The 115,343-nt window shown below is 66.9% G+C and carries 98 protein-coding genes (1 of these 98 cut by a window edge); 47 read left to right on the top strand and 51 right to left on the bottom strand.

Annotated elements, in window-relative coordinates:
• From ACFU4Z_RS16590 to ACFU4Z_RS16560, 7 genes are all read right to left on the bottom strand, one after another.
• Positions 1-53 carry the 5' portion of a phosphoribosyl-ATP diphosphatase gene (locus tag ACFU4Z_RS16590; protein ID WP_379063701.1) on the bottom strand. It extends 211 nt beyond the left edge of the window, so the window shows 53 of its 264 coding nt (coding positions 1-53); its start codon is at positions 51-53; its stop codon lies off the left edge, out of view.
• A gap of 215 nt (positions 54-268) precedes the next feature.
• Positions 269-2,083: a choline/carnitine O-acyltransferase gene (locus tag ACFU4Z_RS16585; protein WP_379063699.1), complete on the bottom strand. Its 1,815-nt coding sequence runs from the start codon at positions 2,081-2,083 to the stop codon at positions 269-271.
• On the bottom strand, positions 2,080-2,913 hold the full coding sequence (locus ACFU4Z_RS16580) for a class I SAM-dependent methyltransferase (protein ID WP_379063697.1): 834 nt from the start codon (positions 2,911-2,913) through the stop codon (positions 2,080-2,082). Before ACFU4Z_RS16580 ends, ACFU4Z_RS16585 begins: the two co-directional genes overlap by 4 nt.
• 53 nt (positions 2,914-2,966) lie before the next feature.
• Positions 2,967-3,830, bottom strand: coding sequence for an arpA protein (locus ACFU4Z_RS16575; RefSeq protein ID WP_379063695.1), 864 nt, complete (start codon positions 3,828-3,830; stop codon positions 2,967-2,969).
• 192 nt (positions 3,831-4,022) lie between these two features.
• A complete protein-coding gene (locus ACFU4Z_RS16570) occupies positions 4,023-4,730 on the bottom strand; it encodes an HAD family hydrolase (protein WP_379063692.1) in 708 nt (235 codons plus the stop codon).
• Between the two features lie 40 nt (positions 4,731-4,770).
• Positions 4,771-6,516 carry a protein kinase gene (locus ACFU4Z_RS16565; RefSeq protein WP_379063690.1) on the bottom strand — a complete coding sequence of 582 codons (1,746 nt, stop codon included), beginning with the start codon at positions 6,514-6,516 and terminating at the stop codon, positions 4,771-4,773.
• A 30-nt stretch (positions 6,517-6,546) separates the two neighbouring features.
• Complete coding sequence (locus ACFU4Z_RS16560) at positions 6,547-6,795, bottom strand: hypothetical protein (RefSeq protein ID WP_379063688.1); 249 nt, start codon at positions 6,793-6,795, stop codon at positions 6,547-6,549.
• Between the two features lie 404 nt (positions 6,796-7,199).
• Here ACFU4Z_RS16560 and ACFU4Z_RS16555 point away from each other — a divergent pair, with 404 nt between their 5' ends.
• Complete coding sequence (locus ACFU4Z_RS16555; protein ID WP_379063686.1) at positions 7,200-8,138, top strand: formylglycine-generating enzyme family protein; 939 nt, start codon at positions 7,200-7,202, stop codon at positions 8,136-8,138.
• Positions 8,139-8,411: 273 nt separating this feature from the next.
• Here the strand turns inward: ACFU4Z_RS16555 and ACFU4Z_RS16550 are convergent, their stop codons facing one another.
• Positions 8,412-10,769: an arylsulfatase gene (locus ACFU4Z_RS16550; protein ID WP_379063684.1), complete on the bottom strand. Its 2,358-nt coding sequence runs from the start codon at positions 10,767-10,769 to the stop codon at positions 8,412-8,414.
• 276 nt (positions 10,770-11,045) lie between these two features.
• Complete coding sequence (gene metH / locus ACFU4Z_RS16545; RefSeq protein ID WP_379063682.1) at positions 11,046-14,642, bottom strand: methionine synthase; 3,597 nt, start codon at positions 14,640-14,642, stop codon at positions 11,046-11,048.
• Between the two features lie 148 nt (positions 14,643-14,790).
• On the opposite strand from metH, the gene ACFU4Z_RS16540 reads away from it, so the two are divergent.
• The gene (locus ACFU4Z_RS16540; RefSeq protein WP_379064290.1) at positions 14,791-15,693 is read left to right on the top strand and encodes a PAC2 family protein; all 903 of its coding nucleotides are present in this window, start codon (positions 14,791-14,793) and stop codon (positions 15,691-15,693) included.
• An 85-nt stretch (positions 15,694-15,778) separates the two neighbouring features.
• Positions 15,779-18,379, top strand: a complete 2,601-nt coding sequence (locus ACFU4Z_RS16535) for an AMP-binding protein (protein ID WP_379063680.1) — start codon at positions 15,779-15,781, stop codon at positions 18,377-18,379.
• Here ACFU4Z_RS16535 and ACFU4Z_RS16530 read toward each other — a convergent pair.
• A complete protein-coding gene (locus ACFU4Z_RS16530; protein WP_379063678.1) occupies positions 18,281-18,730 on the bottom strand; it encodes a recombinase family protein in 450 nt (149 codons plus the stop codon). The genes ACFU4Z_RS16535 and ACFU4Z_RS16530 overlap by 99 nt on opposite strands.
• A 175-nt stretch (positions 18,731-18,905) precedes the next feature.
• Between ACFU4Z_RS16530 and ACFU4Z_RS16525 the strand changes: the two genes are divergently transcribed.
• The 5 genes from ACFU4Z_RS16525 (at position 18,906) to ACFU4Z_RS16505 (ending at position 28,132) form a co-directional block, all read left to right on the top strand.
• Complete coding sequence (locus ACFU4Z_RS16525; protein ID WP_379063676.1) at positions 18,906-20,045, top strand: XRE family transcriptional regulator; 1,140 nt, start codon at positions 18,906-18,908, stop codon at positions 20,043-20,045.
• A 147-nt stretch (positions 20,046-20,192) separates the two neighbouring features.
• Positions 20,193-20,735 (top strand): hypothetical protein, encoded by a 543-nt coding sequence (locus ACFU4Z_RS16520; RefSeq protein WP_379063674.1) that lies wholly within the window; start codon positions 20,193-20,195, stop codon positions 20,733-20,735.
• Between the two features lie 183 nt (positions 20,736-20,918).
• Complete coding sequence (locus tag ACFU4Z_RS16515) at positions 20,919-22,475, top strand: TIGR02677 family protein (RefSeq protein WP_379064288.1); 1,557 nt, start codon at positions 20,919-20,921, stop codon at positions 22,473-22,475.
• A complete protein-coding gene (locus tag ACFU4Z_RS16510) occupies positions 22,475-23,884 on the top strand; it encodes a TIGR02678 family protein (RefSeq protein WP_379064286.1) in 1,410 nt (469 codons plus the stop codon). Before ACFU4Z_RS16515 ends, ACFU4Z_RS16510 begins: the two co-directional genes overlap by 1 nt.
• Positions 23,885-23,887: 3 nt before the next feature.
• The gene (locus tag ACFU4Z_RS16505; RefSeq protein ID WP_379063672.1) at positions 23,888-28,132 is read left to right on the top strand and encodes a TIGR02680 family protein; all 4,245 of its coding nucleotides are present in this window, start codon (positions 23,888-23,890) and stop codon (positions 28,130-28,132) included.
• Positions 28,133-28,136: 4 nt separating this feature from the next.
• On the opposite strand, the gene ACFU4Z_RS16500 is transcribed toward ACFU4Z_RS16505, so the two are convergent.
• Positions 28,137-29,330, bottom strand: a complete 1,194-nt coding sequence (locus ACFU4Z_RS16500; protein WP_379063670.1) for a serine hydrolase domain-containing protein — start codon at positions 29,328-29,330, stop codon at positions 28,137-28,139.
• A 401-nt stretch (positions 29,331-29,731) separates the two neighbouring features.
• Here ACFU4Z_RS16500 and ACFU4Z_RS16495 point away from each other — a divergent pair, with 401 nt between their 5' ends.
• Both ACFU4Z_RS16495 and ACFU4Z_RS16490 read left to right on the top strand, forming a co-directional pair.
• Entirely contained in the window at positions 29,732-30,196 is a 465-nt protein-coding gene (locus tag ACFU4Z_RS16495; protein WP_379063667.1) for an NUDIX domain-containing protein, read from the top strand.
• A 255-nt stretch (positions 30,197-30,451) separates the two neighbouring features.
• Positions 30,452-30,985, top strand: a complete 534-nt coding sequence (locus ACFU4Z_RS16490; RefSeq protein ID WP_379063665.1) for a DUF4288 domain-containing protein — start codon at positions 30,452-30,454, stop codon at positions 30,983-30,985.
• A gap of 9 nt (positions 30,986-30,994) precedes the next feature.
• On the opposite strand, the gene ACFU4Z_RS16485 is transcribed toward ACFU4Z_RS16490, so the two are convergent.
• From ACFU4Z_RS16485 to ACFU4Z_RS16470, 4 genes are all read right to left on the bottom strand, one after another.
• On the bottom strand, positions 30,995-31,519 hold the full coding sequence (locus ACFU4Z_RS16485) for a M15 family metallopeptidase (protein ID WP_379063663.1): 525 nt from the start codon (positions 31,517-31,519) through the stop codon (positions 30,995-30,997).
• Between the two features lie 351 nt (positions 31,520-31,870).
• Complete coding sequence (locus ACFU4Z_RS16480) at positions 31,871-32,050, bottom strand: hypothetical protein (protein ID WP_379063661.1); 180 nt, start codon at positions 32,048-32,050, stop codon at positions 31,871-31,873.
• A 122-nt stretch (positions 32,051-32,172) separates the two neighbouring features.
• Complete coding sequence (locus ACFU4Z_RS16475) at positions 32,173-32,604, bottom strand: hypothetical protein (protein WP_379063659.1); 432 nt, start codon at positions 32,602-32,604, stop codon at positions 32,173-32,175.
• Between the two features lie 142 nt (positions 32,605-32,746).
• On the bottom strand, positions 32,747-34,423 hold the full coding sequence (locus ACFU4Z_RS16470) for a fumarate hydratase (protein WP_379063657.1): 1,677 nt from the start codon (positions 34,421-34,423) through the stop codon (positions 32,747-32,749).
• Between the two features lie 304 nt (positions 34,424-34,727).
• Here ACFU4Z_RS16470 and ACFU4Z_RS16465 point away from each other — a divergent pair, with 304 nt between their 5' ends.
• A complete protein-coding gene (locus tag ACFU4Z_RS16465) occupies positions 34,728-35,198 on the top strand; it encodes a MarR family winged helix-turn-helix transcriptional regulator (RefSeq protein ID WP_379063655.1) in 471 nt (156 codons plus the stop codon).
• Positions 35,199-35,383: 185 nt separating this feature from the next.
• Here ACFU4Z_RS16465 and mftD read toward each other — a convergent pair whose 3' ends face one another.
• Positions 35,384-36,610, bottom strand: a complete 1,227-nt coding sequence (mftD, locus tag ACFU4Z_RS16460; protein ID WP_379063653.1) for a pre-mycofactocin synthase MftD — start codon at positions 36,608-36,610, stop codon at positions 35,384-35,386.
• Positions 36,607-37,323 (bottom strand): mycofactocin biosynthesis peptidyl-dipeptidase MftE, encoded by a 717-nt coding sequence (gene mftE / locus ACFU4Z_RS16455; RefSeq protein ID WP_379063651.1) that lies wholly within the window; start codon positions 37,321-37,323, stop codon positions 36,607-36,609. Before mftE ends, mftD begins: the two co-directional genes overlap by 4 nt.
• A gap of 40 nt (positions 37,324-37,363) precedes the next feature.
• On the opposite strand from mftE, the gene mftR reads away from it, so the two are divergent.
• The 6 genes from mftR to ACFU4Z_RS16425 all read left to right on the top strand — a co-directional run bounded on the left by mftR (position 37,364) and on the right by ACFU4Z_RS16425 (position 42,804).
• A complete protein-coding gene (gene mftR, locus ACFU4Z_RS16450; RefSeq protein WP_379063649.1) occupies positions 37,364-37,954 on the top strand; it encodes a mycofactocin system transcriptional regulator in 591 nt (196 codons plus the stop codon).
• A gap of 121 nt (positions 37,955-38,075) precedes the next feature.
• The gene (locus ACFU4Z_RS16445; RefSeq protein WP_328400289.1) at positions 38,076-38,981 is read left to right on the top strand and encodes an STAS domain-containing protein; all 906 of its coding nucleotides are present in this window, start codon (positions 38,076-38,078) and stop codon (positions 38,979-38,981) included.
• Positions 38,982-38,993: 12 nt separating this feature from the next.
• Positions 38,994-39,383, top strand: a complete 390-nt coding sequence (locus ACFU4Z_RS16440; RefSeq protein WP_328400287.1) for an STAS domain-containing protein — start codon at positions 38,994-38,996, stop codon at positions 39,381-39,383.
• Positions 39,361-39,786: an ATP-binding protein gene (locus ACFU4Z_RS16435; RefSeq protein ID WP_379063646.1), complete on the top strand. Its 426-nt coding sequence runs from the start codon at positions 39,361-39,363 to the stop codon at positions 39,784-39,786. Before ACFU4Z_RS16440 ends, ACFU4Z_RS16435 begins: the two co-directional genes overlap by 23 nt.
• On the top strand, positions 39,779-40,414 hold the full coding sequence (locus tag ACFU4Z_RS16430; protein WP_379063644.1) for a SpoIIE family protein phosphatase: 636 nt from the start codon (positions 39,779-39,781) through the stop codon (positions 40,412-40,414). The genes ACFU4Z_RS16435 and ACFU4Z_RS16430 overlap by 8 nt, the downstream gene beginning before the upstream one ends.
• Positions 40,411-42,804 (top strand): SpoIIE family protein phosphatase, encoded by a 2,394-nt coding sequence (locus ACFU4Z_RS16425; RefSeq protein ID WP_379063642.1) that lies wholly within the window; start codon positions 40,411-40,413, stop codon positions 42,802-42,804. The genes ACFU4Z_RS16430 and ACFU4Z_RS16425 overlap by 4 nt, the downstream gene beginning before the upstream one ends.
• A 997-nt stretch (positions 42,805-43,801) precedes the next feature.
• Here ACFU4Z_RS16425 and ilvD read toward each other — a convergent pair.
• Together ilvD and car are read right to left on the bottom strand one after the other, a co-directional pair.
• Positions 43,802-45,517, bottom strand: coding sequence for a dihydroxy-acid dehydratase (gene ilvD / locus ACFU4Z_RS16420; protein WP_379064284.1), 1,716 nt, complete (start codon positions 45,515-45,517; stop codon positions 43,802-43,804).
• A gap of 126 nt (positions 45,518-45,643) precedes the next feature.
• Positions 45,644-49,138 carry a carboxylic acid reductase gene (car, locus tag ACFU4Z_RS16415; protein ID WP_379063640.1) on the bottom strand — a complete coding sequence of 1,165 codons (3,495 nt, stop codon included), beginning with the start codon at positions 49,136-49,138 and terminating at the stop codon, positions 45,644-45,646.
• A gap of 461 nt (positions 49,139-49,599) precedes the next feature.
• Here car and ACFU4Z_RS16410 point away from each other — a divergent pair, with 461 nt between their 5' ends.
• Positions 49,600-49,932 (top strand): STAS domain-containing protein, encoded by a 333-nt coding sequence (locus ACFU4Z_RS16410; protein WP_379064282.1) that lies wholly within the window; start codon positions 49,600-49,602, stop codon positions 49,930-49,932.
• A gap of 48 nt (positions 49,933-49,980) precedes the next feature.
• On the top strand, positions 49,981-50,643 hold the full coding sequence (locus tag ACFU4Z_RS16405) for a class I SAM-dependent DNA methyltransferase (protein WP_379063638.1): 663 nt from the start codon (positions 49,981-49,983) through the stop codon (positions 50,641-50,643).
• A gap of 4 nt (positions 50,644-50,647) precedes the next feature.
• On the opposite strand, the gene ACFU4Z_RS16400 is transcribed toward ACFU4Z_RS16405, so the two are convergent.
• On the bottom strand, positions 50,648-51,685 hold the full coding sequence (locus ACFU4Z_RS16400; protein WP_379063636.1) for an LLM class F420-dependent oxidoreductase: 1,038 nt from the start codon (positions 51,683-51,685) through the stop codon (positions 50,648-50,650).
• A 117-nt stretch (positions 51,686-51,802) separates the two neighbouring features.
• Here ACFU4Z_RS16400 and ACFU4Z_RS16395 point away from each other — a divergent pair, with 117 nt between their 5' ends.
• From ACFU4Z_RS16395 to ACFU4Z_RS16370, 6 genes are all read left to right on the top strand, one after another.
• The gene (locus ACFU4Z_RS16395; RefSeq protein WP_379063634.1) at positions 51,803-52,462 is read left to right on the top strand and encodes a cyclodeaminase/cyclohydrolase family protein; all 660 of its coding nucleotides are present in this window, start codon (positions 51,803-51,805) and stop codon (positions 52,460-52,462) included.
• Positions 52,463-52,648: 186 nt separating this feature from the next.
• Entirely contained in the window at positions 52,649-52,834 is a 186-nt protein-coding gene (locus ACFU4Z_RS16390) for a hypothetical protein (RefSeq protein ID WP_379063632.1), read from the top strand.
• A 41-nt stretch (positions 52,835-52,875) separates the two neighbouring features.
• The gene (locus ACFU4Z_RS16385) at positions 52,876-53,628 is read left to right on the top strand and encodes a L,D-transpeptidase family protein (RefSeq protein ID WP_379063630.1); all 753 of its coding nucleotides are present in this window, start codon (positions 52,876-52,878) and stop codon (positions 53,626-53,628) included.
• Positions 53,629-53,886: 258 nt separating this feature from the next.
• Positions 53,887-54,600 carry a hypothetical protein gene (locus ACFU4Z_RS16380; RefSeq protein ID WP_379063628.1) on the top strand — a complete coding sequence of 238 codons (714 nt, stop codon included), beginning with the start codon at positions 53,887-53,889 and terminating at the stop codon, positions 54,598-54,600.
• 141 nt (positions 54,601-54,741) lie between these two features.
• On the top strand, positions 54,742-55,977 hold the full coding sequence (locus tag ACFU4Z_RS16375) for a sensor histidine kinase (RefSeq protein WP_379063626.1): 1,236 nt from the start codon (positions 54,742-54,744) through the stop codon (positions 55,975-55,977).
• A gap of 8 nt (positions 55,978-55,985) precedes the next feature.
• On the top strand, positions 55,986-56,210 hold the full coding sequence (locus ACFU4Z_RS16370; protein ID WP_379063624.1) for a response regulator: 225 nt from the start codon (positions 55,986-55,988) through the stop codon (positions 56,208-56,210).
• A gap of 108 nt (positions 56,211-56,318) precedes the next feature.
• On the opposite strand, the gene ACFU4Z_RS16365 is transcribed toward ACFU4Z_RS16370, so the two are convergent.
• The 4 genes from ACFU4Z_RS16365 to ACFU4Z_RS16350 form a co-directional block, all read right to left on the bottom strand.
• On the bottom strand, positions 56,319-57,185 hold the full coding sequence (locus ACFU4Z_RS16365) for a hypothetical protein (RefSeq protein WP_379063622.1): 867 nt from the start codon (positions 57,183-57,185) through the stop codon (positions 56,319-56,321).
• Positions 57,186-57,271: 86 nt separating this feature from the next.
• On the bottom strand, positions 57,272-58,033 hold the full coding sequence (locus tag ACFU4Z_RS16360) for a hypothetical protein (RefSeq protein ID WP_379063620.1): 762 nt from the start codon (positions 58,031-58,033) through the stop codon (positions 57,272-57,274).
• A 216-nt stretch (positions 58,034-58,249) separates the two neighbouring features.
• On the bottom strand, positions 58,250-59,302 hold the full coding sequence (locus ACFU4Z_RS16355) for a 3-oxoacyl-ACP synthase III family protein (RefSeq protein ID WP_379063618.1): 1,053 nt from the start codon (positions 59,300-59,302) through the stop codon (positions 58,250-58,252).
• A 417-nt stretch (positions 59,303-59,719) separates the two neighbouring features.
• Entirely contained in the window at positions 59,720-60,574 is an 855-nt protein-coding gene (locus ACFU4Z_RS16350) for a bifunctional 5,10-methylenetetrahydrofolate dehydrogenase/5,10-methenyltetrahydrofolate cyclohydrolase (protein WP_379063616.1), read from the bottom strand.
• Between the two features lie 227 nt (positions 60,575-60,801).
• Here ACFU4Z_RS16350 and ACFU4Z_RS16345 point away from each other — a divergent pair, with 227 nt between their 5' ends.
• The gene (locus ACFU4Z_RS16345; RefSeq protein WP_379063614.1) at positions 60,802-61,674 is read left to right on the top strand and encodes a YdcF family protein; all 873 of its coding nucleotides are present in this window, start codon (positions 60,802-60,804) and stop codon (positions 61,672-61,674) included.
• 58 nt (positions 61,675-61,732) lie between these two features.
• Positions 61,733-62,527, top strand: a complete 795-nt coding sequence (locus tag ACFU4Z_RS16340; RefSeq protein ID WP_379063612.1) for a putative protein N(5)-glutamine methyltransferase — start codon at positions 61,733-61,735, stop codon at positions 62,525-62,527.
• A 94-nt stretch (positions 62,528-62,621) separates the two neighbouring features.
• Here the strand turns inward: ACFU4Z_RS16340 and ACFU4Z_RS16335 are convergent, their stop codons facing one another.
• Both ACFU4Z_RS16335 and ACFU4Z_RS16330 read right to left on the bottom strand, forming a co-directional pair.
• Complete coding sequence (locus tag ACFU4Z_RS16335) at positions 62,622-63,452, bottom strand: SDR family NAD(P)-dependent oxidoreductase (RefSeq protein ID WP_379063610.1); 831 nt, start codon at positions 63,450-63,452, stop codon at positions 62,622-62,624.
• Between the two features lie 47 nt (positions 63,453-63,499).
• The gene (locus ACFU4Z_RS16330; RefSeq protein ID WP_379063608.1) at positions 63,500-65,071 is read right to left on the bottom strand and encodes a succinic semialdehyde dehydrogenase; all 1,572 of its coding nucleotides are present in this window, start codon (positions 65,069-65,071) and stop codon (positions 63,500-63,502) included.
• Positions 65,072-65,223: 152 nt separating this feature from the next.
• On the opposite strand from ACFU4Z_RS16330, the gene ACFU4Z_RS16325 reads away from it, so the two are divergent.
• Complete coding sequence (locus ACFU4Z_RS16325) at positions 65,224-65,904, top strand: TetR/AcrR family transcriptional regulator (protein WP_379063606.1); 681 nt, start codon at positions 65,224-65,226, stop codon at positions 65,902-65,904.
• A gap of 190 nt (positions 65,905-66,094) precedes the next feature.
• Here the strand turns inward: ACFU4Z_RS16325 and ACFU4Z_RS16320 are convergent, their stop codons facing one another.
• From ACFU4Z_RS16320 to ACFU4Z_RS16310, 3 genes are all read right to left on the bottom strand, one after another.
• Positions 66,095-67,021, bottom strand: a complete 927-nt coding sequence (locus ACFU4Z_RS16320; RefSeq protein WP_379063604.1) for a short-chain dehydrogenase/reductase — start codon at positions 67,019-67,021, stop codon at positions 66,095-66,097.
• Between the two features lie 119 nt (positions 67,022-67,140).
• On the bottom strand, positions 67,141-68,214 hold the full coding sequence (locus ACFU4Z_RS16315) for a PDR/VanB family oxidoreductase (protein WP_379063602.1): 1,074 nt from the start codon (positions 68,212-68,214) through the stop codon (positions 67,141-67,143).
• On the bottom strand, positions 68,211-69,083 hold the full coding sequence (locus ACFU4Z_RS16310) for a metal-dependent hydrolase (RefSeq protein WP_379063600.1): 873 nt from the start codon (positions 69,081-69,083) through the stop codon (positions 68,211-68,213). Before ACFU4Z_RS16310 ends, ACFU4Z_RS16315 begins: the two co-directional genes overlap by 4 nt.
• 113 nt (positions 69,084-69,196) lie before the next feature.
• Here ACFU4Z_RS16310 and ACFU4Z_RS16305 point away from each other — a divergent pair, with 113 nt between their 5' ends.
• On the top strand, positions 69,197-69,874 hold the full coding sequence (locus ACFU4Z_RS16305) for a TetR/AcrR family transcriptional regulator (RefSeq protein ID WP_379063598.1): 678 nt from the start codon (positions 69,197-69,199) through the stop codon (positions 69,872-69,874).
• Positions 69,875-69,879: 5 nt separating this feature from the next.
• Here the strand turns inward: ACFU4Z_RS16305 and ACFU4Z_RS16300 are convergent, their stop codons facing one another.
• On the bottom strand, positions 69,880-71,373 hold the full coding sequence (locus ACFU4Z_RS16300; protein WP_379063596.1) for a flavin-containing monooxygenase: 1,494 nt from the start codon (positions 71,371-71,373) through the stop codon (positions 69,880-69,882).
• Positions 71,374-72,048: 675 nt separating this feature from the next.
• Between ACFU4Z_RS16300 and ACFU4Z_RS16295 the strand changes: the two genes are divergently transcribed.
• The 11 genes from ACFU4Z_RS16295 to ACFU4Z_RS16245 all read left to right on the top strand — a co-directional run bounded on the left by ACFU4Z_RS16295 (position 72,049) and on the right by ACFU4Z_RS16245 (position 82,963).
• Entirely contained in the window at positions 72,049-73,098 is a 1,050-nt protein-coding gene (locus ACFU4Z_RS16295; protein ID WP_379063594.1) for a 3-oxoacyl-ACP synthase III family protein, read from the top strand.
• A gap of 8 nt (positions 73,099-73,106) precedes the next feature.
• Entirely contained in the window at positions 73,107-74,021 is a 915-nt protein-coding gene (locus ACFU4Z_RS16290) for a hypothetical protein (protein ID WP_379063592.1), read from the top strand.
• 2 nt (positions 74,022-74,023) lie between these two features.
• On the top strand, positions 74,024-75,688 hold the full coding sequence (locus ACFU4Z_RS16285; protein ID WP_379064280.1) for a fatty acid CoA ligase family protein: 1,665 nt from the start codon (positions 74,024-74,026) through the stop codon (positions 75,686-75,688).
• Positions 75,685-75,957 carry a hypothetical protein gene (locus tag ACFU4Z_RS16280; protein WP_379063590.1) on the top strand — a complete coding sequence of 91 codons (273 nt, stop codon included), beginning with the start codon at positions 75,685-75,687 and terminating at the stop codon, positions 75,955-75,957. Before ACFU4Z_RS16285 ends, ACFU4Z_RS16280 begins: the two co-directional genes overlap by 4 nt.
• Positions 75,954-76,997, top strand: a complete 1,044-nt coding sequence (locus ACFU4Z_RS16275) for an NAD-dependent epimerase/dehydratase family protein (protein WP_379063588.1) — start codon at positions 75,954-75,956, stop codon at positions 76,995-76,997. Before ACFU4Z_RS16280 ends, ACFU4Z_RS16275 begins: the two co-directional genes overlap by 4 nt.
• Positions 76,998-77,030: 33 nt before the next feature.
• On the top strand, positions 77,031-78,227 hold the full coding sequence (locus ACFU4Z_RS16270; protein ID WP_379063586.1) for a peptide synthetase: 1,197 nt from the start codon (positions 77,031-77,033) through the stop codon (positions 78,225-78,227).
• A complete protein-coding gene (locus tag ACFU4Z_RS16265) occupies positions 78,224-80,350 on the top strand; it encodes an MMPL family transporter (protein WP_379063584.1) in 2,127 nt (708 codons plus the stop codon). The genes ACFU4Z_RS16270 and ACFU4Z_RS16265 overlap by 4 nt, the downstream gene beginning before the upstream one ends.
• Positions 80,351-80,694: 344 nt before the next feature.
• On the top strand, positions 80,695-81,084 hold the full coding sequence (locus ACFU4Z_RS16260) for a hypothetical protein (protein ID WP_379063582.1): 390 nt from the start codon (positions 80,695-80,697) through the stop codon (positions 81,082-81,084).
• Positions 81,081-81,662, top strand: coding sequence for a DUF3558 domain-containing protein (locus tag ACFU4Z_RS16255; RefSeq protein ID WP_379063580.1), 582 nt, complete (start codon positions 81,081-81,083; stop codon positions 81,660-81,662). The genes ACFU4Z_RS16260 and ACFU4Z_RS16255 overlap by 4 nt, the downstream gene beginning before the upstream one ends.
• Positions 81,663-81,726: 64 nt before the next feature.
• Positions 81,727-82,236 (top strand): GNAT family N-acetyltransferase, encoded by a 510-nt coding sequence (locus tag ACFU4Z_RS16250; protein ID WP_379063578.1) that lies wholly within the window; start codon positions 81,727-81,729, stop codon positions 82,234-82,236.
• Between the two features lie 232 nt (positions 82,237-82,468).
• Complete coding sequence (locus ACFU4Z_RS16245; protein ID WP_379063576.1) at positions 82,469-82,963, top strand: GNAT family N-acetyltransferase; 495 nt, start codon at positions 82,469-82,471, stop codon at positions 82,961-82,963.
• 26 nt (positions 82,964-82,989) lie between these two features.
• Here ACFU4Z_RS16245 and ACFU4Z_RS16240 read toward each other — a convergent pair whose 3' ends face one another.
• Entirely contained in the window at positions 82,990-83,745 is a 756-nt protein-coding gene (locus ACFU4Z_RS16240; protein WP_379063574.1) for an AraC family transcriptional regulator, read from the bottom strand.
• Positions 83,746-83,825: 80 nt separating this feature from the next.
• Here ACFU4Z_RS16240 and ACFU4Z_RS16235 point away from each other — a divergent pair, with 80 nt between their 5' ends.
• Positions 83,826-85,019, top strand: a complete 1,194-nt coding sequence (locus ACFU4Z_RS16235; RefSeq protein ID WP_379063572.1) for an MFS transporter — start codon at positions 83,826-83,828, stop codon at positions 85,017-85,019.
• On the opposite strand, the gene ACFU4Z_RS16230 is transcribed toward ACFU4Z_RS16235, so the two are convergent.
• The 8 genes from ACFU4Z_RS16230 to recC form a co-directional block, all read right to left on the bottom strand.
• Positions 85,005-85,292: an Ada metal-binding domain-containing protein gene (locus ACFU4Z_RS16230; RefSeq protein WP_379063570.1), complete on the bottom strand. Its 288-nt coding sequence runs from the start codon at positions 85,290-85,292 to the stop codon at positions 85,005-85,007. The genes ACFU4Z_RS16235 and ACFU4Z_RS16230 overlap by 15 nt on opposite strands.
• Positions 85,293-85,306: 14 nt before the next feature.
• The gene (locus ACFU4Z_RS16225; RefSeq protein WP_379063568.1) at positions 85,307-86,035 is read right to left on the bottom strand and encodes a 2OG-Fe(II) oxygenase; all 729 of its coding nucleotides are present in this window, start codon (positions 86,033-86,035) and stop codon (positions 85,307-85,309) included.
• 105 nt (positions 86,036-86,140) lie between these two features.
• Positions 86,141-86,752, bottom strand: a complete 612-nt coding sequence (locus ACFU4Z_RS16220) for a methylated-DNA--[protein]-cysteine S-methyltransferase (RefSeq protein WP_379064278.1) — start codon at positions 86,750-86,752, stop codon at positions 86,141-86,143.
• Positions 86,752-87,231 (bottom strand): RNA polymerase sigma factor, encoded by a 480-nt coding sequence (locus ACFU4Z_RS16215; protein ID WP_379063566.1) that lies wholly within the window; start codon positions 87,229-87,231, stop codon positions 86,752-86,754. Before ACFU4Z_RS16215 ends, ACFU4Z_RS16220 begins: the two co-directional genes overlap by 1 nt.
• Positions 87,232-87,304: 73 nt before the next feature.
• Positions 87,305-89,218 (bottom strand): exodeoxyribonuclease V subunit alpha, encoded by a 1,914-nt coding sequence (recD, locus tag ACFU4Z_RS16210; RefSeq protein WP_379063564.1) that lies wholly within the window; start codon positions 89,216-89,218, stop codon positions 87,305-87,307.
• Positions 89,215-89,508, bottom strand: coding sequence for a hypothetical protein (locus ACFU4Z_RS16205; protein ID WP_379063562.1), 294 nt, complete (start codon positions 89,506-89,508; stop codon positions 89,215-89,217). Before ACFU4Z_RS16205 ends, recD begins: the two co-directional genes overlap by 4 nt.
• Before the next feature lie 172 nt (positions 89,509-89,680).
• Entirely contained in the window at positions 89,681-93,097 is a 3,417-nt protein-coding gene (locus ACFU4Z_RS16200; RefSeq protein WP_379064276.1) for a UvrD-helicase domain-containing protein, read from the bottom strand.
• Positions 93,098-93,317: 220 nt separating this feature from the next.
• Positions 93,318-96,662, bottom strand: a complete 3,345-nt coding sequence (gene recC, locus ACFU4Z_RS16195; RefSeq protein WP_379063560.1) for an exodeoxyribonuclease V subunit gamma — start codon at positions 96,660-96,662, stop codon at positions 93,318-93,320.
• A gap of 550 nt (positions 96,663-97,212) precedes the next feature.
• Here recC and ACFU4Z_RS16190 point away from each other — a divergent pair.
• Positions 97,213-98,097 carry a tat pathway signal sequence gene (locus ACFU4Z_RS16190; protein WP_379063558.1) on the top strand — a complete coding sequence of 295 codons (885 nt, stop codon included), beginning with the start codon at positions 97,213-97,215 and terminating at the stop codon, positions 98,095-98,097.
• Positions 98,098-98,150: 53 nt separating this feature from the next.
• On the opposite strand, the gene ACFU4Z_RS16185 is transcribed toward ACFU4Z_RS16190, so the two are convergent.
• A complete protein-coding gene (locus tag ACFU4Z_RS16185) occupies positions 98,151-99,635 on the bottom strand; it encodes a cytochrome P450 (RefSeq protein ID WP_379063556.1) in 1,485 nt (494 codons plus the stop codon).
• Between the two features lie 226 nt (positions 99,636-99,861).
• Between ACFU4Z_RS16185 and ACFU4Z_RS16180 the strand changes: the two genes are divergently transcribed.
• Positions 99,862-101,322, top strand: a complete 1,461-nt coding sequence (locus ACFU4Z_RS16180; RefSeq protein WP_379063554.1) for an NAD(P)/FAD-dependent oxidoreductase — start codon at positions 99,862-99,864, stop codon at positions 101,320-101,322.
• A gap of 249 nt (positions 101,323-101,571) precedes the next feature.
• On the top strand, positions 101,572-102,345 hold the full coding sequence (locus tag ACFU4Z_RS16175; RefSeq protein WP_379063552.1) for a hypothetical protein: 774 nt from the start codon (positions 101,572-101,574) through the stop codon (positions 102,343-102,345).
• Between the two features lie 262 nt (positions 102,346-102,607).
• Here the strand turns inward: ACFU4Z_RS16175 and ACFU4Z_RS16170 are convergent, their stop codons facing one another.
• The 5 genes from ACFU4Z_RS16170 to ACFU4Z_RS16150 form a co-directional block, all read right to left on the bottom strand.
• Entirely contained in the window at positions 102,608-103,258 is a 651-nt protein-coding gene (locus ACFU4Z_RS16170) for an urease accessory protein UreD (protein WP_379063550.1), read from the bottom strand.
• A complete protein-coding gene (gene ureG, locus ACFU4Z_RS16165; protein WP_379063549.1) occupies positions 103,248-103,970 on the bottom strand; it encodes an urease accessory protein UreG in 723 nt (240 codons plus the stop codon). Before ureG ends, ACFU4Z_RS16170 begins: the two co-directional genes overlap by 11 nt.
• Positions 103,971-104,004: 34 nt before the next feature.
• On the bottom strand, positions 104,005-104,661 hold the full coding sequence (locus ACFU4Z_RS16160; protein WP_379063548.1) for an urease accessory protein UreF: 657 nt from the start codon (positions 104,659-104,661) through the stop codon (positions 104,005-104,007).
• A 62-nt stretch (positions 104,662-104,723) separates the two neighbouring features.
• Positions 104,724-105,593 (bottom strand): SDR family NAD(P)-dependent oxidoreductase, encoded by an 870-nt coding sequence (locus ACFU4Z_RS16155; RefSeq protein WP_379063546.1) that lies wholly within the window; start codon positions 105,591-105,593, stop codon positions 104,724-104,726.
• A gap of 150 nt (positions 105,594-105,743) precedes the next feature.
• Complete coding sequence (locus ACFU4Z_RS16150) at positions 105,744-107,222, bottom strand: MFS transporter (protein ID WP_379063544.1); 1,479 nt, start codon at positions 107,220-107,222, stop codon at positions 105,744-105,746.
• Positions 107,223-107,324: 102 nt separating this feature from the next.
• Between ACFU4Z_RS16150 and ACFU4Z_RS16145 the strand changes: the two genes are divergently transcribed.
• Together ACFU4Z_RS16145 and ACFU4Z_RS16140 are read left to right on the top strand one after the other, a co-directional pair.
• On the top strand, positions 107,325-107,990 hold the full coding sequence (locus ACFU4Z_RS16145; protein ID WP_379063542.1) for a TetR/AcrR family transcriptional regulator: 666 nt from the start codon (positions 107,325-107,327) through the stop codon (positions 107,988-107,990).
• A 392-nt stretch (positions 107,991-108,382) separates the two neighbouring features.
• A complete protein-coding gene (locus tag ACFU4Z_RS16140) occupies positions 108,383-109,375 on the top strand; it encodes a zinc-binding dehydrogenase (protein WP_379063540.1) in 993 nt (330 codons plus the stop codon).
• Positions 109,376-109,468: 93 nt separating this feature from the next.
• Here the strand turns inward: ACFU4Z_RS16140 and ACFU4Z_RS16135 are convergent, their stop codons facing one another.
• Positions 109,469-110,146, bottom strand: a complete 678-nt coding sequence (locus ACFU4Z_RS16135) for an O-methyltransferase (RefSeq protein WP_379063538.1) — start codon at positions 110,144-110,146, stop codon at positions 109,469-109,471.
• A gap of 187 nt (positions 110,147-110,333) precedes the next feature.
• Between ACFU4Z_RS16135 and ACFU4Z_RS16130 the strand changes: the two genes are divergently transcribed.
• On the top strand, positions 110,334-111,182 hold the full coding sequence (locus tag ACFU4Z_RS16130; protein WP_379063536.1) for an SGNH/GDSL hydrolase family protein: 849 nt from the start codon (positions 110,334-110,336) through the stop codon (positions 111,180-111,182).
• A gap of 178 nt (positions 111,183-111,360) precedes the next feature.
• On the opposite strand, the gene ACFU4Z_RS16125 is transcribed toward ACFU4Z_RS16130, so the two are convergent.
• The 5 genes from ACFU4Z_RS16125 to ACFU4Z_RS16105 all read right to left on the bottom strand — a co-directional run bounded on the left by ACFU4Z_RS16125 (position 111,361) and on the right by ACFU4Z_RS16105 (position 114,948).
• The gene (locus tag ACFU4Z_RS16125; protein ID WP_379063534.1) at positions 111,361-111,942 is read right to left on the bottom strand and encodes a YbaB/EbfC family nucleoid-associated protein; all 582 of its coding nucleotides are present in this window, start codon (positions 111,940-111,942) and stop codon (positions 111,361-111,363) included.
• A 127-nt stretch (positions 111,943-112,069) separates the two neighbouring features.
• Entirely contained in the window at positions 112,070-113,791 is a 1,722-nt protein-coding gene (locus tag ACFU4Z_RS16120) for an urease subunit alpha (protein WP_379063532.1), read from the bottom strand.
• Positions 113,792-113,847: 56 nt separating this feature from the next.
• Positions 113,848-114,159 (bottom strand): urease subunit beta, encoded by a 312-nt coding sequence (locus ACFU4Z_RS16115; protein WP_379063530.1) that lies wholly within the window; start codon positions 114,157-114,159, stop codon positions 113,848-113,850.
• Between the two features lie 7 nt (positions 114,160-114,166).
• On the bottom strand, positions 114,167-114,469 hold the full coding sequence (locus tag ACFU4Z_RS16110) for an urease subunit gamma (protein WP_379063528.1): 303 nt from the start codon (positions 114,467-114,469) through the stop codon (positions 114,167-114,169).
• 80 nt (positions 114,470-114,549) lie between these two features.
• On the bottom strand, positions 114,550-114,948 hold the full coding sequence (locus tag ACFU4Z_RS16105; protein WP_379064274.1) for a PaaI family thioesterase: 399 nt from the start codon (positions 114,946-114,948) through the stop codon (positions 114,550-114,552).
• Positions 114,949-115,343: the final 395 nt, after the last annotated feature.

Raw genomic sequence — 115,343 nt, 5'->3', positions numbered from 1 at the left:
CGGGTGACTGCACGATCCTGGAGCTCGGTGAACAGGGTTTCGAAGTTCTTCACGAGGGGACATTCTCTCAGACCCCCAAGCGGGCCTGTTGCTGCGGGCCGCGCCGACCGCTACGCCGCCCGTCATCCCCGCCGATCGCCACTCGCCCGGCAGGACACCGCCGGCAACGACCACCGGACCCCTCGTCCGTGGGCACGCGTCGCCGCACAGGCCACCGATGAGGTCCGGCCGCCGCCACCACGACGGCCGGAGCATCGGAACCGCCTGATCACGCGCCCGACAGCAGCGCCTCCAGGTCAGCGACAGCCGTGCGCAGATGATCGGCGAACGCATGCATCTCGTTGGCGACCGCGCGCGGCGTCGCGAGGTACAGATTCCACCGGTCCGGGAGCAGCACGTACGCGATGCCGATGCACGTGGGGCTGGTGGACCCGAACCCGAAGTAACGGATGTTGACCGACGGCGCCGAGCTGGTGCTCAGATAGTCGTCGCGCATGATCGTCCAGCCGGGGCTGTCGTAGAGCGGGATCGGCGCTTCCACGCCGAGTTCGGCGCCGCGGCGGCGTTGAATCCACTGCAGTTCCCACAGGTGCTGTTCGGGCGCGTCCCCCGCCTGGCACTGCTTGGCCCGCGCGACGTGTGCGGCGGCCGCGGCCTGTGCCGCAGTCACCCGGTCGGCGGCGTCGGTCGCGGGATCCTGCATGGCGTCGACGAAAGCCACCAGCTGCGGGGTCACCACCCGCATCGCCTCGGTGCGACCGTTGCGGTATTGGCGCGTCGCGATGGATTCGTAGGTGGCGCCGGTGAGACCTTTGCTGCGGCGGTGGGCCAGCTGATAGCTCAACTGCGCGAAGGCGTCCGGCGAGATGCCGAGCTGCTTGGCCCGCGCGGTGCCGAAGTTCTCGAAAGTGACTGTGGTGGTGGCATTCTCGGCGGCATATCGAGCGAAAGCCGCACCCGCCGACGCGATATCGCTGCGCTGGGTGGCGTCGAGCACGAACTCGATCGGTTCGACCGGGGGCAGCCCCTGCGGCTGTGCGCCGGACCGGTCGGCATGCTCTTGCGCGGGCTTTTCCAGCAACGTATCCACGAACGACAGGATGGTGGTGCCGTCCAACCCGCAGTGCTCGATATTGATGCCGGCCTGTCCGTCGCCGAAGACGATGAACGACACGGCCTTGTCGAACCACCTGTTGGCGCTGTCGCCGTGCAGCAGCTGATCGCAGGCCTGCAATTCGTCGCGCGGGGTGAAGTCCTCCAGACACAGGCAGAACAATGCGGTCTCGATGGTGTCCAGCGCCGCGACGTTGGCCGGGTCGGCGCGCAACCCTTGCCTGCTCGCCGCCCATTCGGCGCGCGCCTTGGTGGTGAGATGCCCGACCGAGGTGTCGGTGCGGGCCGAGCGCGCGCCGGCCTTCAGTACCGCGCGCAGACCGTCGGCGAGGTCATCGAGCGAGTACGGCGCGCCATCGGGCCCGATCACATCCATCCGGAACATGCTCCCGCGGAAGAACACGACGATGTGCCCGGCCTCCGACGGCCCCGGCCATTCCGCGCTGTAGGGCACCCGTACGGAATCCTGTTCCGCGCCGGGAATCCGCGTCTCGGAGAACAGGTACTTGTGCTGCCACATCGTCAGCAACTGCCCGCGCTGGGTGGCAGGCGCGACCTCCTCGGCGTCCAGGGCCAGTTTGTAGTCGACGGCGGCCGCGACAATCCCCGCCGCGCGCTCCACCTGGCCGGGAGCTGTCGAGGTGGCCAACGGCGTGTCGTCGCGGAAGAGGAAGAAGAAGTTGGCGTTCAATGCGATTCGATCGCGCCTGCCGAGGTAGCGCGACGGCCAGAACAGATCCAGCCAGCTCCCGACGCCCGGGGTCGCGTCGTATTCCGCCAGTGCGGCGTGCAGTGTCCGGCCGGGGCCGTCCGCGCGCAGCAGGTCGGCGACCGCCGCCTCGGTGGTGGCGATTTCATCGGCGGTCAGCAGCGGTGCGCACCATTCCAGGAATCGGGCACAGCTGTCCTCCAGCGTCGGCAGCGGCACCCGGGGCAGGTGTTCGTCGGCGGCGAAGGTGCGTTGACTCAATGCAGTTCCTCGGGGTCGGCGTGTTCGGTCAGCGGGCGGGAGAGGTACAGGTTGGCGTAGAGCCAGCCTTCGGTTTCGTGATCGGTGGTGTCGATGCCATTGTCGGACAGAGTGTTCAGCACCTGCGCGCGTTCGGTGCCGGAGGCGAACCTGCGTTGCTCGAAGATGCCGGGCGCCTGCTCGGTGCGGTAGCCGAGCGCGGCAAGCTCCGCGGCCATCGGCTCGAAGCTGAACATGCGCAAGACGAAGTGTGCCATCCACGGCCGCCGATGTGGGTGTGCGAGCACAACCCGGGACAACGTCTTTTCGGTCACGTAACCGATACAGCCGGTGGACACGACGATATCCGCGGTTGCCAGGATGGCACGTTGCGCCTCGGTCGGGTCTGCGGCCTCCAGGTCGGCATGCACGGTGTCGTGCAGAAATCCGGCGGCGTCGGCGTAGGACAGGGCGGGGCGAGCGGCGTCCATGCCGATGAAGCGAACGTCGGGCAGCCGGTCCTGCGCGGCCAGCCGGGCCCGATCGCGGGCGATGAGGGCGGCCTGGTCGCCTTCGGCCTGCCGGTAGTGCTCGGCGAGTTCGCCGATGGTGGTGTCCAGGCGCAGCAATGCCGCATTGACGCCGTAGGAGCACCCGATGTCGAGCACCGTCGGGGTGCTCACCCGCGCCGCAGCGCGATACTCCCGAATCTGTTGCTGGAAGAATGGTTTCGCCAGTTCCGGAATCCGATAGTCGAGCTGGGCCATCCGAGCGTAGTAGTCGCGGGGATCGGGACGGGTGTAGATATCGTCGAAGGAAGCTTTCCCGGTCGTGTGTAACGGCACTGGCACTAGTTCGTTCCTTTCGGGTCGAGCTCTGCACTGCGCAGGCAGCGTCGTTGTACTCAGTCGAGCAATCGGTCGCCTCGGACGGCGTCGGCCGCGGCGGCCAGGTGATCGGGCAGCACCCGCCCGAACAGCTGGCGCGTGCGCTCCACGGTGCCGATGACACCGGGACGATTCGTGTAGGCGAAGATCGCCGAATGTCGTTGCGTGCCGCCCTCGACCGGCGACACCCGGTGCAGCGAGAAGCGACCCTTGAACAGCTGCAGGTCACCGGGCCGCAGGTCCAGGCGCCGGATCAGCCGTGCTCCCGCGCCGGTGAGCACGTCGCGCACGTCGTCGAGGTTCTCGGCCTCGGTCGAGCGAATATTGGGGCAGTACTCGAAGACACCACCCGTCTCGGCGGGCTGGGTCAGCATGCTGACGGTGAATTCGTTGGTGTCGAAATGCCACGGATGCGACATTCCGGGCGCGACGACATTCAGACAGAGTCCGGCCAGCGGATCGGCGAATTCGTGCAGTTCGGACAGCCCGAAACACTCCGCGACGAACCGCTGGAACACCGCGCTGGTGTAGAGGCGGTGGATCAGCGCGTCGACAGGGATCCGATCGCGCGGCACGAACGCATTTCCGCGGGTAAGCACGATCCGTCCCGGATGATCTTCCGGCAGTTCGGTATCCAGCGGAATGTTGTACGCATTCACCCGCTCGACCTCGTAATACGCCTCGGGCGCTATGGTCTCCCCCTGCGCGCGCAGCGTCTGGATCAGCTCCGGCCGGATGAATTCCCGCAGCACTGTGCAGCCGACCTCGGCCAATTCCGCCCGCGCCCGCGCCACCGCATCCCGCCAGGACGATCCCCCGGGGTCCGCGAGCGAATATCGTGCCGTATCGACGATTTCATCCAGCACTCCCGTCGCTGCCATGGCGTAATCTTGGTGCAGCATTCGCAGACACGCCCGAGATTCGGAAAGATTGCCCGTGACTACCGTCACACCTACGAGCAGCACTCATTTGTGTTGCGGCACAGTAACTCTCACCGAGACTCGCCCGACAGCGGCGACGCATGCCCATCGGCCACAATGGCATCAGCCGAGTTGTTGTGGCGCAGAACAATATCAATGCTGATGGCCGGATTCTGCCGAACCCACTGTCGCGTCCCGTACGCGCAATGCCTCGTGCAGATCGCCGAGAGTCAACCCGATCAGCGAATCACGGAAGACGCGTCCCGGCAGCGGCGGCACCGGAATCTCGCACGGGATCACGATCACCGCGCAGCCCGCGGCCTGGGCCGCACGCGCGCCGGTCGGCGAATCCTCGATGGCGACGCAGTTGCGCGGGTCGACGCCGAGCAGTTCCGCGGCACGCAGATAAATGTCGGGTTCGGGCTTGCCGTTGGCCACCTCGTCGCCGCAGACCGACTCGTCGAAGAAGTCGCGGCCGAGGGTGTCGAGTCCGAATTCGGTGAGCGACCGCTTGGTGTTGGTGACCAGTGCCGTGGCAAGTCCCGCCGTCCGCACCAGAGCCAGTGCGTCTTTCGCACCGGGACGCCACGGAATCGGGCCGGCCATCAGCTCGGTCACCCGCCGCTCCAGAAACTCGCCCGCCGCGCGAACGGCGGCGGCCGTGTGCTCGATACCGAGACCGTCGAACATGATGCGCAGTGCGTCGGGCCCCGAAGCACCGATCAACGCGTGCCGCAGGTCCTGGGTCATCTCGTGGCCGTGCTCGCGCGCCAACTCACGGACACCGATGTCCCACAGCTTCTCCGAATCCAGCAGAGTGCCGTCCATGTCCCACAGCACACCCACCAGGCGGGTGGTCATCAAACAATCCCCTTCCTGACACTGACCATGAGCCCAGAACCTAGGTCCCGGACGCGGAGACCAGCATTCGCTGCCCGTCCGGGACAACCTGGATCCATCGATTCTCGGACCTCGTCTCACCGGTCGTCATAACGTAGGTCAGCGAGGCGACTGCTCGGTTCTCACCATTCGGCGTGACCGCACCCACGCTCACCGAGCGCACCGAGCCCCAGAACCTGGCGTAGGCGTCATAGCCGCCGGTCTGGGCCTGATAGGCGGGCGACAACTGGGACCAGGCGGCGCCCACATTGCCGGGCAGCGTGCCGTAGTAACCCTGGATGAATTGCGCGATCCGCTCGGCCGTGGGCGGGCCGAACGGTGTGGTGATGGTGGTGGCCGGCGGGCGGGTGGTGGTGGGTTTGACCGATGAGCTCGGCGTGACCGACGCCGAGGGACCAGGAGTCGTCGTCGGCTGCGATGCGGCGGATGTCGCTGCGGACGGCTCCTGCGGTGCGGGCCCGATGGCGTTCGTCGACGGGTCCGCCGGGTTTTCCGGGGTGCCCGACAGGACGGCACCGGTCGGCGGCGCGGCGGTCGGGCCATCCGCACCGTCGCCGCTGGTCGAGGCAATAATCAGTCCGAGGACGATGAGCACCGCGACGACCGCGATCGCCGCGACGGCAAGCAACCGCCCGCGCGATTGCCCGTCACCGGAACCGCCGGGCAGCGTGCCACCCGACCGGGTGGGCGGCGCGGGCGGTGCGGCGACCGCAGCGGCGGCAGGAGCGCCCGGCACCGCGGCGGCGGAGATCATCTCGGTGGTCCCGGTGGCATTGCCCGTCCCGGCGACGCCGTCGGAGCCGGGGGCGGCCAGCACCGTCGTCGCTTCCGCCCCTGGAGCGGGCAGCGTCTTCGTCGATGCCGGTGCCGACGCCAAGGCCGGGATACGGCCCGCGGCAACGGCTTGCATGGCCTCCTGCGCCTCGCGCATGGTGGGGCGCGCATCGATCGTCGGCGCGAGCAGCCGCAACAGCACCGGTCCGAGCGCACCGGCCTGCTTCGGCGGCGGTATCTCCCCGCGCGCCACCGCGTGCAACACCGCCAACGGGTTGTCGCCCTCACCGAACGGCGGTGAACCCTCGACCGCCGCGTACAGGGTGGAACCGAGCGCGAACACGTCGGAGGCCGACTCGGGATTCTCGCCGCGCGCCACCTCCGGCGCCAGGTAGGCCGGTGTGCCCGCCAGGAAACCGGTCGCGGTGACGGTCACATCGCCGACCGCGCGGGAAATGCCGAAGTCGGTGATCTTCACCGTCCCGTCATCGCCGACAAGCAGATTCGCCGGTTTCACGTCCCGGTGCATGATGCCCGCATCGTGCGCGGCGGCCAGCGCACCGGCGGCCTGGGCGCCGATCTTGGCCACCTCCATCGGCGTGAGCGTGCGCTTGCCGGACAGTTTCGCCGCCAGACTCGGGGCGTTCATGTACTCCATCACCAGCCACGGCTGGCCGTCCTCTTCGGCGACATCGAAGACGGTGATCGCATTGGGATGATGCAGACGGGCCGCGATCCGGCCCTCCCGCATCGCACGCAGCCTGGCCTCGATGGCGGCCGACCGGGACAGGCCCGGTGCGAGCAGCAGCTGCTTCACCGCGACGGTACGGCGCAATCGGACGTCGGTCCCCCGCCACACGACCCCCATCGCACCGGTGCCTATCGGATCCGTGATCCGATACCGTCCCGCGATCAACCGATCCGAGGTCATGGTGTTGTGCCCCTCCTGCTTGCCCGCCGAGTCGTCCAGCACTCCGCGCGTAAGCGGAAATCGTCCAAAATCTTACGCGCTGAAGTACATTGCACCCGAATGCAGCAGGGCGACGGCATCCGCCGACTGCTCCGGATGCAGTTGCAATGCTTCCGACAATGTCATACCCACCTGACATACATCCACCATCGCGCGCGATCTTCCGCGATTCCGCAGGTCACCGCAGGCCCTGTCAGCAAAACAGCCCGGCGCGCCCTGGCTACGGAATTTCCCGCGATCGGCCAGGACCTGCACCGCGGTCGCATATTTCGAGGCAATCACGGCAATAGCCGGTCCAACAGCGCTGCGACCACGCGGGATCCGATGCGTTGAGAATCACACCGTCCCATGCGGTCCGATCACCGACGACGGTCGAACCTCGCTCGGCACGGCGTGACTGTCGACGGCAGCGTCCAGCAGTGACATCAGGCATCCGACGGTGGTTGCACGGCTGTTCCCCTGGGCTTCCCGCCTCGGACAGACGCGCGGAGTCTACGCATTCTTCGGCGTATCGCCGACGTCTGGCACGCATTGCCACGCGGACCGCCACCGATGGCTCCGACACGAAGATTTGCTCGCGCGTCCCGGCGTGACTCCACCGAATACGCACTGGTGACAATAGGGTTGAAGCCGACCAACGGCGTCGATCCCTCCTGTACTGGAGCCAACTATGAAACGCTGAATCCATGACACGTGCGGGTCCGAAGAACATGGAGTGGATCCCCGGCGGGACTTTCTGGATGGGGTCCGAAAACTTCTATCCGGAAGAAAGTCCCGTTCATCAGGCCACCGTGGATGGCTTCTGGATGGATACCCATCCGGTAACAGTGGCCGAGTTCCGGCGGTTCATCAAGGACACCGGATACGTCAGCACCGCCGAAACGCCGCCAGAACCGGCGCAGCACCCGGAAGCAGACCCGTCGTTGCTGGTGCCAGGTTCCTTGGTGTTCATCCCCACCCCAGGACCTGTGCCGCTCGATGACTACCGGCGCTGGTGGTCTTTTACGCCTGGCGCGGATTGGCGCCATCCACAGGGACCCGGCAGCAATCTCGATGGACGGCAACGCCATCCGGTCACCCAAGTGTCCTGGTTCGACGCCTCGGCCTACACCCAGTGGGCCGGCAAGGAACTGCCGACCGAAGCAGAGTGGGAATTCGCCGCCCGGGGTGGCTTGGACCGGCAACCGTTCGTGTGGGGCGCAACGCATGAACCTGGCGGCAGGCGCGCCGCCAACGTCTGGCAGGGCCGGTTTCCCTGGGAGAACCTCAATGGGGACGGCGTCGCGGGCACGTCGCCGGTGGGCCGGTTCCCGCCGAACGGCTATCGACTCAGCGATATGGCGGGCAATGTGTGGGAGTGGACGGTGAACTACTACACCGCCGACCACTCGGAGGCGGAGCAGACCCTGACACCGGCAGCCGCCTGCTGCATTCCCGCCAGCCCACGCGAGGCCGTTGCGCCCACTCCCGAGCCCGGCGAGTCTTACGCACGCCGTGTGATCAAAGGCGGCTCGTACCTGTGTGCGCCGAACTACTGCCTGCGATATCGACCTGCGGCGCGTCAGGGCCAGACCGAGGAGACCTCCACATGTCACATCGGTTTCCGCTGCATCGTCAGACCCTGATGACCGAAACCTTTCTCCACAGAGTCAGTCGCGCCGGAAGCCGACTCCGGTTTCCGGAAGTGTGCTGATAATCCGCGATATCGGATCTGCCGAATCGCACTCCGCCACCCACATCACCGGCGTCAGCCGAGGACGCACCCGCAGCCCGGGATCGGGGCTAATCGGCACAAGGCCGACGGTGGCAAGTCTCCATGGGGACACGCAGACCGGTCACTGCGACGGGCGACGATCGGTCTGCGTGTCCTATTCGTGTCTGTCATGGTCGGGCAGCAGTCATTCGCGGGAGAGCATGGCGACGGCTTCGCGTTCGAGGTCGACGTAGGGTTCGCCACTGACATCCACCGCCACCCGGTGCAAGGTGCCACCGGTGAACGCCCACGGAGCGGATCCGGGGTAGTCGTCGGTGACCGATTCCCCGCTGTCGCGGCCGGCGTGCAGACCCTCGCCAGCGATACTGAACTTGCCTGCCTGGGTTTTGATCCGTCCCGCACCGACCTTGCGGTCACCGTAGTACAGGTTCACGACGCCGTGCGCGGTGCCGGGCGGATCCTCACCGTCCTTCTCGAACGATGCCGCCAGGATCAGGTTCTCCCCGGTCGGCAGGTCCTCGGACGCGCTGATCCTCTGTTCCTCGCTGCCGAGGAAGTTGTAGACGTAGTGCAGCCGATTGTCCTTGACATAGAGGGCGTGCCCGCCGAACCGGCCGCCATGGGAGAACAGCACCCCGGCCGCGCCCGGTTCCGGGATATCGACAAGCGCGCCGATCGAGTACGAGCGGTTGCGGATGTTGACGGCGACGGACTCGGGCACTTCGGCTCCACCCGGACGGTAGACGTACCGGTTGCGGGGCGGGGCGAGCTGCGGACGCGGGGTGGTGACGATCTCGACGGCGGCGCGATCGTCGAGCGGCAACGCCTGGTTCGCACCTGCCTCGTGGAACCACAACCCAACCAGCTCGGCGAGCCGCACGGGCTCCTCGGCGGCGAGGTCGCGAAGCTCCGATCGATCCTCGTGGCAGTGGTAGAGCTCCCAGGTGTCCTCTGGGAAGTGACCCCAGCCGCTGATCGCGGGATGGGTGGTGACGGCCTTCCAACCGTCGTGCCAGATACCCCGGGTGCCCAGCATCGAATAGAACTGCGTGCGCTTGGCGGTCGGGATGTTGGCGGCGTCGAAGCTGTAGCGCATGCTGACACCCTGCAAGGGGTGCTGGGTGTACCCCTTCACCGTGTCCGGGAGTTCGATGCCGATGCAGTCCAACAACGTCGGGACCACATCGATCGCGTGGTGGTACTGGTCGCGGGTCTCGCCCCGTGCTTCGATCCCTGCGGGCCACGAGAAGATGCACGGGTCGGCGGTGCCGCCGTTGAACGAGTAGCGTTTCCACATCTTGAACGGGGTGTTGAAGGCCATCGCCCACCCGTTCGGGTAATGGTTGTAGGTCTTGGTGCCACCCAACTCGTCCAGTTTGGCGAGATTTTCGGTCAGATCGTCGGGTACACCGTTGGCGAACTTGTTCTCGTTGACCGACCCGGTGGGACCGCCTTCGCCGCTGGCGCCGTTGTCGGAGACCACCACGATGATGGTGTTGTCGAGCTGCTCGATGTCCTCGAGATAGTCCAGCAGCCGACCGATCTGGTCGTCGCAATGCGAGACGAATCCCGCGTACACCTCAGCCATCCGGGCGAACAGACGTTTCTCGTCGCCGGAGAGGGAGTCCCACGGTTTGGTGTAGTCCAAGGCCGGGAAAGGTTTCCCGTCAGGACCGGTACGGGTCTCGGGGGTGCCGATCGGGTTCAGCGGCGGCAACTCGGTGTCGGCGGGGACCAGACCCATCTCCTTCTGCCGGTCCAGGATCTGCTCCCGCATCGCCTCGTAGCCCGCGTCGAACCGGCCGCGGTAGCGGTCTGCCCATTCACGGGGTACCTGGTGCGGGGCGTGGGCACAGCCCGGCGCGTAGTACAGGAACACCGGCCGCTCCGGGGCGATCGCCTTGACGTCTCCGATGTAGTCGAGGGCCTTGTCGGTGATGTCCACACTGAAGTGGTAACCCTGCTCCGGGGTGGCGGGCTGCTCGACAGGATGGTTGTCGTGGACCAGGTCGGGGTACCACTGGTTCGTCTCGGCGCCGAGAAAGCCGTAGAAGCGCTCGAATCCGCGGCCGATCGGCCAATTCCTTTTGGTGGACGCCAAATTCATCTCGTCCTCGGCACACAGATGCCATTTGCCGACCATCGCGGTGGAAAAGCCTTGCTCGACCAGGACCTCGGCGAGGGTGGCGCACCCCGGCGGGATGTGCCCGTTCGCGCCGGGGAAGCCGACCGCCGCCTCACTGATGCACGCCATGCCGTTGGTGGTGTGGTTGCGGCCGGTCAGCAGGCAGGATCGGGTCGGGGAACACAGCGCCGTGGTGTGCCACTGGCCGTAGCGCAGACCGTTGGCCGCGATCCGGTCGATATTCGGGGTGTCGATGGGGCCGCCGTAGCAGCCGAGCGCCCCGAATCCTACGTCGTCGAGCACGATGTACAGCACGTTCGGCGACCCCGGTGGCGCCTTCGATTGCTCGTACGGACCCCAGTCGGGTATCGAGTCGCGAATGTCGAGATTGACGAGTCCTCTGAATGGCTTGGCCATTGCGTGCTCCTCGTGCGGGGGGTCCCCCTCTTCCTCCACTACACCATCACCAAACCCACTTGAACAGGGCCGTTAGCGCAGGTAACCGTGCGTAGCAGGACTCACCTCGAAGCCTGCTGGAGGCGACTGCCGACGGTGTGGCACACGCCGAAACCGCTGCACTGAAGGATCACTCGGATCGAGCACCTGTTCAAGATCAAGAACGATCGGTTCGAACACCGACGTGGCCGAGTCAGCAGTCGATCGATCTGTTGTTCCGGGCAGCGGTAGGCCGGATCAGGCGTTGAAGTACTTGGCTTCCGGATGCAGCAGCACGAACGCGTCGGTCGACTGCTCAGGATGCAACTGCAACTCCTCGGAGAGGACCACCCCGATCCGACCAGCTTCCAGCAGGTCCACCAGCTTCGCGCGGTCTTCCAGCTCGGGGCAGGCGCCGTAGCCGAACGAGTAGCGGGCGCCCCGGTAGCCGAGTTTGAAGTAGTCCTGTACATCCGCCGGGTCGGATTCAGCGACCGAGTGCCCGTCCAGAACCAACTCTTCGCGCACGCGGCGGTGCCAATACTCGGCCAGCGCCTCGGTGAGCTGTACGCCGATGCCGTGCACCTCGAGGTAGTCGCGGTAGTTGTCGGCGGCGAACAGTTCGTTGGCGAAGTCGGCGATCGGCTGGCCCATGGTGACCAGCTGGAACGGCAGCACATCCACCTGGCCGGTCCGCTTCGCCTGCTCTCGGGAGCGAATGAAGTCGGCGATGCAAAGGAAGCGGTCGCGCTGCTGACGCGGGAAGGTGAACCGATACCGTTCCGGCGCATCCGGACTCGGCTCGGTCAGCACGATGACGTCATCGCCCTCGGACACAGCGGGGAAATATCCGTACACCACCGCGGCATGCTGCAGCACGCTCTCGGTGCTGAGCCGGTCGAGCCAGTACCGCAGCCGTGGCCTGCCCTCGGTCTCCACCAGTTCCTCGTAGCTCGGCCCCTCGCCGCCGCGCTGGCCGCGCAGACCCCACTGGCCGAGGAACAGGGCGCGCTCGTCGAGCAGCCCCGAATATTCCTGCAGCGAGAGACCTTTCACCACGCGGGTGCCCCAGAACGGCGGCACCGGCACCGGCAGATCCGCGGCTACATCCGAGCGTGCGGGCACCTCGACCGGCACCTCGACCGCCTTGCGCTGTTCGGCGATGCGCTTGGAACGCTCGTGGCGCGCCTTGCGCTCGGCGGCCTTCTCGCGCTCGGCGATCGCCTCCGGGCTGTCCGGGTCGATGCCGCCGCCACGCTTGCGGGTCATGATGTCGTCCATCAGCCGCAGGCCTTCGAACGCGTCGCGGGCGTAGTGCACATCGCCCTCGTAAACCTCGGTCAGGTCGTTCTCGACATAGCCGCGGGTCAGCGCCGCACCGCCGAGCAGCACCGGGAACTGCTCGGCAACGCCCTTGGAGTTGAGCTCCTGCAGGTTCTCCTTCATCACCACCGTCGACTTCACCAGCAGCCCGGACATGCCGATCACATCGGCCTTCTTGTCGACGGCCGCGTCCAGGATGGTCGCGATGGGCTGTTTGATGCCGAGGTTCACCACCTCGTAGCCGTTGTTCGACAGGATGATGTCGACCAGGTTCTTGCCGATGTCGTGCACATCGCCCTTGACGGTGGCCAGCACGATGCGGCCCTTGCCACTGTCGTCGGTCGCTTCCATATGCGGCTCCAGGTGCGCGACGGCCGCCTTCATCACTTCGGCCGACTGCAGCACGAACGGCAGTTGCATCTGTCCGGAACCGAAGAGCTCACCGACCGTCTTCATGCCCGACAGCAGTGTCTCGTTGATGATCTGCAGCGGCGGCACCTGTTGCATCGCCGCGTTCAGATCGTCTTCCATGCCGTTGCGCTCGCCGTCCACGATGCGCCGGGCGAGGCGCTCGAACAGCGGCAGCGCGGCGAGTTCCTCGGCGCGCGAGGCGCGCGAGGACGACGTCGACACCCCCTCGAACAGTCCCATCAGCTTCTGCAGCGGGTCGTAATCCTCGGTGCGGCGGTCGTACACCAGGTCCAGTGCTGTCTCGCGCTGCTCGTCGGGGATGCGCGCCATCGGCAGGATCTTCGAGGCGTGCACGATCGCGGAATCCAGTCCGGCCTGGACGCATTCGTGCATGAACACCGAGTTCAGCACCTGACGGGCCGCGGGATTCAAGCCGAAGGAGATGTTCGACAGGCCCAGAGTCGTCTGCACCTCGGGGTGCTTGCTCTTGAGCAACCGAATCGCCTCGATGGTTTCGATGCCGTCGCGACGCGACTCCTCCTGACCGGTGCCGAGGGTGAAGGTCAGCGTGTCGATGATGATGTCGCTCTCGAGCACGCCCCAGTTGCCGGTGATGTCGGCGATGAGCCGCTCGGCGATCGCCACCTTCGTCTCGGCGGTGCGGGCCTGGCCTTCCTCGTCGATGGTCAGCGCGACCACGGCGGCGCCGTGCTCGGCGACCAGCTTCATCGTCTGCTGGAAGCGTGAATCCGGGCCGTCGCCGTCCTCGTAGTTCACCGAGTTGACCGCGCAGCGGCCACCGAGATGCTCCAAACCGGCCTGCAGCACCGGTGTTTCGGTGGAATCGAGCATGATCGGCAGTGTCGAGGCCGTCGCCAGTCTGCTGGCGAGGGCCTCCATGTCCTTGGTGCCGTCGCGGCCGACGTAGTCGACGCAGAGGTCGAGCATGTGGGCGCCGTCGCGGGTCTGGTCCTTGGCGATGTCCAGGCACTTCTGCCAGTCCTCTGCGAGCATCGCGTCGCGGAAAGCCTTGGAGCCGTTGGCGTTCGTGCGCTCACCGATCATCAGGATGCTGGCATCCTGCTCGAACGGCACCGCCGTGTACATGCTCGACACACTCGGCTCGTGCACCGGCGTACGGCGGGCATCGATGGGCGGCAGCGTCCGTTCGACCTCGCGCACCGCCGCGGTGACCTGACGGATGTGTTCGGGCGTGGTGCCGCAGCAACCGCCGACCAGCGCGAGCCCGAACTCGGAAACGAAGCCGCGCAACGCGATGGCCAATTCTTCGGGCGTCAGCGGGTACTCCGCGCCGTTCGCGCCGAGGATCGGCAGGCCCGCGTTCGGCATCACCGACACCGGAACCTCCGCGTGCCGGGAAAGATGGCGCAGATGCTCGCTCATCTCATCGGGTCCGGTCGCGCAGTTCAGCCCGATCATGTCGATGCCGAGTGGTTCCAGCGCGGTCAGCGCCGCGCCGATCTCGCTGCCGACCAGCATCGTTCCGGTGGTCTCCACGGTGACGTGGGTGATGATCGGAATCCGTCTGCCCAGCTTTGCCATCGCGCGCTGGCTGCCGGTCACCGCCGCCTTCACCTGCAGCAGGTCCTGACAGGTCTCGATCAGAATGGCATCGGCGCCGCCGTCGAGCATGCCGAGCGCGGCCTCGCCGTAGGCATCGCGCAGCGCGATGTACGGAGCATGACCCAGCGTGGGCAGCTTGGTGCCGGGCCCCATCGACCCGAGCACATAGCGCGGCGTGCCGTCGGCGCTCGGCCCCATCTCGTCGGCGACCTCGCGCGCCAGCCGGGTCCCACGCTCGGACAGATCGCGAATTCGGTCCGCGATGTCGTAGTCGGCCAGGTTCGGCAGATTGCAGCCGAAGGTATTCGTCTCGACCGCGTCGGCGCCCGCCTCGAAGTAGGCGCGATGAATATCGCGCAGCACATCCGGGCGAGTGTCGTTGAGGATCTCGTTGCATCCCTCGAGCCCGCGGAAGTCGTCGAGCGTCAGATCCGCCGCCTGCAACATGGTGCCCATCGCGCCATCGCCGATCACCACACGCCGACTGAGCGTGTCGAGAAGCGTGGTATCGAACTCGGCGGGAGTGGACGCAGACATGGGTTCAAGCGTAGTGGGCAGGTTCGACAACCCGTACCACCGTACCGGTGTCCGCCGCCACACCGACCCAGACGGCACCCGCCGCAGCGGCGAACACGCAGCGCCGCAGGCGTGGCAAAGTCAACAGAGCTTCCTCACACACCGTAGGCTGAGCGGGGTGAACTCCAGTGAATCCCCGGTGTCACCCGAGCCGGAACTGCCCACTTTGCGGGATCCGGTGCTCGTCGCCGCCTTCGAGGGCTGGAACGATGCGGGTGACGCGGCCAGTGGCGCCGTCGAACATCTGGAACTGATCTGGGATGCCGAGCCGCTTGCCGAACTCGATTCCGAGGACTACTACGACTACCAGGTCAATCGGCCTACCGTGCGTCAGGTCGACGGTGTGACCAGGGAAATCCAGTGGCCCTCGACCATGCTGTCGGTGTGTTCGCCGCCCGGCAGCGATCGCGACGTGGTGCTGTTGCGCGGCATCGAGCCGAACATGCGCTGGCGCAGCTTCTGCTCGGACCTGCTCGAGTTCATCGAACAGCTCGGCGTGCAGACCGTGGTTATTCTCGGTGCGCTGCTCGCCGACACCCCGCACACCCGACCGGTCCCCGTCACCGGCTCGGCCTATAGCAAGGAAGCGGCCGAGCGGTTCAATCTGGAACAGACCCGCTACGAGGGTCCGACCGGGATCACCGGCGTACTGCAGGATCAGTGCGTGAAGGCGGGAGTGCCCGCGGTGTCGTTCTGGGCCGCTGTGCCGCACTATGTCTCACAGCCTCCGAATCCGAAGGCGACCATCGCCCTGCTGCATCGCGTCGAGGACGTCCTCGATATCGAGGTGCCGCTCGGCGAACTGCCCAAGCAGGCCGAGGATTGGGAGGGTGCGGTCAACGAGATGACCGTCGGCGACGACGAGATCAGCGAGTATGTGCGCTCACTCGAGGAACGCGGCGACGCGGCAGTCGATCTGAACGACGCGATGGCCAAGATCGATGGCGATGCTATCGCCGCCGAGTTCGAAAAGTACCTGCGCAGGCGTGGTCCTGGCAGTTTCGGGCTGTAATCGCCGCGGCGATAGCACAGTTCACCGGATGTTCGCCGTGGGGCCACCTGTCGGTGCGGAAGGGCTTCCCACATAGACTTTTATGGTGACTATTTCCCCGATCGTCGCGCACCTTCGCAATTATGACGACCGGATCGCCGTCCTCTGCTCTCGATCTTCTTCGGCGGGTGTCACAGCAGCGGGATCGGTGGCGGATGATGTGCGGCGGGTCACCTATGCGCAGCTGGCGACACTCGTCGAGGAATACGCGACGCGACTGGGACCGCACCGGCGGCTCGTCGCGCTCGCGGCGCGCAATGACATCGATTCGCTGGTCGCGTATCTCGGCGCGCTGAGCACCGGCTCTGTTGTTCTGCTCGCCGCCGAGATCACCGAAGAATTGCTGGACACCTACGATCCGGATGTCGTCGTCGATTCTGGTGCGCCCGTTGCGCGCCGGGCGAAGTCGAGACACGACCTGCACCCGGATCTCGCGCTGCTGCTGAGCACTTCGGGGTCGACCGGTTCCCCGAAGCTGGTGCGATTGTCCACCGCGAATCTCATGTCGAACGCGTCCGCCATCGCCGAGTACCTGTCTATCGGTCCGGACGACCGCGCCGCCACCACATTGCCGATGTTCTACTGCTACGGGCTCTCGGTCGTGCACAGTTATCTCCTGCGCGGCGCGAGCCTGCTGCTCACCGAGCGGTCGGTCCTCGACGACGAATTCTGGGATCAGGTGCGCAGTCACCGCGTGACGTCCTTCGCCGCCGTCCCGTACACGATCGATCTGCTCGACCGGGTCGGCTTCGACCGGATGCGGTTGCCCGATCTGCGCTATATCACGCAGGCGGGCGGGCGTCTTGCTCCCGAGCGGGTGCGCGCCTACGCGCAGCTCGGGGCACGTTCGGGCTGGGATTTCTTCGTCATGTACGGGCAGACCGAGGCAACCGCCCGGATGGCCTACCTCCCGCCCGAGCTCGCCGCCGAACATCCCGAGTGCATCGGCGTTCCGATCCCCGGCGGGCGTTTCACCCTGGAACAGGTGGACGACGATTCCGCGGCCGAGCTCGTCTATCACGGGCCCAACGTGATGATGGGGTACGCGCAGTCCCCCGGCGATCTCGCGCTCGGACCCAGTGTCGAGGCGCTGCGGACCGGCGACCTGGCGCGCCGCACCGCCGACGGCCTGTATCAGGTGGTCGGCAGGCGCAGCAGGTTCGCGAAGATCTTCGGCCTGCGCATCGATCTGCAGCGGCTCGAATCACGCTTGGCCGCAGCGGGATTCACGACCAGCTGTACCGAGAGCGGGGAACGCCTGGTGATCGCGGCGCGGCGCGGCGCCGATGTCCGCTCGAGCGCCGAGGTCACCGCCGCCGCGGCCCGGCTGTCCGGACTGCCCGCCGCCGCCATCCGCACCTGCCCGGTCGACGAACTGCCCCGCCTGGCCAATGGAAAGCCGGATTATCCGGCGATCCGCAGCCTGCCCGGTGCCGCACCGTCGGCCACCCGGGACATCCGTGCCCTCTATGCCGACGCGCTCGGCCTCGACCCCGCTGTGATCCGACCCGACAGCAGCTTCGTCGACCTCGGCGGCAACTCACTCACCTACGTGACGACCTCCGCCCGACTCGAACGCGCGCTCGGCAGGCTCCCGGCCGACTGGCCTTCGCTCAGCGTCGCTGAGCTCGAACGGATCCCGAGCGGCAACACCACGTTCGGCCGCTCGCTCGACCCCTCGACATTGCTGCGGGCAGTAGGCATCGTGCTGATCGCGGGATCGCACATCGGCGTCTTCACGGTGTGGGGCGGTGCACATGTGCTGCTCGGCGTGGCGGGGTTCAACTTCGCCCGCTTCGCGGTGACCGCGGCGCCGCGCGCGCAGCGGCTGCACCACGCGCTGCGCACGGCCGCCCTGATCGCGATTCCGACCGCGGCGTGGGTGGCGATCACGCTGCTGTTCTCCGACTACTACGGCTGGCAGAACGTGTTGCTGCTCAACAAGATTCTCGGGCCGCACGACAGCGACACCGCCGGGCACCTGTGGTTCATCGAGGTGCTGGTGCTGTTCATGGTCGCGGCCGCGCTACTGGTTCGCATCCCGTTCCTCGACAGGCTCGAGCGGCGCGATCCGTTCTGGTTCGCCATGGCGCTCGTCGCGGTCACCCTGCTGTTCCGGGTCCAGCCATTCGGCCTGTACTCCGCGCACGATGTGCCCTTCTCGCCGCTGGCCTGCTGGTTCTTCGCGCTGGGCTGGGCAGCCGCGAAGGCGCGAGCGATCTGGCAACGGCTGCTGGTGAGCGCAGTCATGCTGATATCGGTGACGGGCTACTTCGACGTTCCCGAACTCGATGTCGCCGATCGCGAGCGCCTCGTCATGGCGGGGCTGCTGGTGTTGTTCTGGCTGCCCGCAGTCCGGGTTCCCGCGCTCATCGCCGGTATGGCGGCAGTGCTGGCCGACAGCTCATTGTTCGTCTACCTGCTGCACTGGCAGGTGTATCCGCTCTTCGGGCAACACCATCTCGCGGCGCTGCTCGCAGCACTCGTGGCGGGCGTTGCCGCTACGAGGGTGGTAGCGGGCCTGCGGCGATGGTCGTTGTCGAGAGGCTCAGCTCTCGAGAGTCAGGACTTCGGCCGCCGCTTCCTGAGCCAATTTCGCGAGCAGAATGTCGCGCGGAATCGTCTGGCCGGCAAAGTGATCGAGTGACGGCACCACCACGTGGTGCGCATCCGCACGCTTGAGCTCCTGTGTCAGCTCAGCCAAGGCCGTGCCGTCACCTGAGGTCGATTCATGGAACGTTGCGGCGAAGCAGAGCCCTTCCGCTCGGGCATGGGTGCGTAGCGCATCCTCGAGCTCATCGCTGTGGCCGTCGGCCAGATCGTCACGCAAGTATCCATAGATCAACGCTTCCACCCGAACCTCCGTTGGATTGGGGATCGCTGTTCTCTTATGTGGATCTCCCCCATTGGTGGGGTACTGCGTTCCTGCAAGAGCAGATGTTCTTGCATTCGGGGCCGGCAAACTCTCCGCGCCCATACCCAGCATGTAGGACGACATACTGCGAATGCAGCTGTCAACCCAGTGACATCTAAATGCCCTATCCGGGCCACCGAACGTTAACTGGTGCGATACTACAGACGTGGCCGCTGGAGACGATCGACCCGTCTGGGCTGTCCGGATGCGCTCCGAGCGCGACGCGCGGGGGTGGTCACAAGCAGATGCCGTCCGCGTAATGCGCCTCAAGTCGTCCCACAACCTGCCGACAGACAGTACACTCCTGCGTAACTGGCGTCGCTGGGAATCGGGCGAGTCGCGCCCCGATGATTTCTATGCCCCAATCATCGCCGCCGCCTTCGATACCGTGACCGCGGCGTTCTTCCCCAAAGCCAGGCCGAACCGGGACGACGAACTGCTCTCGGCGACCGGCATGGACACCCTCGAGTTCATCGGCAGGCTCCGCATGTCCGATGTCTCCACGGCCACCCTCGATGCCATTCGAATCACCGCCGAGCGGCTGTGCTGCGAGTACCCCTACACCGACCCGCACGATCTGCACATCGAGGGAACCGCATGGTTGCGGCGCATCACCTCGCTGCTCGACGGTCGCCTGACGTTGTTGCAACACCGGGAAATACTGGTGCTCGCAGGTTGGGTCGCGCTGCTGGTCGGCTGCGTGGACTACGACCTCGGCCGACGGACGACCGCGGAGGCGACCCGTCGCGCCGCCTACTCGCTCGGCCAGGAGGCCGAGAACGCCGAAATCATCGGGTGGAGTGCGGAAATGGCGGCCTGGTTCGCCCTCACCCAGGGCAATTATCGGGGCGCCATCGAGGCTGTCGACCTGGCCTTGCGCAACAGCAGGAACCTCCGTGTCGGCGTCCAGCTGTCCGCACAACGTGCGAAGGCGTGGGCTCGCCTCGGCGAGCGCCGCGAGGTCGAGGCGTCGCTCGACGAGGGCCGGGCAATCTTGGAGCGACTCGACCATCCCTCGAATCTGGACAACCATTTCGTCGTCGACCCGAACAAGTTCGATTTCTACGCCATGGATTGCTGCCGCGTGGCAGGCGAGGACTCGCGCGCCGAATCCCTTGCCCGAGAAGTCATCCGCAACTCGACCCGCGCGGACGGCACTGTCCGCAACCCGATGCGAGTGTCGGAGGCCCGTCTCACCCTCGCCGTAGTGGCCGTGCGCGACCGTGACCTGGAGTTGGCGCTGCACGAGGGCATGCGGGCGTTCGCGGGAAAACGCCGGTCGCTGCCCTCCCTGATGTGGATCGCCGGCGAAACGGCCCGGGAAATCATCGAGCGCTTCCCCGGTGATCCGCGCACGCTGGTGTACCTCGACCAGCTGCGGTCACTGGCGGCCGAGTGATCATTTGCCGGTCGGCACAGGCTGATTCACCGTAGCGTTCGATTCGCTGCGGCCGATCATGACCGATGCACCGAAGGCCGAGCCGCTTTCGCCACCATGACATCGCCCGCGTGGCGATACGCTGGCTGCTGGAAAGGAGGGCAGTCGATGGCAACCGATCCCGGTCCGCGTATTTCCCGTCTGCGCACTCTGATCGATCACCCGCGCACCGGCGACGACGAGCGAGCGGTCGCCCAGCGGATGCTCCGACGGATCCTGAGCAAGTCGGCCCGACCCGACCCCTATAGCGGCCGTGTCTACGGCAAGCGGTACGACCTGGCAGGCAGGCATGCGAGCCTCGCGCGCGTCGCAGAGATGATCCGCGCGGACATCGCACTCGCCACGGTGCGCTATTCGACGCCCGACCGGCCAGGAACCCTCGGCCCGACCGATCCCCTCGGCAATGCCCCCGCCGAGATCACGTACACCGTCGAATCACCGCACGATGGCAGCATCGTCGTCACGATCGACGGCATCCCCGAGGAGTGGGGATGGGTGCAGGAGAACGGCTTCGAGACCGTCAGCCCGGCGCTGCGAGCGGTCGCCGACGACTTGGCGGACATCATGGACAGCTATAACCGCGACGGCGCCGACATCGACAAGCGATTCTTCGGACGCGTCTGTGCCCGGGGCGAAACGCTCGTCTGGTAACTCGCCGCCTTCGACAGCCCGCGACCTCGCACAACTGCGTGGCGAACGCTCGCAAACCGGACGCAGCCACGCCGAATGGGGGTCGTTCTTGTAGGCGGCGACCACCCCGCTACTACCCTGTTCCCGGTGACCGACTCCGTCGACGGCTTGCCGAGTGCCGCGCCCGCGCTGTGGGATGAACGGCTGCGGCTGTTTTCCTTCGCTACCGCTGAGAAGCGGGCCGAGTACCTGTGGGTGCTGCGGGCATTCGACAGTGCTCGGGCGGCGTATGTCGTGTTGTTGCATGCCGACGATGTGGCCGAGTGGATCGACCGCAACGGCGGACGTACGCAGGCCGAGCTGGTCGAGGGTGACGGGCAGTGGGAGGCGCCGCGGCTGACAGGGGCCGAGATCGGCCCGCTGCTGGACCAGTTGCATCAGTGGGGGGTGCTCGAGCGCAGTTATGACGGCACCCGGGCCGCTACGCTGGCCGAGTATCGCAATCGGCATTACGTCTATCAGCTCACCCAGGCCGGTTTCCAGGCCTATCGCGCGGTCGCGGGTGTGCTGGAGTCCCGATTGGACGAGGCGTCGTTGTCGCGGCTGGTGCTGCCGGAACTATTGGCCGATCTCCATACGCTCGCCGAGGCCAACCGGGCCGGTGACGCGGAGCGTGTCTACCGGACGCTGCGGCGGCTCGACGCCACCCTGTCGGATATGGCCGCTCGGGCCGCACACTTCTATCTTTCGCTCGGTGACATGGTGCGCACCACCGAGATCACCCCGGAGTCGTTTCTCGCGCACAAGGATGCCCTGCTCGCGCACATGCGGGACTTCAGCATGGACCTCGCTCGCTTCGCGCCACGGCTGGCCGCTGCGATCGGGGAGATCGAGGAGACCGGCGCGGTGGACCTCGTCGAGCGGGCAGCCAGCTGCGATGAGCGGGTTCTGCTGAGTCTTGCCGAACGGCAAGCCGATTGGCGGGCACGATGGCACGGGTTGCGGACCTGGTTCGTGGCGGCGGCAGCCGACACCGGCGAGTCGTCGTCGACCGAGGCCGATCGGCTGCGCGAGGCGACCATGAGTGCGATCGCCGCGGTCTTGTCGCTGTTGCGACGAGTGACCGACACCCGCCGAGGTGGTGTGAGCCGGGAGTCCGCGTTGCAGCACCTGGCAGGCTGGTTCACCGCCGCGCCGACGACCGACAGTGCGCATGCGCTGTTCGATGCGGTGTTCGGCTTGGGCAGGCCGCGACATTTGGCGCTGGAGCATCCGGACGCGGAACTGATTCCAGCCGCTCGATCATGGTGGGACGCGCCGCCGCTCGAGATTTCGCGGACCTTGGCCGAGACCGGCCGCCCGCCGACGGCGGGTGCTCCCGCGCGAATCCAGCGCAATGACGCGGGAATTCGGCGATTGCGCGAAGCGCAGTTGGATGCGCAGCGGGCACGCGCCGAGGCCGCGAAGTCTCTCGCCGCCGCGGACGTGCACGAACGGGTGCTCGACGAGCGGGAGACCGAGGTGCTGTTGCGGTTGCTCGACGCGGCCTCGACGGCATGGGTGCCGGTCAGCGGGCGAGTGGACGGGACAACGGGCTCCGAAAGCGGAGTCACGCTCACGGTGTCGGAGCATGCCGGCTCGACGGTGGTGCGCACCGCGCGCGGGCTGCTGCATCTGAACAATCGCAAGCTCGATGTCCGCCAGACGATCCGGACGCGCACCGCCGCCGGAAAGTCCGAATCACGCGGGGGCCGCGCATGATCCACGCACGCCGTATCGACTCACTCGCCCTGGACAACTACCAGCGCGCAGCCAGGGTGGTCCTGGCGAATCACCTGGTGACCCGGACCTACCCGGATCGGATCGCACTCCCGCTGATCCGCCGCTGGGCCACCGAATTGCGCGAAGACCTCGCGGAGCTGTTCGGCTACCGGCTGGAGGTCACAGAGACCACGGCCCGGGTCTTTCCGGTGATCGACCGGCTCGATGCGGGCAAGCCCGCGCGTACCGTCGCCGACCGTGTCTTCGATCGCCGCCGCTACGCCTACCTCGCGCTGGCGCTGGCCGCGCTCGGCCGCGCGGGCGACCAGATCACCTTGTCGGAGTTGGCCGATCAGGTCGCCGCCTACACCGGCAGGGTGGACGGACTCGAACTCGCCCCGGACCGCGCGGCGGACCGCGACGCCTTCGTCGATGCGGTCGGCTGGCTGGCGGCGCGTGGCGCACTCACTCTCGCCGACGGCGATGCGGGCGGTTGGGCGGCGGACCCGGAAGCGGGCGAGGCTCTCTACGACATCGACCGCCCCGTGGTGTTCGCATTGTTCCGTCCGCCACGGGCGCTGCAGCACTTGCACAGTGTGGAAGGATTGCTCACCGAGGATGCGATGGCCCATCCGGCCGGCCCCGCGCATGCTTCCAACAGTGCCCGCCGGGTGCGCAGGACCCTCGTCGAGCGCCCTGTCGTCTATGCCGAGGACCTCGCCGTCGACGAGCGCCCGCTGCTCGCGCAGGACCGGGTCGTCGCGGATGTGGAACTGTTCACCGGTCTGCGCGCCGAACGCCGAGCCGAGGGCGTCGCGCTCATCGATATCTCCGGGCGACTCTCGGACGTCAGGTTTCCCGGCACCGGGACCCTGGCTCAGGTGGCGCTGCTGCTGGTCGGTGAGATCGCCGATCGGGTGCTCGATATCGACAATCCGGTGCCGCGACGCCCGGCCGCGCCGGACCAGGCGACCGCGCTGGCAGCGCAACTCGACGACGCCATCCCGGAATCTACGGTCTTCGTCCCGCTCGCTGATCTGCCGTCGACGGATTTCGATGCGGGCGAGCCTGATTCGGTGCGGCAAGAATCCGAAGCGCCGGAGGAAGTGACCTACCCGTTCATCGAGTCGGCCTGGGTGCGAGAAACGGTCCAGGCGCTGACCGACCGCTATGGCCTCACCTTCGCCGCGCAATGGCAGGCCGACGTCCCTGGCCTCACCACCGAGGTCGTCGCCCTGCTGGAGCGCCTGCGCCTGCTCCGCGCGGTCTCGGACGGGCTGGTCATTCTGCCCGCGCTGGCCCGCTATCGCGGCGCGGTCGTCACGGTGCGAACCAAGCGAACCGCGGAACTCTTCGTCACCGCCTCCGACACCATCGGGGCCGACAGCGTTGGTACGGAAGGGATATAGATCATGTCGCTCATTCATGGCGGAGTGCGGTTCGTCCCGACCCGCGCCGGAATCGTCAACCTGTGGGACTACCGCGATCAGGAATTCTGTTTCGCCGACGGCAGGCTGGTATTGCGCGGCCCCAATGGTTCCGGCAAGACCAAGGCGCTCGAGGTGCTGTTCCCGTTCGTGCTGGACGGCAGGATCGAGCCGCGCAGGCTCAATCCGTTCGCCGGTGAAGAGCGCACGATGAAGTCGAACCTGTTGTACCGCAAGCAGGAATCGGCCTACTCCTATGTGTGGATGGAGTTCGCGCGCGGCAGCTGGGAGGACCCGGAGGTGGTGACTGTCGGCATCGGAATGCGGGCGACGCGCTCCTCAGACAAGGTCACCCGCTGGTATTTCGTCGCAGATGGCCGTGCGGGCGTCGACTTTTCACTCATCGGACCCGACGACAGGCCACTGACGCGCAAGCAGCTCGCCGAGCAGATCGGCACCGACGCCATCGTCGATCGGCCGGTCGAATATCGCACCGCCATCGACGCGCGCATGTTCGGTCTCGGCACCCAGCGCTACGACCAGCTGATCAACCTGATCCTCACACTGCGCCGCCCGCAGCTGGCCAAGAACCTGGACCCGCGCGGCCTTTCGCAGGCGCTGACCGACGGTCTGCGCCCGCTCGACGAGCAGCTGATCCTCGACGCCGCACGGTCCTTCAGCGATATGGAAGAGGTCGGCCGCACCCTGGAGGGCCTGGTCCATGCCGACACGGCGACCAGGGCCTTCGTCGGCGTATACCGGAAATACCTTGCGGTGCAGGCGAAGACGGATGTCGATCAAGTGCGCACCCGCCTCGACGCGGTGACTCACGCCGGCACCGCCCTTTTCGCCGCGACCGCGCTGCGCGAGCGGCGTGAGAGCGAACGCACCGCCGCCGAGGCGCGCGCCGACGATGCCGACCATTCCTACGAGCAGGCTCTGTCCGATCGGGAAACGCTGCAGCGCTCCAGCGCCTACGAGGGCAAGCAGCAGCTCGACGATCTCGCCGACGCGGTGCGCAGGCTGGAGACCTCGGCCGGCGTGCACGGCGACAAGGCACTCAAGGCGCGCCAGACCCTCGATCAACGCGGCCAGGAGGCCGAACGCGCCAAGACTGCGGTGCGCAATGCGGCGGCCGCACTGGCCCGCGGCGAGGACGAGCTGCGCGCCGCGGCTGAGGAAGCGGGCATCCATTGGACCGCGCTGCCCGAACAGACCCGCGCCGACCAGTTGACGGCGGCGGTCCGCGGTCACGCCGAGGAACGCGACGCCGATGTGCGCGCGGTCCGTAAGGCGCTCGGTGTGATGGATTCCGCGGCCGCTGAACGGACCAGGGCCGAGCGGCTGGCCGAGCGGGCACGGGAATTGCGCGAGTCCGCCGCGGCAGAGGTCGCACACGCAGAGGCGGCCGTGGTGCTGGCACGCACCGAGGCGTCGGGCGCACTGCGGTCCTGGTGGGACGCGCACCGAGAGGTCTACTCCCCCATCGCGAAAGGGCTGTTCGAGGCACTCGACGCGGCGTTGGCGCACGCGGGAACCGATGAGGCCGCAGGTATGCCCGAGGTGCTCACCGAACACGCCGAACCGCTGCTGGACGAGATCCGCAGCCGCAGGCAGGAGGCACGAGCCACCGCGGCGGCGGCAGTCGAACGGATCACCGAACTCACCTCCGAGCGCGATCGGGTAGCCGCCCAACGCGATGAGGCGCCACCGGTTTTCGCCGCCCGCACCGGTGCCAGGGAGGGCAGGCCGGGCGCACCGCTGTGGCGGCTGGTCCGCTTCGCCGACGATGTCGCCCCGACGACAGCAGCGGGCGTCGAGGCGGCGCTGCATGCCGCGGACCTACTCGACAGCTGGGTCTGCGGGGAATCCGAGCTGCCGTCCGACTACGACTCCGATCAGTTCCTGGTTCCCCTGCCCGCGACGGCGCGGCCGACGGGGCGCACACTCGCCGATGTCCTCGTCGTCGAGGACGATTCCGACGAACTCACCGTGCCGAGAACGATTGTCGCCGAAGTGCTCGCCTCGATCGCGTTGCACGACGGCGACGCCGATCTCGGTGCGGCCGTGGCGGTCAGCACGACCGGCGGTTTCCGCCAGGGCGTTCAGCTCGGCCGCCACCACAAGCCCGACGCCGAGTTCATCGGCGCGACCGCACGCGCCAAGCGCCGCGAAATCCGCATGACCGAACTCGCGGCGGCGATCGAGGCCGCCGAAGGTGTGCGGCAGCAGGCGCAGGACCAGGAGGCCGCGGCCACCACCGAGCTCGCCCGTATCGCCGCGACCGCGAAGGCACTCCCGCGCCCCACCGCAGTGGCGGCGGCGCTGCGCGCGGTCTCCGAGAGCGCGGGCATGATGCGTTCCCGCTCCGAGGCGGTTCACCAGGCCGAGCGCGATCTCGACCAAGCTGTTGCGGACGTGTCGGCTGTCGAGAAGAAGCTGCGTGCCGTCGCGGTCCAGCACCGCACGCCGCGCGATGCCCGCGATATCGACGCACTCGCCGCCGCCATCCGGCATTTCGAGAACACCGGAACGGGCCTGCTGCGCTTGCGCACCGACCACGAGCGTGAACGCGAACGCGAACGCGAAGGCGTCGATCGATTCGACGAGGCCCGTGATCTCGCCGAGGCCTTCGCCGAGGAGGCCGAAGCCGCGCAGGCCGGCTACCAGGAACAGTTGCGGAAGCTGGAGACGCTGCGTGAGGCGCTCGGTGCCGGCGCCGCCGACATCGATCGAGAACTCGAGCAGGCGCGGGAAAGGATCGAGGCGACAAGGGCCGAACAGAAGGCCGCCCGCAAGGCCGCCAACGAGGCGATCGAAGCGGTCGGCGATGCCGAGGCCGCCTACCGCACGGCACACGAATCGCTCGGCACCGCACTCACCGAGGTGCTCGCCGACGTGAAGAACCTTGCCCCGTACGCACAACCGGACCTGCTCACACTGCTGGGCGCGCCCGCCGACGGTCGCTGGCCGAGCAGTGAGGCCGCGTGGTCGACTCCCGAACAGTTGCTGTACCGGATCGCCGCGGCGGGGCCCGAGGCCGAACCGCAGGTGCTGCCGGAAGACGTCGCCGAGCTGTTCGACAACCTGGCCACGGCAACGGCTTCGGTGCGCGCGGGTGAGGCCGCCCGTAAGTCCACCCGCAGCGCGGTCACCGCGGCGCTGCAGGAGTTCGATGCCGCACTCGCCGGGTGCGGCCGGGACTATCGGCTGCAATGGGACGCCGCCGACGGACTCACCGTCGTCCAGGTCCAGGACGATCACGGACTGTCCGCACTCGCGGATTTCGCGACCCGCATCGACCAGGCCCGCCACGATCAAGAGCTGCTGCTCACCGACGCCGAACGCCGCATCCTGGAGGACGCGCTGCTGGCCGGGCTCGCCCAGCAGATCTACGAACGCACCAGCGACGCCCGCGATCTCATCGCCCGCATGGGCGCGGAAATGAAGCAGCGCCGGATGTCCTCGGGCAACACCATCGGCGTGCACTGGGTGCTGGCCGACACCCTGTCGGATTCGGCGCGCGCGATGTGCAAGCTGCTCGACCGCGACTCCTCGTCACTGGTCGCCGAGGATCTCGCCGCCATCCGCGCTCACTTCGCCTCCGAAATCCGGACCGCGCGCGCCGCCCACCCCGAACGCTCCTACCCCGAAATCCTTGCCGCAACACTGGATTACCGGACCTGGCGAGTGTTCTCCTTCACTCTCATCTCCGCCGACGGCAGCGAAGACAAACTCACCGTCGCCCGCCACAGCGCGTTGTCCGGCGGCGAGCAGTCGGTGTCGCTACACCTGCCTTTGTTCGCCGCCGCCCATGTCATGCTCGACTCCGCCGACCCCCAGGCCCCCCGCCTCCTTGCGCTCGACGAAGCCTTCGCGGGCGTCGACGACAACGGCCGCAGCGAACTACTCGGCCTCAGCGTCCAATTCGACCTAGACCTGTTCATGACCGGCTACGACCTCTGGATCACCTACACCCATGTCCCCGGCTGCGCGCACTACGACCTCGCCCACTCTGCCGCCGAAAACACCGTCAGCGCAACCCTTTTGGTCTGGGACAGCGGCGACCTGCTCGCCGAACACGACGGCACCGACCTCACCACGGCCCTCGGGTCCCCCAACCGCCGCCGGGTGCCGAACACGATCGAAGGGGGACTCGCATTGCCGGACATGCCAGGAAACGAAGCCGATACACCGACCAGGGCCGAAACCGTTCCGATCATGAGGTGAAAGATCATGAAACATGCGGCGGGCGGTCCGGCACGAGAACGGCGCCGATCGCGGTACCGATGGGAACGGCGTTGTTGAGATTGGCATCGGCCCTCGGCCCGAGTGTGCCGTAGACGACGATGGTGATCTTGGTTTCCTGGTCGTACAGGGCAACGCCGTTGTAGCCGCCGAATGCCGGGTTCATGAAGAGCCAATCGTCGAAATGGACGACACCGAACGCGAAGTACTTCTGCGCGGTCAGTGGGCCGAGCCCGACCGTCGACGCCGCCATCATCTCCTTGAACTGCCTTTCGGAGAGCAGCTTGCCCACACCGAGCGCACGCACCCACACGGCCACATCGGCGACGGTGGAATTCATATTGCCGCTGTGCAGAAACGCGGTGGGATTCCAGAACGTGGAGTCCTCGAACACACGGCGCTCGTTCGTGTAGCCGTGCAGGATCGGCTCGGCCATCTGCGGAGTGAGCACCACCTCGCTCCGGTGCATGTCCAGCGGGTCCAAGACGTGCTGCTCGAGCAGGTCGCCGAGGGCCTGACCGGTCGCCTTCTCCAGCACCACGCCGAGCAGGGTGAGGTCACTATGGGCATACGCCCAACTGGTGCCGGGCTCGAATAGCGGCGGACGTGAGTTGGCCAGCTCGAAGATCTCCTGCGCGGTCCACCCCGCGATCGGGTTCTCGTAGAAGCGCCGCTGGAACTCTGGATCGGCGACATAGTCCGCGATACCCGTGGTGCCGTTGGCGAGCATCCGCGGGGTGATCTTGTCAGCGCGGGGGAAGTCGGGAACCCACTTGGCAATGGGCTCGTCCAGCCGCACCACCCCCTTCTCGTCGAGCTGCAACAGCACCGTCGAAAGCATCGGCTCCATCGGCTGCCCCACCCGCAGCTGCATATCGGATGTCGCCGAAATGCCGAGCGGGGATCCCCCGAGCGCACTGCGGACGATCTCGTCGTCGCCACGCCACACACCGAACACGGCAGCGCTGAGATTGAGCTCGGCTACTTTGCCGCGGACGACCTCGACGATCCTCGCGGCTTCGCGGTTGTCGACGCGCGAGGTCTTCGTTCCCGGCGCAGTCGTGTGTTCCCCGGCGTCGCTGTGACGGTCCGATCCGCAAGCTCCGGTAGCGAATGCGATGACAACCGCCAGCGCAGCGCATGCGGTGCGGCGCATCCACCGGCGATTCACGACGCTCATGACGGCGATCCCTTCGCCTAGGAAACAGCCCGAGCAGAATTCCCTGAATGTACGCCGGTCCATGATGGCGTGAAAGACAACGCAGGCGGTTTCGCAGTTTCGGCACCGATCACCGGCCACCCGCCGACTCGATCGCGCCTGTTCGGGGCGGTTCCAGCAGCACGTATCGGCCGAACCCCGACACCCGCTTACCGGAACAACTCATCCGTTCAAGGCTTTAGCCGTCAGATTGCTGATGACAGTCCGCGCATCGCGGCGACAGGCCCGCCGGCGTGCCGTCCGGTGTCGCGCCGCTGCCTATAGCCCACCCCCTCGCCAACCGATTAGGCTCGGTTCGTTTCACCCGCTGTTCATAGAAGTTCCTGGTCAACGGCATAATCAATGGTGAAAGGAACGTATGCATGAGCGTGAAGACTGAATCCAGTCCGGAGACGAAACCCCAGCGGCACACAGTGACAGGTGACGTCCACCTGCTACTGCGCCGCGGCAACCAAATGCTGTTCGGTCAGCGCCACAACACCGGTTTCGGGGATGGCGCATGGCATCTTCCCGCGGGTCATCTCGAGGCCGGCGAATCCGTCGTCGACGCCCTGATCCGCGAGGCCGCGGAGGAAATCGGCGTGACCATCAAGCCGGAGGATGTGCGATTCAGCCACATCATGCACAATTCGTCATCGGGTGGCCGGATGGCATTCTTCTTCACGGTCCGCGCCTGGCAGGGCGAACCCACCAACCTGGAGCCGGACAAATGCGGCGCCCTGGCGTGGTTTGCGTCGGACACCTTGCCCGACTACATGATCGACTACTGCCGCGTGGCCATCAGTCACATTGCCGGTAGCACGCCGTTCTCGATCTACGGCTGGTAGTCCGGTGGCGGTACGCGATGACAGTCCGCCTGTCTGCGTCAGTTATCTCGGCCCGGCCGAGTCGAGCAGGCGGCGAAGAGGCCGTGCGGCAGCGATTTTCCGTCGCACCATCGTCGAGGTCCAACTGTCGATTCGGCCGAGCTCGTCGCTCCGAGCGGAACCGAAATTCTGAGACCAGTTGGTATCAGATCACAGAGGCTACCGTGGAGTGCTCTGCGACACAATGGCGAAACGACACCGACGAAGGAATCTGACATGCGGATGACCTACGACCCGGCCGCCGATGCCGCGTACTGCTACATCGCCGACGGCATCGACGCAGGTGAGGCTGCGCAACGGGTCGTCACGGCGATCCCGAGAGGGACCGTGGTGCTCGACATGAGCGCGTCGGGCACGCTGCTCGGCCTCGAAGTTCTCGGCGCACAGCAGGTGCTGCCGCCCGAATCACTGGAGCGCGCACGGACCAGTCCGTACGTGGCGGTGGCGCTCTACAAATCGACCTCCGACGCGCCCGACTACCGGCCGCTCTACGAAGAGTGCTTCATCCTCGTGTTCGCCGATTCGGTGGAATCCGCGCGGGCGGCCGCACAGACCAAGGCAGCGGACCAGCAAGCGCGGTACCGCAACGAGCGCGGCGACACCGTCACCTGGTCACTCGAGCACCTTGTCGACGTGGCCCCCGCCGTCGACGACAATGTCGAGTCCGGCGGAACTTTCTACTCCCGCCACTTCCGCGACTACGACGCCTACCGCCGCATGGAACCGCTGCTGGACGGCGAATCGCTGTAGCGGGCAGAGCTACCGGCCGCTGGCGTCCGCGCGCAGCGGCGGGCATCCCAGGCCGGGCAGGGTGGCGAGCTCGAAGTGCCACCACTCGTTCTCGTAGATCCGGCACAACCCCCACCGGTTACCGTTCACTTCCAACCACTGCGCACCACCGCGCGGCCCCACATCAATCGCCTGACCCGACACATGTGTCGACTCCGCAGGCGGCAGCACCCAGCGCCGCGCCTCGTCCGGGCTGCCGTAGGTCCGCAGCCCGTCGAGCCACAACTCTTCCTGCTGCTCCGGCGTGCGATAGCCCGAGGTGATCGACAGCTCCACCCCCTCGGCCTCGGCCTGGTCATGAGCCAGCGAATAGGCCAGCGCAAGCCTCGGCTCGAGCCCTTCGGTGCCGTTCGCCGACCCGGTCACCACCCGCTCGTCAACCGGCGCAGCGGCCGCGGATGGCAGCGCCAGCGCGGTGGCGACCAGCGCGGGGAACACCGCGACAGGCAGGCCGAGCAGGATCCGATTCCTTCGCACTCCGCGCTTCAGCACCATGGGGGCGATACTAACGGCTTCCTGCGGCAGGTTGCCCCAGGCCCGATCCGGCGACGCAACGCCGCGCGCTGCCCGACGGGTTCACATACGCCCGGAACCGCAGGCCACGTGGCGCGACGAATTCAGCAACCCACCGGCGAATGGGCTGACAGCCCCCTGTCCTCGGGACGCCGTTGTCCGTAATCCACATCTGGCGTAAGGAGTTACCGTCGAGCAAGGCCGAATCGGCGTGTCTCACAGCGTGTTATCCACAGGAATGACCCTTGTCCACAATCTATTCCAGTGTTGTGGATCACTGGGATGCGAGTGTCGCTATCACTGAATCCGGAATCTACGACGCCTTCACCAGTTTCATGACAGCATCCGTGTCCGGACCATCGGCGAACTCGACCCCACCCGATCCCCCGTCCGCAATGGACCGTCGGCCTCGATCAGCGCGTCGCGCACCGTGAGCTGGTCGCACGACTCGGTGGTCACGACACCGAACCCGCCGTCACGGTCGGGTATCCACCGGCCGACGATCGCCCACACCCGCGCGAACTTTATTGCACGACAACCGTTCCCGGACGATCAAACATGGGAAATGCGCACTGGCGGGAAGGTCACCGATGCACACCGCATCGGTGACCTCGAGTTCCCCTCCACCACCTTGTTCACACCGGTCGACTACGCACACCGTGCGACGGTGAGCTCGCCCAGATCCCCCGCCGGATCTCCTCTGCGGCTTCACGATTCCGGACAATTCGCTCAACGATCTCGCTGCCGTGTTCACGCGCATAGGCGACGGCCAGCTCGATCTTGCGGGAATGCAGATCCGATTGCTGGCTCAATACCGCGATCCGGCGTTCGACCGGTCCGTCGAGTTCCTCCAGTCGCGCAACGACTTCCCACACGTCGGGCCCGGCCGCGAGGGCCGCTCGGCGGTCGGTGATGGGGCCACGGAAAACGATGCCGGGGTGGTCGAGCTGGTCGCACCCCTCGCGGATCAGGCGGCTGAGCAATGCGATCGAGCTGGTTCCCTCGCGTGCGGCGCGTTCGGCTAACCGGCGGCTGGCTGATTCCGAGATACGAAACGACGTACTCATTGCCCTCCTCGACCTCCATGGCACAACTGTGCGGCGACATCCTCGATTAAGAGTGCCCGCTGCGGCGGCAAACGCCACCCCGGCGATCGGGGTGACATTCGGATGTCCGCATAGTTGCCCGCGATGCGGTCGAACGCCTGGATCAGACGCGTTCTTTGGAACGCGTACGCACCCGGAGCGCAATAGGCTTCTGCGTTTCGGCAAAGAAATCGTTGCCCTTGTCGTCGACCACGATGAAGGCGGGAAAATCTTCGACCTCGATCTTCCACACCGCTTCCATACCAAGCTCTTCGTACTCGAGCACCTCGACGGATTTGATGCAGTCCAGCGCGAGTCGCGCAGCCGGTCCGCCGATGGAACCGAGGTAGAAGCCGCCGTGTTCGTGGCACGCCTTGGTCACCTGGGCCGAGCGATTGCCCTTGGCGAGCATGACGAACGAGCCCCCCGCGGCCTGGAACTGGTCGACATAGGAGTCCATCCGGCCTGCCGTCGTCGGGCCGAAGGAACCCGATGCGTAGCCCTCGGGGGTCTTCGCCGGGCCCGCGTAGTAGACGGCCATATCGCGCAGGTACTGCGGCATCGGCTCGCCCGCGTCGAGGCGTTCCTTGATCTTGGCGTGCGCGATATCGCGCGCGACAACCAGCGGGCCGGTCAGCGAAAGCCGAGTCTTCACCGGATATTTCGACAGTTCCGCGCGGATCTCCGACATCGGCCGGTTCAGATCGATCTTCACCACGTCGCCGCCGAGGATGGAGTCGGTCTGCTCGGGCAGGTAGTGCGCGGGCTCGCGCTCGAGCTGTTCCAGGAACACGCCCTCCGGGGTGATCTTAGCGAGGGCCTGCCGGTCGGCCGAACAGGAGACCGCGATCGCCACCGGGCAGCTGGCGCCATGACGCGGCAGCCGCACCACACGCACGTCGTGGCAGAAGTACTTGCCGCCGAATTGCGCACCGATGCCGAAGGATTGGGTGAGCTTGAAGACCTCTTCCTCGAGCTCGAGATCACGGAAGGCGTGCGCCGCCAGCGAACCCTCGGTCGGCAGGTTGTCCAAGTAGTGCGCCGAGGCGTATTTCGCCGTCTTCAAAGCGAATTCGGCACTGGTGCCGCCGATGACCACCGCGAGGTGATATGGCGGGCAGGCCGCGGTGCCGAGAGAGCGGATCTTCTCGTCAAGGAATTCGAGCATGCGCTCGGGGTTCAGGACCGCCTTGGTCTCCTGATAGAGGAACGACTTGTTCGCCGAGCCGCCGCCCTTGGCCATGAACAGGAACTTGTAGGACGGATGCGCGGGATCGCCCTGGGTGGAGTACAACTCGATCTGCGCGGGCAGGTTGGTCCCGGTGTTCTTCTCGTCCCACATGGTGATCGGTGCGAGCTGGGAGTAACGCAGGTTCAGCTTGGTGTAGGCATCGAACACGCCCCTGCTGATCCATTCGGCGTCGTCGACACCGGTCAGCACACCCTCGGACTTCTTGCCCATGACGATCGCGGTACCGGTGTCCTGGCACATCGGCAGGATGCCGCCTGCCGAGATATTCACGTTCTTGAGCAGGTCGAGCGCGACGAAGCGGTCGTTGCCGCTGGACTCCGGGTCATCGATGATCTTGCGCAGCTGGGACAGGTGCGCGGGTCGCAGATAGTGGCTGATGTCGTGCATCGCCTCGGCGGTGAGCAGTCGCAGCGCCTCGGGCTCGACCTGCAGGAACGTCCGGCCGTTGACTTCGAAGGTGCTGACACCCTCGGTGGTGATCAACCGGTAGGGGGTGTCGTCGGCCCCGATCGGCAGCAGATCTGAATAGCGGAAATCCGGCGCGGTCACGGGACGCACTCCTTCGGGCGGGCCTGCGGCTGAGTGCAGCCGCGGCTGGTCATGAGCACAGGAAGCGTATCCACCACCCGGGAGCCGACCGATGCTTAGGCAAGCCTAATAGGCGTAGTCGGACAAGGTCCGTCCGCAGCCCGCGCTGGGCCGAGCGAAAGGGGAGTCGGCCATCTTCCTGTGGACATTGCCAATAAGGTTGCAGGTTCAACCCCGTGGTGCTACCTCTCTGTTCTGACAAGTTGTCAGCGGGTCGACCGGCACGCGACAATTTATATGACATGTCAGAGTTTGGAGCGCTATCGTGACCGATCCCCATTGGCTCGATGACGTCGAAATGCGTGCGTGGCTCGGCTTCGTACGCACCCGCGATCTCATCGCCGCGGCGGTCGGGCGCGACTCGTCCCGCGAGTCGAACCTCACCTACGTCGAATACTCGGTCCTTGCCTATCTCGCCGACTCCCCCGACCATCGGCTCACCTTCGCCGACCTGGCGGCGAAGCTCGAGTGGTCGCAGAGCAGGCTCTCCCACCAGATCACCCGGATGGAGAAACGCGGCTTGGTCCTACGGGAACCGATCCCCGACGATGCCCGCCGCACGGCGGCACGGCTGACACCGCGCGGCGCCGACGTCCTCGCGACCGCGGCGCCCGCCCATGTCGACAGCGTGCGCCGACACATGGTCGACATCCTCGACCGTCAGCAACTAGCCACGCTCGCAGATATCTACGACACCCTGCTCGCCCACCATCGCAAGGCGGTAGCTCCGGACTGAGCGAATACGGCCGGCTCGCGACGCAGGCCCACAGCCCCGCGCCGCGGGGGTACATCCGCGCGGTGGCAGAGCCAACGCCTCGCGGCGCAATCCATAGCTCCGCGGAGGCTGAGCCACAGCTGCGGCGCAGATCCACGCTCGGCCGACGCTGCCCCGGACGCGGGTCCGGGGCAGCCATCCACCGACTATCCGGCGACGACCGGCTCCGAAGCCGGGCGCGCAGGAACATCGACGGGGCGCGCGGGGATCCCGAGTGCGCGCTCGAAGCCCTCCGGCACGATCAGGTCCGACCGATCCAGGTCCTGCACCGACGTCTTGCGCAGCCCGAGCAGCGCCGAGTCGATGCCGCCGCGCAGGATGTCGAGAACATTCTCGACGCCGGCCTGGCCGTTGGCGGCCAGGCCCCACAGGTAGGCGCGACCGATCATCACCGCGCGCGCACCGAGCGCGACCGCCTTCACCACATCGCTGCCGCGACGGATGCCGCCGTCGAGAACCACGTCGATCTGTGAGCCGACGGCAGCGGCGACGACGGGCAGCGCCCGAATCGCGGCCGGGGTGCCGTCGAGATTGTTGCCGCCATGATTCGAGACGGAGATGGCGGCCACGCCCGAATCGACCGCACGCAATGCGTCGTCCACGCGCATCACGCCCTTGAGCATGACCGGGCCTGCCCACTGTTCGCAGATCCACTGCACGTCGGCCCAGTCGGGTGCGGGGGTGCCCATCCATTCGCCGTAGGCGCCGAAGAACCCTGGGGCGGGTCCGTCGCCGATGGCCATATTCGGCGCGGTGAGGTCGGGAATGTGACCGGACTTCAAGTAGGTGCTCAGCCATCGCGGCTTGATCAGGGTCTGCGGCGCGAAACGCAGCATGGCACGCAGATCGAGCTTCTCCGGAATCACCGGACTGCCCCAGTCGCGGCCGTGTGAGAACGACCAGTCGAGGGTCAGGATCAGCCCTACAGCGCCCGCCGCCTTCGCGCGCTCCATCCGCTGCAGGATCTCTTCTTTGCTGCCGCACCAGTAGAGCTGGAAGAAGGTCGACGGGTTGGCCGCGATCACCTCTTCGATGGGCTTGCTGGCGAAGGAGCTGAGCCCCATCGCGATCCCGCGCGCAGCCGCCGCGCGAGCGACGGCCACTTCACCATCGGGGTGCACAGCCTGCACACCGGTCGGCGAGATCAGCACCGGCATCGAAAGCTGCTGCCCCAGTACGGTTGTCGACTGATCTCGGTCACCGATCGGACCAGCGACGTGGGGCGCGAAGCCGAGCTCGGTGAAGGCGAGCTGGTTCTCCTCGATGGTCTGGCCACGCTCGGATCCGGCGATCAGCGCGCCGTACACGGATTTCGGTAGACGTTTCTTCGCGCGCCGCTGCGCCTCGGCGACTGTTTCGAACCACGGGTTCATGTTCCGGTCCTTTCCCGGGAAGCTGCCGGCCACCACAGCCGGATCTGGTCGTTCAGATCGGTGGTCAGATGCGCGAGCAGTGCCGTGCCTTCGTCCGCGGTCGCACCCGCCGGGTCGCCGAGCACGCCGTTGGCGCTCACCGCACGAACTCCCCCCGCCCGCATCAGCGGCAGGATCTCGGTCAACGGCCGGGTATCGCCGGCAACCGCGCGCTCGGCGCGGACCCGGCCCGGCGCCAGCGCCAGCTGAATCGAGGTCTCCGAGCGCCCCGCGTGCGGATCGCCCCGATATCGGGGCATATATATGTGCACGTCACGGGATTCGCCGCGCAACAGTGCGCACGCCTTGCGCAGCGGCTCCAGATTGCCGCCATGCCCGCTGACCAGCAGGATGCGGTCGAATGTATCGGTGGCCGAACGGCACAGCTCGACGATCAGCAGCTCCAACGCGGCCTGCCCGATCGACAGGGTGCCGGAGAAGCCCGCGTGCTCACCGCTGGAGCCGTACGGGACGGCAGGCGCGACAAGCACATCCGGCCGCACCGCGGCCAACCGCGTGCACAGTGCCACCGCGATGTCGGTGTCCGTGGACAGCGGCAGATGCGGACCGTGCTGTTCGGTGGCGCCCACCGGCACGGCCAGGATCACGCCCGCGGCGGCACGCTCGCCCGCCTCGGGCCACGTGAGATCCGCCACCTGGACATTTTCGAACACGTCGCGAGATTATCGTCAGTCACTGACATAATCAATAGCCGTGACACCTCCGACGCGCGGCCGCCCCAGGGGCACCACCAAGCGCGAACTCGAGCTGATCGCCATGCGCCTGTTCACCGAGCAAGGCTTCGACGAGACGACCGTCGAGCAGATCGCCGCAGCCGCGGGCATCAGCGGACGCACCTTTTTCCGATACTTCCCCACCAAGGCGGAAGTGCTCTGGTATCAGTTCGACGACGAGGTCGCCGCGCTGCGCGAAGCCTTCGCCACGGTGCCCGACGAGGTGCCGATGATGACCGCCGTACGCCGAGTTGTGGTGAACGCCAACCGATATCGCGCCGAAGACGTCGCCGAGCTGCGCACCCGCATGCAGCTCGTCGGCGCTGTCCCCGCACTCGCCGCCACCGCGGGCGCGCACTACGACGCCTGGGAACGCGCGGTCAGCGCCTTCGCCGCGCAACGGCTCGGCCAGCCGCAGGACGCACTGCTCCCCCTCGCGGTCGGGCGCACCACCCTCGCCGCCGCGCGCGCCGCCTTCGACGCCTGGCTCGCCAGGGCCGACGCGGACCTGACGGTCTACCTCGACGCGGCGCTGGCCGGTCTGGCTCGCGGATTCGCGGCGTCACCGTGAAACCCGGCGGAGGACCGGCAGGTTTCGCCAGCAACTCCGGTGGGGTATGACTAGGCTCGGTAGCGGCTCGCAGCCGAACGTACGAATCCCGACCCACCCGTCGAAAGGGGCTGGAGTTTCCATGTCCGAGGTGTCCATGAGCCTTTCGGCGGATTCCCTGACCGCAGGACCGGTCGACAACCTGCTTCCACAGTTGGTCGAACACCTGCGGCAGAACCGCACCGCGCTGCGTGAGGAATGGGCCCGGCGTATCACCGACGCCCAGCTGCTGACCGCAATGACTCCCGAGGAGATCTTCTCCGAGGCGACCTCCGTCTACGACAACTACGTCGAGGTGCTCGAGACCGGTAGCGTCGAAGCGTTGCAGGCCTACGCACGCGATCTCTCCGAACGCATCATTCCGAGAGGAGTCGAGACCGACGAGGTCCTCGGCATCGTGCTGTTGCTGCGTGACGTGCTCGCCCGCTCGCTGTTCGAGAAGTACCAAGCCGACTTCGAGCTACTGAATGCCGTGCTCGACGCCTACGAACCGGCCGCCAACCGCATCGCGAGCACCGTGGCCATCTCCTTTGTCCAGGAGCGCGAGCGAGTTATCCGGCAGCAGCAGGAAGCCATTCGAGAGCTGTCGACCCCGGTGCTGCAGGTCCGTGAGCAGCTGCTCATCCTGCCGATCATCGGTGTGCTCGACAGTCAGCGTGCGCGCCAGCTCACCGAGCAGCTGCTGCGCGCGATCCGCGCCAACCGCGCCAAGGTCGTCGTCATCGACATCACCGGTGTGCCCGCGATCGACTCCACGGTGGCCAACCACCTGGTGCAGACCGTCGACGCGTCGGGCCTGATGGGCGCGAACGTCATCATCACCGGTCTGTCCTCGGAGATCGCGCTGACACTGGTGACCATCGGACTCGATCTGTCCAAGATGAATGCCGTCGGCGACCTGCAGGGCGGTATCGAGGAAGCCGAACGTTTGCTGGGCTACGAGGTGACCCGCGTGACGGATCGGCCCATCGAACGCGACGGACGCTGATCAGGCGAACTGATGCCGGTCCCGATACTCAAGCAAGGCACATTCCTCATCGCGTCGGTACAGTCCGCACTGACCGACGCCGACACCGAGCGCCTGCAAGACGACCTGATGAAGCAGGTCAGCAAATATCGGGCGCACGGCATCATCGTCGACGTCACGGCGATCGATGTGATGGATTCTTTCGCAGCGAGATCGCTGCGTACCATCGCGCACATGACGCAGCTCCGCGGCGCCGAAACGGTCATCGTCGGATTGCAGCCCGAAGTCGCGTTCGCCATGGTGCAGCTCGGGCTCACGTTCGAAGACATGCACACCGCCCTCGACCTCGAAGAGGGCCTCGCCTGGCTGAACCGCAAAACCCCAGCCCGTCGCCAGCGAGATGGTCGTGACAGTGGCCGCTGAGAACTTGGTGATCGCGGTCAGGGTGTCCGGGGACATCGTGATCGCACGACAGGCCGGACGTGAACTGGCAGCCAAGCTCGGATTCTCTCTGACCGATCGAACAATGATCTCGACAGCCATCTCCGAGATTGCTCGCAATATCACCAGCTACGCAGGCAGCGGCGAGATCCGGCTGCTGCTCGACGACCGGGAGGGGCGTCAAGCGCTGGTGGTTCAGGCCGAGGACCAAGGTCCCGGCATCATCGACATCGCCCGCGCGCTGGACGATGGCTACTCCACCGGACGCGGCCTCGGTCTCGGCCTGCCCGGCGCCCGACGATTGATGGACCGCCTGATCATCGATTCGGCGCCCGGACGCGGCACGTTGATCGAGATGTGGAAGTGGGTACCCAACGGTGCATGAGGACGGGTTCATCGGCCGAATCGAGTGGGCGGTGGCCGGTCGCGCGCTGCCGGGCCAACAGGTTTCCGGTGATCGCTGCGTGGTCCTCGACGCGGGCAACGGCACCGTGCTCTTCGCCGTGCTCGACGGTCTCGGCCATGGCGCCGCCGCCGCCGACGCCTCCGATCGCGCCGCACAGATACTCGCGGAAAACCGCGCTGAACCCTTGGATGTCCTGATGGTGCTGTGCCATCGAGCCATGGCCGAAACCCGCGGCGCGGCAGTGTCTTTAGTGCTTTTCGACGATGCGGACACGGTGCGCTGGCTCGGCGTCGGGAACGTCGACTCCCAGGTGCTCACCCGTGGCCCCGTCGGTCTGACGATCCGCGCGACAGTGCTGCTGAGCGGCGGCATCGTCGGCTACCGGCTACCGCAGAACCTACAGCCGCAGACCGTGGCGGTGCGCCAGGGAGACCTACTATTGATGTCGACCGACGGGATCGTCATCGACTCCACCGACAGCATCGATCTGTCGAAGTCCACCGCCGACATCACCGCCGACATCCTCGCCAAACACGCCAAGGACACCGATGACGCTCTGGTACTCGCCGCACGTCATCGGGGCGGCCCACCGGATGTGACGACATGACCGCTGCGCTCGCCGCATTTCAGGACGCCTACGCGGATGCGCTTCGGCGGCATTTGGATGCGCCGACGCAGGCCGGCCTCGCCGAAGGCTACGACCTCGGCCGCCGCGCCCTCGTCGAGGGCATCAGCCTGCTCGACCTCACCGAAAACCACTTCCGTGTCGTGCAAGCCGCCCAGCAGCCCGCCGACCATCAGGACGGCAAGCTCGCCGAGACGGCGCTGGAATTCCTCTTGCAGACCCTCGCCGCGCTGGACATCGCCACCAGAGGATTCCTCGACGGCAACCGCCGCTACGAGCAACAGCGTTCCCGCGCAGACGATCTCGCGGGCCGCGACGCCTTCCGCACCGCGCTGGTCGAGTCGCTGCAGGACGGCTTCTTCGTCGCCGACTCGCACGGCACCATCGTCGAGGTCAATTCCGCGTTCGGCGCGCTGACCGGGTACGGCGCCGCCGACATCCCCTACCCGCTGCCGCATCCGTGGTCGATGCCGCAGGGCCCGCGCTATCCCGATCTCGGCACCGAGGCACAGCGCTTCGTCATTCCGATCCAGCACCGCGACGGCCGCACGGTCTGGCTCGCGGTGAGCACGAGTGCCCTCATCAAGCCGGACGACAATGAGCAGATCTTCGTCGGCACCATTCGCGATGTGACGGCCGAACACGACGCGCAGGCCCGCGATCAGGCCGCCTCCCGGCTGGCCACCGCCGTCGGTGCGGCCACCAGCGTGGTCGAGGTGCTCGCCGTCGGGCTGGACGAGTTGCGGCGCACGGTCGGCGCCGAAACCGCCGTGGTTTCGGTCTGGCCGAGCCGCAACACCGGCCCCGAGGTCTACGTCTCCGGCGGCGCGCAGATCACCGATCGCCCCGCGAACACCGGCCAGATCCAGTCGGCAGATGATGCGGCCAGGAAGCCGGCGCCTGCGGGGAACGCGCTCGACGCCCGGGCTCGGGCGCTGCTCGATCGGGCGCGGCGCAGGCCGGGCCGCAGCCTGATCGCGATCCCCGAGGGCACTGAAAGCTCCGAGGGCATCGTCGCTCCACTCGGCGAGACCGGTGATGCCGCATTGTGGTTGCGCTTCGCCGCACCGCGCGCGATCAGCGCCGCGGACTGGACATTGTTCTCCCTGCTCATCGGCCACTTGAGCCTGGCGGTGCAGCGGGCGCGCAACTTCGATCAAGCGCGTTCCACCTCGCTGACACTGCAGCGTGCCATGCTCGGCCCGATCGAGCTGCCGCCGCGGTTCTCCGTGCACTACGAGCCCGCGTTGCCGCCCTTGGAGATCGGCGGCGACTGGTATGACGTGGTGCCCTTGCGGGACGGGACGATCGGCATCGTGGTCGGCGACTGCGTCGGACGAGGCCTATCCGCCGCCGTGGTGATGGGCCAATTGCGCACGGCCGCACAGACTTTGCTGCTCGGCGGCGCGGGGCCTGCCCAGTTGCTCGCCGAGCTCGACACTGTCGCGGCGCGCATTCCCGGCGCCATGTGCACCACTGTGTGCGCGGCGGTGCTCGACCCGGTGCGCGGGCTGGTCCGCTACAGCAGCGCCGGTCATATGCCACCGATCCTCGCCGACGTGGGCGAACCGGGCAGGCTGCTCGAGGGCGGCCGATCGGTGCCGCTGGCCACCTTCGACGTGCCGCGGCGCCCGGAGGCGACCACGGCCCTCGCACCCGGCTCGACACTGGTGCTGTTCACCGACGGGTTGGTCGAACAGCGCGGTGTCGACATCGATGACAGCTTCGCGAAGATCTGCGCGGTGCTCGCGGACACCCCCGGCCGACTACCACGGGAGGTGGCCGACGCGGTGCTGTCGCGGCTGCGCCCGGCCGCGGGCTACGACGACGACGTCGCCATGGTGGTCTACCGACAACCGCCCGCTCCACTGCGGCTGGACGTGCCCGCCAACCCTGATCAGCTCTCGGCGATGCGCCGGAGCCTGAAGGCCTGGCTAGCCGCCGCCGCGGTGCCGCACGATCTCGCCTCGGATCTGATCGCGGCCGCGAACGAGGCATGCAGCAACAGCATCGAACATGCCTACCGCGACGGCGCGCTGCCCGTGAACCGACCCGTACGATCCACCGACGCGTCGATGGGCCGCGCCACCGGCGCCACCGACACGCCGGATGCGGGCCGTGTCCAGCTGACGGCCGAATGCGACACCGAGACGGTGGTCATCGTGGTCACCGACGCCGGGACATGGAAGCCGCGCTCGGCCGACCCTGGCTATCGCGGCCGGGGCATCGACATGATGCGAGCGCTGACCGAGGAGCTGGAGATCGACCATGCCGGCCCCGGCACCACCGTCCGCATGTCGGTCACCCTGCCCGCGATCAAATCCCCGGTGGCAAACCCACTGCGCGGCACACAGCGCCGTATTTCCAGCTGACGACGCATCGACTACCGACGTATCAGGGGTTCCGATCGCACCGCCGCCCGGTAGGCAGGAGAGGAGGTTTCCCGATCGCGTCCGTATACCGGGAAACCTCGAGTGCGCGCTGATCCTTTTCCTGCACAACCGGTTTCGGTGAAAGGCGTTCGAGACTGTCACGCGCGCAATGACAGCCGCGCCGAATTACATACGGCGACCGGATGCACTCCCGGGATGTGACAGATCACCGGTTGCGTCACTCGGAGCGGCCATCACGCGACGCCACCAAGCGTCCAACGGGCTCGGGTCGGGCCAGATCACCGGCACCTGCTCGAAATCGTCGTCGTGTTCGGTTCCGATTCCCTGGACCATCATCGTCTCCTCGGCAGGCAGATTCTCCGTGCCGGGCACCCCAACTCTGCGGCACCCCGGCCGAATGCATTACCCGGGCCCCGCCAGCCGAATCAATCTTCAGATCGTGGGGCGCAACGAGGGCGCCAGGTCGGACCACGTGGGTCCTACATGCCCCCATTTTAGATCAGAATTCGTCGGTAAATGAGGGTTACGGCGAGCGCGGACAACAGAATCCAACATTCTGCAGGTCAACATGCATCGATGTGCTTACACTGTCGCGCATGTCACCAACCGATGGCCCAGCCGGAGCCTAGGTGGTCAGGTGCCGGAATGCCGGGCGACACGACCGCCCTCCGGCCACCGACATCAGACAGGTTGCTCTCGTCGTCACGGCGCAGTGACACGTTCAGATTCCCGGAGGTGGGCACCTTCGAGTTCCCCTCGGGGGCAACGTCATTGAGAATTGTCACCAACAGCCGGGTTGCCGAGAAGTAGCAGTGGCACCCATTCGCGAGAATTGTCCGGTGTGCGATCGATCCGCATTCGATCAGATTCGCTTGGCACACAGCAGGTCTCATGGACCGGGCGATTTGTCGGATTCCGACGCCGAATCATCGTGCGCCGCAGATGCTTCGGCGCACGATCTCGATTCGACGGGGTGTCAGTCGCACACGGCACCGTAGGACGCCGACCCCACCAGCTTCGCGTACTTGGCGAGCACACCACGGGTGTAGCGGGGCGGCAACGGTTGCCAGCCCTCGCGGCGGCGGTCGAGCTCGTCGGCTTCGATCAGTAGGTCGAGGGTGCCCGCTCCGACGTCGAGGCGGATCTGGTCGCCGTCACGCACGAAGGCGATCGGGCCGCCGTCCACCGCTTCCGGGGCGACGTGGCCGACGCACAGTCCGGTGGTGCCGCCGGAGAAACGTCCGTCGGTGAGCAGCAGGACATCCTTGCCCAAGCCCGCGCCCTTGATGGCCGCGGTGATCGCGAGCATCTCGCGCATCCCCGGACCGCCCTTGGGACCCTCGTACCGGATCACCACCACATCACCGGCCGCGATGGTGCCATCTTCGAGTGCGTCCATCGCCGGCCGTTCGCGATCGAAAACCCTTGCAGTGCCGGTGAATACCTCGGAATCGAAGCCTGCCGACTTCACCACGGCCCCACCGGGTGCGAGTGATCCCTCGAGGATGGTGATGCCGCCGGTCGGATGGATCGGGGACTCCATGGCACGGACCACCTTGCCGTCGGGGTCCGGTGGGGCGATCTCGGCCAGATTCTCCGCCACGGTCCGCCCGGTCACCGTCAAGCAGTCGCCGTGCAGCAGCCCGGCATCCAGCAGCGCCTTCATCATGACCGGCACACCGCCGATTCGGTCCACATCGGTCATCACGTGCTTGCCGAAGGGTTTCACGTCGGCGAGGTGCGGTACTCGACGGCCGACACGGGCGAAATCCTCCAGCGTCAGTTCGACATTCGCGTCGTGCGCGATCGCCAGCAGATGCAGCACGGCGTTGGTGGAGCCGCCGAATGCCATCACCACGGCGATCGCGTTCTCGAAGGCCTCTTTGGTGAGAATGTCGGCCGTGGTGATCCCGCGCCGCAGCAACTCGACGACGGCCTCGCCGCTGCGCCGGGCATAGCCGTCGCGGCGGCGGTCGGTCGCGGGCGGCGCCGCGCTGCCCGGCAGCGACATGCCCATGGCCTCTGCCGCGCTGGCCATCGTGTTGGCGGTGTACATCCCGCCGCAAGCGCCCTCACCCGGACAGATTGCCCGCTCGATCGCGTCGACATCTTCGCGGCTCATCAGCCCGCGCGAACACGCGCCGACCGCCTCGAACGCGTCGATGATCGTCACCTCGCGCTCGCTGCCATCGGACATTTTCGCGATCCCAGGCAGGATAGATCCCGCATACAGGAACACGCTGGCCAGGTTGAGCCGGGCCGCCGCCATCAGCATGCCCGGCAAGGATTTGTCGCACCCGGCGAGCAGCACCGAGCCGTCGAGGCGCTCGGCCTGCATGACCGTCTCGACGCTGTCGGCGATCACCTCGCGCGACACCAGCGAGAAGTGCATCCCCTCGTGCCCCATGGAGATGCCGTCGGAGACCGAAATTGTTCCGAACTCCATGGGATAACCACCCCCGGCGAACACACCTTCCTTGCTGGCCGTCGCCAGTCGATCCAACGACAGATTGCACGGGGTGATCTCGTTCCACGAGGAGGCCACCCCGATCTGCGACTTCCCCCAGTCGCCGTCCCCCATTCCGACCGCTCGCAACATCCCCCGAGCGGCGGTCTTCTCCAACCCATCGGTGACATCGCGGCTGCGTGGCTTGATATCGGGACTGTTCGGATCATTGGACACGCCGTTCATCATCCTCCCACCACATCGCCCGCGGCCGCCGACCACGCCGGTAGACGCCGAGATCGACGGGACGCCGCTGCGCCGATACCCGGGGCAGCGCCGCGGAGATGTCCCGTTCGTGGCGCTCGTGCCGGGCTAGACCAGCAGCGCGCGATGCTGGAGGTCGGTGACGTATTTGGCGATGAGCTGGGGCGATAGGTGGGGGATGTCGTTATCCGGGCCGATTCGCACGGTCTGGACGGCGGTCTGAAACGTCTTGGCCGGGATGACCGAGCCGCGTATCGGGTGCTCCGGACGGGCGTAGGCATGCAGCAAGGGCAGTACCGAGGCCTGGCGCTGCTTCTCGGGCAGTGCGCGCAGCGCGGTCTCGAAACGGTCGAACCAGTCGCGGTAGTCGGTGATGCGCTGGATCGGGTGGCCGGTGTCGATCAGCCAGTCCACGACGTTGTCCAGGGATATGCCGTCGTCGTGCGGGTTCACCACATCGAAGGTGTGGAACCCTGCCCTGCCGAGGCTGCCGAGCGTGGTGATCGCCGCCGCGGTGAAGTCGGCGGGCAGCCCGTCGTAGTGGGCGCGCCGTCGCGCGCCGTCGGAGCGGGTCTCGTAGAAGGAGGACGGCGCGATGCCGGTCGCGACGACACTCAGCACCAGGCGGGTGAACATGTCCGGCACGTTGAGCTGCCCGCGGTAGCGGCTGTGGGCGAGAATCATGTCCGAGCGGAAGACCGTGACCGGTAGACCGCACAGGTCGTTGGCTTCACGCAGCAGCACCTCCCCCGCCCACTTGCTGTTGCCGTAGCCGTTGGCATAGCTCTCATCGATGACACGCACCGAGCTGAAATCACGGATGTCACCATCCTCGTCGAACAGCCCTGGCTCGACCTGCGCGGCGACGCCCACCGTCGAGAGATAGGTGACGGGCTTGAGCCGCCTGCTGATCGCGAGGCGAATCACTTCGGCGGTGCCGACCACGTTCGGCCCGAACAGCTGGCTGTAGGGGAGCACATGGTTGACAAGGGCAGCCGGGTGGACGATCAGATCGACGCTGTCGGCCAAACGATTCCAGGTCGCGTCGTCGAGGCCGAGGTTCGCCTCGCCGATATCGCCGGACAGGACCTCGAGGCGGCGGGCGGCCAGCTCCTGGAAGTGCTCGACCAGCTCCGGGTCACCACTGTCGAATGCCTCGTCGAGCCGCTGCCTTGCTGCCACGGCGTCGCTGCCGCGCACCACGCAGATCAGCGTGCCACCGGACTCATCCAGCCGCTCCAGCCATTCCAGGCACAGAAAGCGCCCCAGGTAGCCGTTCGCTCCGGTCAGCAGCACCGTCCGGGTGATGCCGTCGGGCGCGGGCAATGCCTCGGCGGCGCTCAAGGTCCTCGCATCGATGAACTTGTCGAGGGTCAGGTCACCGGCGTAGATCGCCGATCCGTCGCGGCCGTGGACCGTGGTGAGTGTCGGCCGCAGCACACCCGAATTCTGCGCCCTTTCCACGTAATCGGCGAGATCACGGAGCCCGTTCGCGGGGCTGATGACCACGCCGACCGGCACATCCACCGCGAAAATGTCGTGAAGCAGGTTCGAAAACGACAGCGCCGAAAGAGAATCGCCGCCCAGTTCCGTGAACTGGGCGTCCGGACGGATATCTGTTGTCGCGCAACCCAGCAGTGCGCGGGCGGCCCGGCTGATCGTTTCCAGCACCGGCAGCTCGGCAGCGGTGTGCCGCAGGGCGAGCAGTTCGTTGTCCTGCCGTTCGGCGAGGTCGCTGTACAACTGGTCGAGTCGCGCGCCGTAATGCTCTTTGAGCTTGGGCCGCAGCAGTTTACCGATTCCGGAGAGCAGACCGTTCTCGATCGTGAACGGCTCGGGCTCGATCAGGAAGTCGCGCGGGATCTCGTAGGAGTTGAGATCGGCCTCGTTCGCGACCTGCTGCAACGACGCGGCGATCGCGCCCTTCAGCGCGGCGGTATCGAGAGCCGCCACGGTGGGCACGACCACTGCGAGCAGGTACGCGCGTTCGCTGCTGCCGTAGACGAATATCTGCCGGATCAACGGGCTACCCGCGTAGACGGCCTCCAACTGGGAGACGGCCACGAACTCGCCCTGCGACAGCTTCAGCACATTGTTGCGACGGTCGACATAGACGAGTTGATCTGGACCGATCTCGGCCATGATGTCGCCGGTCTTGTAGAAGCCGTCCGGGTCGAAGATCTGCGCGGTGACCTCGGGACGCTTATAGTACCCGGGAATCATGGTGCGCGTCTTCAGCAGCAGTTCGCCGCGAGGATGCGGCTGGTCGGTCCGGAAATATCCCAGCTCGGGGACGTCGACGAGTTTGTAGTCGAGCACCGGCGGCCGGCGCAGCTGGTTGTCGACCAGCACCCCACCCGCCTCGGTGGAGCCGTAGCCATCGCGCAACTCCACATCCAGGACGGACTCCATGAAGGTCTTCAGCTCCGCGGCCAGCGGCGCCGAGCCCACCGAGGCGGAGACAATACGCCCGCCGAGGAAGTCTTGGCGCAGTTCAGTTTTCACCTGCTGCTCGGTGGCGCCGCGCCGGTCGAGCTCGCTCTGATAACGCTGGAAAATCATGTCACAGACGCGTGGAACGAATATCACCGCCGTCGGGCGCACCAGAGCGATGTCCTCGAACAGCGTCGACATATCGCTTCTCGCCGTGAAGTAAGCAGTGCCGCCGCGCGCGAGAATCCCCGACAGGGTGAGACGGCCCGCGAGGTGGCTCAGGGGCAGATAGTTCACGCCGATCGTGGGCGCTGTGGTCGAATCGAACCAGGCGGTCGTCTCCACCCAGATGCCGGCAGCAAGCCGATCGGTGTACACGGCACCCTTGGGCGTGCCCGTACTCCCAGAGGTGTAGATCAGCACGGCCGGCGGATCGGCGTCGGCGTCGGGAACGAACAGGGGCGCGGGGGGCGCTGCACGGCCGCGGGTGAGCACCGAATCGAGCGTTTCGACGACAATCGCGCTACCGGCGTCCGCGAGCCGCTGTAGCGCCGATTCGACCGCCACACGCTGCGCGTCGTCCTCGGGGTGATAGTCGAAGACGACAAGATGTTCGGTGGGCACCTCGTCGAGCAAGCAGTCGACAGCGGCATCGAGCAGTTCCGGCGTCGCGGCGAGAACTCGAGGGCCGGTCTCGGCGATGATCGCCCGTAGTTGGGCGACCGCGGCCCCCGCCTGCAGCGGCACCGCCACCGCGCCGAGCTCTGCACAGGCCAGATCGAGCGTGACGTAGTCGCCACTCGTGAAGCCGAGTATGGCGACGAAATCGCCCGCGCGCACGGGATGTTCGACGTCGTGATGCCACGCGGCGGCCACCGCGCCGACCCGTTCGCCCAGTTCCCGGTACGTGATGGTCTCGAATCCGGGCAGCAGACGGAGCGCGCGCCGACCTGCCGCGTCCGTAGTGAAATCGAACGCCCGCTGCCCGAGCGCGGGACGATCGGCATAGCCCTCCAGAACCGTCGCGACTATCTGCGCATACCGCAGTCCGGGTCGGCCCAGCGCCGCGGTGATTTCTTCGGACGGCTCGGCGTCGCGAACCTGCTGATCACGGGCATACAACTCGGCGATGCGCTGTTCGCGCCGCCCTGCTGGAGTGTCGATCGACATGATCAAGCCTCCCTTGGTCGTATATCGCACACGAGAGACCGACGCCGGATGAAGCCGCTGACGTCGGCGAGGGAGACAACTACCGGACTTCCCTCTTTCGATCTGTTAATTAGTTGAGACTGTAATTAGTTCAGATAACTACCCTTTCTGGTATACACCTATAGCATCAAGCTTTCGATGTGACCCACATCTCATTCAACTCGGTCTGCTATTTCTCTGTCCGCGGCGATCCGACTCGGGCGATGCGGCACGCCGAACCGTTGCCACGCGCTCGCTCCGAAGGACTTCACCCCAAGGACAATCCAGGGCGGTATGGTGTGACGGCAAGAAAACTCGCACGGCACGCGAACATGCCAGGTTTGCTGCGTGTTTTGTGTCAGTACAGCGAGATCGGGCGGTTCATGGCAGATTGTGAAGACGTGACCAATACTTCCGGAGACGCGTATCCCCTCGCGGACACGATGACCACCACGGTGACGACGCCCGAGGGCTCGACTGTGCTGACGGTGTCCGGCGAGGTCGACCTGGCGACAGCGCCCGCGCTCGAAGCCGCGATCGAGAGCATTCTCGCGGGTAAACCCGCGGCCCTGATCATCGACCTGTCCGCGGTCAGCTTCCTCGCCTCGGCGGGGATGGCCGCACTGGTCGGTGCGCATCAGCGGGCCGGAGCGTCGACCTCGATCGCCGTTGTCGCCGATGGCCCGGCAACGAGTCGCCAGCTGAAGATGACCAGCCTGGATCAGGTGTTCGCGCTGCATTCGACCCTCGACCAGGCCCTGGCATCGTTCCGCTGATCCTGGAATCCCACCGCCCTGCTTGTTGCGGTGGACCGTGGAATGCTGGTGTCCGTGGCAGATCACGGCACGCATGACACCGTCCGCCGCAGCTACGACACCGTCGCTGAGAATTACGCCACCGATCTCCGCGATGAGCTCCGCGGCAAACCGCTCGACCGGGCACTGCTGAGCAGTCTCATCGAGCAGAACGAATCGGGAACACCGATCGCCGACCTCGGCTGCGGCCCTGGACATATTGCGGCCTGGCTCGCCGATCACGGTGCGACCACGGTCGGGATCGACCTATCCGCCGCCATGGTCGCCGTGGGGCGCAAGCACTATTCAGCGGTCGAGTTCCGCGAGGGTGATCTGCTCGAACTACCCGCCGCCGATGGCGAATTCGGCGCCGCGGTCGCGTTCTACTCGATCATCCATCTCACGCCTGGCGAGGTGCGCAGCGCCTTCGAACAGGTGCATCGCGTGCTGCGCCCGTCGGGCCTGTTCCTTGTCTCGTTCCACATCGGCTCGGAGATACGACATTTCGATACCTGGTGGGGACACGAGGTGGATGTCGACTTCCGCTTCTTCGAACCGGATCGGATCATCGCCGATCTGGCGGCGGCGGGGTTCGAGGTGCGGATGCGCATGGAGCGCCCGAACTATCCGCACGAGGTCGATACTCGCCGCGCCTACCTGTTGGCTCGCCGGGCCGACCCGGCGAGCCAATAGAGCTTCAGCAGAGTTCGCGCAGCTGCTCGATCAGCTTGATCCGCTCGGCCGGGGTCGCGGCCATCGGGACGACGTTGAGCACGGTCACGCCCGCCTCACGGAAGGCGGCGACCCGCTCCTTGACGTAGCCCGCGGGACCGACGAGGGAGATGTCGCGCACCAGATCGTCCGGAACGACCTTGGCGGCCTCTTCTTTTTTCCCGGCCAGGTACAGCTCCTGAATACGGTCGGCCTCCGCGCCGTAGCCGTACTTCGTGGCGAGGGTGTGGTAGAAATTCTTGCCCTTGGCACCCATACCGCCGATGTACAGCGCGAGGTGCGGCTTCACGAATTCCAGTAGCGGCGTGACGTTCTCACCGATCGCCAGCGCAGGTCCGGCATACACGTCGAGTTCGCCGAGGATCGGATCCCGCTTGGCCAGACCGGCATCCAGCGATGCACCCCAGATCTCCTTGGCCTTCTCGGGCACGAAGAAGATCGGCTGCCAGCCCTCGGCGATCTCGGCGGTCAATTCGACATTCTTCGGGCCGAGCGCCGCGAGCAACACCGGGATACGTTCGCGCACCGGGTGATTGATCAGCTTCAGCGGCTTGCCGAGGCCCGTGCCCTTCTCGGCAGGCAGCGGGATCTGGTAGTACTTGCCCTGGTATTCCAGCTTCTCGCGCCGCCACACCTTGCGGCAGATCTCCACCAGTTCCCTGGTACGGCCGATCGGCGCGTCATAGGGCACGCCGTGGAAGCCCTCGATCACCTGCGGGCCCGAGGCGCCGAGGCCGAGGATGTAGCGACCGTCGGAGACGAAGTCCAAGCCCGCCGCGGTCATCGCGGTCAGGCTGGGGGTGCGGGTGTAGATCTGCAGGATGCCCGAGGCCAGCTGCAGACGGGTGGTCTTGGCCGCGAGGTAGCCCAGCGCGCTCACCGCGTCGAAGGAGTACGCCTCCGGCACGAACACGATGTCGAGGCCGGCCTGCTCGAGGTCGGCCACTTCCGCGGCCGCTTCCTTGAAGCCGCCCGAATAGTTGATGCCCAATCCGATCCGCATAACACTCAACATAACCGCAGCTACGGACCGGGCGCGCACCGGCCACCCACGCGCGGGCGGTAGCGTAATCGCCGAGACTTCCCCGTGATCGCCGAAGAAAACGAAAGGCCACCCGCCGTGTCGCAGCCCACCACGTCGTCCCAGGAAACTGCACCCTCCTTCGGCAGGGCCACGCTCGCGCAGTACCTGACCGACCTGGCCGCAAAGGTGCCCGCACCCGGTGGCGGCGCGGTCGCCGCACTGCACGCCGCTCAGGGCGCCGCACTGGTGGCGATGGTCGCCCGCTACACCACCCGCGCCAAGGATGCCGAGCACCGCCCGATCATCGACCGCATCATCGAGGCCGCCGACGCCGCGCGTGACCGCGCGCTCGCCCTTGCCGACGCCGACGCCGCGGCGTTCACCGCCGTCGGTGCTGCCTACAAGCTGCCCAAGACCACCCCGGAAGAGGTCGCCGAGCGCACCGAGGCCATTACCTCGGCACTGATCCAGGCCGCCCGGGTGCCCGCCGCCGTCGTCGACGAGGCCGACGAAATCCTGTCGCTTGCCGCGGAACTGCTTCCGATCGGAAACCCGAACGTGGTCACCGATATCGGCGCGGCCGCCGATGCCGCGCGCGCGGCCGCCACCAGTTCGCAGCTCAATATCGAGATCAACGTCGTCTCCCTCAGCGCCGCGGAAGGCGACCGATTCGCACCCGTGCTGATGCGGGTGGAGGAGATCACCGCACGGGCCGACGCCCTGCACGCCGACGTCCTGCACGCCGTACGCAGCTGATCACGGGCCCGGGAAACCGGGTGTTTCCGCGCCGCGGTGCCGGGTACGCCCGATATATAGACCGGCAACGAGGTCCGAGTTCGAGATGACCTCCGGCGCACCAAGCAGAAGGCGGCCAGCCCTGCTCGTTCACCGGCGCTCACGAACACCACGCCGATCACCGCTGCCGTGCAGGCACTCGCGGTCGTGGCACCCCATATCGGCACCTCGCGCTGGGCGCTGACCGGCTGGAAAGCCAGGGCCGAGCTGCCGAAGCCCGGCCATGTCGCGGCCGCGTCCGCCACGATCGGAGAGGAGGACGTGCCGTCACGGTTCGCCCAAGCCTGGGGGCCGTTACGGATTCGGTACCTCGAGTTGATCATGAAGTCCTAGAATGGATTTCTGCCACCACACCATCTAGAAGGGGTGGAGCCATGAGGAGCGCACTCAGATATCTGTTCCTCGCGGCCATGGTCCTAGCCTTGGCCGCGTTCGGGTCCGGAACAGCATTCGCGACCTCGATCGGAACACCATCGGCCGCCTCGGTAGCGGCCGTCACGCCATCGGCCGGCCAAGAAGTCGGCATCGCTCATCCGGTCACGATCCAGTTCACGGCTGCGGTCGTGGATCGCGCTCGCGCCGAACGAGCTATCAATATCACTTCCACCCGATCGCTCCCTGGCACGTTCGCATGGGCGAACGACCGCGCAGTGACGTGGACACCCACGGGATTCCTTCCCGCCCGATCCCCGATCTCGGTTCGAATAGGTAGTGCGCGAACGGAATTCAGGACCAACGCCGGTGTGATCGCCGACGCCGACATGTCCAACCACACCTTCACCGTCACCATCGGCGGCCAGGAGTCGCGCACAATGCCCGCCTCGATGGGCAAGCCGGGCTACGAGACCCCGACGGGCACTTTCCCGATTCTGGAGATGTTCCGCTCGGTCGTCTTCGACTCGCGCACCATCGGCATCCCGCTCAGTTCCCCCGAGGGCTACGTCATCAACGGTGAATATGCCGAACGCCTCACGTGGGGTGGCGTTTTCGTGCACTCGGCACCCTGGTCGGTGGATTCCCAGGGCTATGCGAACGTCAGCCACGGGTGCATCAACCTCGCACCCGACGACGCCGCCTGGTACTACGGAATCGCCGGTATCGGCGACCCGGTCAGCGTGCATTGGTAGACCGACCGCACTCCCCGCCTCCTGACCGCGATACCGCCGAAACGTACCGCTGGTCACGAGCGGGGACACAGCTGTCCATGTGCGAGTTCGACATTCGAGCACCGACCGACCATTCGCGCCTGCTGATGGCAATCGATGACGTGGCCGGGCCCGTTCGCGTGCATTGCGGTAGATGCGCAGTATCCTCCGGAGCTATCAGAGTGGGGAACGAACCTGACGGTATGAGCTGATGAAGGTGGGGCAATGGATCGACCGGACATGCGAGGACGGCCTGGGGATGACTATCGAGGCGACTGGTCCGAGTGGGCCCATCGACTGCCCGCCGAACCCGAGCCTCCCACCGCGGCCTACGCTCCCGGCTATGCCGACGATGAGGACGATGTCTTTGCGCGCCTGATCGATCGGTCGCGGGTGCGGCGGCGCTGGTACCAGCTCCCGAAGGGCAGTCGGCGCTGGATGCCCGCGCTGCTCGCCTCACTCGGCGCTGCGGCACTGCTCACCGCCGCCCTTGTCCAATTCCGCGCCGCCCCGGCGCCGACGCCGACCGCGGCGTCCAGCCCGGCCGATACCCCCGTCTCGGCCACCATTCCCGCCACCCGATGCCCCGCCGAAAAAGTCGGCAACCGCATCCAAGGCAATGGCGCAGGCGGCGTCGACTCCGGCCCCGCGGCGATCTTCGCGTTCCAATACGCCTACTACGTGACACGCTCCAGCGAGCAGGCCCGCGCTGTCGTGGCGCCCAACGCGGCCGTGTCGTCCGCCGCCGACATCCAGCACGGCATCGACACCATTCCCGCGGGCACCACGCACTGCGTCACCATCACCCCCGGTGCGTTCGTCGGCCAGTACCTCGTCCGAGTGAGTGAACAGCGCCCCAATGCACTGCTGCCGGTGGCCTACAACGCCCAACTGGTGACGACCGCCCGTACGAGCGGTCACACGCTCATCACCGGTATCTCCGCGGCCGAGTAGGCGGACTGTCGCCGGTCCATGTGCCGCGCGTATCCGCACGGGATATCGGCCGCGGGTCTCCGTCCGCCTCATCCTTTCGGCGAATCGGTGATAGACCGAAGTCGGTTGTGCCGTATCGGGCCTGGCGCGAATCCTGGCTCGGTGACCGATAGCATCGCACCCATGCGCCAAGGTCCGGTGCCGCCACCGCCGCTCAGTGCCTGGCAGCAGAGTTGGCGACTGCTGGCGGTTGTGCTGATCGGCGCGTCATCGTTGCTCGTGACGGTGCTCGCACTGCCGCCGGACGCCGATCCACGACTATCGGTCTGGCTGATGGTGGCCGACCCAATCATCGGCGTGCTCTGCCTGGCACTTGTCACGCTGCGGCGACGCTATCCGGTGATGGTCGCCGTCACGACGACGGTCGCCTCCGCCGTCTCGACCTCCGCGAGCGGGCCCGCTGCACTCGCCCAGTGCTCGCTGGCGACCCGGCGACGCTTTGTGGAAATCATTCCGCTGACGGTCGGCAACGTCCTCGCCGGGCTGACGATCACCGCCCTCTACCCGTCCCTCAGCCCGGACAACACCGGGTCGCCGTCGTTGTGGTCCACGCTGATCTTCCTCATCGTCGCGGCAGCGGGCATCGTGGCAATCGGCCTCGCGGCCGGCGCACGCCGCGAGGTGATGTGGTCGCTACAGCAGCGGGCGGAAATAGCCGAACGCGAGCAGCTCGCGCGCGCCGCCGAAGCCAGGATCTTGGAGCGGCACCGGATCGCTCGTGAAATGCATGACGTACTCGCACACCGGATTTCGCTGGTCGCGATGCAGGCGGGTGTACTCAGCTATCGCACCGATCTGGCCGCTGATCACGTGGTGACCATCGCGAAAACCATCGCCGATAATTCACGTCAAGCGCTGGAGGAACTACGCGATGTGCTGGGGGTGCTTCGAGCCGACGACCTCACCGCCACCGACCCGCCGGAACCTCCGCAGCCCTCGCTCGCCACGCTACCGACCCTGATCGCCGATGCCCGTGTCTCGGGCATGGCCGTAACACTCACTGACAGCACGGCCGGTGAGCCACCCGTGACGAGCGCCCGCACCGCTTACCGCATCGTGCAGGAAGGTCTCACCAACGTCGGCAAACATGCGCCGGGCGCGACGGTGTGGGTCGGCGTCGACGGCACCGAGGGACAGGGATTGACGGTGACCGTCCTCGACTCCGGAGCCACTAGACCAGCGGGGTCCGCGCCCGCGTCCGGATACGGTCTGCTCGGGCTTGCCGAACGCGCCGAACTGGTCGGCGGCACACTGTCGTTCGGCCCCGATGGGGACGGCGGCTTCCGTTTGCGCGCCACCCTGCCGTGGCACACCGCGAACGGGGAGCAAGGCAGGTGAATCCGATCGTGCCACAGCCGATTCGGGTGGTCGTCGTCGACGACGACCACCTCGTGCGAACCGCGCTGACGCTCATTCTGGAAGGTGACGACGAACTACTCGTCGTCGGCGCGGCGGCCGACGGGGCCGCAGCCGTCGAGATGGTCCGCGAACGGCACCCCGCTGTCGTGCTCATGGATATCCGGATGCCGATCCGCGACGGGTTGAGCGCCACTGCCGAGATTCTCACCTGACACAGCCCGCCCCGCATCGTGGTGCTGACGACCTTCGATTCCGTGAGAATCGAGTTCAGCTGGCCCTGCTTGTCCGCGACGCCCAGCACTGAGCCATCCGGCGCGGCGCTACCCTTCGCTACGGCTGCGGTCGTCCGACGATCTGCTGCGGATCGCGAACACGGTCACCACCAGCAACGCGATCAGTTCCAGCACGTTCCAGGGAATCGGATCCGACGCGGGCTCGGCGGTCGTCGGGCGTGGGAGCACAGGTGGCGACGCGACGACCGGCCTCTCCCGCGCGATCACGGGCACTGCCGCGGGCGGCAGCGCGGGCGCAGGTTCGGCGACAGTCCGGCTCTGCGGCACCGACGGCGGGCTTAGCAGCAGCGGAGCACCGGGCACAGGGGGCGCGCTACTCGGCAACAACAACAGACATGTCAGTAGCGCGCTGCCGGTGGCGGCGCTGCCGACGACGACACTGCCCAGGCCCGATCCGCCGCTCGAGCCAGATCCGATCAGCCCGCTGCCCACTCCACTACCGGTGGCGGAACCCACAAGGATTCCGGCGGCACCGACGGCGGCGCTCCCGGTACACGCCAATTCGACGCTGCCTTGGTTCAACCCGAGAGCCTGGGCCGAACCGACCGGCGTCGCAGTCGGTTCGGGCTCAACACCTCCGGTGGCGCGCAGTCGGCTTTCTGCGCTGCCGGTATCGAGCCTGTCGACGGTGTGCGGCGAGCCGACACTCGCATCGATCACGTTCTCCGCGCTTCCGGTCGAGATGCTGTTCGCGCCCAGACTCAGCGCCGTACCGGAACCAGAGCTTCCGGTCGACAGATCGGTGCCCCCTGGCGAGGCACTCCCGGTCGCGATACTGTCCACGAGCGACTGCCACGGCGGGTGCGCGGCAGCGATCGTTGGCCTGCCCGCCAGCAACGCCGCCATCGCCGAAAGCAGTACCGCGACGCGCAGGCCCCCTGTGCGCCTTCGCATTCGTGGCACAGCGGTTGCGAATGCCATCTGCAGCTACCCCCATCCGTCGGCTGGTCCGCACCGATTTCCGAAGCTCGAACAACTCGTCAGGTGATCTGCTGGAAGCGCGCCAGCGCTAGTTCGAAGGCATCCCTCGGGACGGTGTTCCCGCCGGAGAAGGGCTGGTCCAGGTTGTGGACCTCCAGAATCGCCGCGCCGACCACGACACCGAGCAGCGCGATCATCAGAACACTGCGCCTGGTGACCCGCACACCCGATAGCACGGGACTCAGCAACAGCAACAGCGTGCCGAAATACAGGGCTACATAGAGAAACCCGGGAATCCCGTAACCCACCACGAGCGCACGATCATGACGTGCGCCTGCGACTCTGTCGAGACTCGCCAAGGCGGTGGCGCGCAGGTTGTTCACATACGGATCCGACGATCGCATCGAATCCACGCTGTCGCGAAGCGTATCGAGGGTCTCCTGGGCCTTGTGACTCAGGTGACCGTCTCGGTCCATCACCGACCACTCCTGGTCGACGACCTGCGTGGTGTAGTCACGCACCAATCCTTGGATCCGGTGATGCTCGGGATCCGGCATGGCATGCGCGGCCGTGTAGGTGTCGACCAGCGACTTCGCTTCGGCCACAGTGTAACTGCGCGCGGTCTGATACTGCTGCCAGCAGATGATCACCACGAACGCGACGGTCGCCGCGAAGAACGTCTTGATCAGATCGAAAACCAGCGTCCCCGCAGCTTCGTCACCCGTCTGCCGCCACGAATCCGGCCGCAACCTGTCCCCCAGCACGAACACCATCACCGCCAGGGCCGCAACCCCTATCGCCACGATCAATTCCCTTGCCATATCAGCGATCCCACCTTTCGCACGACCGGCATAACGTGTCTCGGGCACAGATCGGCACCCGGCGAGGGACACCCTCGGCGCGCGGCGCGATCGGAGGAAGCTTCGATCAACAGGTATTCGCCGCGGCGGAGCCGCTGGATGACGATGAAACGAGAACGACGCCACTTCGCTTGAAGGAGCGCCGTTCTCGTGCCGAACGCAGTGAGCCCGAGCGTGCTACAGCCGAATGAGGTGAGCGCCGTATTGCATGTTGGCGCCGACGGCCGCGATCACTATCGGATCGCCGGAGCCCAGGCCGACCACCCCGTCGCGCAGGTCCTCGGCGAGGAGGATGAGGACGCTGGCACCGGAGGTATTGCCGTAGCGGTCGACGTTGATCGCCGTACGGTTCTCGGCGATGCCGAGAGCGCCGATCAGCTGCTCGATGAGCCGGCGATTGGATTGATGCGGATACAGGCGTTCCAGGTCGCCGACATCCCACCGCGATTCGGCCAGCACGCGATCGATCGACTTCCGCATGACCGGCGTATAGGCGTCCGCGACGCGCTTGCCGATGATGTGCACCGCATAGTCCGACAGCGCGGCACCGGGTAGCCCTGGCGGGCAGAGATTTCCGCCCGCGGGTTGTACGGCGATCTCGAAGTGCTCATTGATGGTAACCGCGGACACCAGCTCCGAATTGCTGTCGTCATCGGCAGCCTCGAGGATCACCGCGCCCGCACCGTCGCCGAACAATAGGGCCGAGAGGAAAGCTTCGCTCTCCTTGCCGTCGTACTCGATACCGCCGGTGAATACCTCGCGGTTGAGCAATGGCGAGGCAACTTGAACCATCACCACCGCGACGCGCTTGCGGACACCGCTGAGGATCATCTCCTTGGCCCACTGCAAGCAGAACACCGCACCACCACAGCCGATATCGGTCTGGAGTACTCCGGCGTCGGGCCGCATCCCGAGCCGATGGTGGAGCAGCTGCGCATCGCTGCCGAAATGCAGTCGATCCGGCGTGCTGCCGCCGACTATCAGGCCGTCGAGTGCGGTCGCATCGATGCCGGCGACGGTAAGAGCCTCTCGCAGTGCTGCTTCCGCGAGCACTCCTGCCGGACCGGGCGCTTCACCGTATCCGGTCGGAAACAGCGGACGGCCGGTTTCATCGTCGAGATCGAAGCTGAATCGCCGCTCACGAATACCCGTTTTCTGCTCGAATTCCGCAGGCGTCCACGGCATCCTACGCGGCCCCGGAAACATGCCGAGGAGTCGCTCGTTGGTCATTACCAACGGTGGGACCGACGCTCCTGCACCGATGATCCGTACTTTCATGATGGTCCATGTCTGTTCGCTGTTCCGACACGGTCGGACCACGCCCCCTCGACACCGCCGTCAGGCCACACGGAACCACCCTGATCCACTCGGGAGACAGGCACGGGTTCGGTGCGGCAGTGATGATGAGCTGAGCGGCAGTGCGACCGACGGACGAGAAGACTCATCCCGGCACATCGGGAGTCATCAGCCGCTCACATCCAGAGGTTTCTCAGGGGCGCCGATCTCCGATCGGTCGCTTGGGTGGGATGTGTACGAGCGAACGATACCCACGAGTCTGTTCGAGCCGGAACTCACAAACCCCCACAATTGGGAATATTCCACCTGAAAGGAACTGAGACTCGAATCGCCGTCGGTGTGCGACCGATTTCAGGCGCGGCGGGCGTTTTCGGCCGCGGTGACGACGTGGCGCATGAGGAGGGCGGTGGTGACGGGGCCGACTCCGCCGGGGACGGGGCTGAGGGCGGCGGCCTTACCGCGCACGGAATCCGCTTCGACATCGCCGACGATCTTGCCGTCGGGGGCCTCGTTGGTGCCGACGTCGACGACCACCGCGGCTTCGCCTATGTGCTTGCCTGTCACGAGGTCGATCCGTCCGGCGGCGGCGACGACGATGTCGGCGGCAGCGGTCACCGAGGCCAGGTCGGTGGTGCGCGAGTGGGCAACGGTCACGGTGGCGTTTTCGGCGAGCAGCAGCTGCGCCAAGGGCTTGCCGACGATGTTGGAGCGGCCGACGATCGCGACATGCCGACCGGCGAGGGGGATTTCGTGATGCTTCAGCAATTCGACGACGGCTTCGGACGTGGCGGGGACGAAACCGTCGAGATTGCTGGCCAGCAGGCCGAGTGACAGCGGGCTGACGCCGTCGACGTCCTTGGTCGCGGCGATCGAGGAGCTGACGTCGTCGAGGCCGATACCGGCCGGCAGCGGTGTCTGCAGCATGATCGCGTCGGTGGCGGAGTCCGCGCTGCGCGCGCCGAGCTCGGCGCGGATTGCCTCGGCGCTCGCGTCGGCGCCGAGTTCGACGGTGTCGCACGTGATTCCGAGTCGCTCGGCGGCCTTGCGCAGCGAGTTCACATACCAGGCGCTCGCCGGGTCGTCGTTGGCGACGACCAGGGCCAGGCGCGGGGCGGGTCCGCCCGCGGCCAGCGTGGCGGCGCGCGCCTTGGTGTCGGCGTTGATGGCGGCGGCGAGTTCCTTGCCGGACAGCGAAACGGTATCCACGTTGTCACACCTTAATGGTCACGGCGTGCGCACTGTCGCGCCGGTCGCGGCGGCCACCCGCCGCATCGCCCGGTTTGCCCGGATGTCGGGAAGAAACCGCCGATTCGGCCTGGCAATTACGCATATATGGCCTCTACCAGTCGTATCGTGGTCAATGCTTGCCAATGGCTAACTGTCAGCTGACGGACCGAATACCCCGTTTCACGCGTGGAAAGGTGTCGACTGTCGTGAAGATCTCGAGGCATTGGAAAACCCTGATCGCGACCTTGTTCGCGGCCGTCACCATCACCGGTCTCGCCGGCGCGCCCGCCCAGGCCGCCCCGGACACCGACGCCCTCTACAACTCGGCCCAGCGCAACTTCACCGACGGCAACGACGCCGCGGGTCGTGCCGAGCTGCGCGAACTGCTCGGCGCGAACCCCTCCGACGCCGAGGCGCTGTCGTTGCAGGCCATCTGGTCCCACTACGCAGGAGATCTGCTCGCACTCGCCGACGCCATGGCGCGCCTCACCGCCGTGGATCCGGGGCTGGCACAAGGCACCAACAACGTGCTCGGCGCGATCACCGCCGCCGTGGGCACCCTGCCGAATCCGCTGCCTGCCCTCGTCGGCCCGCAAACCGGAATCGTCGCGCTCGGCTACGGCCTGCTGCCCGACGGCGCGTTGCGCCCCGAACTGGTGAACCGTCTGACCGCGACCTGGTTACAGGCCGTCGCCTCGCCGTTCTCACCGGTCATCGTCACCGGCGGCAATCCGCAGAACGGCATCACCGAAGCCGATGCGATGCGCAACTGGCTGGTTGGCAGGGGCTTGCCCGCGGACCGCGTCCATGTCGAAAGGCGGGCGGGATCCACGGTGCAGAACGCCTTGTTCAGCACCGCGATGCTGCGTGATCTCGGCGCGAGCAGCGCGGTGGTGGTGACCTCCCCCAATCACATTCGCCGCGCCGTCGCCGACTTCATCGTCGCGGGAACCCGCGTGGTCGGCGCCACCACCTCGCTGGAACAACTGGTTTCACAGCTACCGCCGCCCGCCAAGCAAGGCCAGCGCGGGATCTACCTCGACGCCACCCGCACGTTCCAGCTCGCGACCGCGCGCTAGCGCCGAAACGCCTATCGGCCCGCACCGGCCGTGCACGACAGGGCAAGATGTCCTGGTGATGTCGACGGAAAGTACCGACCTGGTCGTGCGGCTGCGTGCGGCCGGCTGCGTGTTCGCCGAAGAGGAGGCCGCGCTGCTGGCCGCGGCCGCCGCCGAGACAGGTGCGGACCTGGAGCGCTTGGTCGCACAACGGGTGTCGGGCATACCGTTGGAGCATCTGCTCGGCTGGACCGAATTCCATGGTATGCGCGTCCTGGTGGCACCCGGGGTGTTCGTGCCTCGGCAACGCACCGGCTTCCTTGTCGACGAGGCCGCCGAGCTCGCTCGCGCACACGATCGCCCCGTGGTCGTCGACTTGTGCTGCGGCTCCGGCGCGTTGGGGCTGGCGTTGGCGACGACACTCGCCGACGCGGGTCTGTCGATCGAACTTGCCGCCGCTGACATCGAGCCCGCCGCGGTCGAATGCGCCCGGCGCAACCTCGCACCGATCGGTGCGGCAGTGTACGAGGGCGACCTCTTCGAGCCACTTCCCCGCGAGCTGCGTGGCCGCATCGACATCCTGCTCGCGAACACCCCCTACGTCCCGTCCGAGGAGATCGCCCAGATGCCTCCCGAGGCACGCGACTACGAGCCGCGCTCGGCACTCGACGGCGGCCCCGACGGACTCGACATCTTCCGCCGGGTCGTGGAAGCCGCCGGATCATGGCTGGCCCCCGGCGGCCATCTCCTCGTCGAATCCAGCGCAGCCCAAGCGCCGACTGCCACCGCCGTTCTGATCGACCAAGGATTCGCCGCCCGCACAGCAGAATCCGAAGACCTCTACGCCACTGTCGTCATCGGCACCAGGCAATAGGAGGTCGGTTCGACAACAGGGCACACCGGTGGGGCGGCTCGACGTTTGCCGCAGTCAGGCCCAGCGGATGAGGCCTAAGGCCCGGGGAGCCGTGTTACTTGTTGCGGCCGGTGAATTCATCCATGGAGCGGTACACACCCACAGTGTTGAGGAACAAATCGCGCAATTTGATCGGCAGCAGACCGGAGATCGCCTTGTTGAGCCGAGAGGTCCACGGGAGGATTACCAACGGGTTGCCCGCTTTCATCTCACGCCATGAGGTGTCGACCACCTCGTCTTGCTCGAGGATCGGCGTGAACAGGAATCCTTTTGCGCCGTCGAACATTCCGGTGTTGATGTAGGTCGGACAGACCGTCGTGAACTTCACGTGCTCGTGGCCCGCCTGCTCGAGCTCGATGCGTACAGAGTCCGACCAGCCGAGTGCGGCCCACTTGGACGCGGCGTAGACGCTCATTCGTGGGTTCGATACCAGCCCCGCCGACGAGGCGATATTCAACACCCGTGCCTGACCGTTGCCCGCGACCATCGCGGGCAGGAACTCGAGCGTGATGTACATGGGAGCAAGGGAATTGATCGCCATGGTCTTATCGATGTCGGCGCGATTCGTGGTTTCCCAGAAGTAGCTGTTGCCACGAACGATGCCGGCATTGTTGACCAGGATGTCGATTTCGCCGACCTCGTTGCGCACCACGGCGGCAGCTTCGCCGATGGCATCCTGGGACGCCACATCGACGACGTACTGGTAGACATTGCCGCCGAGCGCGGTGAGTTCGGCGGCGGTGTCCTTCAGCCCGACCTCGTTGACATCCCACAGCACCACCGCCGCAGCGCCCTCCCGGACCGCTCGCTCGGCGAACAGCTTGCCGAGGCCCATCGCCGCACCCGTGACGAGAACTTTCTTACCCGCGACCGTGTCCAATGTCATCCTTGCCTCTGTGTCGTCTCTCGTGAAAGTTGCCGCCGGCCCAGTGGCTACTTCTGGCGCAGTGTTTTCATGACCCCGAAGTAGAGCGTCATCGTCTTCGCCCACAACTCTTCGGACATGCCGGGCAGCGGCGCGATGGGCAGCACCCGCTGCACGGCGATGGTTTGAGTATCGATGTACTTCAGCAAGCCCTCCGGGCCGTGCCTACGACCGGTCCCGGAAATACCGAGCCCGCCCGAGGGTGCGTCGGCGCTGCCCCATGCCGCGATGAAACCTTCGTTGACATTCACCGACCCGGCATTGATGCGCGCGGCCACCCGCCTGCCGCGGGCGGCGTCCCTGGTCCAGACGCTGGCGTTGAGACCATAGGCGGTGTCGTTGGCCTGCTCGACGGCCTCGTCGTCACTGCCGACACGGTAGATCGACACGACGGGGCCGAAGGTCTCCTCGCGGTACACGGTCATGCCGGGGCGGACATCGGCGAGCACGGTCGGCTCGTAGAAGTAGGGGCCGAGGTCCGGCCGCGCGCGGCCACCTGCCAGTACGGTCGCGCCCTTGGCCACCGCATCGTCGACGTGAGCGCTGACGGTGTCCCATTGGCGCTGGAAGGTCAAGGAGCCCATGTCGCTGCTGAAGTCCAGATCCGCGCCGAGCTTCAGCGCGCGGACGTGCTCGACGAACTCTGTCACGAACTGGTCGTAGACCTTGTCGTGCACGTAGATTCGCTCCATCGATTCACACAGCTGTCCCGCCGAGGCGAAGCAGGCGCGAATCGCGATCTTGGCGGCCCGGGAGATGTCGGCGTCGGCGAGCACCAGCAGCGGGTTCTTGCCGCCCAGCTCGAGGGAGTATCCGATCAGCCGTTCACCCGCCTGCTTGGCGATGGTGCGTCCGGTCGCACTGGAACCGGTGTAGTCGACGTAGTCGGCGCGCGCGATCACCTCGCCGCCGATCACCGAGCCACGACCGAGCACCGCCTGCCAGAGCCCGCGCGGCAGACCGGCCCGCTCGGCGGCGTCGATGGCCCACAGCGCGGTGAGCGCGGTCTGGTTGTCCGGGCGCGCCACCACGGCATTACCCGCGACGAGCGCGGGGAGCGCATCGGAGGCGGCCAAGGCCAAGGGATAGTTCCAGGGCGAGATCACCGCGACAACGCCCTTGGGCCGGTGTCGCACATCGACCTGTGTCAGGACCGGAAGCACGCCGCGCGGCTTGCGATCGGCCAGCAGCTTCGCGGCGACCGACGCGTAGTACCGTGCGTTCACCGCGACGTCGCCGACCTCGTCGAAGGCATGCGCACGGGACTTGCCCGCCTCCGTTTGCACGATGTCGAGGATGGTGCGTTGTTCGGCGAGCACGATGTCGTGGAAGCGGCGCAGAACCGCGATCCGCTCGCGCACCGGGCGCTGCGCCCACCCGCGCTGCGCCTCGCGGGCCGTCGCGAACGCGGTCTCGATGTCGGCGCTGGAGGACTGCGGCAGATCGGCGATCTTGCGGCCGGTAGCGGGTGCGAACACCTCGACCGAGGGCGCACCGCCCGCGACGGCACGTGCCAGCAATGGCTGTACCAGCGACTCCGGCAGCGCATCGGCGGGAGCCAGCTGTGGGGCGGTCGTCATTGTCGGCCCTCTCATGGGACGGTCGGAGGCGGCGAATCACCGGCATGCATTAACTGAACACTAGTGTTAGATTAATAGGTATGCGGTGTCCCGTGTCAAGCTCTCCGGTGTGGACCACAGGCACGTCAGGCTGGCTCTTGTGAGGCATCACCATGTCCACTGACGCCGCGACCGCCCGGCGAGGCCGACCGCCGCAGACCCAGGAGCAGGCCGAGGAGGTCCGCGCGCGGATCGTGCTCGCGACCGCGGAAGTGTTTACCCGCAACGGTTCGCGTGGTCTGAGCGTCGCCCAGATCATCGAGCAGGCGGGCCTGGCCCGTCCCACCTTCTATCGCTACTTCGGCAACGCGACCGAACCGCTGCACGTGCTGCTCGACGCCTCCAACGACGGCCTCGTCGGTGGCATCCGCAACGCGTTGACCAACACCGACAGACCCGTCGAACTCGGCATCCGACTCATCGACGCCTATCTCGACTGGGCCAACGGCCACGGCGCGATGCTGCGCCCGCTCTTCGCGGAATTGCACGACCCGGCCTCACCGGTGTCGGCCTATCGGGAGCGCGCCCTCGACGACATCCGCTCTCTCGTCGCCGAGAAATTCACCGAACTCGGCCGCCCCGTCCCGACCCCACTCGACCTCGACGCCGCACTGCACGTCTGCGAATATGTCGTCTACCGCATCTCCTCCGGGGCCGCTCCTGGCGCCGAACCCGATTCGGAAACCGTTGCCGCCGCACGACTCACGATGATCCGCGTCCTGCTGACCACGCTCGGGACCCGGGTCGATCTCGAATATGCGATGGAGCTGCCCGGCATATTCCCACCCGCATGACCGAGGGGCGATACCTCGGCCGCAGCAGTCACCATCGTGGCGATATCGATGTCCCGCGCAACGGGCGGCACGCACCGCTGCGGCACCGACACGCAGCTCTTCGAAAATTGGCGGGCGAATCGGGCGACAGCCAGAGCATCGCCTGCCCTTGCTGCGCGGTACTCACCTCATGGCGGGTACCGCGTCGTCGCTAGCGCGGCACCGGGCTGGGCTGCCGCCGCTCGACCTGCCGCTGTTCCACCCGATTGAGCAGAGCACGGACCCGCTCGTCGTCGGCGAGCAATTGGTCGAGCACGACGTTGACCGCTCCGCGCAGCAAGGCATACAGCTCCCACTGGGCGGGAGCCAGCGTCCGCGGGGCCCGGCGAGCAATGCCTCGAGCGATGGATTCGGCCGCGTCGCTGACGGTAATTCGACAATTGAGCGGCCACGGCAGCAATGCGGCGACCTCCTCACCGAGCTCATCGTCGTCGAGCGTGCCACGGGTCATGGCGGTATCGACGATGCCGAAATAGGCGACGCCCGCGGTGGCGCCCACCGCGGCCAATTCCACCCGCAGCGCGCGGCCTAGCTGTTCGACCGCGGCCTTGCTCACCATGTACGGCGACCCCGCCATGCCCGGTGCGAATGCCGCGGCGGAGGACACCACCACGACATGACCGCCGACCGCGACGATGTCGTCGAGCGCCGGATGCACCGTATTGAAGACCCCGGTGAGGTTGATACCGATGACCCGGTCGAAATCGGCGGGTTTCATCGTTCTGATCGTCGCTGGTTCCGGGGCCACCCCGGCATTGGCGACCACGACGTCGATGCGACCGAACCGTTCGCGGACCTGGGAGACGGCCTCCCGCATGCCGATTCGATCGGAAACGTCGGCGCGCACCACCAGCGCCCGCTCCCCCATCGATCGGGCGACCCGCGCCGCGGCGTTCTGATCGATATCGATCAGCGCGACGAACGCGCCCGTGCGATAGAGCTTTTCGGCAAGGGCGCGCCCGATACCGGAGCCGGCGCCGGTGATCAGGACCACCCGATCACGCACATTCAACTCGGCGGCGGGGCCGGTCGAGAACGTCACCAATTGACGCGCCAGGCCCAACACGAAACTATTCATCAAACCCCCGCCTCGTACGACTCAACGCCGAATTTCCTTTCCCGACGGGCCTCATTGCCCGCCGAGCTCACGGATGCGGCCGGTTGCGGATACCGTCCCGGCCGACACGTCGAACCGGTTTACATCTCCAGTGCGAGTTCGCTGCCGCGCGCACGCGATACGCAGGGCAGCATCGTGTTATTGCGTTCGCCGTCGAGCAGGAGCCGATCGCGGTGGTCGACCTCGCCTGCGAGCACCCCCGTCCGGCAGGTTCCGCAGAAACCCTGCTGGCAGGAGTACGCGACACCGGGCAGCACCCGCCGGATCGCCGCGAGCGTGGATTCGTCGGCGCCAACGTCGACGTGAATACCGCTGCGCCGCAACCACAGATGGAACGGATCGCCGTCGCGGACCGGCATCGCGGAGAAGCGCTCGGTGTGCAGCGACGCGGACGGATCGTGCAGCGACAACACCTCGCGCGCCGCCTCGGCCAGCGCGGGCGGACCACAGACATAGACCGAGGCGCCGGTGGGCGTCTGCTCGAAGATCATCCGAGGGTTCGGCACTCCGAACTCGTCGTCCGGCCTCACCACCACATCACCGCCGGTGAGCTGCGCCAACTCGCCCAGAAACGGCATCCTGGCACGGGACCGACCCAGGTACATCAGCCGCCACGGGATGCAGGCGCGCTCGGCGGCGGTCACCATCGGCAGGATCGCCGTGATCCCGATGCCACTGGCGACGAACAGATACTCGGACGCCGCGACGAGCGGAAACGCATTGCGCGGACCACGTACCGACAGCCGGTCACCAGCGCACAGGCGCTCGTGGATCTCCCGGGAGCCGCCCCCGCCATTCGCCATGTAGCGCACCGCAATCCGATACGAACGTCGATCGGCCGGGTCACTGGTGAGCGAGTACTGCCGCTGTCGCCCCGAAGGCAGGAACACATCGATATGGGCGCCCGGTGTCCACATGGGCAGCGGCCCGCCGTCGGGGTCGCGCAGGGTCACGCTGACCACGCCGTCGGCTTCCTGCTCGATCCGATCGATCATCACATCGAAGTCGAACCCGGCGTGCCGCACCGGCTGGGGCCGGGAAAGCAGCTGCGCGGCTTCACCTTCCGCGAAGACGCGCCGATACGCGTCGACCGCCGACGCGAGCATCCGCAGGCCGGCGCCCGACCGGAACTGGGCGCCCAACTGCGCGGTCATGCGCCCGCCGCCCGTGCTGCGGGCGACTGTGCGAGGTAGCGCAGCGCGTTGTCCATCGGGCCGAGCTGTGAGGGATGGAAGCCGGGCTTGAGGTAGCGCGGGATCTCGGTGAAGAAGGTCGTGAAGTTCGGCACGACGCCGCGTAACGACGCGCTGGCCAGCTGTAGCGGCCAGTATCTCCCCTTGTCGCGCGAAGGGTCGCGCCGAAACAGATAGCCACTCGAAATGACGAACAGCGCAAGCAATCCCGTGCTCGCGATGAGCGCCTGCCGCGCTTTGCGTACATATCCGCCGTCGACGTACATGTACGCGTCGTAGACCACGCTGCGATGCTCGACCTCTTCGGCGCCGTGCCAGCGGATGAGATCCAGCATCGCCGGATGCATCCCCTTGGCCTCGAGTTTGTCGTTGGTCAGCAGCCATTCCCCGATGACGGCGGTGTAATGCTCCATCCCAGCGAACAATGCCAGTCGCTCACACAGCCATTCGCGCTTCGCGCGGCCGGCCAGTCCGTGATCGCCGAGCATCCGATCGACCAGCCAGCCGACCCGATCCACCATCGGCGCGACGTCGAGGCCGAGCCGCTCGAGCTGGTTGCGGGCCTTCTCGTGCGAGCTCGCGTGCATCGTCTCCTGGCCGATGAAACCGCGGACCTCCTCGCGTAATCGCTCGTCATCGATCAGGGGTAAGGCTTCGGCGAGCGCCTGCGCCATCGCGCGCTCGCCCTCGGGCAATACCAGGTGCATCACGTTGATGATGTGCGTCGCCATGACCTCGCCGGGGATGTAGTGCATCGGCACTGTGTCGAAATCGAAGTCGACGTCCCGCGCGTTGATGGCGTGCGCCTGATCGGCGTAGACAGAGCTCATCTGGATGGTCCTCACGTCTCGGTCCTGCAAAACCGCACTGTTAATGTATTTCTGCCATCAAGTGATGTCAACATCACATGATGTCAACTTCTCGCTCGTGGGAGGATCGACTCATGGACGACGAATCCGACGGATCGATACCGGGCATGCGCCGCTGGCGCGGCCGCCCGCCCGCCGACCGGATCGCCGCGCGCCGCGAGCAGCTCATCGAGGCCGCCATCGAGCTGATGGCGACCGTCGGCGCATCGGAGACCTCCATGCGCGGCGTCTGCAGGCAGGCCGGGTTGACCGAGCGCTACTTCTACGAGAGCTTCCCCAACCTCGACACTCTCTTCACCACCGCGCTCGAGACAGTGGTCGTCGGCGCCCGCGACCGACTACTCGCCGCATTGGCCACCGCACCGCCCGAACCCGAAAAGCTATTCCGCCACGCCATTTCGGCGTTTACCGACTATCTGGTGGAAGATCGGCGACGCGGTCGGATCATGTTCGTCGAATCGCAGGCCAGGCGGGTGCTCGGCGAGCGAGGCAACGAACTGATCGAGCAGTTCACCACCCCTATCGCCTGGACGATCGGACCGGGCACCGACGGACAGCCCGCGCCGGATTCCGGGGACAATGCCCTGAACTCGAACGCCATCTTCGGTGCGATGGCCTATATGTACCGCCCATGGCTGGACGGGACCATCGACATGCCGCAGAAACGGTTCGACGACCATGCGACCAGCGTGATTCGCAACATCGCTGCCGCCCGATCTTCGGCCACGGTGTCCGATCACTCCGCGAACTGAGCCGATTACCCCTCGGTCGACACCACATCCCGCGGCTGCGCCCGCGCGAAGCTCATGGCGCTGTCGGTGATCTTGCCGTGCCGAAGGGCAACCAGGTCACGCAGATAGTTCATCCGGAGCCGCCACGGCGCCTTGGTCCCCTGGATGGGGAACTGGCTTGCCGCGCGCTGCACGTAGCCCGGGTTGAAGTTCACGAACAGCGGCGCGGCACCGATCGACGGATCGCGCACCGGCGTACACCTCGTGTATCCGCCAGTGTCCATGTGACGTAGTAGGCGCACGACGTATTCGCAGACCAGGTCCGCCTTGAGCGTCCACGACGCGTTGGTGTAGCCGATGATGTAGGCGAAGTTCGGCACATCCGACAGCATCATCGCTTTGTAGGCCATGCGGTCCGACAGCGTCACCGGGCGGCCGTCCACCACCAGATCCATCCCGCCGAAGGCGAGCAAATTGAGTCCGGTCGCGGTGATGACGATGTCGGCGTCCAGGGTCGCGCCCGAAGCGAGCGTCAGGCCGGTCTCGGTGAAGGTGTCGACCCGATCGGTGACGACATCGAGCTCGCCCTTGCGGATGGCACGGAAGAAATCGCCGTTGGGAGCCAGGCACAGTCGTTGGTCCCACGGGTTGTAGGTCGGGTTGAAGTGGGTGTCGATGTCGTAACCGGGCGGCAGCCAACGTTGCTGCCAGGCCCGGATCCGTTTGCGCATGGCCTTCGGATATCGTTGGCTCAGTTGATAAATCGCGGTCGACAGCGCGATGTTCTTGCCGCGCGCAACCGCGTAGGCGGCGCGGGCAGGCAGGAATTTGCGCACCCGGACGGCCAGGTCGTCGCGTTCGGGCGCGGAGATGATGTAGCTCGGCGAGCGCTGCAACATGGTCACGTGCGCACCCTGCGCGGTGAGCGCGGGCGCCAGGGTGACGGCGGTGGCACCGCTGCCGATCAGCACGATCCGCTCGCCTGCGACATCAAGGGTGCCTGGCCAGTGCTGCGGGTGGACGACCGGGCCCGCGAACCGTTCGACGCCCGCGAAATCCGGCGTGTAGGCCTCGTCGTAGCGGTAGTAGCCGGAGCAGCACATCAGGAACCCGGCGGTGAACGTGACGGCTTCCCCGGTGTCGGAGCGTTCGGCCTGCACCGTCCAGCGGTCGTCGGTCGAGGACCATTCGGCGCGAACCGCCCGATGTCCGAACCTGATGCGCCGATCGATCCCGGCCTCGGCGGCGGTGTCGCGCACATAGTGGAGGATGTCGTCGCCGTCGGCGATCGCCTTCTCCCCCAGCCACGGCCGGAACCGGTAGCCGAGGGTGTACATATCCGAATCGGAGCGAATTCCCGGATAGCGGAACAGATCCCAGGTGCCGCCGATCGCGTCACGGCTCTCCAGGATGGTGTACGACCGTCGCGGAAATGCCCGCTGCAGATGGTGAGCCGCACCGATGCCGGACAACCCGGCACCGACAATGAGCACATCGGCGTGCTCGCCCGCGATCGTCATGGATCTCGTCCTCCGTCATCGGCGGTTCCGGCGCGACGCCCCGGCGCGCGCCGACAGTATTTCCAGCCTATCGGCCGGACCGGTATTTTCGGATCAGTCGGCCCTGGGCGGAAACTCCCGTCGTCCCAGACTCACTCCAGAAAGCAGTGGCGCCGCGCACAAGGGTGCCACTGCGCTTGCGCGCGCATGCGAGGGGGTCGCAGTTGCGTCCCGAGGACGGCCCGCGCCGGCGCTGTGGCGGGTTGGCCTCGGCCGCAACGTAGTTGATGATTGAACGGCTGGGCGGTCGACCGAAACCGATCGGTCCGGATGTCGAGGACCCGCAGTGAAGTCACTCACAGTCGCCCCGCTGACGCCCCTGCCGGACACCGCGAACACCCGACGAAACGGACATTAGCCAACCGTTCGCCGATAAGTCCGAAGCGAGGCGGAATTCGCCCGATGTTTCACCGCACGCAGGGCCCGAATGACGCGGCGATCACCGCTGTTCGCCATAGCCAGTTGAACGATAGTTGGTGATACTTCAGGGCACAGATACTCTCAAAATTCTACTGTCCCAGAAGGATTCGCACACAGTGCGCATACCCATTGGTAGTTACCGTCGGGTAATGTTCCGCAGCACCGAAGATCAGAGAAGATCCGGAACGTATCTGTCAACGATTTCCAGGAGCGCAAGTGTCGCATTCTCGGTTCGAATCCATCGGCGCGTATCTCCCTTCGAAAGTCGTCACAACGAAGGAGCTGATCTCACGGCTCAAGGAGCCACCTTCGTTCGATCTCGAAAAAATCACGGGAGTCAAAGAACGTCGCGTGCATGACACTCGACCGGAGAGCTATGAGGATTCCTTCACCATTGCCCTCAATGCTGTGGAGGACTGTCTTTCGAGGTCACAGTACGCTGCAGCGGACATCGACATCATCATCTCCACGTCGATCACCCGGAGCAAGAACGCCACCCGCATGTACATGGAGCCGTCGTTCGCCTCGGCGATAGGCAAGCGTATCGGCGCGAAGAAAGCAATAACTTTCGACGTTTCGAATGCCTGCGCCGGAATGCTCACCGGAACCTACATACTCGATCGAATGATCCGTTCCGGCGCCGTCCGCAATGGCATAGTGGTGAGCGGCGAGGCGATTACCCCTATCTCGGATACCGCGGTCGCCGAGATTTCCGAGAAATACGATCTGCAGTTCGCTTCGCTCTCGGTCGGCGATTCCGGCGCCGCCATCGTGCTGGACCAGGCGGTCGACGACGCCGACAAGATCCACTACATCGAGCTGATGACGGCCTCGGAATACTCGCATCTGTGCCTCGGCATGCCGAGCGACAAGAGCGCGGGTGTCGCCCTGTATACCGACAACCGCAAGATGCACAACGAGGATCGGTTCCTGCTCGGCACCGACAGCCAGCGCAACTACCTCGAATCCCAGGGCCGCACCTTCGCCGACGAGAACTTCGACTACATCATCCACCATCAGTTCGGCGCTGCCGCGATTCCGTGGATGAACGCGATCTGCGAGCGCGAGTTCGGGCACCCGATGCCACCGGATCTTCGGGTCATCGAGAAGTACGGAAATACTTCCACCACTTCACATTTCATCGTGCTGCACGACCAGCTGAGCGAGCAGAACATCCCGGCGGGCACGAAGCTGCTGATGTTCCCCGCCGCCTCCGGCATCGTGACCGGCTTCCTGTCCACCACCATCTCCTCCTTGAAGGTCTGAGGTCAACCATGGCCGTGCGCATCAAATCCACCGGAATCAGCCGGGCCGCCGACACCCACAGCATTGTGGAGAACAGCGGTCGCGCGGCGAAGCAGAGCCTCGAGCGAGTGGGGGTTCGCCCCGATCAGGTCGGCGTGCTCATCAATGCCGGCATTTTCCGTGACTCCAACACCGTGGAACCAGCGGTCTCCGCGCTGATCCAAAAGGCAGCGGGCATCGGCCTGGAATACGGCAAAGACGATCCGCGGACGTTCTCCTTCGACCTGATGAACGGTGCCGTCGGTGTGCTCAACGCCGTCCAGGTGGCGAGCTCCATCCTGGACACCGGCAGCGCCGAACACGTACTGATCGTCTCGGGCGACACCCATCCGTCTCAGACCAGGTCGATCGCCGACGACGAATTCCCCTACGCCACCGCAGGCGCGGCGCTGCTGCTCGAGCACACCGACGAGCCCGAGGGGTTCGGCCCTGTGCACACCGCCATCGGTGCGGGCGCACCGGCCGTCGAAGCCTATGTGGACACCGCGACCATGGGCCTGGTCGGCCGCGGCCTGATGACGGTTGTGCGGGAGGAAGGTTTCGAGGATCGACTGCTCGAGACGGCGCTGGAGGCCGCGCGGTCCGCGCTGACCGAGGCCGAGCTCGCCGACCTCTCCGGCATCGCACTCATCGCATCGACGCCGAGCGCGAACTTCCCGCTGCGGATCGCCGAGGACCTCGGTATCGCGGTAGATTCCGTGCGGAGACCAGATCTCACCGATGGCGACCCGCATACCGCGGCACTACCGATGGCCTACGACAAGGCCGTCACCGAGCAGACGCTGCGCGGATATACCTACCTGTTGTTCGTCGCGGCGGGCGCAGGCCCATCGGCGGCGGCGGCACTGTACCGGTTGCCCGCACTCGTGGGGGCGCCCGCGTGACAATGGCGACCTATTGGGAAGCCATCGACCGGTTCCGTGCGTTTGCGCGCACGGAACCGGATCGTGAAGCGGTGATCTACCCCGACGGGCAGAATCCCGACGGCTTGCCCGCCTACCGGCACCTCACCTACCGCGGGCTCGACGACTGGTCCGACGCGATCGCCGAACAGCTGACCGCGGCGGGCGTCACGCACGGCACCCGCACCATCGTGCTGGTGCTACCGAGTCCCGAGCTGTACGCGATCCTGTTCGGACTGCTGAAGCTCGGCGCGGTCCCGGTGGTCATCGATCCGGGCATGGGTGTGCGAAAGATGTTGCGGTGCCTGCGCGCGGTCGACGCCGAGGCGTTCATCGGCATTCCGCAGGCCCAGGCATTGCGGGTGTTGTTCCGGCGCAGCTTCCGGCGGGTGCGCACCACCCTGACTGTCGGCAAGCGCTGGTTCTGGGGCGGCCCGGCATTGCGGGACTGGGAGCGCAGGCCCACCGAGGTCGCGCCGCCGCGCACGCCCGCTGCTGCCGACGATGTGCTCGTCATCGGATTCACCACCGGCAGTACGGGTCCGGCCAAAGCGGTCGAACTCACACACGGCAACCTGGCCTCGATGATCGAGCAGGTAGACGCGGCACGCGGCCACATCCCACCGGACACCTCACTGATCACCCTGCCGCTGGTCGGCATTCTCGATCTGCTGCTCGGATCCCGTTGTGTCCTACCGCCACTCATTCCGAGCAAGGTCGGTTCGACCGATCCGGCCCAGGTGGCCGACGCGATCGCGAAGTTCGGGGTGCGGACCATGTTCGCCTCCCCGGCCCTGCTCATCCCGCTGCTGCGATATCTCGAGGAACACGCGGTCGAGCTGCCGACCTTGGGCAGCATCTATTCCGGCGGCGCTCCGGTGCCCGACTGGTGCATTGCCGGGCTGCGGAAGGTGTTGCGCGAGGACGTCCTTGTCTACGCGGGCTACGGGTCCACCGAGGCGCTGCCCATGTCCACCATCGAATCCAGGGAACTGTTCGACGGCCTCGTCGATCGCGCCCATCGCGGTGCGGGCACCTGCATCGGCAGGCCCGCCGATCGGGTGAACGCACGATTGGTCGCCATCACCGATGCGCCGCTTCCGACCTGGGCTCGGGTCGAGGAGCTGGCCGGTGAGCTCGAAACCTCGCGAGGCATCGGTGAACTCGTCGTCTCGGGCCCGAATGTCAGCACGCACTATTACTGGCCGGAGTCGGCCAACGCCGCGGGCAAGATCGTCGACGGCGCCGTGATCTGGCATCGCACCGGGGATCTGGCCTGGATCGATGACCACGGGCGAATCTGGTTCTGCGGACGCAAGAGCCAACGCGTCGTCACCGCGAACGGCCCGATGTTCACCGTTCAGGTCGAGCAGATCTTCAACACCGTTGCGGGCGTGGCCCGGACAGCTCTGGTCGGCGTCGGGAAGCGCGGCACGCAACGACCAGTGCTGTGTGTCGAAACGAAGCCGGGCGCCGATGCGGCATCGGTTGCCTCGAAGTTGCGAGCGTTGGCCACGGAGTCCGAACTCACCCGGGATATCGCCGAGTTCCTGGTGCACCCTGGGTTCCCGGTCGACATTCGCCACAACGCGAAGATCGGGCGCGAACAGCTGGCTGCCTGGGCGGCCGAGAAGGTGAGAATCCGATGAAAACCGTGATATTGCGCTCGATTCCGGTGCTCGGCTGGCTGTATCTCGCCGCGGGCGTCGTGGCGGCGGCCACCGACAGCGCACCACGCAACCGGCTGCTGCGGGCCGCATGGTGGCTCGATCTGTTTCTCAGTGTCGTGGTGCACGCGGCACAGATTCCGGCGGCGCTGCGAGCGGCAAAGGGTTCGGGGCGGTCCGCAGTGGAGACCGCCGTACTGACTCAGATCTTCGGAATGACCTGGTGGGCGACACAGGAGGTGACGCGATGAAAGTATTGGTTACCGGCGCGTCCGGATTTCTCGGCGGTGCGCTGGTACGCAGGCTGGTCGAGGACGGTGCGCACGATGTGGCGATTCTGGCGCGACGCACCAGCAATCTGGCCGACCTCGGCGCGGCTCGCGGCAAGGTGGAGGTGATCGTCGGCGACCTGGGCGACCAGGCCTCGCTGATCCGAGCGACCAGCGGCGTCGACGTCGTGTTCCACAGTGCCGCACGGGTCGACGAACGCGGCACCCGGGACCAGTTCTGGGACGAGAACGTTCGGGCCACCGAGCGGCTGCTCGATTCGGCGCGGCGCGGCGGAGCCTCGCGGTTCGTGTTCATCTCCAGCCCGAGCGCGATGATGGACTACCACGGCGGCGACCTGATCGATGTCGACGAGTCGTTGCCCTATCCCGGGCGCTATCTGAACCTGTATTCGGAGACGAAGGCCGCGGCCGAACGCGCGGTATTGGCTGCCGACACACCTGGTTTCCGCACATGCGCGCTGCGCCCGCGAGCGATCTGGGGAGCAGGTGACCGGTCGGGTCCGATCGTGCGGCTGCTGAGCCGTACCGCGGTCGGCAAACTACCCGATCTCTCGTATGGCCGCGCTGTATTCGCCTCGCTGTGTCACGTCGACAATATCGTCGATGCCTGCATCAAGGCCGCCGAGTCGGATGCGGTGGGCGGCAAGCCGTACTTCATCGCCGACGCCGAGAAGACCAATGTGTGGGAGTTCCTCGGTTCCGTCGCGACGGACCTCGGCTATCCGCCACCCGCGCGGCGACCGAACCCGCGCGTGCTCGCGGCCGTGGTCAACCTGATCGAGACCGTCTGGCGCATTCCGGCGGTCGCGACCCGGTGGTCGCCGCCGTTGTCGCGCTACGCCGTCGCGTTGATGACCCGCTCGGCGACCTACGACACCGGCGCGGCCGCGCGCGATTTCGGCTATCGGCCGATCGTCGATCGCGACACCGGACTCACCGGGTTCCTCGCCTGGCTCGAAACTCACGGTGGGGTCGTCGAACTCACCAGGACATTGCGATAGCGTCGCGATCTTTTGTCGTCAATGGAGGCAATCATGGGCAACGACAACGTCTTCCGCCGGCCGATCTCCCCCACCGAGCGGATGTACTTCCCGATGCGGCAATTGGCGCCGCCGTTCCTCATGCAGGCGATGATCCACGGAGAAGGGACCATCGACCGAGAAGCCCTGCGACAGGCCGTGGCCGTGGCGTCGGAAGCATGCCCCGGCGCGCGGTTACGGCACGAGGGCGGCGAGTGGGTCGACAGCGGCATCGCTCCGGCGGTGCGGGTCGTGGACGGCCATACCGTTCGGTACCCCGACCTCGAAACCGATCACGTGCTCACCAGCCCGATCGGGCCGTCTCCCGAGGCGACGGCCGAGGTGGTGTTGCTGACGGCCGAACCGGTCACACTGTTATTCCGCGCCTTCCACGGGGTCATGGACGGCATGGGCATGGTGCTCTGGATGACCAGCGTGCTCAAAGTACTGCGAGGCGAGACGGCAGACGCAATGCCGGACCCCGTCGCCGACTACCAGCTGGTAGCCCGGATCGGGACGCCGCCGGGCAAGGCGACACTGCCACTGCCGAAGTATCGGAGCGCGGTCGGCAGCGGCCGTCAGGAGCCGGGCCGACCGCGACATCTACTGCGACACCGGACGATCGACGCGACCGGGCCGGGTGGCGTCGCGCGCCTCTCGGCCATCCTGGCGGAACAGACCGAGGGCACCTCCCGAATCATGATGCCGGTCGATCTGCGCAGGCACGATCCGCAACTGTGCTCCACCGCGAACCTGGCGCTGCCGCTGTTCGTGGAGCTCGAACCCGGCCAGGACTGGACCGTGGCCAAGGCACAGATCAAGACCGGGCTTGCGCAACGGCGCGAATTGAACCAGATGGAAAACAGCGGTCTGGTGCGAATTCCGGACCTCCTCGGCCGGGCGATCCTGCGCACCACGAACTGGCTCGGTTCCCGGTACGGCCGAAATCTGGCCTCCGCCATCGTCTCTCATGTCGGCACCTTCGACCTCGACGCCCTCGCGCCGCCGGGCTTTCGCCCGACAACCATTCGAGTGGTACCGCAGCACAGCGTCGCGATGCCCTTGCTGTTCGGTCTCGTCGAGTGCGGCGGCAAGACCGAACTGTCGGTGTCGTGCCGCAACGGCGTCGGCGTCGAGGCCCGGCTCGAGGCACTGCTCGACCACATCGTCGCCCGGCTCGAGCACGAGCTGCCGGTCAGGGAAAAGCTGTGATCACCTCGGCTCGCTTGATCATCGCGCGCCCACGCGCGGTGCTCGCCGTCGTCGTCGGGGTGATGCTGCTGTTCGGCGTGCTCGGCACGGGTGCGGCCGATCAGGTCAGCGCGGGCGGATTCACCGACCCGACCAGCGAATCTGCGCTGGTCGATCAGGTGGTTCGGGAACATTTCGGACCGCAGAACCCCGACGTCGTCGCGCTCTACACCGCACCGGACGGCCAGACCCTCGACGACATCGGCCCGCGCATCCAGGAGGCGCTCGGCCGGATCGATCCGGCGCTGCTGGAGCGCCCGATCCAGTCCTACTGGAACAGCGTGCCACCGCGCAAAGGGTTCCTGCGCTCCGCCGACGGCAGGAAGGCGCTGGCCGTGGTGTTCACCGCGGGCGACGAAACCCGGCGCGTCCACGCCTACCCGGATATCGAAGCGGGACTGCAGGTTCCCGGCATCCGCACCCAACTGTCGGGCTACAGCGCGCTGGCGACCGAAATCAACGGCCAGTCACAGCGCGATCTGGTGGTGGCGGAATCTATTTCGCTGCCGATCACGCTACTGATCCTTGTTCTGCTTTTCGGTGGCGCGGTGGCCGCATCGCTTCCGGTGGCCGTCGGGCTGCTGGCAGTACTCGGCTCGATGGGCGCGATTCGTGTGCTCAGCGAGGTCACCGAGGTCAGTACGTTCGCGGTCAATATCGCGTCGCTGCTCGGGCTCGGCATGGCGATCGACTACGGACTTTTCATGGTGACCCGGTTCCGTGAGGAAGTCGCCGAGGGACACACCATCGCCGCGGCGATCGAACGGACCTGCGCCACAGCCGGTCGCACGGTCACCTTCTCCGCCCTGTTGCTGATCTGCGCTTTCGCAGGGACCTTCCTTTATCCCCAGGCGGTGCTGCGGTCGCTCGGATTCGGCGCCATCGCGGCTGTCACACTCGCCGCGGGCTTATCGCTCACGGTGCTGCCCGCGATGCTGGCGTTGTTCGGCGCTCGGATCGGGCAGACCACACCCAAGCCGCGGACCGAACAGTTCTGGGGTCGCGTGGTGGACGGCGTGCTGCGACGACCCGGCCTTGTCGCGGTCGCCGTCGGCGCCGTGCTGCTGGTGCTCGCGGCGCCGTTGACGGGAGTCCGGCTCGGCGACATCGATCAGCGTGCCCTTCCTCCTGACAATGAAATGCGCAGTGTGGTAGACGAACTCACCGCAGAGTTCCCGGCGGCGAGCAGTGGCGTCACCGCAGTGCTGCGCGGTCAGGACGGAATTCCGCCGAACGCGGCGGCGGTTGATGCGGCCACCCATGACATCCGCGCGGTGGACGGTGTCGGTCAGGTATTCCAGGTCGGGCGCGCCGACGACTTCGTCGTCCTGCACGCCTTCCTCTCCGCCGCCGATCGCAGCGAAGCCGCCACCGCGACCGTCGAAGCCATACGGAATCTGAATCCCCCAGCGGCGACCACGCTTCGCGTCGGTGGTGATACCGCCGCGACCGTCGACAGCGTGGATTCGATCGTGGCAAGGATGCCGTGGATGATCCTGATCATGGTGGCCGCCACGGTGCTGCTGCTGTCGGCCGCGTTCCGTTCGATCGTGCTGCCGCTCAAGGCGGTCGCCATGGCATTTCTCAGCCTCGCCGCAACATTCGGCGTGCTCACCTGGATCTTCTACGACGGCAACCTCTCCGGCGTGCTGGGCATCAGTCCGGGCCCGCTCGCGGCAGGCATGCTGGTGCTGATCATCGCCGTGGTCTTCGGATTGTCCACCGACTACGAGGTTTTCCTGCTCTCCCGCATGGTGGAGGCACACCACGCGGGCGCCGACACCGCCGCTGCTGTTCGCATCGGCACGGTCAAGACCGCCAGGGTGATCACCGCGGCCGCCACCTTGCTCATCCTCGTCACCGGCGCGTTCACCCTCTCACCGCTGACACCGATGCGCTTCCTCGGGCTCGGCATGATCATCGCGCTGATCGTGGACGCGACCCTGGTCCGGATGCTGCTGGTCCCGGCGCTGGTCAAGCTGATGGGTCGCGCGAATTGGTGGATGCCCGGTGCGGGCGGACCACCTCGACCGAGCACCATGGTCACCGAACATGTCGAGCGTCCCGCGGCGACCCTGTCCTGATGGCCACTCGCCAACACCCGGTCACACCAGCGCGGCGCGCACCTGAGCGAGATGCTCACATGCCGGGCCGCGCACCGCGAATCGGGCGAATCCCCAGCACTGTTGGCAGCTCGACGACCAGCTCACGAGCATGCGGATCGGGACACACGGTGCAGTCGCCCACGGCAACCGTGCACCGAGGAACCGGTAAGTGGTTCCGCCGAGAGCGAATTCGGCGGTCGACCGCAGGCGCCACTTGTCTGTTTTGCGCCACTCGAGCCGGTGATTTCTGTGCTTCGATGGAACCGGCTCGCGATCAGGTGCGTCTTATTGATCAGACGGAGCTAGTGGAAGGGGCGAACGCCGTGGCTGCTGACAGTCCGTTCGGTGCGTACATCGAGGACGCGAAGTCGGGGGCGCTGAAGGTGCGCATGGCGCCGCAAGCGTTCCTCGACATCGACATGGCCTGTCGAGACCTGATCCTCGACCTGTCCTCGGCCCAGAACGACGCGCGCGCACTCGGCGAGCGCGAGTATTGGGGCCTCGGCGAGGACAACCCTCGGCTGTGGTCGGCGATCGAGCTGGTGCGGCTATTTCGGGAGAAGGCATTCGGCGGGCCCAACAACGCCTACGACACCCTCGGGGACTACATCGCGGCCGCCACCGAGATCCAGTCCCTGTTCACCGCCATTCGCGAAGCCTTCGAGCGCACCGACGCCGAGTTCGCCAGGCAGATGCGTGAGATCACCCGATGAGGCGCGGCGCCGGCAGCCGGTCGGCCGGTGTCGCGGCGATCGCACTCGTGGTTACCGTCCTCAGCGGGTGCGGCGGCGAGCCACGGCCTTCGGCAACATCGATGACCGCCAGACCGTCGTCGGCCGCGCTCGGCTCGCCGACGAACGGATCGGCGCAGAGCACCTCCTTCGATCCGTGCACCGCACTGACACCGTCGTTCCTGGCATCCCACCAATGGGACGCGCGTCCTCCTGCCACCAGACAGGAGAGCACCGGCGACGTGCGCTGGAAGGGCTGCCTGTTCGTTGCGCAGAGTGCCTACACATTCCGCGTGCAGACCACCAACGGCACCCTCGCTCAGATTCGTGAACAATTCCCCACCGCAACAGATTTGACCATCGCCGGCCGCAGAGCGCTACGCTACGAGGCCCTCCCCGACCTGCCCGGCGGCTGCACGATCAATGTCGACATGAAGACCGGATCGCTCTACATCTTGGTGGACGACCCGCGCGGACTGCACCCCCGCAAACTCTCCCCCTGCGCCGGCGCCACCGAGATCGCGGAAGCGGTGGTCCCCTTCCTGCCGCCGGGAAGCTGATCGCGGCAGCGCATCCGTGTTCCCGATGGCTTGCTGTGTCCCGGGGTAACTATCGTCGTCGATCATGGCATCACTGTTTCTCCGCCCCGCGGAAACCGACGACGAACCGCTGCTCTGGGGCATGCTGTACGAGGCCTCGCACGCCGCGGAACAGGGCACATCCTCTCCCGATGATCTGCGAGCGGTGCCGGAACTCGCCCGCTACGTCGACAAGTGGGGCGCCGAGGGCGACCTCGGCATCGTCGGCGGCGCTTCGGCCGACCAACTGCAAGGCGCCGCATGGATTCGCCTGTTCGACAAGGAGAACGCCGGATACGGCTACGTCGCCGACGACATCCCCGAGCTCGCCATCGCCACCAGCCCCGCCACGCGCGGCACCGGCCTCGGCACCGCGCTGCTGGTGCGCCTCCTCGACGATGCCCGCACCCGCTACGACGCCATGAGCCTCAGCGTCCGCGCCGACAACCCTGCCCGCCGCCTCTACTCTCGCCTCGGCTTCGTCGAGGTGACGGGCTCCGAGATCATCAACCGAGCGGGCACCACCAGCCTGGCGATGCTCCTACGCTTCCGCTGACCCGCGTTGCGTGGTCCGCGTTCTCAGACCAGCAGCGGCAGCCGGGCGCTGGCGGAAGCCAGAGCCGGTCGCAGGGATCATGGCGTCGAACTCGCATCGCGACTGAGCAGGCTGTCGACTCGGAACCGGACTTCCACAACAACGTCCGCGCATTCCGCGGTCACATCGTGTCCTGCTTGCGTCGTTGTAAACCTGTTGACTACCTGCGGAGCAACAAAGGAGTCTCGACACTGTGAACGAACTTCCGCCGGCTGTCGCACTCGAGGAGCTCAGTGCGGAAAATCTGCGCTCGCTGCTCGACGCGGCGGTCGCTGATGCCGACCCGCTAGAGGTGATGACGGCTGTCGACGGACCGCCGGGATGGACAGTGCAGCGCAGGCACGCGTTCGTCGAATTCCATCGCGGACGCGCGCTGCATCCCACCCGCCCGAGCGAACGGACCTTTGTCATCACGGTCGACGGCGAGGCGGTCGGAGCTGCCCGGCTCGAACCCCATGGGAACGACCTGGAGGTAGGAATTTGGATCGGCCGATCGCACCGCGGCCACGGGATAGGCACCATTGTCACCGTGCGGCTACGCAGGCTGGCCGCCGAGACCGGCGCGTGCCGAATCACGGCGACGACGACGCCGGGCAATATCGCGGCCCGTCGACTCATCGACACCGGACTGCGTGCTCGGGTACACGTCGATGGCGACGCAGTCACCGGCGTCTGCGACCTCACTTGACCATCAGTGGAATCCGAGCTGCGACCTCACCGCCGTTTCGAGTCTCGATCGGAGTGATAGGTCCCCGGTGTATGCCCGAGCATCCGGCGGTAGACATCGATGAACGCACTGGTCGACGCCCATCCGCAACGATGGGCGACCGCCGTCACGGCGAGGCCGTCGGCGAGTAGTTGCACCGCCCGATGCAAGCGCAGTTGGGTTCGCCATTGGGGGTAGGTCATGCCGAGCTCGGTGCGGAACAACCGGGTGAGGGTTCGTTCGCCCGCACCGACGCGGACGCCCAAGTCAGCCAGTGACCACACCACGGAGAGGTCGTCTTCGACCAGCGCGCAAGCTTTCCGGAGCCGTACATCGGAGGCGGCGGGCAAGCGGAGTCGTTGTTCGGGGCTGCGGCGCAGTTGATCGAGCAGGACCTGCCGCAGCCGTGCGGCCTCGGCCTCGGGCAGCTGGTCGGGGGTCGAACAGGCGATAATGAGTTCGCGGACAAGCGGAAGTGCTGTCAGTACGGAAGGCGTTGCCCAGCACACCGATTCGTCGGACGGGAAGCCGACACAGTGGAATCGGGTCGGCCCGTAGAAGTGATGCTCATGCCAGCACCCGGCGGGAATCCAGATCGCCCGATCGGCGGGGGCGATCCAGCAGCCTGCCTCGGTGCGTACCTCGGCCACACCGGCACTCGGATACACGATTTGGTGCTCGGTGTGCCGGTGCCGCTCGATGCGTGATCCGGCGGGGAGGTCGTGTGTCACCGTGGTTCGATCGTCATGGCGGATTATCGACATAAATCGGCATTTTATCGGAAGCCAGCCAGCCCTCCGCTCCCTACGCTGACCATCGACAACAAGGGAAATGGTGGTCAGCGATGGTGAATACGCCTGTCGAAGCCGCAACCACCGCGCCGGCGGAATCGGCGTGGCAACGGATGCGGTACTGGATGATCGCGCATGCGGTCGACGACTTCTACCAGGGACTGGTGCCTGCGAGCATCCCGTTCTTCGTACTCGAACGCGACTACAGCTACGTCCAGGCAGCCGGACTTGCGCTCGCGGCGACATTGGGAAGCGCTCTGCCGCAACCGATTCTCGGTCTGCTCGCCGATCGGCGGCGGATGTTGTGGCTTGCGCCTGCCGGCGTCGTGACCGCGGGCCTCGGTGCGGGACTGGCCGGCCTCGCACCCCGGTATCCGCTGGTGTGGGCGTTACTCCTGCTTTCGGGGATCGGTGTGGCCGCATTCCATCCCGCGGCCGGGCGCGACGCGCGCCGCGACGCGGGGCACAGCGCGATGGCGATGAGCTTCTTCGCGGCCGGCGGCAGCGTCGGGTTCTTCCTGGCGCCGGCCTTGGCGACGCCCGCGCTGGTCTCGCTCGGTGTCGGCGCCACCGCGCTCTTCATTCCGCCCGCGGTGTTGATGGGGTTCGTGCTGTGGCGCTATCAGCAGCGCCGAACCCGAAACACCGTTATCCAGCACAGGATCGATGGTCACGACCGGTGGGTGCCGTTCTTTCTGCTCACCGGGGTCGAGTTGGTCCGGTCGGTCATCTATGCCGGGATGAACACCTTCATCGCGCTGTACTGGATCAACCACCTGGGTTCCTCGCACGCCCTCGGCGGCGCCGCCTTGGCCGCGTTTCTCGGCGGCGGAGTCGCGGGCACGCTACTCGGTGGACGCATCGCCGACCGTGTCGGAGTGCTGCACACCATCCGAATCGGCAGTGTGGCTGCACTTCCCGCACTCGCCGCGCTGCGTCTGATTCCGAATGCCGAACTCGGACTTCTGTTCGCGGTGCTGGCGGGCATCACCGTCAATGTTCCTTTTGCCGTGCTGGTCAAGCTCGGACAGGACTACCTACCGACCCGCCCGGGAACCGCCGCCGGGGTCACCCTCGGGCTCGCGGTCAGTGCGGGCGGACTGTTCGTCCCCGTCCTCGGCGTCATCGCGGATAAGCACGGCCTTGCAGCCGCGTTGACGACCCTGTGCGCCTTTCCTGTCGCCGGCATCGTCCTCGGATTTGTCCTTCCGCAACCTGCCGCGCCCGCCGGATCAGTACGGAACTGATCTACCACCCCCGCGCTCGACGGCTTTCCAGACCGCGTATCGCGCCTTCATGCAGCTGGCGCAGGGGCGGTAGCCTGCGCCGATAGCGGTGGCTTCGTCGGCGAAGAAGACGCGGTGGGGGTGGTAATGGCCGCGGGTGAGGGCGCGCAGAGCGGATGGACAGTCCAGATGGCCGTAGATCTTGCTGCGGCGGTGACCGCCGAACCGGCCAGGTACCGGCGTGCGGTACGGGCGGCCGTCGGCGTCGATGAGTGTGTAGATCCGCTGGGACATGTTATGAGACTTGACTATTCGGCGTCATGCAGGACTAGGCCGAGGGTGTGGCGGATACCGGTGCGGATGCGACTGACACCGTGGCGCACGGGGGCTCTCGACCATCCTCGGGCGCTCGGGGTGGGGCGGTCACGGGTGGTGAAGATCAAGCCGTGGCCCTGTTCCAGCACTGTGACAGTGCCTTTCGACTGGGCGCGCGGTCGCTGCTCGACGAGGAGGAACTCGCCCCCGGTGTGGTCCACGCGCGGGCGGTCGAGGCCGATCACCACCTGAAGCGGAAACACCAGATCGCCATAGAGGTCGCGGTGCAGGGCATTCCAGTCACCGCTGGTGTAGCGCAACAGGATCGGTGTCGGTCTGGTCTGCCCTGCGGCGTGGCAGACGTCCAGCCAGTCGGCGAAGTCGTCCGGCCACGGCGCGGGGTCGCCCAGACGTGCCGCCCAGGTTCGGGCAATGGGCAAAAGTTTGCGGTAGAAGGCCGCGCGCAAGGCGGTGATCGGCTCTGGAACCGGATGCGCGAAGTACCGGTAGGTGCCCTCGCCGAATCGATGGCGCGCCATGTCGATGGTGGCGCGGAACCGGGCGCGCTCGTCCCACATGGATACGAACTCGGCGCATTCGCCGGGGGTGAGCAATGGTCCGGTCTGCGCGCTGCCCTGCGCATCGATCTCGGCGGTGAGCTCGGCCCACTGTTGCGCGTCGACCCGACCGGACAGCGCAGCAATGGTTTTCGATGCAGTCATTGAATTCTCCTTCGTTCTGCACGACGCCCCCACGCCGTCCATCGGGCCTTCGCCGGTCGACCGAACTCGGCACTGGCACAGATAGCTGATGCCGACGCTCGACGCCTATGCCGCTTCGAGGGTGAGCAGGGTGTTCTTGGCTGCGCTGCCGCCGACGTACTGACCGATGGTGCCGTCGCTGCGCACGACGCGGTGGCACGGGATGACCACCGGGAGCGGATTGTGCGCGCAGGCGGAGCCGACGGCCCTGACAGCGCGCGGGTTCCCGACTGCGGCGGCAACGGCGGCGTAGCTTTCACGACGGCCGTAACCGATGTCTCGCAGGTGCTCGATGACCTGACGACGGAAGCCGCCGGTGAGCTGTAGGTCGAGCGGGAGGTCGAAGTGGGTTCGGGCGCCGGTGAAGTACTCGTCGATCTCCCTTGCCGCGGCGTCGAGGCGCGCCGGTGCGGCGAGTACTCGTGGACTGACTCGCTCGGCGAGGGTGGCGAGGACGATGTCGTGGTCCTCGTTCGGATAGGCGACGCGGACCAGGCCTGCGGGGGTGGCCGCGAGCAGCAGGGCGCCGACAGGTGTGTCGAGCGTGCGGTAGGCGACGTCGAGCAGGCCTGCGGACTGCGCCTCGCCCGCCAGGCGACGATGCAAGGCGGACAGGAGGTCGGCGCTGCCGGGGGTCAGCCCGTCGAAGAGGGGGTCCCCGCGGTCGATGGTGGCCATCATGATCGATCCTTCGGGTAGAGCTTGCGTAAGGATTTCAGCCCGTCCGCGGCGGCGCGGCGGGCTGCGTCGGTGGAATTGCCCAGCAGCTGGGCGATTTCGGCGTGCGGCAGGCCTGCCAGGTAGTGGTAGGCGACCGCTTGGCGCTGCTTGGTCGGCAGCGCCGCGAGTGCGGCCCACAGATCGGGGTCGTAACCGGCCGGGTCGGCGTTGGGAGCCGAGCGCTCGGGCAGTATGTCGGCCGGGACGGGCGCGCGGGTCAGCGCTCGCCCGACATCGATGGCGCGCCGATGCGCGACCGTGACCAGCCACGCCTCGATGTTCGTCTCCGGGTCGAGGTCGGGATAGGCACGCAATGCCGACAGGAAGGTCTCCGACCATGCGTCGGCGGCGTCGGTCGGGCCGAGCACCGCCCGGCACACGCGCAACACCATCGGGCCGTATTCGGCCACCACTTCCTCGAACGGAGGCAAACTCACACTGGGTAGACGGCGGCCGGTGGGAAAACGTGAGATTCCGAGGTCAGGGGATCCCGGATGCGCGCGCGGCCGATCATGCGGGCACCACGGCGGTGCGCGAGAGGCCGCTGGCGCGCAGCACCCGGCGGGCGATACCGGCGCGAATGGAGTCGTCGGTGCCGATGATCCTGACGTGCCGGCGGGCCCTTGTCACGGCCGTGTACAGCAGTTCCCTGGTCAGCAGGGTGGATTCGGGTTCGGGCAGCACGACCGAGACCGTGTCGTACTGACTGCCCTGGCTGCGGTGGATCGTCATGGCGAAGACGGTCACCACCGCAGGGAATTGTGTGGGGTGCACGAGGTAGGGCTCACTGCCGCGTTGCAGTGCCGCGCGCAGCGAACCGTCGGGCATGCGGACGATCACACCGGTGTCGCCGTTGTAGATGCGAGCCTCGTGGTCGTTGGCGGTGACCAGCAGCGGCTGCCCGGGATACCAGGGAGCCAGATAGGTGTCGGGTCCCGCGCCGCCCGCGGCCGCCCATTCGGCGGCCATGCGGTCCCACCGTTCGACACCGAACGGGCCTTGGCGGTGTGCGCACAGCAGCCGGTGGGATTCGAGGACCTGCAGTGCGCCCGCCGCGTCACCGTCGAGTGCGGCCGCGGTCACCTCTCGTGCGGCCCGGACGATATCGGCGCGGACCGCCGTCGTGTGGTCGGGTGCGCTCAGCGAGAGTTCCCGGCCGCCCGCACGCAGCAACTCGAGCGCCGTGTCGGCGTCGCCCGCGCGGATCGCGACGGCGAGTTCGGCGATCTTGCCGCCGAAGCGGCGGCCACGGGTCAGGCGGACGATGCCGCCCTGCAGCCGGGTTCGCTCCAGGTTGGTCAGCGCTTCCGGATTGTCCTCGGCCGCAGCGGATTCCAGCGAATCCGCGCCGAGCACCGTGTCCAGTACCGGATTCGGTTCGCCGACAACGGGTCCGGCCACCAAGTCGGCGAGGACAGCGCCCGCGTCGACCGAGGCGAGCTGATCCGGGTCGCCCACCAGCACCAGGCGGGTGTCCGGGCGCAGGGCCGCAAGCAGTCTGCTCATCATCGTCAGCGACACCATGGAGGTCTCGTCGACCACGATCACGTCGTAGGGCAGCCGATTGAATTCGTGATACCGGAACTTGGTGGTGCGGCCGCGCTGCCAGCCGAGCAGCCGGTGCAGGGTGGCGGCGGTCAGTTCCGGCAGGTCGAGCGCGCCGGCCTGCTCGCGCACCGCTTCCTGCAGGCGCGCAGCCGCTTTGCCGGTAGGTGCTGCCATCGCGATCCGGAGCGCGGGCAGTTTCGGATTCGCCCGCTGGTGTGCGTCGAGCAGCGCCAGGATCCTGGCGATGGTGTGGGTCTTGCCGGTGCCGGGCCCGCCCGCGACCACGGTGGTCCAGTGCGTCGCGGCGAGCGCGGCGGCCAACCGCTGCCGGTCCAGGGCCGCACCGGCCGACGGGTCGAACAGTCGGTCCAGCTCACGTCGCACGATGGTCGGATCGACAACCGGGTGATCGCTCGAACGCTCGGTGAGCACCCGCCGAATGGTCTGCTCCTGCTGGTAATACCGGTCCAGGTACAGCAGCGGACCCACATCGCCGCGCCGCTGCGCCTCGACAAGCCGCAGGGGCCGCAACGGACCCGACGGGCCACCGCACACCAGCGGACTCACCCGCAGCGCCGCGACGACCGCATCGATCTCCGGCCACGGCAACGTCGCGGGATCGACACCCGCTCCGGCATCCCAGGCTTCATCGGCGTCCACGCCGATCTCCCGCATCCGAGGCAACTCCAGACATACCGACCCAGACCGCACCGCCCGCACCGCGAGCGCCGCCGCGAACAACACCTCCTCCGACGACTCCCGCCCCATCCGCCCCAACCGCAGCGCCACGTGCACGTCGGCCGCCGAAAGCACCCCCGCCTCATTGAAAGTCCGCAACAACCCGGTTCCCCGCTGCGCCAACTGAATCGATGTCATCGCCTCGCCTTCCCGATCGAGATCAGCGGGTGGTCCCACTCAGCGCGCATTACCGCCGACGAATCCGTACACGAGACATCCGCGTGCGCCCGTACGACAGCCGCACGCATCATCACCCCGCCTGCCCTGATCGAGTTGCCGCGCGCCTGCTGAATCCCGATGCCGATGCCTTCGACATCCTCGATGGCCGTGTCGAGTCCGACCGCGTCGACGATGCTTCCGGTGCCTGCCTCGAATCGGCCAGAGGGCGGTTGAGAGAGGGAACGTTCCAAGGTGCGGTCAGTGATCATGTTGTCGCCGCCCTACCATGGCGGAACATCCCACTCTGCGATTTCGCCCGCGGGACAGCCACTTGCGCAGGAGACCGGTGGGCAGACGCCGAACGGTCCCGCTCCTTGTGACCTGTCACCCACGAGTCGGCGTGTGCCGAGTCCCCTCGTGTGTGATGGACGGTAGTCGCCCTCATCGGTCGGACTCGCCGGCCAGGAGATCGGAGAGGGCGATGATCAGTCCGGTCGGGGGGTTCCAGTCGAAGACGCCGCAGCCCGAGGGGGTTTCGGGGCCGATCATGCCACGGACGAAGAGGTAGCGCGCGCCGCCGAGATGGCGGACCGGGTCATAGGCGGGCAGGCGCCAACGCAGGTAGCGGTGCAGGGCTGCCGAGTAGAGCAGCGCCTGCAGGGGGTAGTGGGAGCGCAGCATTTCCGCGGCCATCCGGTCGTGGGTGTAATGGTCGACGGTGAGGTCGCCGGTGCCGAGGCGGTTGGTTTTGTAGTCGACGATGACGAATCGCGGCTCGGCGCCGGGCGATTCGGTGACGCGCAGCACCGCGTCGATGCTGCCGGTGAGGTAGCCGCGCAGCGGGATGTCGTCCAGGGCCGCCAATTGGTCTGCGTAGGAGACGAAATCGTCATCGGACGGCAGGTGCTGGCGCAGCAGGTCGGCGATGCGACCCAGTGTGGCCGCGTGCGCGCCGGGGGTGTCGCCGCCGGACAAAGGGAGCTCGAATTCGAGCTCGTTCAGCTTGTCTCGTCCGGAGATGTCGGCGAGACAGCCGAATCCGAGTGGCGTGCGCAGCACCGCCAGCAATGCGGTACCCAGGATTCCCGGATCCGCCTCTGCCATCAATTCCTCGGTCGCCGCGCGGCAGCGTGTGTGCACCTCGGTGGACAGATCAGCCGTGTCTGTATCGATCAGCTCGAGTACGCCGTGCACGAGGGTGCCGAACTCCGCGCCGTAGGGCAGGGCGTTCATCAGCGACGCGACCCCCGCTACCGGCGGCTCGGTCTCCTCCGGCACCGGTGCGCTCGGTTCGTCGGCCGGACCTCGCTCGTCCTCGGGTTCGGACTCGGCGACAGCCGCATCATGGGCGCCCGCGGTCAATGCCGAGTACGAGGTGCGCCGCCATTGCTGATCCATGATGCGGGAGAACTGCGCGGCGGCGAGCGCTCCGGTCGCGGATTCGCTGCGCACCCGCCGGACCTCGACGGCGTCGGATCCTTCGACACCCGTCACCGAAATCGCCGCGGCCGAACCCGCACCCCATGCCGAAAGCAGTTGTACCGCAGCAGCATCCGCAGGCACGGCGGCGCGGCCGGGAACAATGTCGCCGCCGTCGGGGCGGCCGAGGATCATCCGGTGCAGCGGCGAAGCCGCCGTGGTGATCGCCGGAGCCCACCAGGTGACGATCTGGCACATCGCCCGGGTGAGGGCGACATACAGTAGGCGCAGTTCCTCACCCGCTTCCTCGGTCTCACTGCGCAGCTTGCGTTCGGCATACCCGGCGGCGTCCTGGCCGCCGACATCCAGCACGCGGGCACCGTGGTCGTCGTGATACAGCAGGGTCGCCGGATAGGGGTTCTTCGCGTTGTCCCACGCGAACGGCAGATAGACGATGGGGAATTCGAGGCCCTTGCTCGCATGCACGGTGGCGATCTGCACGGCCGCCGCATCCCGATCGAGCCTGCGGCTGCGGTCGGCCACCGACCCGGACGCGGGATCGCGCACCCGGTCGGCAAGCCAGCGGGTCAGCGCCGTCAACCCGAGACCTTCGGTCAACGCCACCTGATCGAGCAATTGCGCGATGTGCCGCAGATCGGTCAGCTGCCGCTCACCGTTCTCGATCGTCAGCAGTCGCTGTGCCAGATTCGCTTCGGCGGAAAGCTTCTCGAACACCGCCGCGAAACCGGCCCGCGCGAACAGCCGAGCAGACTCACGCAGCTGCGAACTGATCCGACCCACCAGATCGGCTCCGCCGCTGTCGATTTCGACAGCGGTAATCCCCAGCAGGGGTGTGCACGCAGCCAACCGCACCCGATCGGACCGGTGCGGCTGTTCGAGCGCACGCAGCAGCCAGAGCCAATCGGTGGCGCTGCTCGTCGCGAACACACTGGTGCCGCCGGTGAGAACGGAAGCGACTCCCACTCGGTCCAGAGCCGCCCGCACCACATCGATCTGAGACCTGGTGCGCACCAGCACCGCAATGTCGCCTGGCCCGATCGGCCTGTGCATCACGCCTGGAGCGTCGACCGCGCCGCCCGAGGTGATACCGGCGTCGGCGCTCGGTTCGACCCTGGCCCTCGGGCCGCGCGCGGTGGCCGCGGCTGGTGGTTCGGCCTTCACTTCGACGAGGACGCCCGATTCCAGCAGCCCGACGATATCGGCCGCCAAGTCTTCGGCGACCTTGGCGCGCATGCGGCCGACGGCAGGAAATCCGGACTTGTTCAGCGGCCCAGCACCGGTGCGGGGCAAGCAGCGCAGACGCAGCGGGGTGATGAGGTCTCCGGGGCCGGACAGCCGGGACCACGATCGGGTGGCGGCCACGGGATGGACGGCGATTTCCTTGTGGCCCAACGCCGCTCCGCCGTGCAGGTGATCGAGAGCCGCCAGTAGGCCCGCGTCGCTGCGCCAGTTGGTGGTGAGTTCTTTGCGGGTGTCCGCGTGTTGGACGGCGTCGAGATAGCTGAGCACCTCGGCACCGCGGAAGGCGTAGATGGCCTGTTTGGGGTCGCCGACCAGAACCAGGGTCGAGTGACCGTGGAAGGCGAGCCGCAGGATGTCCCACTGCAGCGGGTCGGTGTCCTGGAACTCGTCGACGAGGGCGACCCGATAGCGCTCGCGAATGCGGCGGCAAGCGCGTGGACCGTGCGCCGGGTCGGCGAGCACATCGTGCAGCAGCACCAGGAGGTCGTCGAAATCGCGCAGCCCGGCCAGGCGCTTTCGGCGTTCGGTCTCGGCGCGGACAGCGGCCGCGAAGGCGACCCGCTCCCCCGCTGCGCCGTCGCCCTTCGGGACGAGCACCGCGTGCCGATCACGGACGGCGGCCAATGCCAGCGTGTGCGCCTCCTTCAAGGAGAACGGCGGCTCGGCGCGGGCGTACCGGTTCAGGAACAGATCGTCGGCGACGGTCCCCACCAGATCGTCGACGGTCTCCACCAGACGGGAACCGGGATCGTGCTCACCAGCCAATCCGAGCTCGTCCAGCATGCGCTGGCAGAAGCTGTGTGTTGTGGCGATGGTCCCCGCGTCGAAATCCGACAGCGCCGTCAGCAATCGACGGCGGCGGATACCCACCTCGCCCGAATCTGCCTGGGCAACAAGGCGAATCAGCTCATCGGAATGCGTCCGCGCCAGCTCCGGATCGGCCAGCGCCGCGGCAACCGCCACGAACCGATCCCGCGTGCGCTCCCGAAGCTCCTGCGTCGCAGCCCGACTGAACGTCACCAGCAACAGCTGCGAGACATCGATCCCGGCCTCCGCCACATACCGCACCGCGAGACCGACGATCGCGTGCGTCTTACCGGTCCCCGCACTCGCCTCCAACACCGTGGTACCGGTAGGCAACGGCCCATTCGGATCGAACCGGTCGGCCGCCGCCATCTCCGGGATGGCGAACGCCGTGTCCTGAACGGTCACGCCCACCACCCACTTCCGCTGTCCGACAACGACCCCGCCGGCCGCGCATCTGATCCCCGGCCACCGCCCTGCCACCCGGGATGATTCGCCACCATCGTCACCCGCCGGGCCCCGCTCTCCCGACATGCCACGCCGACAACTCCGGAACCCATGCCGCCCCACGGCGCGGAGCGAGGACCGGCGGTCACGGCTGGCCCTGGCTTTCGGCGGCCAGCAGCGGCGCCCACATGCGGCGGGCCAGGGCGCCGAAGCGGGTGATTTCGCCGGGTTCACCGGGGGGTGCGGGGGCTTCGGTGAGATGTTCGAGACGGGGGGCAGGGCCCCAGACGTAGCGAAGGTGGCGGTCGGTGTGGTCACCGAAGGGGCCAGGACCGTTGGGGCCGCCGTTGAATTCGCGTTCGGCGGCGGCGCTGGCTTCGTCGACCGTGGAGCCGCGCAAACGGCGGTCGGCGTAGGCGGCGGTGGCACCCGGGGCGATCGGGAGGGGTTCGGCGAGGCCGGCGTCGCGCAGTTTCACCAGTTCTCGCAGCACCGTCAGCGCGGCGGGCGGGTCGGGGGCGGTGAGCACGGAACGCCATGCGGGGCGGCCGAATTGGCCGCGACCAGTGGTCACCGCGCGCCACGAGCGATCCTCGGTGACCGCCAGTGCGAGCAGCGACACCCATGCGGCGATGCGGTGTTTCGGAGCGAGCCGGGAGAACGTGGTACGAACCAGGGTTTCGCCGCGCACCTCCGGCACCGTCCCGGTGAGCCTGCGGCCGTTGCCGAGATCGATCGCGATGTCGACAGCGCGTGCCGATCCCTGATATTCCGGCAGCGATGCGCGGACCAGTTTGTCGACGGTGTTCTCGACCTCGTCGAGAACCGCGGCGCCGAAACCGAACGGTGGCAGCGTCCCGCGCCGCCACTCCGCCGCACGAAGACCGGCCGGATCAGCGCCGGTCAGCCGGGCGGCAAGCAGGCGTTCGCCCAGTTCCCATTTCGCGAGCCCGTCGAGTTCGATGGGCAGCCGATCGGCGATGTCCTCGTCGTGCTCGGGCACGCGCAGGCCGAGACGCTGCCACAGGAACGCGCGAATCGGGTGTTCGACGAACGAAATCAGGTCCGCGAGTGCGACATCGGTGAGCTCGACAGCAGGCAGCGGTCCGACGAGGAACTCCGGGCGCGGCTGCGCGGCACCGCCCGCGGCCCGCGCGCCGGCCAAGGCGACCGTGTCGAAGCTGAAAGGCTTCTCCGCCAGGAAGTTACGACGATCGAAGGCCTGCAGTGGATGCCGGGTCACCACCGTCGACATACCGTCGGCGCCGACATGCGCCCGAATCGCGTCGAGCAGTTCGGCCACCGGGATCGCGGGGGGCCGGTGCGCGCCGGTAACCGGGTCGGCGCCGGTATGGAACACCAGCAACCGCTCGCGCGCCGCCATGATCGCGTCCAGCAGCAGCTGCCGATCTTCGCTGCGCGGATCCCGTTCGCCGAGTAGTGGATTGCGGGCGAGCACGTCGTCGCCATCGACGCCGCTGGTCCGTGGGAACACCTCGTCGTCCAGGCCGAGCAGCACCACGACGCGGTGCGGCACCGACCGCATCGGCACCAACGTGCAGACCGTCAGCTCGCCGGTGCGGAAGTTGGCGCGCGACGGCCGGGCCGCGAGCCGTCCGGCCAGCAGCACCCCGATATCGGCCAGCCGCAGCGGCACACCGCCGGCATGCTCGGTGGCGGCGGCCAGCTCGCGGCGCGCCTCCGTGCGCACCCACGCCTGGCTGTCGGGCACATCGGTGAGCAGGTCGAGGCAGCGACCCAGCACCGCCGCCCACTCGTGCGCGGGTCGAGGCCCGCGCAGGTCGCGCAGACAGACGGCGAGCCGGTCGATGAATTCCGCGAACCGGCCGGCGAGATCGACGTCATTGCTGTCCACGTCGTCCAGCGGCAGCGCCAGATCCAGCCAGTCCTCCGATGATTCGTCCGCGGTGACGCCGAGCAGGATCCGGTCCACCGCGCTGTTGAGAGTGTTCTGCGCGAAGTCGGCAAGCCCGAACGCCTGCCGCTGCCGCTGCCCGATCCCCCACCGCGCTCCCGACTCGGCCGCCCACTCGCGCAACCGCTCGACATCATCGTCGTCGAATCCGCAACGGCGCCGGACGGTTTCGGACGCGGCCAAGTCCAGCACCTGAGTCACCGTCACCCGCCCGTCGGCCAATTCGAGCAGCACCCCGATCACCGCGAGCAGCGGATTGGTGACCCCGCGCCCGCGATCGGCGAGCCGCACCCGCAACCGGTGCGCAGGATGCGCCGATTCCGCAACCACCTCACCCGAACCCGACGTCCGCTGCCCGAACGCGGCCCGAACCAACGGCGCATACGCCTCGACCTCGGGGCACATGATCAATACGTCGCGCGGCTCCAAGGTGGGATCGGACGCGAACACTCCGAGCAGGCATTCCCGCAGCACCTCCACCTGACGTGCGGGGCCGTGGCACGCATGTACCTGAATGCTGCCGTCACCGGCGACACCGAGACCCGAGGTCGGTGGCCAGACATCCTCACGAACGCCGGCCTGCATCGCACCAAGCAACGTCAGTGGTGCAGCGCCCTCCGGGTGGTGGACATCGGTGGCGACGACGCCGGCCACCCGCTGCTGGAGTTCACGCACGTCGCGTGCGAGCCCGGACAGCAGCGGATGCCGAGTGACCGTCGCGCCGACATCGTCGACGCGGGCGAGGGCAACGGGCCGCCCCGCCAGTTGCGACCACATGGCCGGACTGGGGTGGGCCAGCCACACATGGATGTCGCGCCCGGCGGCCAATGCCGACAGAACCGCGAGCTGATCGGTCGGCAACCTGGTCACGCCGAACAGCGACAGCCGGACCGGAAGATCGACCAGATCGGGCTGCGCACGCAACCGGTCGCACGCGGCCGCAAGACGCTCGGCCGGGCTCGGCGCACCGACCTCGGCCCGCAACCTACGCCACAGCGCCGGCTGCCACACCAGATCGTCGGGCACCGGTTCTCCGGCGCCGTCGGTGTCGGCGCCCGCCGCCCACTCGGTGATGAGCGCCGGGCGCTGCGCGGCGTAACTGTCGAACAGCGCGGCCAGATGCGCTGCGGTGGCGTAGCGGCGACCCACGCGATGGTCGCCGCCGGCGGGATCGCCGGCACCCAGGTGCCGGGCGAGCACCGCCGACCACGGTTCGGACAGCGACGCGTCGATCACCCGCAGCAACGTCCACACCACACGTTCGGACGCCCAGGGATCGTCCTCGGGTCGCACCCCGCTCGCCGCGGCAAGCGCCGCCGCGACCAGGGCGGCAGGCGACGGGAATGCGATATTCGCCGCGACACCGTCGGTCCGCGCCGATCCGCCGACGCCGAGCACCGTCGACAACCGTTGTGTCAGCCAGCGCTCCACCCCTTTGGCGGGCACCGCGACCACCTCCGCTGCGAACGGATCGGGCAGCGGCGCGGCCAGCATCGCAGCCAGCGAATCCGCCAGGGCGTCGGAGCGCTCGGCACGGTGGATGTGCAGCGGCATCTACGCCCTCTCGTCGGGTCCGGATTCGGTGTCGAAACGCCTCGGGCTTCGTGCACGTTTATACGCCCAGCGATCGGCACGCAATTTCGGCACCCCAGTGGCCCGAGAGTGAAATAAGCCACACACGAACGATTTACTTCGTCGTGTCACCTCGGATCGAGTGCCTCGATGTGCAACAGTGCTCAACCGGGGAGGAACGGGAGACTGCACGAAAGGCTGGTTCGCGTTTCATGGTTGCGATGGTGATTCCCCTTGTTCCGAGAGGCGGGTTCACAGTCCGCCGAGTCGGAGACAGATGGGAGCTGGTCAACTCGCGCTCATATGGCCGCACCTGCGTCTTACACTCCTGGCCTCGCGATAGTCACTCCGAGGCATTCGCGCACTGCTACCGGCTCAACGGACGAACCGTCGAGGAATTGCGCGCGGCCTTCCGCTGATCAGCGTGCTGCGAAAGACACTGCAAGGCAAGCGCGCAACGTTCGCAGTAGCACAGTCGCCAGCCCAGCTCAAGACGTGCGCCCAGCGCGCCGATGTGCCATCGTGGTCCCTCGTGCGTTACCCCTTGGCCGTCACCCGGGCCGTTCCCCGCGTGGCCGCATCAACCTGTGTCCTTGCTGCCGCGGCGATCTTGATACCGAGCGCACCTGCGCTATTACCGATCGCGAACGCCGCGCCGCCCGCGCACATGCAGGGCTGCCTGCCCGGCTTCGACTGCGACATGAGCAACCGGATCGCGGCCGTGGACGCCTACTTGAGCGGTCGGCCCGGTGTTACCGGCTACGTGGTGCGTGATCGGGTCAGCGGTGGGGTGTACGCGAACGAGAATGCCGAGAACTCGGTCTGGACCGCCTCGACCATCAAGCTCGCGATCGCCGAGGACCTGCTCAATCGCGCGCGGGTCGGCGCGATCGACCTCACGCCAGGCGATCGCGGACTGATGGAGTCGATGCTGGCGACCTCCAACGACGCCGCCGCCGATTTCCTGTGGAACAAGTACGCGGGCTTCGACCGGATGGCCTACAACAATGCCTTCCGCGCCAACGGGATGGCCACCCTCGTCCCGCTGCCGACGGCCACCGCGTTGTTCCCGGACTGGTCCTTCCAGAAGTGCACGGCCGCCGACCTGGACCGGTTGATGGACAATATCTTCACGCACATGCATCCCGACGACCGTAGCTATCTCTTCGACCGGATGCGTTCGGTGGACATGAACCAGCACTGGGGTGTGTGGGGCGCGGGTCCGAAGATGCAACCGGGTCTGAAGAACGGCTGGTCCGCCGAGCAAGGTGGCTGGGTGGTGAATTCGGTCGGCTTCGCGGGCCCCGGCGAGCGCTACACCCTGGCGATCATGAGTTCGCTCGGCGATGCGGGCGGCTACACCGAGGGCGCCGAGACCGACACCAAGGTTGCGGAACTCCTTTTCGCCGGACGCTGACCACCCGCGACCGCGCAGCAGCCGACGCCCGCAGCTGCTGCTGCGCGGTCCCGTCACAGACGGCGCAGATCGACTGGAGCGCCGTCTCTCGGAAACGGAATGGTCGAGAAGCCCCAGGGCATTCGATAGCCCTCGGGGATCGTCCACTCGTATTCGCGCACCAATGCGGCGATGATCGTTTTGACCTCGAAGGTGCCGAAGTGCATGCCGATGCACTTGTGTGCGCCCGCACCGAACGGCAGCCAGGCGAGGCGGTGCGACTTGTCTTCCCTGCGATGTTCGGCGAAACGCTCGGGGTCGAATCGCTCAGGTCTCGTCCACAGCTCCGGTAGCAGGTGGTTGACGCTGTAGGCGAGATCGCAGGGCGTGCCCGCCGGAATGTAGCGGCCCGCGATCTCGGTGTCGCGCACCGCCCGCCGCACCAGACCGGGCACCGGCGGCACCAGCCGCAGACTCTCCTTGATCACCAGGTCGAGATCGCGCATTCGGTCCAGATCCGCGATCGTCGGTGCGGCACTGCCGGTTTCGTGATCGATAGCCGACACTTCGGCCCGCACCCGCTGCTGCCATTGCGGATGTTTGCCCAGGTAGTAGGCGACCGTCGTGGCCGTCGTCGTGGTGGTGTCGTGGGCGGCCATGATCAGGAAGATCATGTGGTTCACCACATCGGCGTCGCTGAATTCCGCACCGTCCTCGGTACGCGCATGGCACAGACCGGAGAAGAAGTCCGATGATTCGGTGTGCCGCTTTTGCGGCAGCATCGCCGTGAAGTAGTCCTCCAGCACCTTGCGGCCATGCAGACCCGCACGCCAATGACCGCCGGGGACCGGATGCCGGATGATCGAGAGCCCGGCGTGCGTGCAGTCGAGGAAGGCGTCCAGCAGCATGCGGCGTTGGGCGCCGACATCGACGGCCATGAAGGTCTCCCCCGCGATCTCGAGGGTCAGTTCCTTGATCGCCGGATACAGCTTGACCGTCCTGCGGATCTCGCCACGCGGCACCCAGCGCCCGATTGCCTCGCCTGCCACCGGCGTCAGCGCGGCCAGATGGGCCTCCAGCCGGTCCCTGGTGAACGCCTGCTGCATGATCCGGCGATGGAACATGTGCTCATCGAATTCGAGCAGCAGCAGACCGCGCCCGAAGAACGGGCCGATGAAATAGTTCCAGCCCTGACCGAAATCGCGACGGCGCTTGCCGAGCACCTCGTCGATCGCATCGGGTCCGCACACCAGCACCCGGTCGATGCCGAGGGAGCTGTTGAGCGACACCGGGCCGTAGCGGCGATAGCGGTTCATCATCTCCGCCGGACCCCACCGCAGATAGTGCAGTCCGCGCCCGAAATAGGGCAGACCCGCGTCACCGTCGACCGCGGTGGTAGCGCTGCCACGGGGTGGTGAGGCGAGAACCCTGCGGCGCTCCGGAACGCGCCGCAATGCGCGATCGATGAGGTGCCCCTCAGGGATATCGATCAACGAAGCATTCTCGGATTCAAGCTGTGCGCTGGGCTTTCGGCCGACGACACGGTCGCGGGCAACCATGGCAAACCTCCCTGAACGACAGCATCTATCGTATTCTCTTTCTCACATTCATTCGGTCGGTTCGCCCCATCAATGCGCCACCCGGCGGATCGGCGGCAGGGTGGTATCGCTTCGCAGCACAGCAGGAACCGGGATCTCGCCGTGACGGTCGAGTCAGCGCCGACTACCGTAAGGCGGGTCAACAACGTTCGTGGGGCCAAGCCCAGGTCTGTCGAGGAGCAGGACGATGAGCACTGAGTCTGTCGAGAACCGTCGTCATCGGGTGGTGGTTATCGGCTCCGGCTTCGGCGGCTTGTTCGGAACCAAGCACCTCAAGCACGCCGATGTGGACGTCACCCTGATCTCCAAGACCTCCACCCACCTGTTCCAGCCGCTGCTCTACCAGGTGGCCACCGGCATCCTCTCGGTCGGTGAAATCGCCCCGGCCACCCGCCTGGTCCTGCGGAAGCAGAAAAACGCGCAGGTGCTGCTCGGCGACGTCATCGATATCGACCTGCAGTCCAAGACGGTGACCTCGCAACTGCTCAACCAGAACACGGTCACCGAGTTCGACAGCCTGATCGTGGCGACCGGCGCGCAGCAGTCGTACTTCGGCAACGACAAGTTCGCCACCTACGCGCCGGGCATGAAGACCATCGATGACGCACTCGAGCTACGCGCGCGCATCCTGGGCGCGTTCGAAGGGGCCGAGCTGGCCACCACGCAGGAAATGCGAGACCGGCTGCTCACCTTCGTGGTCGTCGGTGCCGGACCCACCGGTGTCGAGTTGGCGGGCCAGATCGCCGAACTCTCCGATCGCACCCTCGAAGGCACGTTCCACAACATCGATCCCCGTGACGCCCGAGTCGTCCTGCTCGAAGGCGCGGGCGCGGTGCTCGGCCCGATGGGCCCGAAGCTGGGCGGCAAGGCGCAGCGGCGGCTCGAGAAGATGGGCGTCGAGATCCAGCTCAATGCCATGGTGACCGATATCGACGCGCACGGCGTCACGGTGAAGGACTCCGACGGCACCGTTCGCCGCATCGAGTCCTCCTGCAAGGTGTGGTCGGCCGGCGTCCAGGGCAGCCCTCTCGGCAAGATGCTCGCCGAGCAGTCCGAGGGCACCCAGGTCGATCGCGCCGGGAGGGTCATCGTCGAACCCGACCTCACCATCAAGGGCTACCCGAACGTTTTCGTCGTCGGCGACCTGATGTCGGTGCCGGACGTGCCCGGCATGGCGCAGGGCGCGATCCAGGGTTCGACCTATGCGGCCAAGCAGATCAAGGCCGGCCTGAAAGGCCAAGCGCCGCAGGATCGCAAGCCGTTCAAGTATTTCAACAAGGGCAGCATGGCGACGGTGTCGCGGTTCAGCGCCGTCTGCCAGATCGGCAAGCTGGAGTTCGGCGGGTTCATCGCCTGGCTGGCCTGGCTCGCGCTGCACCTCTACTACCTGGTCGGCTACCGCAGCCGGATCATCACCGTCATCCAGTGGTTCGTGACCTTCCTCGGGCGTAGCCGCGGCCAGATGGCGGCGACCGAGCAGTGGGTGTTCGCCCGGCTCGCACTCGAGACGGTCAATGCCGACGAGGAGGACGCCGACGAGCTGGCGGCCGCGCTCGGCGCGCCGCCAGCCGAGAACGGGAAGACCGTGGAGAAGGCCAAGGCCCTCGACAAGGCGGAGAAGGCGGTAGCCGACCGCAGGGCAGGCTGAGGGGACGGCCGCGGCCGATCAGCATCACCGTTCGGCTCGCCCACGTTCCACTTGCCCAGCCAACTGCCGGCCCGCGTGAATCGGACGCGGATTTCTAGGAGACAACCGCTGTGAACCTCACAGCGCAGCGCCACAGCTAATATTTGGCAATATCAAAACCTTTGCCTTGCCTGAGAATCGACCAATCCGTCTTGCCCCGTGGGTCCGAATGTGGGAAGTCGAATAACTCTCCGGAAAGAAAGGTGATGCATGGCCACGGGCAAGCACAGAGCTCCCAACCCGCAGCGACAAAAAGTGGGTTCGATGGTCGCGGCGGGTGCGGTACCGCTAGTCCTGGCACTGGTGGGAACCGGCACAGCCAATGCCGAACCCGCTCAGTCGAACGCGGTCACGCACCCCGAGCAGAAGCGGCAGTGGCCTGCGGCCGACACGCCCAACGCGATGCCGTACGAGGGGCTGAACATCCCTGACGACACGCACAGTTCACTGCAGTGGTCGCGACCCGCGCCAGACAAGCGCTATCTCGCGCCCGTCGGGGTGCTACACCCACCCGCCCTGGTGGCCCCGGTGCCGCCGATCGCGCCACCGCCCGGTCAGTTCCGCTTCGGTGACGTCACGATTCCGGCTCCGGACTGGATCAACCAGGAACAGGCGATCCAGATCAACGACAGTTCCGCGCTGGCCGAGGCCAATTTCGCGACGTTCCTCGATTCGCTCGGGATGGAACGTAGCAGGTCCGACCGGATCGCAGGACAGACCATCGGAACCGCCGCAATGGGTGCGGCAGCGGGGGCAGCCACGTCGGCCCCGATCGCGCTGACCTCGGCCATGCTCGGCGGCGTAGTCGGCTTGGTGGTCGGCGTGCCGATGCTGCCGTTCGGCCTCGTGGCAGGGCCGATGCTCGGCGCAAGTGTCGGTGCCGCGGTGATCACGATCCCCGCGGCAGCCGTCGGTGCCGCAGCCGGTGCCGCAGTCGGTGCGATCAACGCCTTCAACGCACCCGCACGGGTCGTCGGCGACTGATCGAGCTCGAACCGGGAAGGGTGGGAACTCGACGACACTGTCGAGTTCCCACCCTTCTCTTATGTCCCAGCTCGCGCTCGGCTAACCGCATCGACCGCACATTCTTCGTGCGCGGCCATCGGCGACTCTCGCTCGGCTGGAGCGGAACACCGCCCGAGCCGGCACCCGGACGAGATCAGCACGGCGCGCCGCGCCACACAATAGCAACTATTCAGCAATCAGCGGATTGTGGTCCGCTGCACGCGATTCATCGGTCGGTGGATCAGCTGGCGAGCAGTGACCCGACTCGGGTGAACAGCGTGCCGCCTGCCGCCAACGGCAAGCGGCAGGCGGTCAAACCGGTTGTCTCGACCGGACGATCGTCGGGATAGACGAGCTCACTGTCCAACGCGCGCGACGCGGCGAGTCCATCGTCGACCGCGCCACCCGCGCCGAGTGCCACGCGGTGCCGAAGTAGCGGAAGGTCGCCGATGTCGGCGATCACATCGCCGCGCCAGCCACCGCCGTCGTCGCCGACCCGGCCGATCTGCACCCGTTCGCGCAACCGCAACCGGGCACCGGTCGCCAATCGGACCGTGGTGACGGCGTGATGGTGTGCGCCGCCCGCCACGATCGTCGGCCCCGGCTCGAAGTCCAGCTCGCCCCCTGCCGCGACCTCGAAACGCCACCGCGCGTTCGATAGCGGGGTCGCGGCGCTGGGCAACGCGATGGTCGCCGCCACCGAGCGGACCACCAATCGTGCGCCGGGGCCGACCCTGATCGCGATATCGAGCTCGTCACCGCCGAGTGGGGTGGCGGCAGTACCGATCATGTGCACCGTGTCGGGACCGGTGCGCCGGGCCGTCAGCCCACCGCTCGCATGGATCTCCGGTAGTGAGCCGACGGCCGCGACGATGCGTAATTCAGTGCGCAACGGCCGATTCGGCAGCGCCGGGCTGGTGATCCTGTTCGGCGACCGCTCGCAATTGCTCGCGCACCCAGCCGAGCACCGGCGTTGCCGCCGGATCGTCGGTGAGCGAAATCATTGCCGTCCGGCGTCCCTCGCGCACCTTCGCCGCGTCGCGCTCCATGACGCCGAGGTCGGCGCCGACCAGCGGGGCGAGATCGGTCTTGTTGATCACCAACAAGTCCGAGAAGGTGACGCCGGGGCCGCCCTTGCGCGGCACCTTGTCGCCGCCCGCGACATCGACGACAAAGATCTGCACGTCGATCAGCCCGGAGGAGAACGTCGCGGTGAGGTTGTCGCCGCCGGATTCCACCAGGATCAGATCGAGCGGCGGATTCGCCGCGATCAGATCGTCGATGGCGTCGAGGTTCGCGGTGATGTCGTCGCGAATGGCGGTGTGCGGGCAACCACCGGTCTGCACCGCGGCGATCCGCTCGTCCGGCAATACCGCGTGCCTGCGCAGGAAGTCCGCGTCCTCGGTGGTGTAGATGTCGTTGGTCAGCACCGCGAGCGACAGCTCGTCACGCAGCTGCCTGCACAGCGCGGCAACCAGCGCGGTCTTGCCGGAACCAACCGGTCCTCCGATGCCGATGCGCAGCGCCTCCCCCGCTGTGCGGGCACGCTTGGGCCGATTGTAGGTGTGAGCGTGCGGTTCGCCGTCGATCAGATGTGGGGGCATGAGTGAGGATCTCCTTGTCTCGGGTCCGGCGCGGTCAGCTGGCGAACAGCGGCATTTCCCGTTGCGCGTGGCGTTGGGCAAGCACGTCCTGCAATGGATCCGACAGCGCCGCGAGTCCGGTCGCGGCCTCGGCGGCGGTTCGATCGCACAGATCGGTGAGCCGGACCGTGCACGCGGCAATGGCGGCCGGATCCAAGGCGAGCAGTCGCTGGGCAGCGGTCGCCGCGCCGGTCAGTGTCGTGTAAAGGACGACACCCGCAGTCTCCAGCGGCGTGACCTCGCAGGCCGCACCGACCATGCCGAACACCGTGGACAGATGCGGACGCGACCCGAGCGCGACCCAATCATGTTGCGGCCAAATCTGTTTGGCCAGACGCAGGAGACCGCGACCTTGTGCGCGCGATGCCGTGCGGGCACCGGGCGCGGGCGTCCTCGCATCAGCCTCGGCCTCCGCACGGACCGGCTCGAGCACACCCGAGCACACCGCCGCCGCCAACGACGCGGCAACCAGCCCGGAGGTGCGTATCCGACGACGTAGGTAAAGCTCCACCGTCGCGACATCGCGCACGAGCCCGGAAGCAACCGCCTCCTCGACGCCGCCGGAGTGCACGTGCCCGCCTATCGGCAGCCGTGAATCGGCGAGCGTGAAAAGCATCGCCAGGCTGGTAGCTCGCTCGGCGGATCGTGACATCCGTCGATCCTATGCCCCGCGTGTCGGAGCCGACGCCCGGCGCTTTTTCCACACCGGCGACGTCAGCGGCGAAAGGTGCGTTCCATGAACCGCTGGGCTCGGCCACGGGTCAGGTCCGACCAGGCTTGCACGCCGGACGACCACCATGGAGCGATCTCGCGCGGCTTGGCGGTGATCGCGTGACAGACGAGGTCGGAGGCTTCGTCGACAGTGAGGCCGGGGACACGGCTGAAGTCGGTGGGTGCGCTCATCCTGGTGTGGACGAGGGGCATGTAGATCGAGGTGGTGGTGACCTTGTCGGCGGCGATTTCGGCGGCGACGCTGCGCAGCCAGACGTCGAAGGCGGATTTCGAGGCGCCATACGCCGCCCACCTCGGTGCGGGCGGCATCAGCACGCCCCAGGTGGAGATGTTGACGATGTGGCCCTGCCCGCGTGCACGCATACTCGGCAGCAATGTCAGCAGCAGCTTCACCGGGCCGAGGTAGTTCACGTCGATAGTGCGGGTGAAATCGTGGAAGCGATCATAGGATTCGTCGATCGACCGGCGAATCGACTTGCCCGCATTGTTCACCAGCACGTCGATGTGCCCATGCGCCTCGAGCAGTTCGCGGCCGAGCCGCTCAACGGCGTCCATGTCGGTCAAATCCGTGGGGTGCACGTGTGCGGTGCCACCCGCTACGGTGATCTCGGCGGCCACCTGCTCGAGGTCCGGGCGCGAACGCGCCACCAGCAGCACGATCGCACCGGCCGCTCCCAGCTTGGCGGCGCTGGCCTTACCGATGCCGTGCGACGCGCCGGTCACCAGGACGATCCGGCCGGAGACCTCCGCACGCAACAGTGTCTCGCGCGGCCGCGAGGTCGGGTAGAGCAGTCGGCTCGCGATCCGCTCGGCGAGCGGCCGTCCAATGCCGGTGGCCGGTGTCTCGTTCACACCCTCGACTGTATTGGCCGAGGAGCCACCGCACATCCGGTATCGACGGCCGATATGATCACCCGCCGTTCCCGAGGGCACCGCGGCAGGCCCTCTCGGCGCACTCCCGCGCCGGGGCGGTCGATGAAGCCGCGTCGTCCTCCGGCGCGATCAGCGATGCTGCCGCGGAGCGAAATAGGCCACGACTGCCATGACGACCAACAGCACAGCGCCGACCGACGTCGCCACATGCATGCCGGCGACGAACGACTCGCGTGCGGAGTCGATGAGGGCGGTGTTGCCGCCGGACCGCTGAACGGTCTCGCCCAGCGTGGCCGAGTAGTCCCCGCCCGACCGGAAGACCAAGGCCGCAACCGAACCCAGGAGCGCGAGGCCGAGGGCATTGCCCAGCTCGAAGCTGGTCTCGGAAATGCCGACGGCCGAGCCGGCCCGCTCCGGCGGCACCGAGGAGACCGCGACCTCGGACACCATGGTGAAGGCGAGGCCATAGCCGATACCAGCGATGGTGGATCCGATGAGATACCACGCGAGGCCGCCGTCGACGCCGACACCGAGCAGCAGCAGATTGCCGACCGCCGAGGCCAGCAGGGCGAACACGAAGGAATTCCGGATACCGAAGCGCCGGGCCACACGAGCGCCGCCCATCGAGAACACGAACACCGCCACCGCCATCGGGATGCCGAACATGGCTGCCGCCAAGGGGTCTCGCCCGGTGACCGACTGTAGATAGACGCTGGTGAGGTAGCTCATCGCGGCCAGCGACATCATGCCGGTCAGGCTCGAGCCGATCGCGACAGAGAACTGGGCCCGACGGAACAAGCGCAGATCGAGCAGCGGTTCGGCCAGCTGCCGCTGCCGCCGCACGAAGACGATCAGCAATGCCACACCGACCAACCCGATGGCGAGTGCCTCCACATCCAGACCTTCGGCCGCAAGGTGCTTGATCGCGTACACCACCGGAAGAATTCCGCCGATCGACAGCACGACACTCGGGATGTCCAGCGGGCCGAGCACACCGGAGCGGTGCTCCGGCAGCAGGAACGGGCCGAAGGCGAGCAGGATCAGCAGCACCGGAATGTTGATGAGAAAGACCGAGCCCCACCAGAAATGGTGCAGCAGCAGCCCGCCGAGGATGGGACCGACCGCCGAGCCGCCTGCGAAGAAGGCGGTCCACACGCCGATGGCGGCGGCACGCTCACGAGCATTCGGGAAGAGGCTGGAAATCAGGGCGAGGCTCGACGGCAGCAGCGTCGCGCCGCCAACGCCCATCAGAGCGCGCGCCGCTATCAGCACACCCGCGCTCGGCGCGAAGGCGGCGATGACCGATGCCACGCCGAAGACCGAGGCGCCGACAAGCAGGATATTGCGCCGCCCGATCCGGTCGCCGAGATTGCCCATGGCAATCAGCAGGCCCGCGATCAGGAAGCCATAGATGTCCAGGATCCACAGTTGCTGAGTGGCCGACGGGTCGAGGTCGAGGGTGAGGGTGGGCATGGCGAGGAACAGCACCGAGATGTCCATCGACACCAGCAGCACCGGCAGCACAAGCACCGCAAGACCCATCCAGGCCCGGCGCGAGCCGGCCGGTAATGGCGCCGTTGTCGGCCGCACTGCCTGCACCTCTGTCATTCCAACACCTCAGTCGATTCGATTCCCGTGTCGCGTACGCCGTACGCATCAGCCCGGGTACAGTGTACGCAACCGAGCCGGGAACTGGAAGCGAGTCATAGGATGACTGAGCCGAAGCTCACCAAATCCGCCATCGTCGACACCGCCATCACCTTGGCCGACACCGGCGGCCTGGATGCGCTGTCGATGCGCCACATCGCCGAGCGCATGGGCGTCGGCGCCATGTCGCTCTACCGGCACGTCGCGAACAAGGACGAGCTGCTCGCCGCGATGACCGACGAGGTCGCACGCCGCAATCCGTACCCGTCACCAGAGGGCAGGAACTGGACCTGGCGTGACCGGGTCCGCATCGCCGCCGAGATCGATTGGGCGCTCTACCAACAACATCCATGGGTGCTGCTCACCTTCGCGATGCCCCGCTACAGCTTCGGCCCACAGAGCCTGGCATGCCTGGCGTGGCTCGTCGAGGGGCTGCGCGAGCTGAACGTCTCGGCCCGCGAGGCGACCACCATGGCCTTCACGGTGTGGAACTACATCTCCGGCGCAACCTTGCCGCAGATCAGCGGCGCCCTGTTCGCCCGCGACGGAATCAACCCCGAAGGGGACAACGGACTGCGCGCCTTGCTGCAAGGAAAGTCACAACAGCCAGTTCCGCCCGCACTCGCCGAACTGGACGGCATCGGCGTGAGCGACCTGACCTCCGAGGACCTCCTCTACCTCGGCCTGTCCGCACTCTGCGACGGCTTCGAGGCGCGCGCCAAGCGGTAAGACTGCATGGCAGCGCCGCCAGCCCACTTGGGTAGACCTTCGCCGATACCTCTTTGCGCGTGCGCGTGCGCGGTCGTGGATCGGCAGTAGTCGCCCCCGAAACTGCGCACAGGCGCACATCTCGAGAGCAAGCATCTTCTCCTCGCCTGCGCGCACCTGAACGGCGAACACGGGGTCTCACCCTCCCATCCTTGCTGCCCCCGGCCCCGCCGGGCGTTGAGAGGCCCTGCCAGAGACACAAGTGCGTTAATGCGCATATCTACGTATGATGATCTATTTCGGCGCCGGTTCCGTAGCTGTACGCCCGCCATCGCACGGCGTACCAGCAATTGACCTGAACCATCGTTGATGTTGAAGAGTGGGTCGCGACCATCCCGCGAACAGGAGTCCCCGTGCACGTCATCCAACTTCATGCGTTCGGCCCCGCCGAGAACCTGCGCTACGAAAAGGTCCCGGATCCGGAACCCGGACCGAGCCAAGTGCGCATCGCGGTCGCGGCAGCCGGCGTCCACGTGATCGACACCGCCATCCGGAGCGGCGCGCAAGGCCCGGTCCCCCTCCCCGAGCTGCCCACTGTCCCAGGGCGCGAGGTCGCCGGGACCGTCGACCGGATCGGTCCCGATGTCGACACCGCATGGCTCGGCAAACAGGTCGTCGCGCATCTCGGCAACGCGCCCGGCGGCTACGCCCAGCTCGCAGTGACGGAAGCCGCTCGGCTGCACGAGATTCCGGACAATATCGATCCGGCGGCGGCGGTCGCCGTGATCGGCACCGGCCGCACCACCATGGGCATCCTGCAGTTCGCCGAGCTAGGCCCGGACAGCATCGCAGTGGTGACAGCCGCCGCGGGCGGCATCGGGACACTACTGGTCCAGTACGCCCGGAACACCGGGGCGACAGTGGTCGGACTCGCCGGCGGGCCCGCGAAAGTCGAACTGGTGCAACGCAATGGCGCGGACATCGCCGTCGACTACACCCAGTCCGACTGGGTCGAGCAGGTCCGAGCACAACTCGGCGACCGCAGCGCCACCATCCTTTTCGACTCGGTCGGCGGCGAAATCACCCGTGCCGCAGTACATCTACTCGGCAGAGGTGGACACCATCTCGTCTACGGCTGGTCCAGCAGAAAGCCCGGTGACCAGCCGTTCGCGTTCAGCGAGGAGGAAATGGCCGAGCGCGGCATCACTTCGCAGATGGTCATCGGACCGCCGATGCTGCAGCGAGTCGGCGGCACCGTCCGCATCCTCGAAGACCGCGCCCTCGCCGAGGCTGCCGCGGGCCGCCTGCGCCCAGCCGTCCAGCGCTTCGCGCTCGCCGACGCCGCGAACGCCCACCACGCACTGCAAACCCGCGCCACGGTCGGCAAAGTAGTCCTGATCCCCTGACCCCCACCCTGCCCGCGTACGAGCGGGACCTGGTTGCCGCATCTCCCCGAGAAGCGCCCTGCACCAGGTCCCGCTCGCGACGCTGCGATGGGATCAGGTGGGAGTCTCGGCGTTGACGATGGCGTAGACGAAGCCGTCCCAGCCTTTTGAGCCCACGGTTTGCAGGACGGTTGCGTCCAGCTGCGGGTTGTTCGACAGGAGTTCGATCAGATCGCGGCTGGCTTGAACCGCCGGTTCGGTGGACGCCCCGTCGGCCACCGCACCGTTGCGAACCACATTATCGACGATGATCACCGAATCGGGGCGGGTCAACCGCAGCGCCCACTGGACGTAGTTCGAGTTGTTCACCTTGTCGGCGTCGATGAATACCAGGTCGAAAGGCTCGGGCTCCTCGGCAGCGAGCACAGGCAGGCTGTCGAGCGCGGCACCGACTCGGATGTCGACCTGATCGCCCACACCGGCGCGGTCCACGTTCCCGCGCGCCACCTCGGCATGGCGAGGTTCGAATTCGAGGGTGACCACCAAACCCTTCTCCCCCACCGCACGGGCCAGCCAAATCGTGCTGTATCCGCCGAGTGTGCCGATCTCGAGCACCCGCCGCGCTCCGATCGACCGCGCGACCAGGTGCAGAAACTTCCCTTGTGCGGCGGATACATCGATGGCGGGCAGCCCTTCCGCCGCGTTCGTCGCCAGCGCCGCCGCCGTATCCCGGTCGCCCACCAGCCTGTCTGCGAGATAAGCGTCAACATCGGCCCAGTCGAATGTCGTCATAGTCGCAGTCTGCCACCGCGACAGGGTTGTCGCGGCTCGTGAACCCGGCCTGCCGATTTCGCGGCGCATGGTCTTGCGAGAGCCGCGGCGCAGCGAGTAGCCTGCGTCACAATCGAGACTGCTGCGTCTCACATTCGTCCCGGCTCGCCGTGGCGTTGCCGGAATCCAACCGATCGGGAGTACCGCCATGACAACCCGCCGGATCCGTTGGCACGCTGCCGCACTCACCGCCGGCCTGTTGGCACTCCCCTCCACATTCCTCACGCCCGCCGCCGCAGCGCCCGCCGACGGCGGTGCGGAGTATGTGGCGCTGGGCGATTCCGGCGCGGCGACGACCGGAGTGCAGAACTTCGATATCAGCGCTCCGCCGCAATGCGCCCGCTCCACCACCAACACCCCGAAGCTGGTCGCCAAGGACCTCGGCCTCCGGCTGGACGACCGGACGTGCAGCTCGGCCAAGATCACCGATCTCACCAGCTCCCAAGGCCCTGGCATCACACCGCAATTCGAAGCTCTCGGCCCCGATACCAGACTGGTGACCCTCCACATCGGCGCCAACGACGCCCAGATGACCAAGCACATCGTCACCTGCCACCTGGCCGGAATTGTCGGCGGAGCTTGCGTCGACCCCGCGTGGGACTCTGATATCGACGCCATCGCGGCACCGTATTCCGCTGCCCTGCAGCGGATTTCGAACCTCGCCCCGAAAGCCGCCATCTTCGTGGACGGGTGGCCCCTCTATGTCAGAGACGGCGGCTGCCCCGAACTCCCCGGCCTGCGCCCCGCCGACGCCCCCTACGTCCAGGCGAAATTCGACCGGCTCAACACCGTCGTTTCCCGTGAGGCAACCGCCCGATCGGCGACCTATATCGACACCAAATCCCGAGCCGCAGGCCACGATATGTGCGCCCCCACCGGAGTTCGCTGGTTCGACCCCGTTCTCGCCACCGAAACCCTTGTCCCCTACCACCCGACGCTCCAAGGCATGCGCGGCGTCGCCGACATCATTGTCCAGGCGATCCGCTCGGCAAGGTGACATCAGCCGCAAGAGTTGGCCGGGTTCTGCCGGGCCGTCACCGCAGCCGCGAAGTCGGGGCCGGCACGAATCACGACTGTGCCGGGTGTCGACGATCGGCCGGCTACGGACGACAGTGCTCGACTCCGCCGGCCCGGATCCCTGGAATGTGTGGATCCGCGCGTTCAGCCGGACCGGTTCACTCCAACCAGGACTTGCGCTGGTAGTACAGGTCCTCTTCGCTCGGCTCGTCGGGGACGACGATGTCGTCGCGGTTGGGCTTGCGTGTACCAGCGGGTGGCCGGCCCGGCACCGACCCGGGCGCTGACGGTGGGGCGGCGGCGAAGGTGGGCGACGGCGCAGGCGGCACGGGCGGCACGGGCGGCGGGGTGTACGAGGGCGGCGCGTCGGTCGGGTCGGGATCCGGGAACTTCTCGGCGTACTGACTGATGATGGCTTGCCCCGGGCCGTCTTCACCGACGGCGTTATGGACCAGGTCGGTGACCTGGGTGCGCAGTTTCGCCTGGGCGCGGCGGGTGCAGGCCATGAGTTCGGCGGAGAGGACGGCGGGGTCCATGCCGCGGGAACTCGGGGCGAGGTAGATGCCGGTGGTGACACCATTGGCATCGACGGTGACGCTGACGCGCTTGTCCGCGGAGGTCTCCGTCACGCTGACAGCGGCCATCCTGCCCTGCAGGTCCTGGTACTGCTGCGCTTTGCGCTCCAGATTCTCCGCCCACCGGGCCAGCTCATCGGCCGCGCCACTGAGATCGTTGCTCACCGATGTCGTCCCCTTCGCTGTGCGCCCGACCGCGCCGCTGGATGGGAACGCCCCGCCCCCACTCTGATTCGCCCGACCTTACCGACGCGCGCGAGTGGTGTGCAACCGACCGGTTACCGGGACCGGCTCAGAACAGGAAGTAGCGCTGTGCCATCGGCAGTTCGGCGGCGGGCTGTTCGGTCCAGACCTCGCCATCGATGCGGACGGTGAAAGTGTCGGGGTCCACTTCGATACGCGGCATGGCATCGTTGTGCGGCATATCGGCCTTGGTCCGCTTGCGAACGTTTTTGACGGGCAGCAGCTTTCGTCGCACATCGAGACGATCGGCGAGCCCGTCGCCGATCGCGTGTTCGGAGACGAAGTGCACGGAGGTGGACGCGGCGACGGCGGGCGCGGCGCCGAACATGGGACGCGGCAGCACCGGTTGCGGCGTCGGAATGGAGGCGTTGGCGTCGCCCATGGCCGCCCAGGCGATCATGCCGCCCTTGAGCACCGCGTGCGGGCGGACACCGAAGAAGGCGGGGTCCCAGAGGACCAGGTCGGCGAGCTTGCCGACTTCCACCGAGCCGATCTCGTCCTCGAGGCCGTGGGCGATCGCGGGGCAGATGGTGTACTTCGCGATGTAGCGCTGGACGCGGACATTGTCGGCAGTGCCGTCGCCGGGCAGCGCGCCACGGCGACGTTTCATCACGTGCGCGGTCTGCCAGGTGCGCATGACGACCTCGCCGATGCGGCCCATGGCTTGCGAATCGCTGCCGATCATGGAAATCGCGCCGAGGTCGTGCAGGAGATCCTCGGCGGCGATGGTGGAGGGACGAATGCGGCTCTCCGCGAACGCGAGATCCTCCGGAATGGAGGCGCTGAGATGATGGCACACCATCAGCATGTCCAGATGCTCGTCGAGAGTGTTGACGGTGTGCGGCCGAGTCGGATTGGTGGAGCTGGGCAGCACGTTGAGATGCGAAGCGACGGTGATGATGTCGGGCGCGTGGCCGCCGCCCGCGCCCTCGGTGTGATAAGCGTGGATGCCGCGGCCCGCGATGGCGGCGAGGGTGTCTTCGACGAAGCCCGCCTCGTTCAACGTGTCCGTATGCAAGGCGACCTGGACCCCCGCCGCTTCGGCGACGGTGAGGCAGGCATCGATGGCGGCCGGGGTCGAGCCCCAGTCCTCGTGCAGCTTGAAACCCGAAGCGCCGCCGCGCAATTGCTCCCACATCGATTCGGCGCTGACAGTGTTGCCCTTGCCGAGCAGCACAATGTTCATCGGCCAGCCGTCGGTGGCCTCCAGCATGCGCGCCAGATGCCAGGAACCGGGCGTCACGGTGGTCGCCTTGCTGCCCTCGGCGGGGCCGGTGCCGCCACCGATCAGCGTGGTGATGCCACCGCCGAGCGCCTCGTCCATCAGCTGCGGACAGATGAAGTGCACGTGGCAGTCGATGGCGCCCGCGGTGACGATCCGGCCGTTGCCTGCGATGATCTCGGTGGACGGCCCGACCACCAGGCCGGGATGCACGCCTGACATGGTTTCGGGGTTGCCCGCCTTGCCGATGGCACAGATCCGACCATCGCGAATACCGATGTCGGCCTTGATAATTCCCCAGTGGTCGACGATGACCGCACCGGTGATCACGGTGTCCGGCGCGCCCTCGGCGCGGGTGGCGCGGGCCTGCCCCATGGATTCGCGCAGCACCTTGCCACCGCCGAACACCGCCTCGTCGCCCGCCCGCCCGGGGCCGCCGCTGCGGTCCTCGGTGATCTCGATCAGCAGATCGGTATCGGCAAGGCGAATCCGGTCGCCGGCGGTGGGTCCGTACAGCTGGGCATAGCGGGCCCGGCTCAGTTCACCCATCGCGTCCTTCCTTCCGGAATACGGTGTCGCACAGGTCGAGCCCGCACGGCAGCGCGCTAGTCATCGAGACGGCCGGGCGGGGTCGGGCTGATGCCGTAGACCTCACGAGTGCCGCCGAGCGGCACCAGCGAGACACGTTGCCCGAGGCCGGGTTCGAAGCGGACGGCGGTCCCGGCCGGTATGTCGAGCCGACGCCCGTGCGCGGCGGCCCTGTCGAACCGCAACGCGGCATTGGCCTGCGGGAAATGCACGTGGCTGCCGACCTGGACCGGCCGGTCGCCGGCATTGACGACGTCGAGCTCGATGCGGTCCGCGCCTGCGTTCAGTTCGATAGTGCCTTCGGCACAGAGGTATTCACCGGGAATCATGGCGTGCTCACCCGATCGGGTGGTGGACGGTGACAAGCTTGGTGCCATCCGGGAAGGTAGCCTCGACCTGCACATCGTGGATCATCTCCGGCACACCCTCCATGACATCCGCGCGCGCGAGGACCGTTCGCCCCGACGACATCAGCTCCGCGACCGATCGCCCGTCCCGCGCGCCCTCCAGCACATGGTCGGTGATCAACGCGACCGCCTCGGGATGGTTGAGCTTGAGCCCGCGGGCCTGCCGACGCCGGGCCAGCTCGGCCGCGTAGCTCAACAGCAGCCGCTCCTGCTCGTGCGGCGAAAGACGCATACGGGCTCCTCAGCTGGGCGGATCGATGGATGACGGCCATTCTGGCACGGCCGATCCGACCATGCCCGACGAGCGGCCCGTCAGTCCCGGGCGGGCAGGTTCTGCAGGCGGACCTGCCCGCGCGCCACCGTGCGACCGGCGTCGTCGGTGAGTACCACCTGCCAGAGCTGCTGCAGCCGTCCGCGGTGCAGCGGCGTCGACTCGCCGTAGACTTTGCCCTCGCGGACCGCGCGCAGGAAGTCGGTGCTGTTGTTGACACCGACGACGGTCCCCTTATTACCCTGCGCGGCGAACCAGACGCCTGCGCCGACACTCGCGAGCGTTTCGACGATCGTGCAGTACACGCCACCGTTGATGATCCCGGCCAGCTGGAGCAGCTGCGGACCCGCGGTCAGTTCACCGCGCACGACGTCCGGGGTCACCTCGGTGAACTCGAGGCCGATCAGATCGGTGAAGGAGCCCTTGCTGAGCTCGGTCATGAGTTCGGGCGTGACATCGGCCAGCGATTCGATCGCGGTCACATGTTGCTGCGTCATACGTTCACCTTTACACCACACAAATGCGGCGACCGTGCCGGGGCGGTGCTTCCCGCGAGCCTTACTGCCCGACCGCGTGCCAGTTGTCGACGACAAGATCCCGGGTTCCCGTAGTCGCCGACCCTTCACATCACACCAGTTGCAAAGTTAGGTAAGCCTGACCTATACTAACTTCGGCGTTCGGATCGAGCGAGCCCCGAGGGCTGCGGCGGCCCCGATCCTTTGCCGGCGGGGGGGGGGGGGGGGGGTTTTATAGGTGGGGGCCCCCCCGGCGATGATCACGACAAAAAGTGAAGACAGCAACACATAAACAGCCGGGGGGGGGAAGCGAGCTAGAG

This window comes from Nocardia sp. NPDC057440, assembly GCF_042802915.1.
Lineage (GTDB): Bacteria > Actinomycetota > Actinomycetes > Mycobacteriales > Mycobacteriaceae > Nocardia.
This window is presented reverse-complemented; position numbering and strand designations above follow the sequence as displayed.

What these genes read in the sequence shown, in the direction of transcription:
- ACFU4Z_RS16280 (WP_379063590.1), top strand. Translation starts at nt 75,685, where the DNA reads ATGAAAACCGTGATATTGCGCTCGATTCCGGTGCTCGGCTGGCTGTAT.
- ACFU4Z_RS16505 (WP_379063672.1), top strand. Translation starts at nt 23,888, where the DNA reads ATGTCGCTCATTCATGGCGGAGTGCGGTTCGTCCCGACCCGCGCCGGA.
- ACFU4Z_RS16180 (WP_379063554.1), top strand. Translation starts at nt 99,862, where the DNA reads ATGAGCACTGAGTCTGTCGAGAACCGTCGTCATCGGGTGGTGGTTATC.
- ilvD (WP_379064284.1), bottom strand. Translation starts at nt 45,517, where the DNA reads ATGAACGGCGTGTCCAATGATCCGAACAGTCCCGATATCAAGCCACGC.
- recC (WP_379063560.1), bottom strand. Translation starts at nt 96,662, where the DNA reads ATGCCGCTGCACATCCACCGTGCCGAGCGCTCCGACGCCCTGGCGGAT.
- ACFU4Z_RS16330 (WP_379063608.1), bottom strand. Translation starts at nt 65,071, where the DNA reads ATGACGACCGCCCCACAGCTGGCTCCCGCCGATGCGCTGCCGGAGTCG.
- ACFU4Z_RS16310 (WP_379063600.1), bottom strand. Translation starts at nt 69,083, where the DNA reads ATGAGCTCTGTCTACGCCGATCAGGCGCACGCCATCAACGCGCGGGAC.
- ACFU4Z_RS16530 (WP_379063678.1), bottom strand. Translation starts at nt 18,730, where the DNA reads ATGTCGTCCTACATGCTGGGTATGGGCGCGGAGAGTTTGCCGGCCCCG.
- ACFU4Z_RS16285 (WP_379064280.1), top strand. Translation starts at nt 74,024, where the DNA reads ATGGCGACCTATTGGGAAGCCATCGACCGGTTCCGTGCGTTTGCGCGC.
- ACFU4Z_RS16255 (WP_379063580.1), top strand. Translation starts at nt 81,081, where the DNA reads ATGAGGCGCGGCGCCGGCAGCCGGTCGGCCGGTGTCGCGGCGATCGCA.
- ACFU4Z_RS16425 (WP_379063642.1), top strand. Translation starts at nt 40,411, where the DNA reads ATGACCGCTGCGCTCGCCGCATTTCAGGACGCCTACGCGGATGCGCTT.
- ACFU4Z_RS16550 (WP_379063684.1), bottom strand. Translation starts at nt 10,769, where the DNA reads ATGGCCAAGCCATTCAGAGGACTCGTCAATCTCGACATTCGCGACTCG.
- ACFU4Z_RS16435 (WP_379063646.1), top strand. Translation starts at nt 39,361, where the DNA reads ATGGTCGTGACAGTGGCCGCTGAGAACTTGGTGATCGCGGTCAGGGTG.
- ACFU4Z_RS16205 (WP_379063562.1), bottom strand. Translation starts at nt 89,508, where the DNA reads ATGATCACTGACCGCACCTTGGAACGTTCCCTCTCTCAACCGCCCTCT.
- ACFU4Z_RS16150 (WP_379063544.1), bottom strand. Translation starts at nt 107,222, where the DNA reads ATGACAGAGGTGCAGGCAGTGCGGCCGACAACGGCGCCATTACCGGCC.
- ACFU4Z_RS16445 (WP_328400289.1), top strand. Translation starts at nt 38,076, where the DNA reads ATGTCCGAGGTGTCCATGAGCCTTTCGGCGGATTCCCTGACCGCAGGA.
- ACFU4Z_RS16490 (WP_379063665.1), top strand. Translation starts at nt 30,452, where the DNA reads ATGCGGATGACCTACGACCCGGCCGCCGATGCCGCGTACTGCTACATC.
- ACFU4Z_RS16225 (WP_379063568.1), bottom strand. Translation starts at nt 86,035, where the DNA reads ATGACTGCATCGAAAACCATTGCTGCGCTGTCCGGTCGGGTCGACGCG.
- ACFU4Z_RS16175 (WP_379063552.1), top strand. Translation starts at nt 101,572, where the DNA reads ATGGCCACGGGCAAGCACAGAGCTCCCAACCCGCAGCGACAAAAAGTG.
- ACFU4Z_RS16520 (WP_379063674.1), top strand. Translation starts at nt 20,193, where the DNA reads ATGGCAACCGATCCCGGTCCGCGTATTTCCCGTCTGCGCACTCTGATC.
- ACFU4Z_RS16105 (WP_379064274.1), bottom strand. Translation starts at nt 114,948, where the DNA reads ATGACCGAGCTCAGCAAGGGCTCCTTCACCGATCTGATCGGCCTCGAG.
- ACFU4Z_RS16575 (WP_379063695.1), bottom strand. Translation starts at nt 3,830, where the DNA reads ATGGCAGCGACGGGAGTGCTGGATGAAATCGTCGATACGGCACGATAT.
- recD (WP_379063564.1), bottom strand. Translation starts at nt 89,218, where the DNA reads ATGACATCGATTCAGTTGGCGCAGCGGGGAACCGGGTTGTTGCGGACT.
- ACFU4Z_RS16485 (WP_379063663.1), bottom strand. Translation starts at nt 31,519, where the DNA reads ATGGTGCTGAAGCGCGGAGTGCGAAGGAATCGGATCCTGCTCGGCCTG.
- metH (WP_379063682.1), bottom strand. Translation starts at nt 14,642, where the DNA reads ATGTCTGCGTCCACTCCCGCCGAGTTCGATACCACGCTTCTCGACACG.
- ACFU4Z_RS16160 (WP_379063548.1), bottom strand. Translation starts at nt 104,661, where the DNA reads ATGTCACGATCCGCCGAGCGAGCTACCAGCCTGGCGATGCTTTTCACG.
- ACFU4Z_RS16185 (WP_379063556.1), bottom strand. Translation starts at nt 99,635, where the DNA reads ATGGTTGCCCGCGACCGTGTCGTCGGCCGAAAGCCCAGCGCACAGCTT.
- ACFU4Z_RS16315 (WP_379063602.1), bottom strand. Translation starts at nt 68,214, where the DNA reads ATGACCGCGCAGTTGGGCGCCCAGTTCCGGTCGGGCGCCGGCCTGCGG.
- ACFU4Z_RS16500 (WP_379063670.1), bottom strand. Translation starts at nt 29,330, where the DNA reads ATGAGCGTCGTGAATCGCCGGTGGATGCGCCGCACCGCATGCGCTGCG.
- ACFU4Z_RS16275 (WP_379063588.1), top strand. Translation starts at nt 75,954, where the DNA reads ATGAAAGTATTGGTTACCGGCGCGTCCGGATTTCTCGGCGGTGCGCTG.
- ACFU4Z_RS16380 (WP_379063628.1), top strand. Translation starts at nt 53,887, where the DNA reads ATGCGAGGACGGCCTGGGGATGACTATCGAGGCGACTGGTCCGAGTGG.
- ACFU4Z_RS16290 (WP_379063592.1), top strand. Translation starts at nt 73,107, where the DNA reads ATGGCCGTGCGCATCAAATCCACCGGAATCAGCCGGGCCGCCGACACC.
- ACFU4Z_RS16230 (WP_379063570.1), bottom strand. Translation starts at nt 85,292, where the DNA reads ATGTCCCAGCGGATCTACACACTCATCGACGCCGACGGCCGCCCGTAC.
- ACFU4Z_RS16320 (WP_379063604.1), bottom strand. Translation starts at nt 67,021, where the DNA reads ATGAATAGTTTCGTGTTGGGCCTGGCGCGTCAATTGGTGACGTTCTCG.
- ACFU4Z_RS16410 (WP_379064282.1), top strand. Translation starts at nt 49,600, where the DNA reads ATGACCACCACGGTGACGACGCCCGAGGGCTCGACTGTGCTGACGGTG.
- ACFU4Z_RS16145 (WP_379063542.1), top strand. Translation starts at nt 107,325, where the DNA reads ATGACTGAGCCGAAGCTCACCAAATCCGCCATCGTCGACACCGCCATC.
- mftD (WP_379063653.1), bottom strand. Translation starts at nt 36,610, where the DNA reads ATGAACCCGTGGTTCGAAACAGTCGCCGAGGCGCAGCGGCGCGCGAAG.
- ACFU4Z_RS16250 (WP_379063578.1), top strand. Translation starts at nt 81,727, where the DNA reads ATGGCATCACTGTTTCTCCGCCCCGCGGAAACCGACGACGAACCGCTG.
- ACFU4Z_RS16400 (WP_379063636.1), bottom strand. Translation starts at nt 51,685, where the DNA reads ATGCGGATCGGATTGGGCATCAACTATTCGGGCGGCTTCAAGGAAGCG.
- ACFU4Z_RS16325 (WP_379063606.1), top strand. Translation starts at nt 65,224, where the DNA reads ATGTCCACTGACGCCGCGACCGCCCGGCGAGGCCGACCGCCGCAGACC.
- ACFU4Z_RS16570 (WP_379063692.1), bottom strand. Translation starts at nt 4,730, where the DNA reads ATGACCACCCGCCTGGTGGGTGTGCTGTGGGACATGGACGGCACTCTG.
- ACFU4Z_RS16200 (WP_379064276.1), bottom strand. Translation starts at nt 93,097, where the DNA reads ATGGCGGCGGCCGACCGGTTCGATCCGAATGGGCCGTTGCCTACCGGT.
- ureG (WP_379063549.1), bottom strand. Translation starts at nt 103,970, where the DNA reads ATGCCCCCACATCTGATCGACGGCGAACCGCACGCTCACACCTACAAT.
- ACFU4Z_RS16365 (WP_379063622.1), bottom strand. Translation starts at nt 57,185, where the DNA reads ATGCGAAGGCGCACAGGGGGCCTGCGCGTCGCGGTACTGCTTTCGGCG.
- ACFU4Z_RS16240 (WP_379063574.1), bottom strand. Translation starts at nt 83,745, where the DNA reads ATGTCGATAATCCGCCATGACGATCGAACCACGGTGACACACGACCTC.
- ACFU4Z_RS16335 (WP_379063610.1), bottom strand. Translation starts at nt 63,452, where the DNA reads ATGACATTGGACACGGTCGCGGGTAAGAAAGTTCTCGTCACGGGTGCG.
- ACFU4Z_RS16110 (WP_379063528.1), bottom strand. Translation starts at nt 114,469, where the DNA reads ATGCGTCTTTCGCCGCACGAGCAGGAGCGGCTGCTGTTGAGCTACGCG.
- ACFU4Z_RS16270 (WP_379063586.1), top strand. Translation starts at nt 77,031, where the DNA reads ATGGGCAACGACAACGTCTTCCGCCGGCCGATCTCCCCCACCGAGCGG.
- ACFU4Z_RS16220 (WP_379064278.1), bottom strand. Translation starts at nt 86,752, where the DNA reads ATGGCCACCATCGACCGCGGGGACCCCCTCTTCGACGGGCTGACCCCC.
- ACFU4Z_RS16475 (WP_379063659.1), bottom strand. Translation starts at nt 32,604, where the DNA reads ATGAGTACGTCGTTTCGTATCTCGGAATCAGCCAGCCGCCGGTTAGCC.
- ACFU4Z_RS16440 (WP_328400287.1), top strand. Translation starts at nt 38,994, where the DNA reads ATGCCGGTCCCGATACTCAAGCAAGGCACATTCCTCATCGCGTCGGTA.
- ACFU4Z_RS16115 (WP_379063530.1), bottom strand. Translation starts at nt 114,159, where the DNA reads ATGATTCCCGGTGAATACCTCTGTGCCGAAGGCACTATCGAACTGAAC.
- ACFU4Z_RS16525 (WP_379063676.1), top strand. Translation starts at nt 18,906, where the DNA reads ATGCGCCTCAAGTCGTCCCACAACCTGCCGACAGACAGTACACTCCTG.
- ACFU4Z_RS16135 (WP_379063538.1), bottom strand. Translation starts at nt 110,146, where the DNA reads ATGACGACATTCGACTGGGCCGATGTTGACGCTTATCTCGCAGACAGG.
- ACFU4Z_RS16555 (WP_379063686.1), top strand. Translation starts at nt 7,200, where the DNA reads ATGACACGTGCGGGTCCGAAGAACATGGAGTGGATCCCCGGCGGGACT.
- car (WP_379063640.1), bottom strand. Translation starts at nt 49,138, where the DNA reads ATGTCGATCGACACTCCAGCAGGGCGGCGCGAACAGCGCATCGCCGAG.
- ACFU4Z_RS16120 (WP_379063532.1), bottom strand. Translation starts at nt 113,791, where the DNA reads ATGGGTGAACTGAGCCGGGCCCGCTATGCCCAGCTGTACGGACCCACC.
- ACFU4Z_RS16495 (WP_379063667.1), top strand. Translation starts at nt 29,732, where the DNA reads ATGAGCGTGAAGACTGAATCCAGTCCGGAGACGAAACCCCAGCGGCAC.
- ACFU4Z_RS16360 (WP_379063620.1), bottom strand. Translation starts at nt 58,033, where the DNA reads ATGGCAAGGGAATTGATCGTGGCGATAGGGGTTGCGGCCCTGGCGGTG.
- ACFU4Z_RS16235 (WP_379063572.1), top strand. Translation starts at nt 83,826, where the DNA reads ATGGTGAATACGCCTGTCGAAGCCGCAACCACCGCGCCGGCGGAATCG.
- ACFU4Z_RS16340 (WP_379063612.1), top strand. Translation starts at nt 61,733, where the DNA reads ATGTCGACGGAAAGTACCGACCTGGTCGTGCGGCTGCGTGCGGCCGGC.
- ACFU4Z_RS16130 (WP_379063536.1), top strand. Translation starts at nt 110,334, where the DNA reads ATGACAACCCGCCGGATCCGTTGGCACGCTGCCGCACTCACCGCCGGC.
- ACFU4Z_RS16355 (WP_379063618.1), bottom strand. Translation starts at nt 59,302, where the DNA reads ATGACCAACGAGCGACTCCTCGGCATGTTTCCGGGGCCGCGTAGGATG.
- ACFU4Z_RS16305 (WP_379063598.1), top strand. Translation starts at nt 69,197, where the DNA reads ATGGACGACGAATCCGACGGATCGATACCGGGCATGCGCCGCTGGCGC.
- ACFU4Z_RS16385 (WP_379063630.1), top strand. Translation starts at nt 52,876, where the DNA reads ATGAGGAGCGCACTCAGATATCTGTTCCTCGCGGCCATGGTCCTAGCC.
- ACFU4Z_RS16300 (WP_379063596.1), bottom strand. Translation starts at nt 71,373, where the DNA reads ATGACGATCGCGGGCGAGCACGCCGATGTGCTCATTGTCGGTGCCGGG.